General features: G+C 66.9%; 96 protein-coding genes, 3 pseudogenes and 1 riboswitch. Of the genes and pseudogenes, 64 read left to right on the top strand and 35 right to left on the bottom strand.

From position 1 onward, the window contains the following. Window positions 1-499 precede the first annotated feature (499 nt). Window positions 500-943 (top strand): hypothetical protein, encoded by a 444-nt coding sequence (locus tag AB4Y92_RS11810; RefSeq protein WP_441819816.1) that lies wholly within the window; start codon window positions 500-502, stop codon window positions 941-943. A 56-nt stretch (window positions 944-999) separates the two neighbouring features. Here AB4Y92_RS11810 and AB4Y92_RS11805 read toward each other — a convergent pair whose 3' ends face one another. The 5 genes from AB4Y92_RS11805 to phnF form a co-directional block, all read right to left on the bottom strand. Continuing rightward, entirely contained in the window at window positions 1000-3144 is a 2145-nt protein-coding gene (locus tag AB4Y92_RS11805) for a tetratricopeptide repeat protein (protein WP_441819815.1), read from the bottom strand. A 202-nt stretch (window positions 3145-3346) separates the two neighbouring features. After that, window positions 3347-6916, bottom strand: a complete 3570-nt coding sequence (locus AB4Y92_RS11800; RefSeq protein WP_441819814.1) for a peptidoglycan-binding protein — start codon at window positions 6914-6916, stop codon at window positions 3347-3349. Next, on the bottom strand, window positions 6913-7371 hold the full coding sequence (locus tag AB4Y92_RS11795) for a hypothetical protein (protein ID WP_441819813.1): 459 nt from the start codon (window positions 7369-7371) through the stop codon (window positions 6913-6915). The genes AB4Y92_RS11800 and AB4Y92_RS11795 overlap by 4 nt, the downstream gene beginning before the upstream one ends. A 391-nt stretch (window positions 7372-7762) precedes the next feature. Next, window positions 7763-9808, bottom strand: a complete 2046-nt coding sequence (locus AB4Y92_RS11790; RefSeq protein ID WP_441819812.1) for a hemopexin repeat-containing protein — start codon at window positions 9806-9808, stop codon at window positions 7763-7765. 99 nt (window positions 9809-9907) lie between these two features. Next, window positions 9908-10747 (bottom strand): phosphonate metabolism transcriptional regulator PhnF, encoded by an 840-nt coding sequence (gene phnF, locus AB4Y92_RS11785; RefSeq protein ID WP_441819811.1) that lies wholly within the window; start codon window positions 10745-10747, stop codon window positions 9908-9910. A gap of 122 nt (window positions 10748-10869) precedes the next feature. Between phnF and AB4Y92_RS11780 the strand changes: the two genes are divergently transcribed. The 5 genes from AB4Y92_RS11780 to AB4Y92_RS11760 all read left to right on the top strand — a co-directional run bounded on the left by AB4Y92_RS11780 (window position 10870) and on the right by AB4Y92_RS11760 (window position 17054). Further along, the gene (locus AB4Y92_RS11780; protein ID WP_441819810.1) at window positions 10870-12006 is read left to right on the top strand and encodes an alpha-D-ribose 1-methylphosphonate 5-triphosphate diphosphatase; all 1137 of its coding nucleotides are present in this window, start codon (window positions 10870-10872) and stop codon (window positions 12004-12006) included. 360 nt (window positions 12007-12366) lie between these two features. Continuing rightward, a complete protein-coding gene (locus AB4Y92_RS11775; protein ID WP_441819809.1) occupies window positions 12367-14643 on the top strand; it encodes a TonB-dependent receptor in 2277 nt (758 codons plus the stop codon). 240 nt (window positions 14644-14883) lie between these two features. Next, a complete protein-coding gene (gene purN / locus AB4Y92_RS11770) occupies window positions 14884-15567 on the top strand; it encodes a phosphoribosylglycinamide formyltransferase (RefSeq protein ID WP_441819808.1) in 684 nt (227 codons plus the stop codon). A gap of 81 nt (window positions 15568-15648) precedes the next feature. After that, complete coding sequence (locus AB4Y92_RS11765) at window positions 15649-16368, top strand: DUF3108 domain-containing protein (protein ID WP_441819807.1); 720 nt, start codon at window positions 15649-15651, stop codon at window positions 16366-16368. Further along, a complete protein-coding gene (locus AB4Y92_RS11760) occupies window positions 16365-17054 on the top strand; it encodes a DUF3108 domain-containing protein (protein WP_441819806.1) in 690 nt (229 codons plus the stop codon). Before AB4Y92_RS11765 ends, AB4Y92_RS11760 begins: the two co-directional genes overlap by 4 nt. Before the next feature lie 170 nt (window positions 17055-17224). Here the strand turns inward: AB4Y92_RS11760 and murA are convergent, their stop codons facing one another. Beyond that, window positions 17225-18481: a UDP-N-acetylglucosamine 1-carboxyvinyltransferase gene (gene murA / locus AB4Y92_RS11755; protein WP_441819805.1), complete on the bottom strand. Its 1257-nt coding sequence runs from the start codon at window positions 18479-18481 to the stop codon at window positions 17225-17227. Between the two features lie 111 nt (window positions 18482-18592). Next, complete coding sequence (locus tag AB4Y92_RS11750; protein WP_057941962.1) at window positions 18593-18835, bottom strand: BolA family protein; 243 nt, start codon at window positions 18833-18835, stop codon at window positions 18593-18595. 244 nt (window positions 18836-19079) lie between these two features. On the opposite strand from AB4Y92_RS11750, the gene AB4Y92_RS11745 reads away from it, so the two are divergent. From AB4Y92_RS11745 to AB4Y92_RS11660, 18 genes are all read left to right on the top strand, one after another. Continuing rightward, window positions 19080-20102, top strand: coding sequence for a KpsF/GutQ family sugar-phosphate isomerase (locus AB4Y92_RS11745; RefSeq protein ID WP_441819804.1), 1023 nt, complete (start codon window positions 19080-19082; stop codon window positions 20100-20102). A gap of 103 nt (window positions 20103-20205) precedes the next feature. After that, a complete protein-coding gene (locus tag AB4Y92_RS11740) occupies window positions 20206-20754 on the top strand; it encodes a KdsC family phosphatase (protein ID WP_215057985.1) in 549 nt (182 codons plus the stop codon). After that, entirely contained in the window at window positions 20751-21317 is a 567-nt protein-coding gene (gene lptC / locus AB4Y92_RS11735; RefSeq protein WP_215057986.1) for an LPS export ABC transporter periplasmic protein LptC, read from the top strand. Before AB4Y92_RS11740 ends, lptC begins: the two co-directional genes overlap by 4 nt. Beyond that, complete coding sequence (gene lptA / locus AB4Y92_RS11730) at window positions 21298-21900, top strand: lipopolysaccharide transport periplasmic protein LptA (protein WP_235110937.1); 603 nt, start codon at window positions 21298-21300, stop codon at window positions 21898-21900. Before lptC ends, lptA begins: the two co-directional genes overlap by 20 nt. Next, a complete protein-coding gene (gene lptB, locus AB4Y92_RS11725; RefSeq protein WP_057941957.1) occupies window positions 21900-22619 on the top strand; it encodes an LPS export ABC transporter ATP-binding protein in 720 nt (239 codons plus the stop codon). Before lptA ends, lptB begins: the two co-directional genes overlap by 1 nt. 96 nt (window positions 22620-22715) lie before the next feature. Further along, window positions 22716-24170: an RNA polymerase factor sigma-54 gene (locus tag AB4Y92_RS11720; protein WP_441819803.1), complete on the top strand. Its 1455-nt coding sequence runs from the start codon at window positions 22716-22718 to the stop codon at window positions 24168-24170. 519 nt (window positions 24171-24689) lie between these two features. Continuing rightward, window positions 24690-25016: a ribosome hibernation-promoting factor, HPF/YfiA family gene (gene hpf, locus AB4Y92_RS11715; protein ID WP_057941955.1), complete on the top strand. Its 327-nt coding sequence runs from the start codon at window positions 24690-24692 to the stop codon at window positions 25014-25016. A gap of 56 nt (window positions 25017-25072) precedes the next feature. Further along, on the top strand, window positions 25073-25537 hold the full coding sequence (locus tag AB4Y92_RS11710; protein WP_057941954.1) for a PTS sugar transporter subunit IIA: 465 nt from the start codon (window positions 25073-25075) through the stop codon (window positions 25535-25537). A gap of 521 nt (window positions 25538-26058) precedes the next feature. Beyond that, window positions 26059-27009 carry an HPr(Ser) kinase/phosphatase gene (gene hprK, locus AB4Y92_RS11705; protein WP_057941953.1) on the top strand — a complete coding sequence of 317 codons (951 nt, stop codon included), beginning with the start codon at window positions 26059-26061 and terminating at the stop codon, window positions 27007-27009. Between the two features lie 77 nt (window positions 27010-27086). Continuing rightward, window positions 27087-27953: an RNase adapter RapZ gene (gene rapZ, locus AB4Y92_RS11700; RefSeq protein ID WP_057945302.1), complete on the top strand. Its 867-nt coding sequence runs from the start codon at window positions 27087-27089 to the stop codon at window positions 27951-27953. Window positions 27954-28228: 275 nt separating this feature from the next. Further along, window positions 28229-28612 carry a hypothetical protein gene (locus AB4Y92_RS11695; RefSeq protein ID WP_441819802.1) on the top strand — a complete coding sequence of 128 codons (384 nt, stop codon included), beginning with the start codon at window positions 28229-28231 and terminating at the stop codon, window positions 28610-28612. A gap of 102 nt (window positions 28613-28714) precedes the next feature. Continuing rightward, on the top strand, window positions 28715-29017 hold the full coding sequence (locus tag AB4Y92_RS11690; RefSeq protein ID WP_441819801.1) for a hypothetical protein: 303 nt from the start codon (window positions 28715-28717) through the stop codon (window positions 29015-29017). Window positions 29018-29337: 320 nt separating this feature from the next. Next, the gene (locus tag AB4Y92_RS11685) at window positions 29338-29730 is read left to right on the top strand and encodes a PTS sugar transporter subunit IIA (protein WP_057941950.1); all 393 of its coding nucleotides are present in this window, start codon (window positions 29338-29340) and stop codon (window positions 29728-29730) included. Window positions 29731-29869: 139 nt separating this feature from the next. Further along, a complete protein-coding gene (locus AB4Y92_RS11680) occupies window positions 29870-30139 on the top strand; it encodes an HPr family phosphocarrier protein (protein WP_215057994.1) in 270 nt (89 codons plus the stop codon). A gap of 13 nt (window positions 30140-30152) precedes the next feature. Then, a complete protein-coding gene (ptsP, locus tag AB4Y92_RS11675) occupies window positions 30153-31862 on the top strand; it encodes a phosphoenolpyruvate--protein phosphotransferase (RefSeq protein ID WP_441819800.1) in 1710 nt (569 codons plus the stop codon). Between the two features lie 357 nt (window positions 31863-32219). Beyond that, on the top strand, window positions 32220-33581 hold the full coding sequence (gene mgtE, locus AB4Y92_RS11670; protein WP_215057996.1) for a magnesium transporter: 1362 nt from the start codon (window positions 32220-32222) through the stop codon (window positions 33579-33581). A gap of 70 nt (window positions 33582-33651) precedes the next feature. Next, a complete protein-coding gene (locus AB4Y92_RS11665) occupies window positions 33652-34353 on the top strand; it encodes a hypothetical protein (RefSeq protein ID WP_441819799.1) in 702 nt (233 codons plus the stop codon). A gap of 121 nt (window positions 34354-34474) precedes the next feature. Then, the gene (locus AB4Y92_RS11660) at window positions 34475-35338 is read left to right on the top strand and encodes a prolyl oligopeptidase family serine peptidase (protein WP_441819798.1); all 864 of its coding nucleotides are present in this window, start codon (window positions 34475-34477) and stop codon (window positions 35336-35338) included. Between the two features lie 193 nt (window positions 35339-35531). Here the strand turns inward: AB4Y92_RS11660 and AB4Y92_RS11655 are convergent. The 4 genes and pseudogenes from AB4Y92_RS11655 to AB4Y92_RS11640 all read right to left on the bottom strand — a co-directional run. After that, window positions 35532-35744 (bottom strand): annotated as a pseudogene (locus AB4Y92_RS11655) (alkylphosphonate utilization protein); the annotation flags it as partial. A gap of 75 nt (window positions 35745-35819) precedes the next feature. Further along, entirely contained in the window at window positions 35820-36755 is a 936-nt protein-coding gene (locus tag AB4Y92_RS11650) for an aspartate carbamoyltransferase catalytic subunit (protein WP_441819797.1), read from the bottom strand. A gap of 13 nt (window positions 36756-36768) precedes the next feature. Beyond that, on the bottom strand, window positions 36769-37257 hold the full coding sequence (gene ruvX / locus AB4Y92_RS11645; protein WP_057941944.1) for a Holliday junction resolvase RuvX: 489 nt from the start codon (window positions 37255-37257) through the stop codon (window positions 36769-36771). Then, window positions 37254-37820, bottom strand: a complete 567-nt coding sequence (locus AB4Y92_RS11640) for a YqgE/AlgH family protein (protein WP_057941943.1) — start codon at window positions 37818-37820, stop codon at window positions 37254-37256. Before AB4Y92_RS11640 ends, ruvX begins: the two co-directional genes overlap by 4 nt. Before the next feature lie 319 nt (window positions 37821-38139). Here AB4Y92_RS11640 and AB4Y92_RS11635 point away from each other — a divergent pair. Then, window positions 38140-38688: pseudogene (locus tag AB4Y92_RS11635) on the top strand (DNA-3-methyladenine glycosylase I); the annotation flags it as partial. A 320-nt stretch (window positions 38689-39008) separates the two neighbouring features. Continuing rightward, window positions 39009-40817 carry a DUF4153 domain-containing protein gene (locus tag AB4Y92_RS11630; protein WP_441819796.1) on the top strand — a complete coding sequence of 603 codons (1809 nt, stop codon included), beginning with the start codon at window positions 39009-39011 and terminating at the stop codon, window positions 40815-40817. A gap of 45 nt (window positions 40818-40862) precedes the next feature. Here the strand turns inward: AB4Y92_RS11630 and AB4Y92_RS11625 are convergent, their stop codons facing one another. The 3 genes from AB4Y92_RS11625 to AB4Y92_RS11615 form a co-directional block, all read right to left on the bottom strand. Further along, window positions 40863-41876, bottom strand: coding sequence for a Rieske 2Fe-2S domain-containing protein (locus tag AB4Y92_RS11625; protein WP_441819795.1), 1014 nt, complete (start codon window positions 41874-41876; stop codon window positions 40863-40865). 73 nt (window positions 41877-41949) lie between these two features. Beyond that, entirely contained in the window at window positions 41950-43062 is a 1113-nt protein-coding gene (locus AB4Y92_RS11620) for a GNAT family N-acetyltransferase (protein WP_441819794.1), read from the bottom strand. Next, entirely contained in the window at window positions 43059-44216 is a 1158-nt protein-coding gene (locus AB4Y92_RS11615) for an ATP-grasp domain-containing protein (protein WP_441819793.1), read from the bottom strand. Before AB4Y92_RS11615 ends, AB4Y92_RS11620 begins: the two co-directional genes overlap by 4 nt. Before the next feature lie 453 nt (window positions 44217-44669). Here AB4Y92_RS11615 and AB4Y92_RS11610 point away from each other — a divergent pair, with 453 nt between their 5' ends. The 5 genes from AB4Y92_RS11610 (at window position 44670) to AB4Y92_RS11590 (ending at window position 51236) form a co-directional block, all read left to right on the top strand. Beyond that, window positions 44670-45668 (top strand): hypothetical protein, encoded by a 999-nt coding sequence (locus AB4Y92_RS11610; protein WP_441819792.1) that lies wholly within the window; start codon window positions 44670-44672, stop codon window positions 45666-45668. Window positions 45669-46197: 529 nt separating this feature from the next. Next, on the top strand, window positions 46198-46443 hold the full coding sequence (locus AB4Y92_RS11605) for an XAC0095 family protein (RefSeq protein ID WP_441819791.1): 246 nt from the start codon (window positions 46198-46200) through the stop codon (window positions 46441-46443). 668 nt (window positions 46444-47111) lie between these two features. Then, window positions 47112-47450 carry a hypothetical protein gene (locus tag AB4Y92_RS11600; RefSeq protein WP_441819790.1) on the top strand — a complete coding sequence of 113 codons (339 nt, stop codon included), beginning with the start codon at window positions 47112-47114 and terminating at the stop codon, window positions 47448-47450. Further along, entirely contained in the window at window positions 47447-47866 is a 420-nt protein-coding gene (locus AB4Y92_RS11595) for a zeta toxin family protein (RefSeq protein WP_441819789.1), read from the top strand. Before AB4Y92_RS11600 ends, AB4Y92_RS11595 begins: the two co-directional genes overlap by 4 nt. Beyond that, window positions 47847-51236: a peptidoglycan-binding protein gene (locus AB4Y92_RS11590; RefSeq protein ID WP_441819788.1), complete on the top strand. Its 3390-nt coding sequence runs from the start codon at window positions 47847-47849 to the stop codon at window positions 51234-51236. The genes AB4Y92_RS11595 and AB4Y92_RS11590 overlap by 20 nt, the downstream gene beginning before the upstream one ends. 137 nt (window positions 51237-51373) lie before the next feature. Here the strand turns inward: AB4Y92_RS11590 and AB4Y92_RS11585 are convergent, their stop codons facing one another. Continuing rightward, window positions 51374-52540, bottom strand: coding sequence for a PilT/PilU family type 4a pilus ATPase (locus AB4Y92_RS11585; protein ID WP_441819787.1), 1167 nt, complete (start codon window positions 52538-52540; stop codon window positions 51374-51376). A 120-nt stretch (window positions 52541-52660) separates the two neighbouring features. Continuing rightward, window positions 52661-53698, bottom strand: coding sequence for a type IV pilus twitching motility protein PilT (locus AB4Y92_RS11580; protein WP_057941936.1), 1038 nt, complete (start codon window positions 53696-53698; stop codon window positions 52661-52663). A 176-nt stretch (window positions 53699-53874) separates the two neighbouring features. Between AB4Y92_RS11580 and AB4Y92_RS11575 the strand changes: the two genes are divergently transcribed. From AB4Y92_RS11575 to AB4Y92_RS11565, 3 genes are all read left to right on the top strand, one after another. Beyond that, the gene (locus tag AB4Y92_RS11575) at window positions 53875-54585 is read left to right on the top strand and encodes a YggS family pyridoxal phosphate-dependent enzyme (protein ID WP_441819786.1); all 711 of its coding nucleotides are present in this window, start codon (window positions 53875-53877) and stop codon (window positions 54583-54585) included. A 417-nt stretch (window positions 54586-55002) separates the two neighbouring features. After that, on the top strand, window positions 55003-55839 hold the full coding sequence (gene proC, locus AB4Y92_RS11570) for a pyrroline-5-carboxylate reductase (RefSeq protein ID WP_441819785.1): 837 nt from the start codon (window positions 55003-55005) through the stop codon (window positions 55837-55839). Beyond that, window positions 55836-56309 (top strand): DUF4426 domain-containing protein, encoded by a 474-nt coding sequence (locus AB4Y92_RS11565; RefSeq protein WP_441819784.1) that lies wholly within the window; start codon window positions 55836-55838, stop codon window positions 56307-56309. Before proC ends, AB4Y92_RS11565 begins: the two co-directional genes overlap by 4 nt. Before the next feature lie 12 nt (window positions 56310-56321). On the opposite strand, the gene AB4Y92_RS11560 is transcribed toward AB4Y92_RS11565, so the two are convergent. Continuing rightward, window positions 56322-57320, bottom strand: a complete 999-nt coding sequence (locus AB4Y92_RS11560; protein ID WP_441819783.1) for a lipase secretion chaperone — start codon at window positions 57318-57320, stop codon at window positions 56322-56324. Window positions 57321-57323: 3 nt separating this feature from the next. After that, a complete protein-coding gene (locus AB4Y92_RS11555; RefSeq protein WP_441819782.1) occupies window positions 57324-58268 on the bottom strand; it encodes a lipase family alpha/beta hydrolase in 945 nt (314 codons plus the stop codon). 254 nt (window positions 58269-58522) lie between these two features. On the opposite strand from AB4Y92_RS11555, the gene AB4Y92_RS11550 reads away from it, so the two are divergent. Further along, window positions 58523-59335, top strand: a complete 813-nt coding sequence (locus tag AB4Y92_RS11550; RefSeq protein ID WP_441819781.1) for a cobalamin-binding protein — start codon at window positions 58523-58525, stop codon at window positions 59333-59335. 4 nt (window positions 59336-59339) lie between these two features. On the opposite strand, the gene AB4Y92_RS11545 is transcribed toward AB4Y92_RS11550, so the two are convergent. Then, window positions 59340-59837, bottom strand: coding sequence for a DUF6053 domain-containing protein (locus AB4Y92_RS11545; RefSeq protein ID WP_441819780.1), 498 nt, complete (start codon window positions 59835-59837; stop codon window positions 59340-59342). A 72-nt stretch (window positions 59838-59909) separates the two neighbouring features. Here AB4Y92_RS11545 and AB4Y92_RS11540 point away from each other — a divergent pair, with 72 nt between their 5' ends. Beyond that, entirely contained in the window at window positions 59910-60329 is a 420-nt protein-coding gene (locus AB4Y92_RS11540) for a GNAT family N-acetyltransferase (protein WP_441819779.1), read from the top strand. A gap of 19 nt (window positions 60330-60348) precedes the next feature. Here AB4Y92_RS11540 and aac(6') read toward each other — a convergent pair whose 3' ends face one another. Both aac(6') and pdxH read right to left on the bottom strand, forming a co-directional pair. Beyond that, window positions 60349-60807 carry an aminoglycoside 6'-N-acetyltransferase gene (gene aac(6') / locus AB4Y92_RS11535; protein ID WP_441819778.1) on the bottom strand — a complete coding sequence of 153 codons (459 nt, stop codon included), beginning with the start codon at window positions 60805-60807 and terminating at the stop codon, window positions 60349-60351. Further along, window positions 60804-61409, bottom strand: coding sequence for a pyridoxamine 5'-phosphate oxidase (gene pdxH, locus AB4Y92_RS11530; RefSeq protein WP_441819777.1), 606 nt, complete (start codon window positions 61407-61409; stop codon window positions 60804-60806). The genes aac(6') and pdxH overlap by 4 nt, the downstream gene beginning before the upstream one ends. Before the next feature lie 17 nt (window positions 61410-61426). Here pdxH and AB4Y92_RS11525 point away from each other — a divergent pair, with 17 nt between their 5' ends. Then, on the top strand, window positions 61427-62317 hold the full coding sequence (locus AB4Y92_RS11525) for a kinase (protein ID WP_441819776.1): 891 nt from the start codon (window positions 61427-61429) through the stop codon (window positions 62315-62317). Between the two features lie 724 nt (window positions 62318-63041). Here the strand turns inward: AB4Y92_RS11525 and AB4Y92_RS11520 are convergent. After that, window positions 63042-63245 carry a dodecin family protein gene (locus AB4Y92_RS11520; RefSeq protein WP_057941912.1) on the bottom strand — a complete coding sequence of 68 codons (204 nt, stop codon included), beginning with the start codon at window positions 63243-63245 and terminating at the stop codon, window positions 63042-63044. A gap of 154 nt (window positions 63246-63399) precedes the next feature. Here AB4Y92_RS11520 and AB4Y92_RS11515 point away from each other — a divergent pair, with 154 nt between their 5' ends. Then, window positions 63400-63963 (top strand): shikimate kinase, encoded by a 564-nt coding sequence (locus AB4Y92_RS11515; RefSeq protein ID WP_441819775.1) that lies wholly within the window; start codon window positions 63400-63402, stop codon window positions 63961-63963. Continuing rightward, the gene (aroB, locus tag AB4Y92_RS11510; protein WP_441819774.1) at window positions 63960-65063 is read left to right on the top strand and encodes a 3-dehydroquinate synthase; all 1104 of its coding nucleotides are present in this window, start codon (window positions 63960-63962) and stop codon (window positions 65061-65063) included. The genes AB4Y92_RS11515 and aroB overlap by 4 nt, the downstream gene beginning before the upstream one ends. 74 nt (window positions 65064-65137) lie before the next feature. Here aroB and AB4Y92_RS11505 read toward each other — a convergent pair whose 3' ends face one another. Further along, complete coding sequence (locus AB4Y92_RS11505; RefSeq protein ID WP_441819773.1) at window positions 65138-65809, bottom strand: hypothetical protein; 672 nt, start codon at window positions 65807-65809, stop codon at window positions 65138-65140. A 345-nt stretch (window positions 65810-66154) separates the two neighbouring features. On the opposite strand from AB4Y92_RS11505, the gene AB4Y92_RS11500 reads away from it, so the two are divergent. Continuing rightward, window positions 66155-66610, top strand: a complete 456-nt coding sequence (locus AB4Y92_RS11500) for a hypothetical protein (protein WP_441819772.1) — start codon at window positions 66155-66157, stop codon at window positions 66608-66610. Window positions 66611-66688: 78 nt separating this feature from the next. Here the strand turns inward: AB4Y92_RS11500 and AB4Y92_RS11495 are convergent, their stop codons facing one another. Continuing rightward, the gene (locus tag AB4Y92_RS11495) at window positions 66689-67330 is read right to left on the bottom strand and encodes a cysteine hydrolase family protein (protein WP_441819771.1); all 642 of its coding nucleotides are present in this window, start codon (window positions 67328-67330) and stop codon (window positions 66689-66691) included. A gap of 100 nt (window positions 67331-67430) precedes the next feature. Between AB4Y92_RS11495 and AB4Y92_RS11490 the strand changes: the two genes are divergently transcribed. From AB4Y92_RS11490 to AB4Y92_RS11475, 4 genes are all read left to right on the top strand, one after another. Beyond that, on the top strand, window positions 67431-68396 hold the full coding sequence (locus AB4Y92_RS11490; protein WP_441819770.1) for a helix-turn-helix domain-containing protein: 966 nt from the start codon (window positions 67431-67433) through the stop codon (window positions 68394-68396). 159 nt (window positions 68397-68555) lie between these two features. Next, entirely contained in the window at window positions 68556-68810 is a 255-nt protein-coding gene (locus AB4Y92_RS11485) for a WGR domain-containing protein (RefSeq protein WP_057941906.1), read from the top strand. A gap of 460 nt (window positions 68811-69270) precedes the next feature. After that, window positions 69271-70335, top strand: coding sequence for a uroporphyrinogen decarboxylase (gene hemE, locus AB4Y92_RS11480; protein ID WP_441819897.1), 1065 nt, complete (start codon window positions 69271-69273; stop codon window positions 70333-70335). 89 nt (window positions 70336-70424) lie between these two features. Beyond that, on the top strand, window positions 70425-71225 hold the full coding sequence (locus AB4Y92_RS11475) for a heparin lyase I family protein (protein ID WP_441819769.1): 801 nt from the start codon (window positions 70425-70427) through the stop codon (window positions 71223-71225). Between the two features lie 68 nt (window positions 71226-71293). On the opposite strand, the gene AB4Y92_RS11470 is transcribed toward AB4Y92_RS11475, so the two are convergent. The 4 genes from AB4Y92_RS11470 to AB4Y92_RS11455 form a co-directional block, all read right to left on the bottom strand. Next, complete coding sequence (locus AB4Y92_RS11470) at window positions 71294-71794, bottom strand: hypothetical protein (RefSeq protein ID WP_441819768.1); 501 nt, start codon at window positions 71792-71794, stop codon at window positions 71294-71296. A gap of 324 nt (window positions 71795-72118) precedes the next feature. Further along, window positions 72119-75736, bottom strand: a complete 3618-nt coding sequence (locus tag AB4Y92_RS11465; RefSeq protein ID WP_441819767.1) for a two-component regulator propeller domain-containing protein — start codon at window positions 75734-75736, stop codon at window positions 72119-72121. Window positions 75737-75774: 38 nt separating this feature from the next. Then, on the bottom strand, window positions 75775-79329 hold the full coding sequence (locus AB4Y92_RS11460; protein ID WP_441819766.1) for an ATP-binding protein: 3555 nt from the start codon (window positions 79327-79329) through the stop codon (window positions 75775-75777). A 391-nt stretch (window positions 79330-79720) separates the two neighbouring features. Continuing rightward, window positions 79721-83323 carry an ATP-binding protein gene (locus AB4Y92_RS11455; RefSeq protein WP_441819765.1) on the bottom strand — a complete coding sequence of 1201 codons (3603 nt, stop codon included), beginning with the start codon at window positions 83321-83323 and terminating at the stop codon, window positions 79721-79723. A 364-nt stretch (window positions 83324-83687) separates the two neighbouring features. On the opposite strand from AB4Y92_RS11455, the gene AB4Y92_RS11450 reads away from it, so the two are divergent. The 3 genes and pseudogenes from AB4Y92_RS11450 (at window position 83688) to AB4Y92_RS11440 (ending at window position 85568) form a co-directional block, all read left to right on the top strand. Continuing rightward, window positions 83688-84398 carry a YceI family protein gene (locus AB4Y92_RS11450; protein WP_441819764.1) on the top strand — a complete coding sequence of 237 codons (711 nt, stop codon included), beginning with the start codon at window positions 83688-83690 and terminating at the stop codon, window positions 84396-84398. Beyond that, a pseudogene (locus AB4Y92_RS11445) lies at window positions 84395-84937 on the top strand (cytochrome b); the annotation flags it as partial. The gene AB4Y92_RS11450 and the pseudogene AB4Y92_RS11445, both read left to right, overlap by 4 nt. 76 nt (window positions 84938-85013) lie before the next feature. Then, on the top strand, window positions 85014-85568 hold the full coding sequence (locus tag AB4Y92_RS11440; RefSeq protein ID WP_441819763.1) for a YceI family protein: 555 nt from the start codon (window positions 85014-85016) through the stop codon (window positions 85566-85568). 1054 nt (window positions 85569-86622) lie between these two features. Here AB4Y92_RS11440 and AB4Y92_RS11435 read toward each other — a convergent pair. After that, window positions 86623-86850: a glutaredoxin family protein gene (locus AB4Y92_RS11435; protein ID WP_441819762.1), complete on the bottom strand. Its 228-nt coding sequence runs from the start codon at window positions 86848-86850 to the stop codon at window positions 86623-86625. Between the two features lie 209 nt (window positions 86851-87059). Between AB4Y92_RS11435 and AB4Y92_RS11430 the strand changes: the two genes are divergently transcribed. The 8 genes from AB4Y92_RS11430 to AB4Y92_RS11395 all read left to right on the top strand — a co-directional run bounded on the left by AB4Y92_RS11430 (window position 87060) and on the right by AB4Y92_RS11395 (window position 98683). Beyond that, on the top strand, window positions 87060-88472 hold the full coding sequence (locus AB4Y92_RS11430; RefSeq protein ID WP_441819761.1) for an L-serine ammonia-lyase: 1413 nt from the start codon (window positions 87060-87062) through the stop codon (window positions 88470-88472). 259 nt (window positions 88473-88731) lie between these two features. After that, complete coding sequence (locus tag AB4Y92_RS11425) at window positions 88732-89145, top strand: hypothetical protein (RefSeq protein ID WP_441819760.1); 414 nt, start codon at window positions 88732-88734, stop codon at window positions 89143-89145. Further along, on the top strand, window positions 89142-89861 hold the full coding sequence (locus AB4Y92_RS11420) for an alpha/beta fold hydrolase (protein ID WP_441819902.1): 720 nt from the start codon (window positions 89142-89144) through the stop codon (window positions 89859-89861). Before AB4Y92_RS11425 ends, AB4Y92_RS11420 begins: the two co-directional genes overlap by 4 nt. A gap of 256 nt (window positions 89862-90117) precedes the next feature. Further along, complete coding sequence (locus AB4Y92_RS11415) at window positions 90118-93000, top strand: xanthine dehydrogenase family protein molybdopterin-binding subunit (RefSeq protein ID WP_441819759.1); 2883 nt, start codon at window positions 90118-90120, stop codon at window positions 92998-93000. Further along, a complete protein-coding gene (locus tag AB4Y92_RS11410) occupies window positions 92997-93566 on the top strand; it encodes a (2Fe-2S)-binding protein (RefSeq protein ID WP_441819758.1) in 570 nt (189 codons plus the stop codon). The genes AB4Y92_RS11415 and AB4Y92_RS11410 overlap by 4 nt, the downstream gene beginning before the upstream one ends. Then, on the top strand, window positions 93563-94834 hold the full coding sequence (locus AB4Y92_RS11405) for a c-type cytochrome (protein WP_441819757.1): 1272 nt from the start codon (window positions 93563-93565) through the stop codon (window positions 94832-94834). Before AB4Y92_RS11410 ends, AB4Y92_RS11405 begins: the two co-directional genes overlap by 4 nt. A 187-nt stretch (window positions 94835-95021) precedes the next feature. Then, window positions 95022-96029 (top strand): alpha/beta fold hydrolase, encoded by a 1008-nt coding sequence (locus AB4Y92_RS11400; RefSeq protein WP_441819756.1) that lies wholly within the window; start codon window positions 95022-95024, stop codon window positions 96027-96029. Between the two features lie 587 nt (window positions 96030-96616). Continuing rightward, window positions 96617-98683: a glycosyl hydrolase family 18 protein gene (locus tag AB4Y92_RS11395; protein ID WP_441819755.1), complete on the top strand. Its 2067-nt coding sequence runs from the start codon at window positions 96617-96619 to the stop codon at window positions 98681-98683. Between the two features lie 379 nt (window positions 98684-99062). On the opposite strand, the gene AB4Y92_RS11390 is transcribed toward AB4Y92_RS11395, so the two are convergent. Then, the gene (locus AB4Y92_RS11390) at window positions 99063-99284 is read right to left on the bottom strand and encodes a hypothetical protein (RefSeq protein WP_441819754.1); all 222 of its coding nucleotides are present in this window, start codon (window positions 99282-99284) and stop codon (window positions 99063-99065) included. A gap of 249 nt (window positions 99285-99533) precedes the next feature. Next, window positions 99534-100484: a LysR family transcriptional regulator gene (locus tag AB4Y92_RS11385; protein WP_441819753.1), complete on the bottom strand. Its 951-nt coding sequence runs from the start codon at window positions 100482-100484 to the stop codon at window positions 99534-99536. A 104-nt stretch (window positions 100485-100588) separates the two neighbouring features. On the opposite strand from AB4Y92_RS11385, the gene AB4Y92_RS11380 reads away from it, so the two are divergent. Together AB4Y92_RS11380 and AB4Y92_RS11375 are read left to right on the top strand one after the other, a co-directional pair. Further along, complete coding sequence (locus tag AB4Y92_RS11380; protein ID WP_441819752.1) at window positions 100589-100963, top strand: DoxX family protein; 375 nt, start codon at window positions 100589-100591, stop codon at window positions 100961-100963. A 27-nt stretch (window positions 100964-100990) separates the two neighbouring features. Further along, window positions 100991-101572, top strand: a complete 582-nt coding sequence (locus tag AB4Y92_RS11375) for an NADPH-dependent FMN reductase (RefSeq protein WP_441819751.1) — start codon at window positions 100991-100993, stop codon at window positions 101570-101572. Between the two features lie 286 nt (window positions 101573-101858). Here the strand turns inward: AB4Y92_RS11375 and AB4Y92_RS11370 are convergent, their stop codons facing one another. The 4 genes from AB4Y92_RS11370 to metX all read right to left on the bottom strand — a co-directional run bounded on the left by AB4Y92_RS11370 (window position 101859) and on the right by metX (window position 106767). Further along, entirely contained in the window at window positions 101859-103016 is a 1158-nt protein-coding gene (locus AB4Y92_RS11370) for a DUF3089 domain-containing protein (protein WP_441819750.1), read from the bottom strand. A 318-nt stretch (window positions 103017-103334) separates the two neighbouring features. Continuing rightward, the gene (locus AB4Y92_RS11365; protein WP_441819749.1) at window positions 103335-104468 is read right to left on the bottom strand and encodes a homoserine dehydrogenase; all 1134 of its coding nucleotides are present in this window, start codon (window positions 104466-104468) and stop codon (window positions 103335-103337) included. Then, window positions 104465-105658: an O-succinylhomoserine (thiol)-lyase gene (locus AB4Y92_RS11360; protein ID WP_441819896.1), complete on the bottom strand. Its 1194-nt coding sequence runs from the start codon at window positions 105656-105658 to the stop codon at window positions 104465-104467. The genes AB4Y92_RS11365 and AB4Y92_RS11360 overlap by 4 nt, the downstream gene beginning before the upstream one ends. A gap of 44 nt (window positions 105659-105702) precedes the next feature. Further along, on the bottom strand, window positions 105703-106767 hold the full coding sequence (metX, locus tag AB4Y92_RS11355; protein WP_441819748.1) for a homoserine O-succinyltransferase MetX: 1065 nt from the start codon (window positions 106765-106767) through the stop codon (window positions 105703-105705). Between the two features lie 69 nt (window positions 106768-106836). Then, window positions 106837-106958, bottom strand: a riboswitch (SAM riboswitch). A 149-nt stretch (window positions 106959-107107) separates the two neighbouring features. Between metX and AB4Y92_RS11350 the strand changes: the two genes are divergently transcribed. The 7 genes from AB4Y92_RS11350 to AB4Y92_RS11320 all read left to right on the top strand — a co-directional run bounded on the left by AB4Y92_RS11350 (window position 107108) and on the right by AB4Y92_RS11320 (window position 114994). Further along, complete coding sequence (locus tag AB4Y92_RS11350) at window positions 107108-108208, top strand: phytase (RefSeq protein WP_441819747.1); 1101 nt, start codon at window positions 107108-107110, stop codon at window positions 108206-108208. Window positions 108209-108263: 55 nt separating this feature from the next. Next, the gene (locus AB4Y92_RS11345; protein WP_441819746.1) at window positions 108264-109202 is read left to right on the top strand and encodes a peptidoglycan DD-metalloendopeptidase family protein; all 939 of its coding nucleotides are present in this window, start codon (window positions 108264-108266) and stop codon (window positions 109200-109202) included. 225 nt (window positions 109203-109427) lie between these two features. Then, window positions 109428-111032, top strand: a complete 1605-nt coding sequence (locus tag AB4Y92_RS11340) for a peptide chain release factor 3 (RefSeq protein WP_441819745.1) — start codon at window positions 109428-109430, stop codon at window positions 111030-111032. Between the two features lies 1 nt (window position 111033). Further along, window positions 111034-111522, top strand: a complete 489-nt coding sequence (locus AB4Y92_RS11335) for a hypothetical protein (RefSeq protein WP_441819744.1) — start codon at window positions 111034-111036, stop codon at window positions 111520-111522. A gap of 189 nt (window positions 111523-111711) precedes the next feature. Next, on the top strand, window positions 111712-111945 hold the full coding sequence (locus AB4Y92_RS11330; protein ID WP_441819743.1) for a hypothetical protein: 234 nt from the start codon (window positions 111712-111714) through the stop codon (window positions 111943-111945). A gap of 232 nt (window positions 111946-112177) precedes the next feature. Next, entirely contained in the window at window positions 112178-112858 is a 681-nt protein-coding gene (trhA, locus tag AB4Y92_RS11325; protein WP_441819742.1) for a PAQR family membrane homeostasis protein TrhA, read from the top strand. 168 nt (window positions 112859-113026) lie between these two features. Next, window positions 113027-114994: an AsmA family protein gene (locus tag AB4Y92_RS11320; protein WP_441819741.1), complete on the top strand. Its 1968-nt coding sequence runs from the start codon at window positions 113027-113029 to the stop codon at window positions 114992-114994. Window positions 114995-115343: the final 349 nt, after the last annotated feature.

Raw genomic sequence — 115343 nt, 5'->3', positions numbered from 1 at the left:
CGCCGCAAGCGCGGCGGATGTTGCCGGATCCGTTCCCGGGACCCGGGCCCTCCCCTGGCCGACCTCAGCGAACCGCGCCCCGGTGCGGCCCGGGGCGCGATCCGATGAGCCGCCGTGCCCCGCTCCTTCAGGGAGCGTTCCTTCCGGAGCGGGCCACGACGGAAACCGATGACGTGTTCGCCTTCCTTGGCCGGCGGAGCATCGTTCGATCGTGTCCGGATCGGGTCGATGTCCGCGCGTCGGCGACGTGTTTATTTACCGCTGCGCGGCGCCGTTTTGCGAGGAAGGATGTGGGACCGAACCGGGACGAAATGGGAAGATTTCCGGCGCCATGCGACGGCGTACTGACCCATAGCGCTAACGCGATCACAACCCGATCGTGTCCGCACGCAAGTTCATCCGAAAACGTTCCCACTTTGTGCCCGCTATTTGTTTGGACGCGCCGCCGAGCGGGTTCGTAGGCTGGGCGCTCCTGATGACTCGCCTACAGGGGGCGATTATGAAAACCTTATTTGCGACGCTGGCGCTGTGCGCGGCGCTCGTGGCCAGCACCGCCACTTCGGCTCACGACAACGACGCGGCCTGCCTGGCTCCGGGCGCGCAGGTGATCGACGCGGGCTCGTTCAGTTTCACTCCGGCCCAGCTGACCCAGTTCGAGGCGCTGCACAGCGGCGGCGGCGGCATGTGCACGCCGACCAGCTGCGGCATCGTCGATGACCATTGGGCGATCGCGACTTTGATGATCGCCAACTACTGCCAGGACAAGTCGCCCGGCAGCACGCCGCAGGTGATCTCGCCGTCGGTCTACAACGACGTGCAGTACCACCACAGCGGCTACAGCTTCAGCGGCCGCGGCGCGCAGAACCTGGTCGGCCGCTGCGTCTACTGCAAGCTTCCCGGCAGTACGCCGATCAAGCCGTCGGCCGTCGCCGGCGGTCACTGAGCAACCCCGCGCCGCCACGCGCCGGTGTGCCGCCCGCCTGCGGGGGCAGCCTGGGCTCACACCAGCGCGTGGCGTCGTGTATAGGCCAGCACCGCATCGACGTGGCGCTGGAGTTCGCCGCGCACCGGCTCCTCCAGTGCGCATTCGGCCAGGACGTAGTAGCCCGAGCGCAGCACGTCGCGCCAACGCGGTTGGCGCGGCAGCTTGGACAGGCTCAGGTAACGCTCCATCGCGCGCGCGCGCAGACGGCCGTCATCGACGGTGACGCGCCAGATCCGGCTCTTTTCCGCCAGTTCCAGGCGGCCTTGGCCGGTGCTGCGTTCCCAGGCTTCGACCACCGCCAGCATCAGTTCCACCAGCGCGCGGCGGAACGACACGCGCAGTTCTTCGTCGGCTATCGCCGGCGCTTCCACGCCCAGCGGATCGGCTTCGGCGTTTTCGCCTGCGGTCGTGGCGGCATCGTGCGCGGCGGAGGATTTCAGGCCCAGCACGATCAGGCCTTCGCCCTGCCCGCTTTCGCTGAGCTGCGCGCGCAGGGATTCGGCCTGCGCGCCGAGTTTGAAATCGAAGCCCTGCGGCGCCGAGGATTCGTCCAGATGCTCCAAGGCCTGGGCGAAACGCAGGGCGCCGGGCTCGTCCAATAGTTCGCCGAACGCGCGTCCGGCCAGCGACGCGGCTTGCGAGGGTTGCAGCAATTCGCCGGCGCTGCGATTGGCCGCCAGCACCTGGCCGCCGGCATCGAGCACCAGCACCGCGTCGTCGCGGCTGTCGAGCGCGGCCTGCAGGCGCGCGCGATCGACGCCGAGCTCGGCGGCGGCGCGGCGGTAGTAATCGACTTCTTCCGCCAAGCGCGCCTGTCGCGCGGCTTCGGCCACACGCGCGCGATGCTGCCGGCGCAGGAAGAACACGGTCAGCCCCAACAAGGCCGCCAGCGCCGACACCACCGTCAACCACAGCGCCAGCGTGCGCTGCTTCAGGCTCAGCGCGCGCACCTGGTTCTCCGTCGCCAGCGCGGCGATGGTGCGGTCGCGTTCGGCGGTTTCGAAACGCAGTTGCATCCACTTCATCTCGCGGTCGTAACGCGCCTCGCGCAGCGCGCGCGCGGCGTCCTCGGATTCGCGCAGCGCCGCCATCGCCTGCGGCCATTCGCCCAGCGCTTCGAAGTCGCGCGCCAGTTCGGCCAGCAGGTCCGGACGATCGCTGTCCTGCGCCGCCAGCGCGTTCAAGGCCTCGCTCATGCGCTGCTGCGCGGCGCGCGCCTGGCCGCGCAGGCGGTCGCCGCGCGCGGCCTGCAGTTGCAGCGGCGCCGGCACGATGGTCTTGGCGTCCTGCGCGGCGATCGCCAGGCCGCTGTCGGTCCAGCGCTTGGCCGCGGCCACGTCGCCGCGTTCGATCGCGGCGCGGCCGAGTTCGCTGTAGGTGCGCATCAGATATTTCTTGTCGCCGGCCTGGACCAGTTCGTCGCGCGCCTGGGTCAACAAGCTTTCCCCGCGCTGCAGCTCGCCGTTGTTCAGCGCCAGCACGCCCAGGCTCGACAGCACGTGGCCGGCCTCGGCCTTGTTGCCGTCGCGCAGGAATTCGGCGCGGGCCTGATCGTAGTGGCGGATCGCGTTGGCGTTCTCGCCCAAGTCGCGATAGATGTCGGCGATGTTGTTCAAGGTCTTGCCGGCTTCGGCCTGCGGCAGGCCGCGCTGCAGTTCCAGGCTGGTCATCAGCGCCTGCAGCGCGCCGCGGTAATCGCCGAGCCGGCGCAGCGCCGAGCCGATGTTGTTCCAGGTCTTGGATTGCGCCGGGCGGTCCTCGTTGCGCTCGGCCAGCTTCAGCGCGCGCTTGAACTTGTCCAGCGCCTGCGCCGGGCATTCGCGCCGGTAGTCGAGCACGCCGCGGCGGCGCAGCAGTTCGTGTTCGATCGCCGCGGGCGGATGCGCGCCGGCGGCCGATTCGGCGCAATCGAGCACCGCCGCGGCGGCGGCGAATTCGCCCTTGCCCTGCAGCTCGACGTTGCGTTCGTACAGCGCCGTCAGCGTCGCCGGCAGGTCGCCGTCGGGCTCGCGCTGGTAGCGGCGCAGGCATTCGGCCGGATCGGGCAGCACCACCGCCTGCTCCACGCACGTCGCCGCGCCCGCCTCGTGGCCCGCCGCGGTCTGCGCCAGCACCGCCGACGGCGCGATCAACGCCGCCCACATCCACACCCACCGCATCGCCCTGTCCGTGCCCACGCTCGCCCCCGTGCCGCCGCAGTCGGCAGCTTTGCCGATTCGGGCTGGAAGCGGAAGCTGAGCGGCTGTCCGATCGAGGTGTATCGCAATGAATTTAGCGGCATCCGTCACAATAGTTACGGCACTGCATTGCAATCGCGCACGCCGGCGACAGACGAAGCTCGTTCGACGACGTCCCGGTAGCCTAGCGCTTCGGGCCCTGGCTGGGATCGTCCTGACTGCGCTGCATCGCCTCTTGGGCGAGCTGTTGATCGCGCTGCTGGTTGAACGCCTGCGCTTCGCGCACGGTGTCCTGCATCGGCGGCGCCGGCGCGGTCGCCGACACGCCCGCCATGAAACCCGGTGTCACGCTCCCAACCCACAACGTGCCGCCGACGACGCCGACCTGCCCCACTCGCTCAGCGTCGGGAATGCCGTTGCGCTTGGCCTCCAGCATCGCGTGGGCCACGGTGGCGTCCGGGACGTTGTCCGGAGCCTGTCCTCGAATCTTGGCGAACATTGCCTGATCTTCCGGCGACAACCGCGATACATCGGTGGCGGGTTGCTCGCGGGCGCTTGATGGCGTCGCCTTTGCCGGCGCCACTTGCACGTCGGTAGCGACCTTGGGTTCATCGGCGATCGAATGCGGTTCACGCGGCAACAAAACATGCGGATCGACGCGCGCAGCGATGTTGGCGTCGGCCAAGGAAGTTTTCGGCACCTGATCCGCGATCGGCTGCAACGCGGCCGGAGCGGCAGGCGCCTGTGTGGCAAGCGGTTGGGTCGGCGCGATATCGGGCAATGGATAGGTATCCAGCCGCTTGATCGCATCCTCGATGGAATCGGCTGTCGGCGTCGGTGGCAGTAGCGAGGCGCGCCTGGATTGCGCCGCGGGTGCGTCCTGCTCGGCAGCCTTCGTCAATTCGATACGCACATGCTGCGCCACCGACAAGGCCTGCAGCGTATCGGGATCGACCCGGCCGCTGTCCGGCAAACCTTGATCGCGCTGAAACTGCCTGACCGCATGCTCGGTTGCTGCATCGAAACGCCCGTGCTGCGGCAAGGGCATATCGTCGGGAGCCCGATAGCCCACGCGCTGCAATCGGTACTGCAACAACTCGACCTGCTGGCCTTGGTCGCCGGGCTTGAGCGTGTCGTCGCCTTCGACGGGTGCGGGAATGTCCTTCGCAACGGGTGGCGGCGCCGCTTCCGCTACGGGAGACGATCCATCGGGACGCGGTGGCTGGGTGGCAACGGCTTCGTGCTTGGCCGACTCGGCTATCGGCTCGGGCTTTCGTTCGCCGTTATTGATTTCGATCGCGGCAGAAGGCGGCACCATCGCAACGGTAGAAACCGTCTCAGCCGACTGCGGCGGCGCACGCGGCTCCTGAACGGCGCCGCGGACAAGTTCCGGATCACGGATTGGCGGCACTGTCGCGGCGCCGACGGCAGGGGATGCGTCGATCGCCGCGGCTTGTTGCGCGACCTGCCGCACTTCGTCATGCGAGAGTCCCTGACGGTTGGCCTCGCGCACTACTTGCTCCTGCGCCTCGCGCTGCTGCGGCGACAACGCGGCGATGCGCAGATCGAGCGCATCGGGCAACTGCGCCGGCCGCGAACGCAGATCGACCAAGGCCAATTCGACTTCCTGTGCGCTGGTGACCGCCCCCACCCGCACCACGCCATCGCCGTCGCGACGCAGATGCGCGATCGGGCTGTGGACGTCGAAGCGGCCGCTCTGTCCTCGCTCCAGATGAAGAGATGTGGTCGCCGCATCGATGCCTTGGCCATCGCGCGTGCGCCGCACCGCTTCCAACGCGGCATTCAGACGCTCCGGATTCGGCGCGACGCCCACGGCCGCATACGCCGTCAGCAGATTCGTTCGGTCCAGTTGTTCGCGCGTGGGCGCCTGCCAGCTCGGGATCGCAGCCACTTGCTCCGCGTGCTGCGCGAGCGCCGGCTGCAACTGCGCGCGTATCCCATCGAGTTCGCGCGGGATATTGCCCTGCGCCATCTCGCCGGATTCGCGCCGCCAGCTGCCATCCTCGGCACGTTGATAGAGCTCCTTGTCCGACGCCATCAATCGATCAGAACTTGCCAATGCGGCATGCACCGCTTCCGGCATCGGCCCCAGGCGCTCCCAGCCGTTGGCGCGATAAGCGATCTCATAACGCGCCGCCACCGGCGCCGGACCGCTGGCGAGATTCTCGCGGATGACCTGCTCGGCCGCGCGATCCAGTTCCACGGCCCGTTCCGGCGAAGCGGTTTCCGGCCGCGTCAGCGGATGGCCGCGGTCGGTACGCGCTATAACCACCTCGCGATGCCACGCGCCACTGTCGGCGTCGTACTTCCAATTGGCCTCCGCCAGGCTGCGTGAATCGCGCTCGTTGGCCGGAAGATCGTAGGGATCGCGCGGCGCTTCCAGCTTGCCCAGCGACAATGCGGTCGCGGCGTTGCTGGCGAGATAATTCAACTCCCGCGCCTTGTCGGGCAAAGCCGAGAACGACTGCTGCGCGGGCGCATCGATCCCGTCGTCCTGCAGGTCGCCTTGCTCCTGCCGCAGCCATTGCTGACCGTTGAAACGCCAGTCCACGCCGTTGCCATCGGTCTGGCTATATATCTTGCGATCGTCCCACCACTGCGCCGCGTTCTCGCCGACATGGCTGCCGGCCATCGCACCAACAGCGACGAACGCGATCACACCGGGGCCGGTTTCCCAACCCACCGCCAAACCTGTGGCGGCGCCTCCGATCCAACCGCCGGTGCCGCGTGCAGCGTAGTGAGTCAGCGCGGATTGAGCGGCAAGCGGATTGTCCTGAGCCAGCAATGTGCCTACGCGCTGGCCTGTTTGTACAGCGTCGTAGGCGCTGGCTGCCACACCGAGCCCAGCCGCGACGCCCATGCGCCTGATGGGTGCGCCCCGCGCGGCTTCCGCTGCACGCGCTTCGCGCGCCAACTGCGCGTGCCAGTCCTCCAGATGTCGTTGTCCAGCCTGCACGTATTCCGTCGGCGGGTTCATGCTGTCGGCCAGCGGCCGGGTGACCGTGGTAAACCTCGGGGTCTTGCCTTCGATTTGGGTGCCGGCGAAGTAGCTGCGGCTGTCCATCAGTAGCGCGCTGTCATCTCCGCGTAGCGGCGCTCCCGCGTAATTAACCGCAACGTGCAATTGCCCAACATTGTCGCGGGCCCGCGCAACGATCATTTCGAACGCGGCTTGCGTGCCATGACTTGACTGGCGTGCGGCGAGCACTTCACGTGGAATGCCTTCGACCGTCGTGACATTCTGGTTTGCGAGGATGTGCGGCACTTCCACCGCACCGAACACCCGACTGGGCTGAGCATCGCCGACGATTGCGCGAACCTCGCCCTTCGTTGCGTCGGCGAATCGCGCTGATGCGTCAGCCCAGGGACCTTCTGTGGGGTGATAGAGCCAGTCGGAGGCAGGCCCACGATATTGGCTTCGAACCAAAGGCTCCGGATCATCAAGATCATGAGCCCTTGCGACCGCGTGAAAGAAATCACGAGAATTCAAAAAATCTGATGCGTGACTTCCATTAATTACCCGAACATCTTCTCCAGCCGCGCGCATTGCGTTGATTACGTCAGTAGACCAAACACCTTTGGTTGCCGGCCCACTGTAAAGCACAGTCAGGCGTCCAGAACTATCTGCATCCACCTGTGCCGCCAGCGCGTGCAACTGGTCTTTAGTCGCGTAATCAGTAGGATTGTTGCGCAGAAGCGCAATCGCCTCGTCCGCCGTGAGCGTCTGCGTCATATCACGCAGCTCCTATCGACCTCCAGCGTGACGCGGTACCCAGACCATTCACGCGAGTAGATACCGAAGCTTCTATAGACAAGTAACGCATCCTCAAGATCTACCAAGATCTGCGCCTTCTTATCCTTTAGGTGCGGAGGTAAACCATTGTTCCCGTTGAGCCAAACCAGCTTCCAATGTGACCAACCAACATTGCCCGCATCCTCTCCACCCGAGATCAAATCAAGCCGGAGGTAAATCAGATCGGAATTCCAAAAAAAGGTCCATTCCGTTCGGTTACGAAGCTCGGGCTCAGCACCACCGCCTGATGCGATGTTTCTTAGATAGATATCTCTATCTCGATCTATCGTCCAATCCCGCGCCCTGGTTCGGCCAACAAAAACATTGTCGTCAATTGCCTTGAGGTCATACTTCTCGACGTCTTCTGCAGGGACAAATTCGTTCACAAAAGGCATTGCAAATGCTCCGTGTCAGCCAGGCGCGTCCTAGCGAATAGTATCACTCAAGAATTCACGATCAGACACAGGCAGCCGACAGCAACAGATGAAGTTAAATCTCGAGCACAACTGCACATTTCGCATTCATTTGATCCACCAAAGTGCGCGATCGCTTTGCTGTCCGCTTATGCGTAGAAGAGCAATAGCCCATTGAACAACCAAGACTCATAGCAGCACACATATTTCCTCAATATTTATCGACAATTGGCACAGCCGATCGCTGCTGTCGCCCCTATTTGAAGACGTTCTCAGAATATCTATCGCTTCGACAGCGAGGAGTCTCGTCAAAGCGGGCATCAGCCTAACGCCGGACCGGACATAGCCGGTCCGGCGGGGATGCTTGGCGATATCAGCGTTCGATCGTCAAACCCAGCTTGTCCGCGAACGCATCGCCGGTGGCGTTGCCGTGTTCGAAACGGATTTCCACCTCAGCCCATTGCGCGTCGGCCGGGACTCGGCCTTGCAGGCTGTAGGTCTGCAAGGGGCCGTTGCCGCTGGCGGGCGCCAGTTCGAACGCGCTGCCGGTGTAGAGCGCTTGCAGGCCCGGCCAGCTGGAGGCGCTGATCGCCGCCGGATAGCCGGCGTCGGCGCGATCGAGCACGCGGTCGTAGCGCAGATACTCGCCGGGCTTGAACGCGTACGACTTGCTGTTGGCGAAGTTCAGCGCGCCCGACCAGTTCGCCGGCCAGTAGCCGCTGCCCGGCCAGGTGGCGTCGGACAGATAGCCGGGGTAATAGCTGTCGGCGCGATCGCTGTCGAGGTTGTAGCGGATGTACTGATCGCCCTTGATGAAATACAGCTTGCTGCGGCTGAAGAAGAACGTCGCCTCGATGTCGCGCGCGCCGCCGGCGAATTTCTCCAGGCCCGGCCAGCTGCCGGCGATCGGCGCGGGATAACCCGGGTCGACGCTGCGCGCGGCCAGGTCGTAGCGCAGGTATTGCGCGTCCTTGAAGAAATACACCTTGCCGTTGCCGGCTTCGAAGGCCGCGTCGATATCGCGCGCGCCGCCGGCGAATTTCTCCAGGCCCGGCCAGTTGGCGGCGATGGATTGCGGGTAACCGCTGGCGACGCGGTCGGCGGCGATGTCGTAACGGTAGTAGTCGCTGCCGCGGAACACGTGGCCGATGCCGGCGGCGCTGAAGCTGGCCAGTCCGCGCAGATCGTAGAAACGCAGGAACACCCGCGCGCGGTGGCCGCTGGATGCGCCCAGGTCGGCGTTGAGCTTGAACGTCGCCGCGCCGTCGCTGAGATTCAAACCGCGCAGATCGACGCGCTGGCTCAGCGTGTTGCTGCGCGAAGTATCGCGACCGATCAGCAGATTCGCGCCGCCGCCGCTGGGCCTCGCCGGCAACCACGTGTACTGCGCGTAGTTCACCACTTGCCCGCCGTTGCCCTTGCGCCAGCCCGGCACGTCGCTGTCGTAGGCACGATCGATGCGGCCCTGCGAATATTCGGCATCGGCGTTGGCGAGCAGATTCACGCCGAGCGCGGGCGCGGCTTCGCGCGCGGGCTTTTGCATCGGCCGGCCGTCGAGACCGGCCGGAACCGCCAGGCCCAGATGGGCGAGGATGCTCGGCGCGACATCGACTTGGCGCGGCGCCAGCCGCAGCGGTTCCAGGCCCAGCTTGGGCACGGATTCGCCGCTGAAGGCGATCAGCGTCTTGCGGTCTTCCGGCGTGTTGTGGCCGTGATGGATCGAGCCGCCGTGATCGGTGCCGACGATGATCAACCAATCTTCGTTGGCGTAGTTCGCACGCGCGCGCAGCTTGGCCGTGAGCTGGCCGATGTAGCCGTCGATGCCGCGGATCGCCGCGGTATAGCCGCTGGCGTCGCGGTTGAAGTACGAGCCGGCGTGGCCGGCTTCATCGGGTTGGTTGAAATCCAGCAGCAGCACGTCCGGACCGGCCGCATCGCCGAGCAATTCCAGGCCCTTGCTGAGCACGTTGGCGTCGCTGCCGGCGCTGTAGACCGTGTCGGCCTTCCACGGAATCTCGGTGGCCAGCGGCGACCACGACAGCGCCGCGGCGGTGCGCTTGCCCGGCGCGACCGCTTCGATGCGGCTCAGCACGTCGGGCCATGCGGCGTAGTTCTTGCCCTTGAAGCTGTTGTCGTAGACGCCGTGCTTGTCGCGCTCCACGCCGGTGAACAGCGACGACCAGCCGGTGCCGCTGATCGCGGTGTCGGCGGTGAGGCCTTCGCGGCCGAGGTAACCGTCGGCGACCAGGGCGTCGAGATTCGGCGTGGGCGTGGTGCCGTACACGTCGCCGCGAAAACCGTCGGTGCCGATGAACAACACCTTCGGCGTCTTGGCCATGGCCGGTGCGGCGGCGGCGCAGGCCAGCGCCAGGACGATGGACGCGGCGATACTGCAGCGATGCAATCGGGAATGCAACATGCGGTGCTCCTGCGGTGAAAGGAGCCCGCAGGCTAGGACGCATCGCCAGCCACTGGCGTGACTCAAACCGCGCAGCCGCCAGGGCCTGGCAAGTTCATGTCACGAATCGGTCATCACCATCAGCTGTACCCAGTCGCCGGCGAAGGAAGTCACGCCGAATTGCACCGGCACGCCCTGGGTATCGACATTGAGCGAATGCACGCACAGCACCGGTCGGCGCGTGGACTGGCCGAGCACGCGCGCGACTTCGGCGCCGGGCAGGCGCGCCATCACCGAGGTGTGCTTGCGCAGATAATCGCGCACACCGAATTCGGCCAGGGTGCGGGTCACCGACAATTGTTCGGCGAATACGCGGTCCAGGCCGGGAAAACGCGAGGCCGGAAACCAGGCCTCGCTGTGGTCCACAGTGCGGCCTTCGACTTCGCTGGAATAGACGATGCGGTGCACGCGTTCGCCCGAGATCAGCCCCAGCGAGCGCGAGACCTGACGCGGCGGGGTCTGGATGCCCGCTTCGATCAGGCGATAGCGGCTTTCCACGTTGAGGTCGTGCATAGCCTTGCCGAAACGGGTGCGGCGGCCGATCGGATAGTGATACGGATGCTCCTGCACGAAACTGCCGCGGCCGGTTTCGGTGCGCAGAAAGCCGCGTTCTTCCAGGGCTTCGATGGCGCGCCGCACGGTGTGGCGGTTGACCCCGAAGCGCTTGGCCAGATCGAACGCCGACGGCAGTTTGTCGCCTTCGCTCAGGTTGCCGGCGCGGATGTCCTTCAGCAGCGAGGCTTCGATCTGTTGCCACAGCGGCAGCGCGGCGTCGCGCTGGGCGGAGTAATCGCCGGCGACATCGTCGCTCTCGCGATGCGGGGTTTCGTCCGTCGCGAACAGCGCGGCGGCCGTGTCGGCGGGGTCGCTGGCTACGACGGCTCGCTGGGTGGATGTCATACAACCTCCATCTGCGCCTGTTTGACTAGACAGGTCGGGCTTGGCATCAGCGGCCATGAGAACGCGCTGGCGTTGCATGGCCGTGACAGAACCCGCCGCCGCGCCGCTTCCCGTTTAGGCAGATGACCGAACTGTTGCTCGACAACGCACGACTGATCCTGCCCGGGGCGGTGATCGCCGGGCATGTGCTGATCGCCGACGGCCTGATCCGCGAGATCGGCCAGGGCCGCAGCCGCTCGCCGGCGGCGCTGGATTGCGAAGGCGATTACCTGCTGCCCGGCCTGGTCGAGCTGCACACCGACAATCTGGAAAAACACCTGCTGCCGCGCCCCGGCGCGCACTGGCCGGCCGCCGCCGCGCTGCGCGCGCACGATGCGCAGTTGCTGGCCGCCGGCATCACCACCGCGCTAAACGCCATCTCGGTGGGCGAAGAAGACGCCGAGGAAGCGGTCGATCCGCAGGCGCTGTTGGCCGCGCTGGCCGAAGCGCGCGAGGACGGCGGTTTGCGGGTCGAGCACGCCGTGCACCTGCGCTGCGAACTGCCCTGCCCGGATCTGCCAGCGCGGCTGGAGCCGCTGTTGCGCACGCCCGGGCTGCGGCTGATGTCGTTGATGGATCACACGCCCGGGCAGCGGCAATTTCACGATCTGGAGCTGTATCGCGGCTACAGCGCGCGCCATGGCAACGCCCGCGATCACGAGCAGTTCCAGGCGCGCGTGCAGCATCTGCAGCAATTGCAGCGGCGTCATGCCGATGCGCATCGCCGCGTGGTGCTGGCCATGGCGCGCGATCTCGGCTTGCCGCTGGCCAGCCACGACGATTCGGATCTGAACCACGTCGCCGAAGCGGTTGAAGCCGGCGCCTGCATCGCCGAGTTCCCGGTCAATCTGGCGACCGCCAACGCCGCGCATGCGGCCGGCCTGCAGGTGCTGGCGGGCGCGCCGAATCTGGTTCGCGGCGGTTCGCACAGCGGCAACGTCGCCGCCAGCGATCTGGCGCGCGCGGGCGTGCTCGACGTGCTGTCGTCGGATTACGTGCCCGGCAGTTTGCTGATGGCTGCGTTCCAGTTGGGCGAGTGGGAGTCCATCGGCTTGGCGCGCGCGGTTGCGATGGTTACGCGTACGCCGGCGCGGGCGGTGGGTTACCGAGATCGCGGCGAGATCGCTCCAGGCCTGCGCGCGGATCTGCTGCGCGTGCGAGTGTCGCGCGGCTTGCCGCAGGTCGAAGCGGTGTGGATAGCCGGTAAGCAACGCTACTGACAGACACCCCGCACCTCTCCCCCACCCATCGCCAGCAGTTCCCCCCTTTGAAAAAGGGGGGCTAGGGGGGATTTGCTTTTGCTGTTACCCGCGCAAAGCAAATCCCCCGCGCTCCCATCAATCACTTCGAAACTCACCCGCGCCGGGCGCTCGCCCCCTTTTTCAAAGGGGGCAAATTCACGGGCCGCTACGCCAGGAAACGCCCTTTTCGACACCCACGCCACAAACTGAACGCGCCGCCCGTCACGACCGACTAGACAGGTACGCCGCGCAGTCCGCCCCACGCGTACGGGCCTTCATATCGCCTCGCTGTAATGCCGCCAGACGCCGCAGCCGTGGCGCGCATTCCTCGAGAACCGCATGAAAACCCCGACCCGCACTCCCCTGGCGCTGGCGCTGCTCGCCGTGCTGCCCCTGGTCTGTCAGGCACAAACCCCGTCCACGCCCGCCGATGCCGGCGTGCGCAACGCCAGCACCGCCGCGGTCGCCGCCGGCGGCGCGCCGCTGGAAACCGCAGCGACGCTGGACACGATCTCGGTGATCGGCCATCGCGAGGTGCGTCAGGTCCAGCACATCGGCAAGGTCGAGCTGCAGGCCAGCGCGCTAGGCACCAATCCGGTCAAGGTGCTGGAGAAACTGCCCGGCGTGCACTTCGTCTCCTCCGATCCGTGGGGCAGCTACGAGTGGTCCAACCGCATCGCCATCCGCGGTTTCGCCCAGAACCAGTTGGGCTACACGCTCGACGATCTGCCGCTGGGCGACAACAGCTACGCGAACAACAACGGCCTGTCGCCCAACCGCGCGATCCTGCCGGAGAACATCGCCGAGCTAGAACTCGCGCAAGGCTCCGGTGCGTTGCGCATTCCCTCCACCAGCAATCTGGGCGGCGCGCTGTTGCTGCATTCCTCCGATCCGGAAAGCGAATTCGGCGCGCGAGTCAACCTCGCCTACGGCGACAACGCCACCTTGCGCAGCTTCGTGCGCGTGGACACCGGCGATCACGGCGGCTTCAGCGCCTACGTGTCGGGCATGCACAGTCAAGCCGATCGCTGGAAAGGCGCCGGCGTGCAGGAGCAGCAGCAGTTCAACGGCAAGGCGGTGTATCAGTGGGATCGCGGCCGCATCGCTGCGTGGCTGTCCACTTCGCGCCGCAACGAAACCGACGATCAGGACATGTCGCTCGACCTGATCCGCCGCTGCGGCTACGACTGGGACAACTACGCACCCGACTGGCAGCGCGCGCTGGCCGCCGCCAAGGGCCAGTTCAGCGGTTGCGTGAAGACCAAGGACGATGCGTATTACCTGGCGCGCGGCATGCGCAACGACGATCTGGCCAGCGTGTCGGGCGAGTTCGATCTCAACGACCAGCTGCGCCTGAACGCCACCGCCTACTACCACCGCAACGAAGGCCAGGGCCACTGGTTCACGCCTTACATCAGCTCGCCGACGATTCCGATGGCGCTGCGCATCACCAGCTACGACATCGAGCGCAGCGGCTTGAACGCGCGCCTGGCCTACACCCTGGACCAGCACACGCTGGAAGGCGGCTTCTGGCTCGAAGACAGCGTGCACGGCGCCGGTCGCAGCTTCGTCAACATCGCCGGGCCCATCGACGATCAGCGCTTCTTCGATCCGAGCGAGTTCGCCCAGCGCCTGTTCCGCCAGCGTTTCGATACCCGCACCCGGCAGTGGTTCCTGCAGGACACGATGCGTTTGTTCGACGAACGCCTGACCATCAACGCCGGCTTCAAGGGCCAGAACGTGGTCACCGACGGCACCGTGGTGGTTCCCGGCCGCGCCGGCGGACGCCTGACCACGCGCGACAATTTCCTGCCGCAGCTCGGTTTGTCGTGGAAGTTGAACGAGCAGAGCGACGTGTTCGCCAACTACGCGGAAAACCAGGCGGCGTTCCGTCCCGGCGTCAACGGCGCGTGGTCGCTGACCCAAGCGTCCTTCGACCTCAGCCGCGCCAGCGCCAAGCCGGAAGAGTCCAAGACCCTGGAACTGGGCTGGCGCTACGGCGACGATCACTATCAGCTGTCCACCACGTTGTACGGCGTCAACTTCGATAACCGCCAGTTGGTGATCGTGCCCTGCCCCGGCGTGGTCAGCTGTCCGAACCAGTTCGCCAACGTCGGCAAGGTGCGCACGCTCGGCGGCGAATTCGCCTTCGTGTGGACGCCGACCGAACACCTGCGCTGGCTCACCAGCTATGCCTACAACGATTCGCAGTACCGCTCGAATTACCTGAGCAGCGGCAAGCTGGTGCAGGTGCGCGGCAAGCAGGTGGTGGATACGCCCAAGCAGTTGTTCGCCACCGAGATCAGCTACGGCGCCGGCGATTTCGAACTGCGCCTGGGCGGCAAGTACACCGGCAAGCGTTACTACACCTACACCAACGACGCCGGCACCGACGCGTTCTGGCTGTGGGATGCGGGAGTGAGCTGGCAGCGCAAGGACGTGGGGCAGATCAAGTCGCTGCGGGTGGGTTTGAACGTCTACAACCTGCTGGACAAGACCTACATCGCGACCTTGGGCAGCAACGGCTTTCGCGACACCGATCCGCAGGGGACGTTCCAGACCTTGCTGACGGGCGCGCCGCGGCAGTGGTTTGTTTCGGTGGATGCGAAGTTCTGATTCTTGCGGGGGCGGCCTGATCTCGAGCCCTCACCCCACCCTCTCTCCCGCACGCGGGAGAGAGGCAGAAGCCGCTTTTACCCCCTTTCCCGCGTGCGGGGTGAGGGGCCGCGCTTGCGAGCCATTGGCTCGCGCGGCACCGAACGCCCGAACGCTACGCGTTCGGGCCGGGGTGGGTCGGGGTGAGGGCCGCCCCCATATCGCCTAAAATGCCGCTCCGCACCCACCGCGCAGCCTGCAATGCCCCAACCGCTCCCCCGCATCGCCGTCCTCGCATCGGGCCGCGGCAGCAACCTGCAGGCCGTCATCGACGCCATCGCCGCCGGCACGCTGGCCGGGCAGATCGTCGGCGTCTACTCCGACAAACCCGGCGCGGTCGCGCTGCAACGCGTCCCCGAGGCGCTGCGCTGGTCGGCCGAGGCCAAGCGTTTCCCCAGCCGCGAGGCCTTCGACGCCGAGCTCGCCGACGCGGTCGCCGCCTCGCGCCCGGACTGGGTGCTGTGCGCGGGCTACCTGCGCATCCTCGGCGACGCCTTCGTCGAACGCTTCCGCGGCCGCACCATCAACATCCACCCCTCGCTGCTGCCCAAGTTCCGCGGCCTGCGCACCCATGCCCGGGCCATCGAAGAAGGCGAGCAAGAACACGGCGCCAGCGTGCATTTCGTGATCCCGGAACTCGACGCCGGCGCGGTGATCGCGCAGGCCGTGGTGCCGATCCACACCGGCGATACAGCCGACTTGCTTGCCGAGCGTGTCCTCAGCGTGGAACACCCCTTATTGCTGGCGGTAATGAGACTGGCGACCCTCGGCCGCCTGGCTGAACACGGCGCAACCGTGAGCCTGGACGGTCATCCGCTATTTACGCCGCTGCGTTTAGATTTCGCCGGCCGATTGACCGACCCGGGCAACGGCAGCGCGGTGTGAACGCCGCGCCCGCGGCGGCAACGCGCGGCCCGGGCACGCACTCTCCCCTCGCGCTGCACGCCCCCAGGACTCACCCGCGTCATGAAGTCCCTCCTGCCCCTGCTTCTGGCCGCCCTGACCGGCGTGGCCGCCCCCGGCAGCGCGCTCGCGCTGGAACCGTTCGTGGCCAACTACCAGGTCTTCAACGGCGGCAAGGCGCTGGGCGATGCGACCATGCAGGTCAAGCCCGAAGCCGGCCATTGGCGCATCGACCTCGACATCCGCGCCGAGCACGGCATGATGGGCCTCACCGGCGCGGCCGCGCAGCAGAGCACGCTGTTCGACCTGGTCGGCGACACTTACCGGCCGTTGAGCCAGACGATGGTGCGCAAGCTGCTGTTCTCCAAGCGCACCATCACCGGCACTTACGACTGGAGCAAGCACGCCGCGCAGTGGAGCGGCGACATCAAGGAACACCGGCGCAAGCCCATCGCGCTGGAGGACGGCGACATGAGCGGCCTGCTGATCAACCTGGCGGTGGTCCGCGACGCCCAGCCCGGCAAGACCTTGAACTACCGCTTCGTGGATTCCGGGCGCCTGCGCCCCCATCAATACCTGGTGGCCCAGGAGCTGGAAGGCGTCAAGGTAGACGACATGAGCTTCAACGCGATGCGCGTCAACCGCGTGCAGAGCGGCAACGAGGAAACCTCGATCTGGGTGGTCGATGGCGTTCCCACCCCTGTGCGCATCCTGCAGCGCGAAGATGGCCAGGACACCTACGATTTACGCCTGGTCGAATACAAAGGAGTCAACGAACAATGACGACCCACCTGTCCACCAAGATTCGCTTCGCCGCCCTGGCCTTCGCCCTGGCCGCGGTCAGCGCCCCGGCTGCGGCGGTCAAGCCGTTCAGCGCCGACTATCAGGCCAGCTACATGGGCATCCAGGGCGCCGGCCGCATGAGCCTGTCCCAGGCCGACGGCAACCGCTGGAAGTACAACCTGTCGATCTCCAGCCCGCTGGCGGAACTGCAGCAGAGCACCACCTTCGACGAGAACGCCGGCCAATTGCGTCCGCTCAGCGGCAGCGATTCGAGCAAGGTGCTGACCAAGAAGAAGACCAAGAACGCCAGCTACGACTGGTCGCGCGGCGTGGCGACCTGGACCGGCGACGTCAAGCCCGACCGCGCCGGCCCGATCAAGCTGCAGTCCGGCGACCTGGACGCGCTGCTGATCAACCTGGCGCTGGTGCGCGACGCCAACGCCGGCAAGCCGATGAGCTACCGCATGGTCGAAGACGGCCGAACCAAGCAGCTGACCTACACCGTGGTGGGCAAGGAAGCGATCACCATCGACGGCAAGTCGCAGCAGGCGACCAAGGTGTCGAGCAAGAACGGCGACAAGGAAACCATCGCCTGGGTGGTACCGGGCATGCCGGTGCCGGCGCGAATTCTGCAGCGCGAGAACGGCAACGATGCGATCGATCTGCGGGTGCAGGCGGTGCGTTGAGGCGGGTGGTGGCGTAACAATCTGGTTGGATCGCAGTATCGGCCAGACGAAAAAGCCCCGCGGATGCGGGGCTTTTTCTTTGCGGCGTCCAAAGGTTGCAGCGACAACAACTGGAACGCTTCGCTTGTCTCCCTCTCCCGCAAGCGGGAGAGGGAATAGTTTCGTAGGAATCACCCAACCCTGCGAATCTTCGCCCCAAGCTTCGACAACTTCTCTTCGATGTTCTCGTAGCCGCGGTCGAGGTGATAAATGCGATCGATCGTGGTCTCGCCCTGCGCCACCAGTCCGGCCAGGATCAACGACGCCGAAGCGCGCAGATCCGTCGCCATCACCGGCGCGCCGCTGAGCTTGGCGACGCCGCGCACCACCGCGGTGTGGCCGTCCACGCGGATGTCCGCGCCCAGGCGCAGCAGTTCGTTGACGTGCATGAAGCGGTTTTCGAAGATGGTCTCGTTGATCACGCCCGCGCCTTCGGCGATGCAGTTGAGCGCCATGAACTGCGCCTGCATGTCGGTCGGAAACGCCGGGTACGGCGCGGTCACCAGATCCACCGCGCGCGCGCGGCGGCCGCCCATGTCCAGGGTGATGCGGTCGCCATCGACCTCGATCTTCGCGCCCGCGTCGCGCAGCTTGTCGAGCACCGAATCCAGGGTGTCGGCGCGGCTGCCGGTGACCGTCACGCGGCCGCCGGTCATCGCCGCGGCGACCAGGAAGGTGCCGGTTTCGATGCGGTCGGGCAGCACGTCGTGGCTGCCGCCGTGCAGTTTCTCCACGCCGTGGACCACGATCCGGCCGCTGCCGGCATGCTCGATGTTGGCGCCCAGGGCGTTGAGGCAGTCGGCCAGATCGACGACTTCCGGCTCCATCGCCGCGTTTTCCAGCACGCTGGTGCCTTCGGCCAGAACCGCGGCCATCAGCACGTTCTCGGTGCCGGTCACCGTCACCACGTCGAAGACGAAACGCGCGCCCTTCAGGCGGCCGTTGCGCTGCGCCTTGATGTAGCCGTTCTCGACCGTGATCTCAGCGCCCAGCGCTTGCAAGCCCTTGATGTGCTGATCCACCGGACGCGAACCGATCGCGCAACCGCCCGGCAGCGAGACCTCGGCCTGGCCGTACTTGGCCAGCAGCGGCCCCAGCACCAGCACCGAGGCGCGCATGGTCTTGACCAGCTCGTAAGGCGCGACGTGACTGTTGACCGTGGTCGGATCGACCGTGATCGTCGCCCCTTCGGTGCTCACGCCCGCGCCGAGCTCGCCCAGCAACTTGGCGGTGGTCAGCACGTCGTGCAGGCGCGGCACGTTGCGGATCGTCACCGGCGCGTCGGCCAGCAAGGTCGCGCACAGGATCGGCAGGACAGCGTTCTTGGCGCCGGAAATCTTGACTTCGCCGTTGAGCGGCTGGCCGCCTTCGACCACGATTTTTTGCATTGGGGAGCCGGGAATGAGATGGGAGGAGCGGAATGCCGTGAGCGGCAATGGTAGAAGCCAGCCGCGGCGCGTGGGTGAGGCGACGGTGAAGTCGGCCCCCGCCCCCGGCGCTTACGACTTGCCGAATTGGGCCTCTTCCGGCGTCATCGTCTTCAGCGCCAGGGCGTGGATCTCGCCGCCCATGCGCTCGCCCAAGGTCGCATAGACCAGGCGGTGGCGGGCCAGCGGCAGCTTGCCGCGGAACGCCTCGGCCACGACGGTGGCCTCGAAATGGACGCCGTCGTCGCCTCGCACCTGCGCTTGCGCGCCGGGCAGGCCTTGTTCGATCAGGGTGCGGATGGTTTCGGCGTTCAACTCAAAGCCTCTGGACGGTACGGCCCGGGGGGCGGGCCGAAGGGAAAAAGCGGCGACCGGGTCGGCGCAGCCTGGCTGCGCGGGCCCGAGGCCGGCTGAATGCGGATGGCCGTACGGCGCGGATGTGCCGGCCGGAACGGCGCTGGGCGGACGAACCGCTTAGAATTGGCGGATTAGCCTAGCGGAAAGCCCTTCGGTCCGAAATGGCGACCTTCGACACGGCACTTCTATGACCGGCCTCCCCATGACCCGACCCGTCCCCGCCAGCGACCCCAATGCCTTGCTCGTCGGCCGCGCCGAAACCGGGCTGGCCGAGAGCGGCCGGCGCGTGTTCGAGATCGAGGCCCAGGCCCTGGCCGCGGTGGCCGAGCGCATCGACGGCGACTTCACCGCGGCCTGCAAGCTGATCCTGGGTGCCCATGGCCGCGTGGTTTGCACCGGAATGGGCAAGTCCGGGCATATCGCGCGCAAGATCGCGGCGACCCTGGCCTCCACCGGCACGCCCTCGTTCTATGTCCATCCGGGCGAGGCCGGGCACGGCGACCTGGGCATGATCACCGACGCCGACGTGGTCCTGGCCCTGTCCTATTCGGGCGAAAGCGACGAAGTGCTGATGCTGCTGCCGGTGCTCAAGCGCCAGGGCAACGCGGTGATCGCCATGACCGGGCGCCCGCAATCCACCCTGGCGCGCGAATCGGACGTGCACCTGGACGTCAGCGTCCCGGCCGAGGCCTGCCCGCTGGCGCTGGCGCCGACCTCCAGCACCACCGCCTCGCTGGCGATGGGCGATGCGCTCGCGGTCGCGCTGCTGGAAGCGCGCGGCTTCACCGCCGACGACTTCGCCCGCTCGCATCCGGCCGGCGCGCTCGGCCGCCGGCTGCTGCTGCACATCACCGACATCATGCACGCCGGCGAAGAAGTGCCGCGCGTGTCCGCGCAGGCCACCGTCAGCGAAGCGCTGGTGGAGATGAGCCACAAGCGCCTGGGCATGACCGCGGTGGTCGACGACGATCAGCGCCTGATCGGTCTGTACACCGACGGCGACTTGCGCCGCACCCTCGACGACGCCGGCGTGGATCTGCGTTCGACCCGGATCAAGGAAGTGATGACGCGCTCGCCGAAGACCATCGGCGCCGACGCGCTGGCGGTGGAAGCCGCGCAGCTCATGGAAACTCACAAGATCAGCGGCCTGCTGGTCGTGGATACTGAACGACGCGTGGTCGGCGCGCTCAACATTCACGACTTGTTGCGGGCCCGAGTGGTTTAACGGCCGGGATTGGGGATTTGGGATTCGTGATTCGCAAAGGCGGACTCGACGATTCCACCCCGCTTCCGCTTGCACCAATCCCGAATCCCAAATCCCCAATCCCGTGCCCTACAGCCACCTCAACGACTACCCCGCCGACATCCGCGAACGCGCCGCCCGCATCCGGCTGGCCTGCTTCGACGTAGACGGCACGCTCACCGATGGCCGGCTGACCTTCGACAGCAACGGGCGCGAATACAAAAGCTTCCACGTCCAGGACGGCCAGGGCCTGTCGCTGTTGCGCAAGGCCGGGATCGCCGTGCATTTCGTCACCGCGCGCGGCGGCGCCATCGCCGCGCATCGCGCCGCCGAGCTGGGCGCGACCTCGCACGGCGATGTCAAAGACAAGCTGGTCTGCGTCAAGCTGATCGCCGAAGGCCTGGGCCTGACCCTGGAGCAAGTGGCGTTCATGGGCGACGACCTCGCCGATCTGCGCATCCTGCCGCACGTCGGCCTGGCGGTCGCGCCGGCCAACGCGCATGCGTGGGTGCGCGAGCGCGTGCACTGGCGCACCCATGCGCGCGGCGGCGAAGGCGCGGCGCGCGAGCTGTGCGATCTGCTGCTGGGCGCGCAAGGCCATGCCGACGACATCTTGAACGGAGCGCTGGGATGAGCTGGCGCGGATGGTTCACCCTGATCCTGCTCACCGCCGCCGCGCTCAGCGGCTGGGCGCTGTGGTCGCAGCGCGACAAGCCGCTGGCCGGCAAGGCCAACGTGCAGCCCGACTACGTGCTCAACGATTTCGAAGTGGTCGTGCTCGACAAGACCGGCAAGGAATCGTTCACCCTGCGCGCGCCCACGCTGACCCGCGATCCCAACATCAAGACCATGGACATCACCACGCCCTTGTTCCTGATCCCGCCCAAGCCCGGCAGCCAGGGCGGCGCCTGGGAAGTGCGCTCGCAGCGCGGCTGGGTCAGCGCCGAGGCCGATGAAGTGCGGCTGCGCGGACAGGTCAAGGCCGACAGCACCAACGCCGAAGGCAAGCCGATCAAGATCGCCACCGAAGAACTGAACGTGTTCCCCGATGCGAACAAGGCCACCTCGGCCGTCGCGGTCAACATGGTCCAGCCGGGCACTATACTGAGCGGTCTGGGCCTTGAGGCCGACCTCGAGACCAAGAACGTGATCCTCAAATCCAACGTCAAGGCGCGCTATGAAGCGAAAGCCCGCTAATCCGCCGGCCCTGTGCCTGGCCGCATTGTTGCTGCTGACGGCGCTAGGCGCCCAGGCGCGCACCTCCGACCGCAACCAGCCGATGGACGTCGGCGCCGACCAGAGCAACTGCTCGGTCGCCAGCGACACCGGCCCGTGCGTGCTCACCGGCAACGTCAAGATCGTCCAGGGCACCTTGGTGATCAACGCCGCCAAGGCCGACATCAAGCGCAGCAACGGCGACATCAGCTACGTGGTGCTGACCGGCTCGCAGGTCACCTTGAAGCAGGAGCTCGACGACGGCAAACCGTTCAACGGCCGCGCGAACAAAGTCGATTACGACATGCCCAAGGACACGGTGATCCTCACCGGCAACGCCTTCGTGGACAACGCCGGCGACACCATCACCAGCGAACGCATCGTCTACAACATGAAGAGCGGCCAGGTGGACAGCGGCGGCGTCGGCGGTCGCGTCAACATGCGCCTGCAGCCCAAGAACAAGGACGCCTCCGCGCCCGCACCGGCCGCGGCCAAGCCCGCGCCGGCCAAAACCGCCCCGGCCAAGCCGGCGGCCAAGGCCACGCCCGCCAAGGGAGGCGGCTGATGCTGGTCGCCCAAGGCCTGCGCAAGGCCTACCGCCAGCGCGAGGTCGTGCGCGACTTCGGCCTGACCCTGGACGCGGGCGAAGTGGTCGGCCTGCTCGGCCCCAACGGCGCCGGCAAGACCACCTGCTTCTACATGATCGTCGGCCTGGTCCCGGCCGACGCCGGCACCATCGTGCTCGACGGCAAGGACATCACCGCCGAGCCGATGTACGCGCGCGCCAAGTACGGCGTCGGCTATCTGCCGCAGGAACCGTCCGTGTTCCGCAAGCTCAGCGTGGCCGACAACCTGCGCCTGGTGCTGGAACTGCGCGACGACCTCGACCGCCGCGGCATCGAGCGCGAACTGGCCAGCCTGATGGACGAATTGCAGGTGACCCACGTCGCCGACCAGCTCGGCGCCAGCCTGTCCGGCGGCGAGCGCCGCCGCGTGGAAATCGCGCGCGCCCTGGCCGCCCGCCCGCGCCTGATGCTGCTGGACGAGCCTTTCGCCGGTGTCGACCCCATTTCGGTCGGCGAAATCCAGCGAATCGTGCGCCATCTCAAGAATCGCGGGATCGGCGTCCTCATCACGGACCATAACGTTCGTGAAACCTTGGGCATTTGCGATCGGGCGTATATCCTGAACGACGGCGGCGTGCTCGCGCAGGGGGCTCCGGACGCGCTGCTGGCCAATCCCGATGTCCGTCGCGTCTACCTGGGCGAAACCTTCCGTCTGTAACCTTCCGGTTGCCGGGCGTGAAAGACGCCCGCGATGCACGACTCGGCCGACTGACATTCCAGGTCGTTGCCTTTCAGGTCGCGTCAGCCATCGAACATGAAGCCCCGCCTCCAAGCCTCTCTCGGACAACAGCTCGTAATGACGCCGCAATTGCGGCAGGCAATCCGCCTGCTGCAGCTGTCGGCTGTGGAACTGGAAGCTGAACTGGCGAGCGCGGTAGAGAGCAACCCGCTGCTGGACTGGACCGAACCGTCGGCGCCGGGCAGCGACGACGAAATCCGTCCGCCGCCGACCTCGGCCTCGGCCAGCGAAGACGCCGACCACGGCGAAGGCCCCGGCCCCGGCAGCGACGCGCCCACGCCCGAGCCGGAATGGACGATGGACGACGGCGAGACCTGGTACGAGCGGGTCGGCCCGTCCGACAACGACGAAGACTCGCCCGCGGCCGAACAAGTCGCCGACGCCGAAACCCTGCTCGATCACCTGCTGTGGCAGCTGCACCTCAGCCCACTGTCGTTGCGCGACCGCAGCATCGGCGTGGCCCTGATCGAAGCCATCGACGACGACGGATACCTGCGCGAACCGCTGCAGGCCATCGCCGATTCGCTCGCCCCGGAACTCAGCGTCGGCGAAGACGAAGTGCTGACGGTGCTGCATCAAGTCCAGCGTTTCGACCCGGTCGGCACCGGCGCGCGCTCGCTCGGCGAATGCCTGAGCCTGCAATTGAGCACCCTGCCCGAGGACACGCCGGGCAAGGCGCTGGCGCTGCAGATCTGCGCCGGCCCGCTGGAACGGCTGCCGCGCGTGGGCGTGGCCGGGCTGGCTTCCGAACTCAAGCTGGAGGTCGCCGAGGTCGAAGTCGCGGTGCAGTTGCTGCGCTCGCTCGATCCGCGCCCGGGCGCGCAGATGGGCGCGATCTCCACCGACACCTACGTCACCCCCGATGTCGTGATCTGGCGCCAGCGCGGCCTGTGGCGCGTGGCCTTGTCGGAAACGATGCGGCCGCGCATTTCCATCCATCGCGGCTACGAAGGCATGATCCGCCACGCCAGCGCCTCCGACGCCAGCTATCTGCGCGGCCATCTGCAGGAAGCGCGCTGGTTGCTCAAGAGCCTGGAAGCGCGCGGCGACACCTTGCTGAAGGTCGCGCGCTGCCTGCTCAAGCAGCAGGCCGCGTTCCTGGAATTCGGCGACAGCGCCTTGCGCCCGCTGACCTTGCGCGAAGTCGCGAACGAAGTCGGCCTGCACGAATCCACCGTCTCGCGCGCGATCGCGCGCAAGTACGCGCGCACCCCGCGCGGCACCGTGCCGCTGCGGGCGTTCTTCGCCTCGGGCATCGACACCGGCTCGGGCGGCGAAGCGTCCAGCACCGCGATCCAGGCCATGATCCGGCGCCTGATCGAAGCGGAAAACCCGCGCAAGCCTCTGTCCGACGCACGTCTGGCCGAGACCTTGAAGGCCACCGGCGTGCCGGTCGCGCGCCGCACCGTGGCCAAGTATCGCGAGGCGATGAGCATCCCGTCGTCTCAGGATCGCGTGCGCATGGCTTGAGAGTGAGGCGCCGCGTTTGCGAGCCACTGGCTCGCGCGGCGCCGAACGCCCGAGCGCCATGCGCTCGGAGCTGGAAGGTCGCAGCACTCTTCGCTCCCCCGCGCGGGCGTCCCGCCTCCCTTCCCCCACTTGCGGGAGAAGGCGCCCCGAAGGGGCGGATGAGGGCCCACGCCCCATCGAGCCGGCGCGCGCCATCGCTCCCCTTTCCTCACCCGCGCAGCCGGCGCTCGCGCGGACATTTCCACGCTCAGCGTGCCCTGCTTCCGCCAACCCCGTGGCTTATGCCTTTTGTCGCGAATCACATTGCAAAACTTTTACATCGTGCAAAAACCTCTGCCGGATCAAGGCCTTCCGGCGCGGCTACTACCAAAGGACCAAGTCGGGCCCTTGCGCCTCAAACTCAGCGTGAGATGCTGGACTTCCTGGCTCCGGCCAGGGCGTCACCCGGTTCCGTTTCGGTCCGGCAAGACCGGGCGGAACACGTTTCTGCATTCACCCGCGACGTGAAGGAGGTCCCCGATGCGTATCGAAACCCACGGCCAGCAGCTCGAAGTCACCGCAGCCCTGCGCGACTACGTTGAAACCAAGCTGGCCCGTCTGCAACGACACTACGACCATCCCTTCGACGTGCGAACCCAGCTCAGTCTCGACAAGCCCGACCATCGAGCCGAAGCCACCATCCTCATCGCCGGCCGCACCCTGCACTGCGATGCCGCCGCGATCGACATGTACGCCGCCATCGACCTGCTCGCGGACAAACTCGACCGTTTGCTGATGAAGCACAAGAGCAAGCAAGTGGACCATCACCGCGGCGAGAGCCTCGCCCGCAACGGCGAACTCACCTGAGCCCATAGCGTAAACTCCGCGCCAGCCACGTACCGCAAGCCACCTACAACGCCGTCATGCCGCTTTACGAACTGTTGAGCGCGGAGCGCGTTGCGATCCTGGTAGAACCCGGCGATCGCAACGCGGTGCTCGAAACCGCCGCGCGCATGCTGTCCGAAGGCAGCCCGCTGGTCACCGCCGCGCTCAGCGCCGGCCTGCAGGAACGCGAAAAACTCGCCAGCACCGCGATCGGCTACGGGGTCGCGATTCCGCATGGCCGCTCGCCCTTGTTCGAAAGCAGCCGCGGCGTATTCCTGCGATTGGCGCAGCCGGTGGATTTCGGCGCTTCCGACGGCCAGCCGGTGGATCTGGTGCTGGCGATGGCTGTGCCTGAGCATCACGTCCAACAGCATTTGCAACTGCTTGCCGAACTCGCCGAACGCTTTGCCGACGCGGGTTTTCGCGAGCGATTGCGCTCGGCGCCGAATGTGGCGGAGTTGAGTTATCGCTTGCTCGATCATTGTCGGCGCAGCGCGGCGTGAGTCGACGGCCGGCTGTAACCGCGTAACGCCCCGCCCTACCGAAACCCACCTACCGGATTCCCCCCTTTGAAAAAGGGGGGCCAGGGGGGATTCGCTTTTGCTTTTGCCCTGCCCAAAAGCAAAAGCAAATCCCCCGCGCTCCGATCGTTGACCTGAAACGCACCGGCGCCGGGCGCTTGCCCCCTTTTTCAAAGGGGGCAACTATTCAAACCCGCCTACCGATCCTTCTTTTTTGGAAGGGGGCAACTACTGAAACCCACCTACCGATTCCCCCCTTTGAAAAAGGGGGGCCAGGGGGGATTTGCTTTTGCTTTTGCCCTGCCCAAAAGCAAAAGCAAATCCCCCGCGCTCCGATCGTTGACCTGAAACGCACCGGCGCCGGGCGCTCGCCCCCTTTTTCAAAGGGGGCAATGTTTCGAAGGGCTGCGGTTACGTTCGAGCCACCGGTGTTGCCCCCTCTTCACGCCCCCCATCCCGTCCCCCGCAGGCGCCGTCATCGCTTTACTCGTAAACTTCCCCGCATGAGCAAAAGCATCCGTGCAGGCGAACTGTTCGAACAGCAGCGCGAGCGGCTCGCGCTGCGCTGGCTGGCCGGCCAACGCGGCGACGGGCGGCTGGTCGAGGCGGTCAATACCGTCGCCCGCCGGCCCTCGCTGGCCGGCTACCTCAACGCGATCTATCCGAACAAGGTGCAGATCCTCGGCACCGAGGAGCTGACCTGGCTCGATGGCCTGGACTCGCGGCTGCGCTGGGAAACCATCGAAAAGATCATCCAGTTCCGGCCACTGGCCCTGGTGATCAGCAAGGACCAGCCCTGCCCGGAAGACCTGCGCATCGCCGCGGAAGAAACCGATACGCCGCTGTGGGTGTCGCCGCGCCGCGGCCACGAGTTGCTCAATCATCTGCAATACCACCTGGCGCGCGCGCTGGCGCCGCAGATCACGCTGCACGGCGTGTTCATGGAAATCTATTCGATCGGCGTGCTGATCACCGGCGAATCGGGATCGGGCAAGAGCGAACTCGCGCTGGAACTGGTGACGCGCGGGCATCGGTTGGTCGCCGACGACGCGCCCGAATTCACCCAGATCGCGCCCGACGTGCTCGACGGCACCTGCCCGGACATGCTGCAGGATCTGCTGGAAGTGCGCGGCCTGGGCGTGCTCAACATCCGCCAGATGTTCGGCGACACCGCGGTGAAGAACAACAAATACCTGCGCCTGATCGTGCACCTGACCAAGCCAATGAGCGAGCCCAAGCCGGCCGGCATCGAGCGCCTGACCGGCGACACCGGCCTGCGCCGCGTGCTCGACCTGGACGTGCCGATGATCACCCTGCCGGTCATGCCCGGCCGCAACCTGGCGGTGCTCACCGAAGCGGCCACGCGCCTGCACAGCCTGCGCATGAAAGGCTTGGACCCGGCCGCGGCCTTCATCGCCCGGCACAGCAACTTCCTGGAGCGCGGCGAATCGTGAGCGGCATCGAATCCCATCCCAATCCCGAAGCGGCCAACGAAGCGCGTTCCGGCGCCGAAGCCGCGCCGGAAGCGAGCATGTTCACCCTGGTCATCGTCAGCGGCATGTCCGGCTCGGGCAAATCGGTGGCGCTCAATACCTTCGAAGACCTGGGTTTCTACTGCGTCGATAACCTGCCGGCCGAGTTGCTGCCGCAGTTCGTGCAGAACGTGATCAAGGCCGAGGACGGCATGCCGACCAAGCTCGCGGTCGGCATCGACGTGCGCAACCGCCACAGCGATCTGGCGAATATTCCCGAGTGGCTGTCGGCAGTCGGCGCGCTGGGCGCGGACCCGAAGCTGGTGTTCTTCGAATCCAGCGACTCGGTTTTGCTCAAGCGCTACGCCGACACGCGCCGGCGCCATCCGCTGAGCCAGTTCGGCCTGGCCCTGGCCGATGCGATTTCGCTCGAACGCCAGGTGCTCAAGCCGCTGCGCCAGATCGCCGATGCGATCGTCGATACCAGCGAGCTCAATGTCCATCAGCTGCGCCGCCATGTCATCACCGAGTTCGGCCTGGGCGGCGAGGCCGGCATGTCGTTGCTGTTCGAGTCCTTCGCCTATCGCCGCGGCGTGCCGGCCGATGCCGACTTCGTCTTCGACGCGCGCGCGCTGCCCAATCCGCACTGGAATCCGGCGCTGCGTCCGCTGTCGGGCCGCGACGGCGGCGTGCGCGACTACATGGAAGCGCAGGACGATGTGAAGCTTTATGTCGAGCAGATCAGCCAGTTTCTCGACACCTGGCTGCCGCGGCTGCAATCGGACAGCACGCGCAGTTACGCGACGATCGCGTTCGGTTGCACGGGCGGGCGGCATCGGTCGGTGTATCTGGCTGAGCGGCTCGCCGAGCATGCGCGGTTGCGTGGGTGGAATGAGGTGGCGGTGCATCATCGGGAGTTGGATTGAGGTGGGTTTTGCGTTGGCTTGATGCAAAAGCTAAATCCCCCCTGCCCCCCTTTTTCAAAGGGGGGGAACAGCAACAGCGCTGATGTGGGAGTGCACCGTCGAATTCGTTCTGCCCTCGCCTTCGACATGAATCAGCAGTGACCATATCGCCGCATAAATCGCCGTCGCTTACGAAATTTTCCCATCTCCGTGCCGAAATGCTTGCACGCCGCACCGTAGGTTTCGAACTACGCCGATAGCGTGATCCGGCGTTCCCGCAACCACGGAGCAGCGACATGAAACCCATGATCCGCAGCCTCAGTCCGATGCTGCTCGCCTTGCTGACCGGTCTGTCCGCGTCGGCGGCCTTCGCGCAGAACGGTTCTCCGCCCGGGTCGCGTCCCGCCGATCCGATGCCGGCGTCCGATCCGATGCAACGCACCGAACCGCCGGTCAACGATCCGCGCCGCGACGCGCGCACGCCGCCGCCCAGCGACGCGATCGGCCCGGCCACCTTCGCCGAACTCGACAGCAACGGCGATCAGAAGATCAGCCGCGACGAGGCCGCGCTCGATGCGCGCCTGGCCGCGAACTTCTCCACCCACGACCTCGACGGCGACGGCTCGCTGTCGCTGTCGGAATATCAGGCCGGGCAGAACAAGCGCGTCGGCGACAAGTAATCCAACGCCGCCGCGCACCGGCCCGGCCGGACGATCGCGATCGCCTGCCCCGCCGCGGCCCGATATCTCCCCCACCGGCTGACCCATCAGCAAAGGATCGACATGACCACCACCCTTCCCCGCCCGCGCCGCCTCGGCCTGCTGCTGAGCGCGCTGTTCGCCGCCGGCCTGCTCAGCGCCTGCAACAAGCCCGCCGACGCACCGCCGCCGGATGCCGGCGCCGGCCCGGCGCCCGCGGCTCCGGCCGACACCACCCCGCCGCCGGCGGACACCACGCCCCCGGCGGACATGCCGCCGCCGGCCGATACGCCGCCCGCCGACACCCCGCCGTCCGACCCGATGCCGGCCGACAGCGCCACCACGCCGCCGGACAAGGGCAAGACCGAGACGCCGCCGAAGCAGTAAGCCGGCGCGCCGCTCGCACCGGAACGGGCCGCTCGCGCGGCCCGTTCTTTTTTCGGCCCGCTCCGACCGGCCGAGTGACCGCCCGCGCAGGCGAACGCACGCGAATTCCGCCGGCCGCGATGTACGGTCGCGGCCAGACGCGGCGCAAACCGAACATTTGCCGCAGCGCAGCGAGGATTGCGGCCGCTCATGAGACGACGCGCTCGCCGCAAGCCTGTCTTCGGTCTGCCGCCACCCGCGCTCCACCCATCGCGGCCGAAATCCTCTGGCGACCGTCCGGACGCTTTCGGCGCGTCACCGTGCTCTGTTAAGTTGTCGCCATGTCCGTCGGTATCCTACTCATTACCCATTCCGGAATCGGCAGCGCGCTGGTCGCTGTCGCCGGCCGTTTGTTGAACCCGTTGCCGTTGCGCACCGAAGCGCTGGAGGTGCCGTTCGACGCGGACCTCGATCAGCTGCTGCCGGTCGCCAGCGCGGCCCTGCGCCGCGTGGACGATGGCGACGGCGTACTGGTGCTCACCGATCTGTACGGCGCGTCGCCCAGCAACCTCGCCGCGCGCGTGGCCCAGTTGGGCACGCCGGTGCGGCGCGTGTCGGCGTTGAATCTGCCGATGCTGATGCGGGTGATGAACTATTCCGAATTGGCGCTGGAGCAATTGCCCGCGGTCGCCGCGGCCGGCGCCCGCAACGGCGTCATCCTCGACGATGCGTGAGCCCGGCCACGTTTGCGCGACACCAACACCGCACGCCCCTTGAATGCATGATCCGAACCGCAATAAGGCACTATCGCCACAGCATCACCGCAAACCGTATCGAGTTCGATGCGTTTGACCATTGCCTGAGGACCCCGACATGATCGAACGCGACCTGACCGTCTCCAACCGACTGGGCCTGCACGCCCGCGCCACCGCCAAGCTGGTGCAGGTGCTGTCGGGTTTTCGCAGCAACGCCACGCTCACCGCCAAGGGCCGCGAGGTCAACGCCAAGAGCATCATGGGCGTGATGCTGCTCGCCGCCGGCCAAGGCACCCACGTCAAACTGCGCGTGGACGGCGAAGACGAGGCCAACGCCGCCGACGCGGTGACCGCCTTGTTCGATCGTCGTTTCGACGAAGACAGCTGAGCCGGAGGCGCGGATGCGGCAGGAATTCCAAGGTCACGGCGCGTCACGAGGCAGTGCGCTGGGCCGCGCCCGGGTGCGGCTGCCGCATGCGCTGGAAGTCGCCGAAGAGCGCATCACCCATGAGCAGGTCGAAGGCGAGCTCGGCCGTCTGCACGCGGCGATCGACACCGTGCGCAACGAAATGCACGCCTTGCGCGACCGCCTGCACGGCGCGCTGGCGCACGAGGTCGGCGAGTTCCTCGACCTGCACACCTTGCTGCTGGACGATCCGGAGCTGCTGCAAGGCCTGGACGAACTGATCCGCACCGGCCACTACGCCGCCGACTACGCCCTGCGCCTGCAGCGCGACCGCATCGCCTCGGTGTTCGAGGCGATGGACGATGCCTACTTCCGCAGCCGCGTGGACGATATCGACCAGGTCATCGGCCGCATCCACGCCGCGCTGCATCGTCGCGATCACGACACCTCCGGCGTGGCCGGCGAGATTCTCGTCACCGACAACGTCGCCCCGGCCGAACTGGCGCAGTTGCAGGCGCAGGGCGTGATGGCGATCGTCACCGCCGCCGGCAGCGCCCTGTCGCACAGTGCGATTCTGGCGCGCAGCCTGCACTTGCCGCTGATCGTCGGCGCCTCGCAGGCGCTGCTGAAGATCAACGACGGCGACGCGCTGGTGGTCGATGGCGCCACCGGCACGGTCATTCTCGAACCCAACGCCGAAGACCTGCGCGGGCATCGCGCCCGCACCCGCGAGCTGGCGCGCGAACGCAAGCAGCTGCACCGCCTGCGCCGCGAACCCACGCGCACGCTCGACGGCATCGACATCAAGCTCTACGCCAACGCCGAATCGCGCGAGGACGTGGCCGAGGCGCATGCGCTCGGCGCGGCCGGGGTCGGCCTGTACCGCACCGAATTCCTGTTCCTGCAGCGCAACGAACTACCGGACGAAGACGAACAGTTCCGCGTCTACCGCGACGTCGTGCTCGGCATGACCGGCCGCACCGTCACCATCCGCACCCTGGACCTGGGCGCGGACAAGGCCGACAAGACCGGCCTGGCGCTGCGCGACGAACCCAACCCCGCGCTCGGCGTGCGCGGCGTGCGCCTGTCGCTGGCGCGCGAAGGCCTGCTGGAAACCCAGTTGCGCGCGATCCTGCGCGCGTCGGGCTACGGCCCGGTGCGGGTGCTGGTGCCGATGGTCAGCTCGACCGAGGAAGTGCGCACGGTGCGCGCGCTGCTCAAGAAAGTGGCCGCGGACCTGCGCAAGCAGGGCCACGAGATCGCCGACCACGTGCCGCTGGGCGCGATGATCGAAGTCCCGGCCGCGGCGATCGCCCTGCCCGGCTTCATCGGCCTGATCGATTTCCTTTCCATCGGCACCAACGATCTGGTCCAGTACCTGCTGGCGGTGGATCGCAACAACGAAGCGCTCAGCGACCTGTACACGCCGCTGCATCCGGCGGTGCTGCGGGTGATCCGCGACGTGATTCGCCTGGCCAAGTCGCGCGGCAAGCCGGTCGCGGTATGCGGCGAAATGGCCGGCGACGCCAACTTCGCGCCGCTGCTGCTGGCGCTGGGGCTGGAGGAATTCAGCCTGCATCCGGCGACCTTGCTGGAACTGCGCCGGGCGATCCGCGGCTTGAATCTGGAAGCGTTGCGCAAGCGCGCGCCGGCGCTGCTGCGGGCGAAGGACCGCGTGGGCATCGAGGCCTGGCTTCGGGCTTGATCGGCGGGCGATTGCTGTACTGGGCCGCTGCTCGGATCGCTCTCGCCGGCTGCTGTTGTGGGAGGGGCTTCAGCCCCGATGCTCTTCGGTCCGATCGCCGGAGCTTGCAAGTCGATCGGGGCATACCCGCAATCTGAGCGGAAAGCATCGGGGCTGAAGCCCCTCCCACAACAGCAACCCACAAAAGCGGACCAACAAGAGCAACCGCGCGAGCGGCCCGCGCAGACATCCCCTCCACCACATCCAGCGCAGACTCCAACGCTGTGCATAACACGCCACCCAGGCGATAATGCCCCGATGAACACCTGACCCTCGCCGGCTTCGTGGCCGCGTCCGTCACCTGCAGGAAGTACCGCATTGGCCGAAGCCGTCCGCCACGACAAAACCGCACGTCAGCTGCGCCTGCTTTCCGACGCGCTCGACAGCGGCCGTCTGGGCCCGGTGCGGCGGCTGGTCAACACGCTCTCTCCGGCCGAGATCGGCAACCTGCTGGAGTCCTTGCCCCCGGGCAAGCGCGTGATCGTGTGGGGCCTGGTCGATCCGGAAGACGACGGCGAGGTGCTGGTCCACGTCGGCGAAGAAGTGCGCGAGAGCCTGCTCGCGGACATGGACACGGACGAAATCGTCGCCGCGGTCGAAGACCTCGACATCGACGACTTGGCCGACCTGGTCGAAGACCTGCCCGATACCGTCATCGACGAAGTGCTCAAGTCGATGGATCGCGAGAACCGCGAACGGCTCGAGCAAGTGTTGTCGTATCCGGAGGACACCGCCGGCCGACTGATGAATCCCGACGTGGTGACGGTGCGCGCCGACACCACCATCGACGTGGTCCTGCGCTACCTGCGCCTGCGCGGCGAGTTGCCGGAACACACCGATCATCTGTACGTGGTCAGCCGGCGCCATCAATACCTGGGCCGCATCGCCCTGGCCGCGTTGCTCACCCACGAGCCCGGCACCGCGATCAACAAACTGATCGACGACGAACAACCGGCCATCGACGTCGGCGAAACCGCCGGCGAAGTCGCGCGCCAGTTCTCCGACCACGACTGGATCAGCGCCCCGGTCGTGGACGACAACAACATCCTGCTCGGCCGCATCACCATCGACGACGTGGTCGACATCATCCGCGAAGAGGCCGAACACCAAGCCTTGAGCGCGGCCGGCCTGGACGAAGACGAAGACTTGTTCAGCCCGGTGCGGCGCGCGTTCCGGCGCCGGCTGATCTGGCTCAGCGTCAACCTGTGCACTGCGTTCCTGGCCGCCAGCGTGGTCGGCCAGTTCGAAGACAGCATCGCCAAGCTGGTCGCACTGGCCGCGCTGATGCCGATCGTCGCCGGCATGGGCGGCAACGCCGGCACCCAGGTGCTGGCGCTGATGATCCGCGGCCTGGCCCTGGGCCAGATCGGCGCGTCCAACGTCGCCGTGTTGCTGCGCAAGGAATTGTCGGTCGCGTTGATCAACGGCCTGGTGCTCGGTGTCGGCCTGGGCGTGATCGTGCTGATCTGGTTCCGCCAACCCGGCCTGTCGCTGGTCATCGGCGCCGCGCTCACCATCAACCTGCTGACCGCCGCGGCCGGCGGCGTGCTGGTCCCGGTCACGCTGAAGCGGCTGGGCTTCGACCCGGCCCTGGCCGGCGGCGTGGTGTTGACCACGCTGACCGACGTGATGGGGTTCCTCAGCTTCCTTGGGCTGGCGACGCTGATTTTGATTCACTGAGGGGCGCGCCCGGCATCGACCGCTGGTACGCGGACGAGCGGCTGCGACGCGCTGCACGCGCGCGACTAAGATGCCCGCCATGTTGCAGGAAGCCGACATCGAATTCGCAGTGGATCTGCAGGCACGCAGCTACGCGCTGCTGAAATGGACGGCCGACGCCATCCAGCGCGGCTTCATCGGTTTCGACGCCGCGCACGCCTACGCGCGCGATCCGCAATCCGCCGCAACGTGGATACAACGTCACTACGCCGACTTGCCGCGCGAGGGACGACCGCCGCTGGAACACCTGGATACGTTCTGCCGTCTATTCGTCAGCCAACTCGACGACACTCAGCGACTGGTCCGCGAACCCGGCCAACGTCTGTATTCGCAGGACGGGCATTGCTTTTGCGAGATGTGCAGCGGCTACATCAACAACCCGTCGCTGCGGGCCAGGACGCTTAACCCGGGCGACCTACGTCGCGCTGACCGGACCATGCGCCATTGCCTGGACGAACTGGCGCTGGATTGCGATCGACTGCTCGAACAACATCAGGTCGATACGCTGATGCGCGACGCCGCGTTCCGCGAAACATTGGCCTTGTACGCCTACATCGAAATCCTGCTGCAACGCCTTCGCGGCGGCGGCGCGCCGACCGGCGTCCCGCTGGCGTTGTGGCGCCGCTTCGCCTGGACCGCGCAGGGCGCGCCCAAGCGCAAATATCGGCTCAACACCGAGGCCGTGCTGGTGGCACAGCATCTGCTGCGCCAGCGCCTTGCCGAATCGGGCTGATCGGCCCGGTCGGCGCGATCGGTGACGAATCTTCCCGCCGCGGGCCGATTGCGCGGCGCGCGCGCTTGAATCGGGCACCGCAAGCGGCCGATGATGCCGGTAGCCCGCCCCGGAGACACCGATGCCCGGTTGCCGCACGTTCCACCTCGCCGTCGCGCTGTTGCTGATGGGTGTGATCGCCTCGATCACCGCCTGCCGCAGCGTTCCCGCCCCTCGCGCCGGCTCCAACGATTCAGGCGCTACGTCCGACGCCTCGACCATGATCGACTCGCGCAAGCACGGCCGCTTCCTCGAACGCGAGCTGCGGCTCGACGATGGTGTGCTGTATCGCTATCAGGTGTTCGTGCCCTCGCGCAAAGCCGGCGGCGAACATCCGCCGCTGATGCTGTTCCTGCACGGCTCGGGCGAACGCGGCAGCGATAACCGCAAGCAGGTCGAGGTCGGGCTGGCGCCGGTGATTCGCGAGCGCATCGACGAGTTTCCGGCGATCGTGGTGTTTCCGCAGATGCATACCGGCAGCGCCGAGCCGTATCGCTTCACTCATACCGCGCTGGCGATGCTCGACCGCAGCCAGGACGAATTCGGCGCCGATCCCAAGCGCGTGCTGTTGACCGGTCTGTCGATGGGCGGCTACGGGAGTTACGAACTGGCGTTGATGCAGCCCGATCGTTTCGCCGCGGTGGTGCCGATTTGCGGCGGTTACGATCCGCCGCGGGCGAAGGATCATGAGCGGATCGAAGCGCTGGGCGGCGCGCTGACCTTGGATGAGGCCGCGCGCAAGATGGCGAATATTCCGTTCTGGATTTTCCACGGCGCGCGGGACGATGCGGTGCCGCCGCAGAAGTCGCGCGAGATGAATGCGGCGCTCAAGCGCGCCGGGGCGGATGTGCGGTATACCGAATTTCCGCAGGCCGATCACAACTCCTGGGATTCGGCTTATGCGACCAAGGAGTTGTGGCCTTGGTTGTTTGCGCAGCATCGGTGATGGGGCGCTTGGGGACTGGCCTAAGAGCGAATCCCCCTTAATCCCCCTTTTTCAAAGGGGGAAACTGCAGCGCGGGGCGATGGTCGTGCGTCGGTAAGGCGAAGAGATCGCCCGCCAAGTGCCGACGCACGTTCCGAAGGGTTTCCCCCTTTGAAAAAGGGGGATTAAGGGGGATTTGCTTTTACCCGCCCCCTCAAGCCTTCTTCAAAAACTCCGTCCGCAACACCAACCCCTTGATCTTATCGACATTGCACTCGATCTCGTCCTCCTCATCGGTCAGGCGAATGTTCTTGCACAACGTGCCGCGCTTGAGCGTCACCGACGTGCCCTTCACCTTCAGGTCCTTGATGAGCAAAACCGAGTCGCCGTCGGCGAGCACGGTGCCGTTGCTGTCTTTTACGATCATGTCGAGTGATTCCGAATAAACCAAACCATATCGGCCGCACAACCGCGCGGCCATAAGAAAATCGCGGCCGCGCGATCAGCCCTTGAGCAGCATCTCCAGCACCGCCATGCGCGTGGCGACGCCGTTGGCGACCTGGGTCAGGATCAGCGATTGCGGGCCGTCGGCGACTTCGTCGGTGATTTCCACGCCGCGATTCATCGGGCCGGGATGCATCACCACCGCGTCGGCGGCCGCGCGCTTGAGCCGCGAAGCGGTCAGGCCGTAGTCGCGGTGATAGTCGTCCAGCGACGCCACCAGCCCTTCTTCCATGCGTTCGCGCTGCAGGCGCAGCATCATCACCGCGTCCACGCCGTCGAGCGCGGCGTCGAAATCCTGCGTCGCCACGCAACCGTCCAGGGTGCCGTCGTCGGGCAGCAGCGAGGCCGGGCCGCATACGCGGATCTCGCCCGCGCCGAGCGCGCGCAAGGCCTGCAGGTCCGAGCGCGCGACGCGCGAGTGCTTGACGTCGCCGATCATCGCCACGCGCAAGCGCGAGAAATCCGTGCCCTTGGCCTGTCGCAGCGTCAGCATGTCGAGCAGGCCCTGGGTCGGATGCGCGCTGCGGCCGTCGCCGGCATTGACCAGGCAAGTGCCGGCGCGCGCTTGCGCCGCCAGCGCGGCCACCGCACCGTCTTCGCGATGGCGGATCACGAAGCCGCGCACGCCCATCGCCTCGATGTTCTTCAGAGTATCCAGCGCGGTCTCGCCCTTGCTGGTCGATGAAGTGGAGGCATCGAAGTTCAGCACATGCGCGCCGAGCTGCTGCGCGGCCAGCTGGAAGCTCAGGCGGGTGCGCGTGGACGGCTCGAAAAACAAGGTGCACACCGCGGTGCCGGCCAGCGCGCGGCTGTCGTAATGGCCTTCGGCGAAGGCCTGAGCGCGGATCAGCAAGGCTTCGAGCGACTCGCGCGTGGCATCGCGCAAGCTCAGCAGGTGGCGCGAACCGCCGTCGGCGGAAACGTAGGTAGTCATGATGTGCGGTGCTTCAAGGATGCGAAATGTGTTCGATGTCGGTGGCGTCGTCGGGCGCGGCGAGCCAGCGCTCGACGATCACCGCCGCGGCCACCGCGTCCAGGGCTTCGGCGTCGCGGCGGCGCTTGCGCCCTTCGGCGCGATCGGCGGCGAAACGGTGCGCGGCTTCGATCGAGCTGGAGCGCTCATCGACCAGCACCACCGGTAATTTGTAGCGCGCGCGCAGCTGGCGGGCGAAGGCGTGCGCGCGCAGGCGCGCGGGTTGGTCGCCGCCTTCCAGGGTCATCGGGTCGCCGACGATCAGGCCGTCCGGGCGCCATTCCTTATAAACGCGGTCGATCGCGTTCCAATCCGGGCCGGCGCCGTGCACATCGATCACCGCCAGCGCGCGGGCCCCGTGGCCGAAGGCACTGCCGACGGCGACGCCGATCCGGCGCGCGCCGACATCGAATCCGAGGACGGTGCCGTCGCGTCGGATTGCGTCGGAGGCGCCAGTGCTCATGCGTGTCCGGCGTAATCGGCCAGGTGGGCGAAATCCACCCCGATGCGTCCGGCCGCGGCCTGCCAGCGCACGTCCAGCGGCAGTTCGAACAGCAACTCGGCATCGGCCGGCGCGGTCAGCCAGTCGTTCTCGGTGATCTCGTGTTCGAGCTGCCCCGAACCCCAGCCGGCGCAGCCCAGCGCGACGATCGCGTTGTCCGGGCCTTCGCCCTTGGCCATGGCTTCGAGAATATCGCGCGAGGTGGTCAGGTACAGGTCCGAGCCGATCACCAGGGTGGAATCCCAGCGGGTGCCGCCGTCGTGCAGCACGAAGCCGCGCTCGGGATGGACCGGGCCGCCGGCCAATACGATCTGGGCGCGCAGCGATTCATCGCCGCCGTCCACGCCCATCTGGCCGAAGACCTCGCCCAGGGTGTACTCGGACGGGCGATTGACCACGATGCCCATCGCACCGTCGTCGTCGTGCTGGCAAATCAGCGCGACGCTGCGGGAAAAATTGGTGTCGGCCAGCGCGGGAAGCGCGATCAGGACCTGACTGGCGAGGGGCGTGGGCATCACGGGCATGAGGCCATTCTAGCGTGCCGGGCGCGGATGCGGGACGTGAAAGCGCGCAGGATGCCGCAGGTTCGGGGGCCGGCGCGGGCTATAGCGATACGGTGAATCGGGCCGGTCCCGGCCAGGGCTTGGGCTTCTTGTGGGAGGGGCTTCAGCCCCGATGCTTTTCGCTCAGGTTGCGAGCATCTGTGGAGGACCGGCGATCTGAGCGAAAAGCATCGGGGCTGAAGCCCCTCCTACAAAAGACTTCCCGCATTCGCATCGCGCCCTGGATTCCCGCCCCCACGCCACCCACAATCGACCCGACCGCCCCCCAGACGAGGACCGCATGTCCGGTTACTGCGACATCGCCCCCGGCCACCCCATCCATGGCCAGTACCACGACCGCGAATACGGTTTTCCGCAGCGCGACGAATCCGATCTGTTCGAGCGCCTGATCCTGGAAATCAACCAGGCCGGCCTGAGCTGGGAAACCATTCTGCGCAAGCGCGAAGGCTTCCGCCGCGCCTACAGCGGCTTCGATGTCGACGCTGTCGCCGGCTACGGCGAAGCCGATCGCCTGCGCCTGCTCGAAGACGCCGGCATCATCCGCAACCGGCTCAAGGTGGATGCGGCGATCCACAACGCCCAGGTGATCCAGCAGCTGCGCGGCAGCCACGGCGGCTTCGCGCAATGGCTCGACGCGCATCAACTGCTGGACGGCAAGCCGCGCGACAAGGCCGGCTGGATCAAGCTGTTCAAGCAGACCTTCCGCTTCACCGGCGGCGAGATCACGAACGAATTCCTGATGAGCCTGAGCTATCTGCCCGGCGCGCATCGCGAAAGCTGCCCGGCCTACCAGCGCATCGACAAACTCAAGCCGTACTGGCGCCGCGCCGAGGCGTTGGCGAAGAGCGCGCCGAAAGCGTCCGGCGCGAGCGGCGCAGCCAAGCCCGCCCCGGTCAAGGCCGCCAAGGCGCCGGCGCGGACCGCGGCGAGCAAGACCGCGGCCGCCAAGAAGAAAACCGTGGCGAAGAAAACCGTTCGCGGCAAACGCGGTTGATCGCGCGCGCCGGCTGATCCGCGATCCGGCCGCCGCTCCACCGCAACCGCTTCATACCGCCCTCACCCAAGCGCACTAGTTTGCGCGCAGTCATCCCGCGAACCCGCGGCCGCGCACCGCGCCGCTGCGATCGCAGGCCATCGCAAAGGAACCGCATGTCCACCTCGCCAACCGCCGCCGTCACGCTCTCGCGCGCGACCAAGTCCTTCATCGTCCTGATCGCGCTGCTGCAGGGATTGGCGCTGTATCTGATCCGGGTCGGCGTGCGCCCGGATTCGGGTTTCGAAATCTACTGGTACGTGATGGCCTTGTCGGTGCCGACGCTGATGCTGCTGTCGGTGCAGCGCCTGGACGATCGCCGCTTCTGGACCAACGCCCTCGGCGTGGCCGCGATCTACCTGCTGCTGGCGCTGTGGGCCGGCTGGAGCGCGACCGGCGCCCCCGACATCAAGGCCGCCGCGGTGCTGTGGCCGTTCGGCGCGACGCTGGCGATCGCCTTGTTCATCGCCCTGCCCTATCTGCAATGCCGGCTCGACCACGGCCGCTGGCGCGCGCCCTACAGCGCCTTGTTCGAACACGGCTGGCAGAACGCGCTGACCTTGCTGCTCACCGCCGTGTTCGTCGGCATCTGCTGGGGCGTGCTGGGCTTGTGCGCGGTGCTGTTCAAGCTGATCGGCATCGGATTCTTCGCCGATCTGTTCACCACCCGCAGCTTCGCCCATCTGGCCACCGGCATCATGATCGGCCTGGGCGTGCTGGTCGGCCGCACCCAACAGCGGCCGGTGCAGGTGGCGCGGCAGATTCTGTTCGCGATCTTCAAGGGCCTGTTGCCGCTGGTGGCGCTGATCGCGTTGTTGTTCGTGATCAGCCTGCCGTTCACCGGCCTGGACGCGCTGTGGCGCACGCGCTCGGCGACCTTGATCCTGATGAGCCTGATCGCAGTGATGGTGTTGTTCGTCAACGCCGTCTACCAGGACGGCGACGACGCGCCGCCCTACCCGCGCTGGCTGCGCCACGTGGTCGATGCGGCGCTGCTGATCCTGCCGATCTACGCCGGCCTGGGCCTGTACGCGCTGAGCCTGCGCATCGGCCAGTACGGCTGGACCGCGGAACGTTTCTGGGCCGTGCTCGCCTCGGTCGTGCTCAGCGCCTACACCGTGGGCTACGCGGTGGCGGCGCTGCGCCCGCGCGCCGGTTGGCTGCACGATCTCAAGCGCGTCAACGTCGGCGTGTCGCTGGCGATCCTGGCGCTGACGGTCGCGGCCAACTCGTGGCTGCTCGATCCGCATCGGTTGAGCGTCAACGATCAACTCGCGCGCCTGCACGACGGCCGCAGCGAGCGCGAGCGCTTCGACCTGAGCCATCTGCGCTTCGACAGCGGCCGCCGCGGCTATCAGGCGCTGCAGGCGCTGGCCGGCGACAGCAAGCTGTTCGACGCCAAGGAGCGCGCGCAGATCCAGCGCCTGCTGACAATGAAGAACAGTTGGGAATATCGCCAGGACGACAAACGCGATCAGCAGGCGCGCACCGCGGTCGAAGCGCTGCGCCATATCAAGCCGGCCGCCGGCGTCGCCGCGCCCGATCCGCTGTGGTTGCAAGCGCTGGTCGGCGACAAGCTGCCGACGCCCGACTGCCTCAACGCCGATTCCGAATGCGTGCTGATGACGCCCGACCTGGACAGCGACGGCCAGGCCGACTACCTGCTGTGCAACGCCAAGCAATGGGGTCCGGTCTGCTTCGTCTACGCTCGCACGGATGGCGTGTGGAGCAAGATCGGCCGCAACAGCAGCAGCTATCTCAACACCGAAGCCAGCGTAGTCGCACCGGCGATGCGCGCCAATCAACTGCGCGTGGTGCCGCGACGCTGGGCGGATTTCCAACTCGGGGAGACGGGCCCGACGATGCAATTGGAAATCGAGCCGGCGCCGAAAAGCGATTGCGGGCGCCCGCACTGCGACCGATAAGGCGGTCGCGATAACGCCGGCGTTCTGCGCCGGTGCTTCGTGCGATCACAGCAGCAGACGCACCTCTCGCGGCGGCGCGTCTTCGGGCGCGGCGCCGGTGGTCCAGAACGTCTCGACCCATGGCCGCACCAGATCGAGTTGGGTCGATGCACCGCGCATCGGCGCAAAACGCCGCAGATTATCGGCCTGCAAAGCCAGCATGCGCGCGTCCTGATCGTTGACGCGTTTGAGCAGCGGCCACACCAGCGCGCGCACCAGCCACGCCGGCGCCCAGCGATTCTCGACATGCAAGGTCGCGAACACCGCCGTCTGTTCGGCGCTGATCGGCGTGAAATGCAGACTGATGCGAACGATGCCGCCGTTGAGGTAGCGGTATTCGATCTGCGCGCTACCGGGGGCGTCGAACAGCGCCCGCTCGCTTTCGCGCGGCGATTCGAACAGGCGGTAGAGCAGGCCGGATTGTTGCGACTGGCCTCGGTACGACACGCTGAAACCGCTATCGGTCGCTTCGAAGTGCGCGGTCACAGCATCCCGCGCCCCGCCGCGCCGCACCAGCCCGGGGTGAATCCAGTGCGTGTGCATCGGATCGAGGAAATTCTCGATTGCATCGATCACATGCGCGCGCCACTGAGTCTGCCAGACGAATCGACGCGAGCCGGCGGAATTGCGCCGCACCATGGCCGGCAGTTCGCCTTCATCGCGCCCGTCCAATCGCAGCCAGATCAAACCATCGTGTTCGCGCACCGCGACCGTGCGCACGCGCACCTGTGGCAAGGCACAGTCCGGCGGCATGCCGGGAATCGCGCACAAGCGCCCCTGCGAATCGAACCGCCAGCCGTGATACGGACAGGCGATGCCGCCGGCGGTGGCGACCCCGGCCGATAACGGCGCATGCCGATGCGGGCAGCGATCCTCCAGGGCGAAGGCGCGGCCGCTTTCGTCGCGGACCAGCACCACCGGCCGATCGAGCACCGTCACCGCGACCGGCGCGCGCCCCAGCCGGTTCGCGCACAAAGCGGGGAACCAGCGCGCGTAGTGCGAGGGATGCCAGTCGCTCATGCCGGCCCGCCGGCTTGCGCGATGCCCGGCCGCATCGGGATGTCCGGCGCTCGATGGAAAGCAAGTGGCGGCGTCATAGCTCGAATCTTCGCATGAGCGGCACCCCGAGCCGGCGGGTCAGCGCCGACAGCCACGCCAGCGCCCGCCGGGTCCTGGCCGGCAGATGACGCGCATAGACCGCGCTGTACTCGATGCTGGGACGCCCGCCGCGCAAGCGCTTGAACCCGGCCGCGCCGGCGCTGAAATTGATGTCGCAGCCATCGCGGATCGCATGTTCGAACGTCATCGCGGTCAACAGCCGGTACAGGCCCAGACGCTGCGGCAGCGCCGTGTCGTAACCGACGATGGGCGTGGTCAGCGTCCGGCCTTGGCGGAACTGCCCGGCGATGCAGATCAACTGGCCGTCTTCATCGCGGAAGCCGTCGAACTGCAGCAATCCCGCGCGATGCCATCGGCGCATGAACTCGGCGGTGTAGTGCGGGTTGCAGCGCGAGTACTTGCTTATGTAGAGCTGCCCGTACAACCCGGCGATGCGCGCGTAATCGTCTTCGCCGATATCGGCGTCGCCGGCCCGGCGCGCTTGCTTCGCCGCCAGCTTGAGATCGACCTTGAGGTTATGCCGCTGCCGCGCGAGCGCGGCCACGTCGCGGAACAGATACACCTGACGGCTCGGGATCAGCACGAAGCCCAGGCGCTCGCACTCGGCCAGCCAATCGCGATGGTCGGCATCGTTGAGCGAGCGCAACCAGATCGCGTGGCCCGGCCAGCGCTGCAAGGCCTCATCGAGCAGTTGCGGAACCGACACCTGCGAATGCGATGGATACAGATTGGTCGATAACCACCAGTTGTTGATCGCGACAGCGCGATCGATCCGCGCCGCGCGCAGGACGGCATCGACGCCGCGACCGGCGACGCTCAGCAGCGGCGCCGCGATCTTCGGCGCATAGCGTTCTGCCTCTTCGATCGCGTAGCGGCCGTAGGTGGTTCGCGGCGAGCAGACCCAGGCGTTGTCCGGTTCGTCGTCATTGATCGTGACCGGAAACAGCGCCTCGCCGCTGCCGATACGATCCACCCGGGTGCGCAGGTTCGACACCAAGTCCTGCACCGCCGCTTGCGCGTGCACCTGCAGGAACACCCGCGCCCGCGCGTTGAAGTCGTCGATATCGTGCGCGGACACCGGGCTCATAGATCCGGCAGATCCTCGCCGTCCCACTCGATATCCCGCGTCGCCGCCTCGCGCAGACTGCAGCCGCGCGTGAGCGCGATCCGCGCAAACGCGCCGATATCCACCAGCCCGCCGAGCGGCGGCAGGCGATCGCCGGGCAAGGACAAGACATCGTCCGCACGCCGATAGTCGCGCCACCACCGCTCCACGCTGCCGCGCTTGAGCGCCTGAGCGAGCCCGGCGCTGAGCATCACGCCCGCCAACATCTTCGGGCGCGGCGCACTCGGCTCGATGCACGCCATGTCCTCGCCCATCAATGCCGCCGGCAGCCCATCGCCCGGTGCGAACAGATGCACGCCGCTGATCGCGCGCGGATTGCATTCCAGCACCGTCGCCGAGCCGTCGTCGCCGATGATCCAGTCGAAGGAAATCTGCCCGGTGAAATCGATCTTGCGAACGAAGCGCTCGACGAAGCTGCGTATCGCCGCATTCGGCGCCGGTTCGAAATAGAAACTGGAACTGCGGCTGATCCGGTACGCCGGCCGATACACGCCGTGCGCGAGCAGCCGGCCGCGATCGGCGATGCTGTACGAACACAGCTCGGTGCCGGCGTGGAAACGCTGCGCAACCCAGGCCTGGGCGAGCCCCAGCGGCGGCGCGTCCTCCGGCATGCCGTGCGGATACAGACGCACATGCACGCCGAAGCGTGAGTATTCCGGTTTCAGCACCAGCGGTTGTCCATCGGCCCAGCTACGTGCTTCGTGCAGATTCGCGACGGCCTGACTATCCGGAACGTTGGCGCCGCAGCCCTGCGCCAACTCAAGGAAACGCCGTTTACTGTGCAGCGCCTTGAGCTTATCGAAATCGTCCACGAGCACGCGCAAGGACTGCGGCAGCGCGCTGCGGTAACGCGAAAGCGCGAAGACCTCCTCGCAGGTGGGCACCAGCAGATCGATGCGTTCGTCCGCGACGATGCGCGACAGCGCAGCGACAAACCCGGCCGGTTGCGAACGCGGCGGCGGCAAGCGATGCGCACGCGTCACCGAACCCGACCACGCGCTCAAGCGGCAAGACACGCTGTCGGCGACGTGAGCGGCCCATGCCGCGCGATCGAAGTGTCGCGCCAACTCCAAGGCAGCGGGGGCTCTGGGGCCCAGTATGAGTACCTTGGCCATGTGTCATTGCAGTCGGACGCTGCGCCGACCGATCGATATCCCTTTGCGCCGGCACCACCGTCCAAGCGCGTTTATTAGGCATCACCGCGGAAGCAAAAGGAAACCGCCGGGCGCGATGGGTTTGCGTCGAAATCGATTCGAGCGCTTCCGAGCCGCGCAGGGCCGCGTGATTCTGACGTGGCGGTGGCTGCTCTGCGGCCGGCGAAGACAGGGGCCTGCCAGGCAAATCGCCCAGGTCCCAGCCGGCACGACCCGTGGCGTAAAACAACCAGCCTGCGCGCCATGATGGTCCGGGAAGCCACGCACGACGTATTCAGAAAAGACCCGGCCGCGTCGGGACTAGGGCCTGCCCCAGCTTTTCCCGCCGTTCCAAAACCACTAGGGTAAGGAAGCTGAAAACGCTTACATCAGGGGAATGATTCTCTCGGGGCAACATCCTAAGGAGCACTTCTCATGGCAGACGCAGGTTCCGGAGTATCGGGTTCGGGTTCATCGCAAAATTCGGCCGATTCCGCTCGGCAGAGTCAGGCCGCGGCCGATGCCGCCGAAGCCGCCAAGACCCAGGAAGCGCAGATGGCCGCCGGCCTGGCCGCGGTCAACGCGACACCCACCCCCGGTTTGATGGGAGTGACATCGGCTCCGATCGACACGACCATTTCGACGAACACACTCGCCCAACTCAGCACGATGTCGGTCAGCACACCGACGCTCTCGTCGATCCCCACGCTCGGTGGCATCCCCACCAGCTATGCCGCGGTCGCGCTGTCCGCACCGCCGACGCCGACGCCGACGCCGACGCCGCTGAGTTTCAGCATCACCGGCTACAACACCCCCGACATCGCCAGCACGCCATTGGGTAACGTCAACGTCAATATGGGCCTGAGTTTCCCAGGCGCGGTGGACACCACCCTAGCGGCGCGCATGGGATTGGACCCGGCCAGCCTGACCTTGAGCGGCAAACTCTCGACCACCAACGACATCAACTCCTTCAGCGTCATGGGATCGATCACCCTCGGCGGCCCGAACACTCCGAGCTACAGCGTTTCCGCCGCCAGCACCGTCGATATCGGCAATTTGAACACCATGAACCTCAGCGGCTTCGCCAACTTCGGCCCGAACGGATTCCAAAGCGCCAACGTCACCGCCGGCGTCACCCACAGCTTCGACGCCGACACGGTATCGCTGAGCGGTTTCGGTAACTTCGGCCCGAACGGCTTCCAGAACGGCGGCATCAACGCCGGCTTTACCCGCTCGTACTCCGACACAGTCACAGGCACCGCCGCCCTCGGCACGACGTTCGACGCCAGCGGGATCACGGGCGTCAACGGCGCGATCGGCCTGGACTACAAAGAGAACGGCGCGTCGATCGGGTTGAGCGCGCGCGGCAGTGTGGATACGAGAACCGGCGCAGGCACGGGCCGTATTGGAATCGACGGCAAGTTCAATTTCTGATTTTTTCCAGCGCTGATGAAAGCGAAAAGCCGACGGTTCGTCGGCTTTTCGCTTTGCGAACGAAGTCTGTGTCAACGGCGTCACTATTGGCCGGCCGAAGTATTCTGCAACGTCCGTTTTCTGTCGCCTCTCACTGCTCGGTATTTATGTGCCGCAGCCGAGAGTGGAACAAGCCAAGCAAACAAAAAATACGAGTGCTGCAAACGGAATCACGAAGCGCGCCATCCAAGTTTGACTCTTCGCTTATGATTTTTTCTTCAACCTGTTGACACTTCAATATCGAAGAAGCAGTCTTTTCCACGGAGCCTAAGAACTCCTTACAGACCGGACTCCACCTTCGTGAACTGGTGGATTTTTTATACCTGCTCCAATGGTATGCCGGCGTTTGTTGCATGCGTCGGGAGGGCGGCTAATACAACACCCGCATGGGGAATACGCCCGCCGTGTCTGTACGGTTCTTAGCCTCCCGACATCCCGCCTGCGACTTCGCGCAGCGCGGGCGATCCATTCCATGGAGAGGAGTGCCGTTATGCCCCGCAAAACCCCGTCCGCAGTCTACGCCGACAACATGCTGCTACCCGTCGATGCTTACTTGGAACTGCAGGCATTTCACGACGAACTCGTAGGCATCGCCCACACCATCGACCCCGCCGACGCAGCCGCCGCCCCGCCTGTTCGCAAACCCGAGCAATCGCGTCGCCGCGCCTTGGCCCGAGTGTTCCGCTTATGGGCCGGGCAGATCGAACACACGCTGACGTCAGTGCGTCGCCCCTGAAACCCCTCGGCCGTCGCCCATTCGGCGGCGGTCTGGGTTGCACATATTCAATGTATCAACGGCCAAGTTGACGCCCCCGCGCACCGTTGAATATTCAAGCGGGACGACACGCGGCACATAAACGCTGTGCAGAAGAAATCCGTCGCAGCAATCGCGCGTCCATGGAGCGATACTTGGGCGGTACGATCCAAGAAAGGACGAGCGATGGCTAATCTTTCATACCCTCCCGTGCCTCAGAAGCTACGAGAGTTGCCAAAAGAGCATCCGGAGCATTTGCGACGCCTGCAAGAAGTTTTGAGCCGAACTGAAGGCTGCCAAAGCAAACGAGAACCCGATGGCTATAGATTTAGCTGAAAATAAAGAATTACTAATGTTGCATGCCCTGGGACTTCACGGACTGCATGACTTACGGACGCACTTCGAGAAGAGCAAGGCGATACCCGAATGAACATGGACAACATGCCTGATCTGCTTGATTTCCCTGGACGTAACGAGCAAGGATAATCCAGAACTGGATTTCGCTTACAAGGCACTTCTCAACCGTCCAGGCTGCTTCGAACTCTTCTTTAGGAAAATCTGATATCGCCGCAGCCATGTCTACATGGATAGTACAAAGGCAACAAAATGGCGCAGAGGCTAGCTCCATACAATCCAAGAAGGAACGCCCTATGACAGATGTTTCGCTACCCCCCGTTCCACAAAAACTACGGGAGACGCTCAAAGATTACCCGGAGCACATCGAGCGATTGCAGGCAGCGCTCAACTCAGCTGCTGAAAATCCATCTAAAGCCACTCTACCTTTCGAATTTGCCATTTGGATGCTGAAAGGGACGCTTGGTGAATTTGTCGATGAAGCACGAGACGAGGTTCAAGCTGCGCAAGCCAGGAACGATTCAATAGCTACTGAAAAGGCAAAAACCAAGAAGTTCATCTTCGGTGCGGCACGCGCTGACATGGGCGTGTTGTCCGAGCTTGAAGCATACTTTGACGCTCGGCATCCACAATGAACAAGCAAGACGTGCTAAGCGCCGAGGAGCATGCGCGAGTATTCCGAGAAGAAACACTTCCTCAATACAGACTCTCCGAAAAAACAAGCCTCGAAAAGCCCAGAGCGATTATTCTTGGCGGCCAGCCTGGTTCCGGGAAAGGCAGGCTATCTGGCAGGGCTACTGCTGAGTTGCATGGTGATGCAATTACTGTGGATCCCGATGACATTCGGGACTACCACCCCAATGTCAGCGATTTCCGCAAAGCCCACCCCTATACTTGGTCCGGGTTGACCCATGCGGATGCTAGCCAATGGGCCGACGAGTTGTTGGACGCCACGGTCAAATCAAAAAAGAACCTAATCTTTCGACACCACCCTGAGCAATGGACAATGGACTTCGGAGCTGATCAAAGATTTGCAGTCTCACGGCTATGAGGTCGAGGTACGCGCGGTCGCGGCACATAAGCTGGAAAGCGAACTTGGCGTTGACGGCCGGTTTGGCGCCAGCCTAGATGAATCGGGGTATGGCCGTTATGTCCCTGAAGGCGCACGCACGGCCATCTACGGAAAACTGCCTGTCAGCCTTGATATCGTTCACGCTCAAACTACTGCACCGATTCGCATCTTCAATCGTGAAGGTGAAGAGCTCTACGACAGTCGCACGAATACGCGTACGCCAGGTGCAGTATTGGAAGAGGCGCGCGAAGCCAGGTTAAAGAATCCGCGCGTGATGCAGCAGCTTGTTGAGGGCTGGCAGCAACAAGAGACGTGGCACGAAAAGCTTCCAGACGCCATCAAGCTCAACGACAAGGTATCCCCAGACACGGCCGTTCGAGTTGTGCAAGAGCGCACCGAGCTTAAAGTACAAGAGGGCGTCGTAGAGAGATCGCGTGGCGTCCAGCAACAGTGGCAGCAAAGCTTCCCGGATATCGCCCGAACCGGCATCGGCTTAAACCCCGAATCCGTCGATCTGGCTAAGCCTCAAATATTGTCGCGTGCAAACGAAGCGGCTGCACTCAACTCTGCCGAAAACATTGTCGAACACGCGCCGAGAGCGCCGGGAGTTTCACGCACTATAGGCGCCGCAGTAGGCCTAGGCGTAGCCGCCAGCGCCTACGACGCCATCGACACCGGGCAACGCGTCGGCACCTTGCTCGCGCAAGACAATCCGTTGGCCGCACAGTCGCAACTTTCCCACTACGCCGCGCGCGGCGTCGGCGGCTGGGTCGGTGGCGCGGCGACAGGTTTGGCGGTCGGCTGGGAGACCGGTCCGGGCGTCATCGCCTTCGTCGCGGTCGGTGCCGTGTCCGGCAGCTACGTCGGCGAGCAGGCGGCGCAGTGGTGGGACGATCGCAAAATCTACAACCAGACCGACCGCGACGGCGTCGCCTGGAACTACAACGGACAACAGTGGTTGCGGCAAGAAGCGGCCGACTTGCACGACGACGGCGTGAATCGCCCGGCGAAGCAATCGTTCTCCGCGCTGCCCGACAAAGCGCAGGAGCTGACCTTCATGGCCAGCAACACCGCGACCGCGTTGGCGATGGGCAAGTTGGAGCCGCCTCGCGATCCTTACTCGCTGCCCGCGTCCGATGGCGACGCCGCGAGTCTGCGACGCGCCGATTGGCAGCGTAACCCGCAAAGCGGCGAGTGGGATCGTAATGTCGTCGTGGGCTATGAGCAACGCGGCGTGCCCATGACGCGGCCTGAAGCTGCCAGCCCGGAACGGGCGGCGGAACTGGATCGCGCGTCGGAACAAGTGATCCGCGACAACATCGCCAACGGGCCGGCACCGATTGCTGCGCGCTACGAGTTGGCTTATCACAGCAACGGATGGGACCGGTTCGGAGCCGTGCCGACGGCAGTGCAAACGGCCTTGACCGACAACACCTTGATCGCTTCGGACGCAAAGCAATACCGCCGCGATGGAAGCGGCCAATGGCAGCGCGAAGGCGCGCCGGGCGAGACGCTGGCGCAAGGCAACTTGCAGCAAGAACTGGACCGAACCAGCGCCGCGTTGCAGCCGCAACTGGCGCAGCACCAACAGCAGGTCGCGACGATTCCGCAATGGCAGCCGCCAACGCGTGAGCAACTGGACCGCACTAATTTAGTTTCGACCTATGCCGCCAGCGGCGTTGCCCCCAACCCCGAGCAACTTGCCGCGGCGTTGGAAGCGGTGCAGCGAACACGCGAAGCGCAGGGCGTCGACGCCGCCACCACATCCTTGAACTTGCAGCCGAATGCGCACGGCGGCTTCGACGTGAACAGCCCCATCGAACATCTGCGTCGGGACGGCGACGGCGTCGTCCGCATTGCCGCGGTGACGAGCCGGGAGGAAATCGCGTTGGCGATGGTGGACCTGCGCTCGCAACCGGCGCTGGTGCCGGACACACCGGAATTACGAATCGCGGCGCTGTCGCCTCAACAACGCCAAGCGCACGAACAAGCCTTGCGCGAAGCCAATCGACAAGGGCTGTCGCACGATCAAGTTCAGCAAGTGACGCAACATGCGGCGGCGGTGGCGGCTTCGCCCGATGCGCCTCGCGCGGAGCCGATGCCCACCGATACGCCACCTACTCGCACGCAAGACTTTTCGGCAATGCCGTCGGATGCCCGGCCCGGGGTTGAACGCGCGTTCACTGCCGCGCCGCAAATGGTCGCCGCCGCCTCGCCGGTCCAATTGTCCCCCGAATCGGCGGAGCCTAAGTCGGAAGCCGACACGCAAGTGGAAACGGCACAGCCCGGGCAATTTCGCGGCGCGGCGCCTCCGCACATACCGTCTGAGCCGACCGTTCCCGCGCCTGTTGCGGCCATCCCGCCTGCCGCCGCTGGCGCGCAGACACGCGAGGACACATTACGTCCAGACAGCCAAGGGCAGGAGGTGGAGCTGTTGCAGTACCGCCTGCACCGGGTCGGCTACCGCGGCGCCGATGGCGAGCCGTTGCCGCAGACGGGGCGCTACGACGCCGCCACCGAACACGCCGTACGCCAGTTCCAACGCGATCAAGGCATCGCCGACACCGGCGTGGTTGATCCGGCGACGCAACAAGCGATATCGGCGGCGCAACACGCGCGAATCGAGTCCTCCAAGGCTCCTAGACACGAAACACCTGCAGCGCCCCCAAGTGCCGCGCTGTCGAATCCGGAACACGAACCACGCTTGCAGCCCGCCGCAGACGATAGCGCATCGCACAGCGCCCGGGATCCACGCAGGCCGGCTGCCGAATCTTCACCGCAGGTTCCATGGCCCGCGACCGTGCCTGCGGCAGATGCAAGGGATCGCAACGAACCGCCGCTGACAGCGCGCATCCGCGAGCCGGAACAGCACGCCGATACACCGGTCCCGAGTCGGCCCGTGTCGTCCCTCACCGCCTCACGGGACGACGAAGACCACATGCGCGAACCTGCGCGAAAATCGCCGCGCCTCACGTCTGAACCGCTGGCCGACCTGTCGCAACTTACGCCCAAAGATCAAGCCATGTTCGCCAAGATTCGCAACGGCGCACCGTCGAACGTGTCGGACGAAACCGTGGCGCACGCGATGCTGGAAGCCAAGCGCAACGGCATTCCGGATGCCGACCGAACCGGACAAGTCGGCGTCGTCGACGGCAAGTTGTGGGTGGGCGGCGTCACCCCGGGCTTTCATGCCAACGTTTCCGCCAGCGGCCCGGCTCCGCAGATGCAAGACACGTTGCGCGAAGTGCAGATGTTCAATGAGCAACGCGACAGGCAACAAGCGCAGGAGATGGCTCAGCAGCAGCGACAGCAAGAAGAGCAAAGTAACTCCATGCGGATGTCGCACTAACCTCGGGGTTGAACTCGGTTGCCGCCGGTGGATGACGACAATCCAGCATCCGCAATACTTGCGAACGCGCTTGACCACGAAAAAGCCCGGCATGGCCGGGCTTTTTCGTTGAGACAAGAAGCGAAGCCGAGGGCGACTTACCTGACCTCAGCCACCTCAACCCCATCCAACCCCTGCGACAAGGTCCGCGCATCGCCGCCCTGCGCCAACTTGATGCGCAACCGCACCTCGTTCTGCGAGTCGGCATAACGCAGCGCGTCTTCGTAGCTGATCTCGCCGGCCTGATACAGCTCGAACAGGGCCTGGTCGAAGGTCTTCATGCCGAGCTGCACGGATTCCTTCATCAGCTCCTTGAGCTTGTGGATCTCGCCGTCGCGGATGTAGTCCTGCGCCAGCGGGGTGCCGAGCAGGATTTCCATCGCCACGCGGCGGCCCTTGCCGTCGGGGGTCGGGATCAGCTGCTGGGCGACCACGCCCTTGAGGTTCAGCGACAAGTCCATCAGCAACTGGTTGCGGCGCTCTTCGGGGAAGAAGTTGATCATGCGGTCCATCGCCTGGTTGGCGTTGTTGGCATGCAGGGTGCACAGCACCAGGTGGCCGGTTTCGGCGAAGGCGATGGCGTGGTCCATGCCTTCGCGGGTGCGGATTTCGCCGATCATGATCACGTCCGGCGCCTGGCGCAGGGTGTTCTTGAGCGCGGCTTCCCAGCTGTCGGTGTCGATGCCGACTTCGCGCTGGGTGATGATGCAGCCCTCGTGGCGATGGACGAATTCGATCGGGTCTTCGATGGTGATGATGTGGCCGGTCGAATTCAGATTGCGGTAGCCGATCATCGCCGCCAGCGAGGTCGATTTACCGGTGCCGGTCGCGCCGACGAACAGGATGATGCCGCGCTTGGTCATCGCCAGCGTCTTGATGATCGGCGGCAGGTTCAGCTCTTCCACGGTCGGGATCTTGGTTTCGATCCGGCGCAGTACCATGCCGACCTGATTACGCTGGTAGAAGCAGCTCACGCGGAAGCGGCCGATGCCGGTCACGCCGATGGCGAAGTTGCATTCGTGGGTCTTTTCGAACTCTTCGCGCTGCTGCGGGTTCATCACGTTGAGCACGAGATCGCGACTTTGTTGCGGCGTCAGCGGGTTCTGCGTGATCGGGCTGATCTTGCCGTGGACCTTCATCGACGGGGGCATGCCCGAGGTGATGAACAAGTCCGAGGCGCGCTGGTGCGCCATCAGCTTGAGGAAGGAAGTGAAGTCGATCGCACCGGAGGCGGTGGTCGGGTTGGTCGGGGCCGGGTTGTTCATGGGCTACCTCCTCGGGAGGTTTAAAGCGGCGATGTAGTAGCCGGGGGATGTGGTGCGCACAACGTGCTGCTGCGGCGGGAACGGACCGGCGGCGCGGACAGTCGCGCCACCGGCGGTCGGTCATTCGAACAGTCGCTTGTCCTTGGCGTATTCGCGCGCCTGCGGACGCAGGATCATGCCGCGCTTGACCAAGTCCTGCAGATGCTGGTCCAGGGTCATCATGCCGTGGGCCTGACCGGTCTGGATCGACGAATACATCTGCGCGACCTTGTCTTCGCGGATCAGGTTACGGATGGCCGGGATGCCGACCATGATTTCCCAGGCCGCGGTACGGCCGCCGCCGACTTTCTTCAGCAGCGCCTGCGAGATCACCGCGCGCAACGACTCCGACAGCATCGAGCGCACCATCGGCTTTTCGCCTGAGGGGAACACGTCGATGATTCGGTCGACGGTCTTGGCCGCCGAGGAGGTGTGCAAGGTGCCGAACACCAGGTGGCCGGTTTCCGCCGCGGTCAGCGCCAGGCGGATGGTTTCCAGGTCGCGCAACTCGCCGACCAGGATGTAGTCGGGGTCTTCGCGCAGGGCCGAGCGCAGGGCCTCGTTGAAGCCGTGCGTGTCGCGATGCACTTCGCGCTGGTTGATCAGGCACTTCTGCGAGGTGTGCACGAATTCGATCGGGTCTTCGACCGAGAGAATGTGCGCGTACTCGTTCTTGTTGATGTGATCGATCATCGCCGCGAGCGTGGTCGATTTGCCCGAGCCGGTCGGGCCGGTCACCAAAATCAGCCCCTGCGGCTGTTCGATAAGCTGGCGGAAGATCGGCGGGCAGCCCAGGTCTTCCAGCGACAGCACTTCAGACGGAATGGTACGGAACACGGCGCCGGCGCCGCGGTTCTGGTTGAAGGCGTTGACGCGGAAACGCGCCAGGCCGGGGATCTCGAATGAGAAGTCGACCTCGAGGAATTCTTCGAAGTCGCGCCGCTGCTTGTCCGACATGATGTCGTAGACCAGCGCGTGGACCTGCTTGTGGTCCAAGGCCGGGATGTTGATCCGGCGCACGTCGCCATCGACGCGGATCATCGGCGGCAGGCCCGCCGAAAGATGCAAGTCGGATGCTTTGTTCTTAACCGAGAACGCCAAAAGTTCGGCGATGTCCATGCGTGCTCCCCGCACTGCAGGGACCCGTAATCCGGGTCCGTGAAAAGCCAGCCACTAGGGCCCAGCCGCTTTGTGGTCAGATGCAACTCTAAGCTGGAACCAAACCACCCCCAAGAGGCAGTATAGCCCCCGGACGGCACGCCCGATCCAGCCCCCTCATCACAGGATTCCCCCACGTGCACGAGCACGTCTTGCACGACATCTTGCATCAGTTGCAGCGCGCGGCGCATGACGCCGGCAGGCCGGTTCCTCGATTGCTTGCGGTCAGTAAGACCCAAGATGAGACCGCTGTCGCGAATCTGGCTTTACAGGGTCAAACGGCCTTCGGCGAGAACTACGTCCAGGAGGCGGTCGCCAAGCATGCGGCGATGGCGTCCACGGCGGCGGCCGGGCGGGCGCTGGAGTGGCATCTGATCGGTCATCTGCAATCCAACAAGGCCGCCGACGCGGCGGCGCTGTTCGACTGGGTGCAGACCGTGGACCGGCCCAAGCTGGCGGCGGCGCTGGCGCGGCATCGCGCGGCGCGGCCGGCGCTGGCGCCGTTGAACATCCTGATCCAGGTCAATATCGACGATGAGGCCAGCAAGCACGGCTGCGCCCCGGCCGAGGTACCGGCGCTGGCGGCGGCGATCGCGGCCGAGGCTTCGTTGCGGCTGCGCGGGGTGATGGTGATCCCGACGCCGCATGCCGACCCGGAGTTGCGGCGTCCTGCGTTCCGCGATGCCAAGGCGCTGTTCGATGCGCTGGCGGCTCAGTACGGGGCGGCGGTGGATACCTTGTCGATGGGGATGAGCGACGACTATCGGGTCGCTATTGCTGAAGGGGCGACAATGGTGCGGATCGGGACAGCGTTGTTCGGGGCGCGGGTTAGAGCGGCCGGGGTCTGAAATTCGCCCCCTATAGAATTCGCCCCCTTTGAAAAAGGGGGCTGGCGCCTGCATTGGGTGGATGCGCTGCGTGGCGGCTGCGCCGGGGGATTTGCTTCTCAGAGCTAAGAGCAAATCCCCCCTGCCCCCCTTTTTCAAAGGGGGGAACAGCAAAGGCCGGGGTCTGGAATTCGCCCTTTGGAATTCGCCCCCTTTGAAAAAGGGGGCTGGCGCCTGCGCTGGGTGGATGTGCTGCGTGGCGGCTGCGCCGGGGGATTTGCTTCTCAGAGCGGAGAGCAAATCCCCCCTGCCCCCCTTTTTCAAAGGGGGAACAGCAATGGGATCGGGAACAGACGGGGCGCGTTGCAGCCACGCATCGAAGCGCACGTCAGCGCAGCGATTGTTATCCTGCGTGAGTTTCAACCCACCAGGCCACACATGTCCGAATCCACCGCACTTCCTTCCGGCCCGGTCGCCTTCATCGGCGGCGGCAACATGGCGCGCAGCCTGATCGGCGGCCTGGTCGCACGCGGTTTCGCGCCGGCCGACATCCGCGTGGCCGAGCCGGTCGAGGCCTTGCGCGCGGACCTGCAGCGCGATTTCGGCGTGGCCTGCTTCGATAACGCGCAAGCGGCGGCCGAGGGCGCGGCGGTGTGGCTGCTGGCGGTCAAGCCGCAGGTGATGCGCGAGGTCTGCGCCGCCCTGGCCGCACAGGCGCGCGCGCAGCGGCCGCTGGCGATTTCCATCGCCGCCGGCATCACTGCCGGGCAGCTCGACCGCTGGCTCGGCGGCGAGGTCGCGGTGGTGCGGGCGATGCCCAATACGCCGGCGCTGCTCGGCGTCGGCATCACCGGTCTGTACGCCAACGCCGCGGCGACGTCGCGATTCGAGCAGGCCGCCGGCCTGCTCGCCGCGGTCGGGCCGACCGTGCGCATCGACGATGAGGCGCAGATGGACGCGGTCACGGCGGTCTCCGGCAGCGGCCCGGCTTATGTGTTCCTGCTCGCCGAAGCCATGCAGCAGGCCGGCATAGCGCAGGGCCTGAGCGCGGAGGCGGCGCGCGCATTGGTCCAGCAGACGCTGTTCGGCGCGGCGACCATGCTCACCCGCAGCGAAGAACCCGCCGAGGTGCTGCGCGCGCGTGTCACCTCGCCCGGCGGCACCACCCAGGCCGCGATCGAAACCTTCGAAGCCGGCGGCTTCCGCGCCCTGGTCGATCGCGCGATCGCCGCGGCCACCGAGCGCGGCCGGCAATTGTCGGCGGCGAACGAATGACGACGCGGCGCCTATTGGCATCGATGCTGTGCGCGGCCGCGCTGCTGAGCGGCTGCGGACGCGAAGCCTCGACGCCGTCGCCACAAGGCGGCCACACCACCAGCAACGAAGCGGTGCGCATCGGCGATGTGGTCATGAACATCAGCGCGATCCAGACCGACAAACTGCCGGCGCAGATCGTGCAGCGCTACGGCGCCGAGCGTAACGCGCGCACCGTGCTGATCGTCATCGCCGCGCGTTTCGGCGAAGACGCCGCCGCCACGTCGGTACCCCTGGACAAAGTGCAGGTGCTCGTCACCGACCTGCTCGGCCGCAAGCAGGAGATCGCGATGCGCGAAGTGCGCGACGGCGACTCGATCGATTACGTCGGCACGGCCACGGTGTCGCCGCCGGATACCCTGCGTTTCCAGGTGAAGGCGTCGAACAACCACGGCATCTATCCGGCGCAATTCAACCGGGATTTCTTCTAAGCCGCCCCCGGCTCACTGCCCCGGCAGCTTTCCGTTGCGCGTCAACGCATCCACCCGCCGTTGTTCGTTGGCGTCGAAGCGCGCGAGCAGCGCGTCCAGCCGCTGCTGACGCTGCCTCTGGCTGAGCGCATTGTCGGCGAGCACGCTCTGGCGCTGCGCGGCATAACTGCGCAGCCGCAGTTGCCATTGCGCGCGGCGCTGATCCAGTTCGCCCAGGCGCTGCGCGGCCTGCGCGCCGAACTGCGCTTCGCGCTCGGCGTAACGCGTGGCGGCATCGACGCCGGCGAGTTCGAACTCGCGGTTCTGCCGCAGCGCCGCGTCCAACTGCGCCGCCTGCGGCATCGCATCGGCCGACATGGCGTTGAGTTCGGCCAGGCGCCGGTTGCGTTCGGCCTCGCTCAAGCCGCGCTCGGCCAACAGTTTGCTGCGCGCATCGGCCAGTTCGAAGGCGCGCTCTTCTTCGGCGTACCAGGCATCGGCCAGGGCTTTGCCCAGGCGCTCGCGGCGCAGCGAGCGCACCCGCGCGAAAGTGCTTTCGCGGTCGTCGCCGGCCTGCGCCAGCGTCAGCGAATCGTGTTCCAGCAGCAGGTACGCGTCGAACCACGCCAGCACCGTCGCCAATGCCGGTGGCGCCAGCCGCGATTGCAGGTGTTCGAGCAAAGCCGAGCGGATCGCTTCGGGCGACTGCTCGCCGCTGCGGCTCAGGAAGTAATCGAACAGGCGGCGCAGCTCGCGATCCGGAACCGGCTGGCCTTGCGCGTCCAGGCGCACCGCGCCGTCCACGTCGGTATCGCGCAGCGAATCGCCCGCGGCGGCGACAGCGGCCGGATCGGCGACGGCGTTGCGGTCGCCGCCGAGGTCGGGATCGGAGATGCGCCCGGCCGGCCCGCTGCTGACCACCGGCGCTGCCCACAGCCGCGGCGTTTCGAACCAATGCCCGACCGCGAAGATTGCCGCGATCGCCAGCGCCGCAGCGCAGGCCATCGCGAAGATCGATGCGGCCGAGCGCATGGCTTACAGGCCCGTGTTCTTGAGCCGGTTGACCTGCGCGCGGTAGACGCTGGTCGGGTTCGAGCTGAAAACGCCGCGCAGGCCGGCGATCTGGTTGACCTCGTCGAGATGGTTCCAGCCGTAGTCGTCGCGGATCACCTGGCCCCAGTGCGAGGAACAGCGACCGACCAGGCCGTCGTTGGCTTCGCCGCCGAACAACAGGCCGCCGGCGATCATCGCCAGGTCGGAGCCGTCGAAGAAATTCGTCGAGTTCGACGTACCGCCGAAGGAGTAGTAGGCGATGCCGTTGACCTTGGCCGCGCCCGCGCCGCAGGCCGTGGCCGGCTTGCCTTGTGGATAGCGCGCGTTGAAGCGCGCCGCGCCGGCGCTGTCGAGCGCCTTGAGCGCCGCCAGCGAGTCCTGGCTGTTGTTGCTGCCCGACAACAGTCCGATCAGATCGGCGAAGGCATTGACGAATGAGGCCACCAGCGGCCGCAACGGCGAGCCTTCAGGCAGCGTGGTGCCGACGAAATCGGCGACCTTGCTGCCGGCGTGCGGCGAGCCGACCGAGGTCATCGACGCGACCAGATCCGGACGCACCGAGGCGACATAGCGCGCGGTCGGGCCGCCCTGGCTGTGGCCGATCAGATTGAACTTGCTGTAGCCGTGCAGGGCCTGCAGGGTTTCGAGCTGATCGATCAGTTCTTCGCCGCGCACTTCATTCGAGTTGGCCGCGGTGACCTGAGCGACGTAGACCTTGGCGCCGCCGGAGCGCAAAGCCTGCGGGATGCCGAACCAGTAGTCGTAAACGCCGCCGATGGCGTCGAAGCCGAACAGGCCGTGCACCAGCACCACCGGGTAGCGGGTCTTGGTGTAGTCGTCGGCCGACGCGGGGAACGCGCTGGCGCACAGCAATACCGCCAGCAGCAACGGCGCGCCGAGCAGGCGGCCCAGATGGAGTCGCGACATGATCCCTCCCGATCGTGTGTGGACGTCGGCAGCCCGACGCCTCGACTGTACGAACGGGTATGGAACACACACGCCGCGCTGCACCATAGCCGCGCGAATTGTGACTTCGAGATATGAATGGGGCTCGGCGAAGCTGAATTAGGCCCCGGAATTGCTGCGCTGCGGCGAAATTGCGCGATCCAGGCGCCCGTTCTCGCTCGCGCTTGCCCGCTCGCTGGCCGACAATCCCCCTCCCGCCGTCAGCCGTTGGATTCATGGGCCCGCAACGCATCGTCTGCCTCACCGAGGAACCCACCGAGACCTTGTACCTGCTCGGCGAGCAGCACCGCATCGTCGGCATCAGCGGCTTCACCGTGCGCCCGGCGATCGCGCGCAAGGAAAAGCCCAAGGTCAGCGCCTTCACCAGCGCCAAGATCGGCGAAATCCTCAAGCTGAAACCCGACTTCGTCGTGGGTTTTTCCGACATCCAGGCCGAGATCGCCAGCGAGTTGATCAAGCACGGCATCGAGGTGTGGATCAGCAATCACCGCAGCGTCGAGGGCATCGTCGATTACGTGCGCCGCCTCGGCGCGCTGGTCGGCGCCGGCGATCGCGCGGCGGAACTGGCCGCCGACCTGGAACGCCGCATCGCTGTTGCGCGCGAACGCGCCGCCGCGCTGCCGCGGCGGCCGCGAGTGTATTTCGAAGAATGGGACACGCCGCAGATCACCGGCATCCGCTGGGTGTCGGAGTTGGTCGGCATCGCCGGCGGCGACGACGTGTTTCCCGAGCACGCGGCGATGTCGCTGGCGCGCGACCGCATCCTGGCCGATCCGCTGGAAGTGGTGCGTCGCGCGCCGGATCTGATCCTGGGCAGTTGGTGCGGGAAAAAATTCCGTCCCGAACAAGTCATCGCGCGTCCGGGCTGGGACGCCGTGCCGGCGGTGCGCGACGGCGAACTGCATGAGATCAAGTCGCCGATCATCCTGCAGCCCGGACCTGCGGCGCTGACCGCGGGGCTGGATGCGTTGGGCGATGTGATCCAAGGCTGGGCGGCACGGCGACATGGGGAGAGCGCGGCGCGTTAGTTCGTCATCCGGCCGACAGGCCGCTTGCGAGCGTTGCCCCGAAGTCTTTTGTAGGAGGGGCTTCAGCCCCGATGCTCTTCGGCCAGATCATCGCGCCGGATCGAAAAGCATCGGGGCTAAAGCCCCTCCCACAACAAACCTCCTGCATTCGTCGAGCGAGAGCACAGAGTTCATTGATCCTGCCCGCTGGCCGATCACTTCCGCCAAGCGCCGCCACAAGGTCTTTTGTGGGAGGGGCTTCAGCCCCGAGGCTCTTCGGCCAGATCACTGCGGCGGATCGAAAGGCATCGGGGCTGAAGCCCCTCCCACAACAAACCTCCCGCATTCGTCGAGCGAGCGCACAGAGTTCATTGATCCGGCCCGCTGGCCGATCACTCCCGCCAAGCGCCGCCACGAGGTCTTTTGTAGGAGGGGCTTCAGCCCCGATGCTCTTCGGCCAGATCACCGCGACGGATCGAAAGGCATCGGGGCTGAAGCCCCTCCCACAAAAACCCTCTCCCACAAAAGAAGCTCGCCCCGAACCTGGGGCGAACCGCAGTTGTATCGTCCCCGCCGCGATGCGATCGTGCCGCGCATGAACCCAACCGACGCTGTCGTCTATACCCGCGAAGCCACCATAGCGGTCGCCGATTTCCAACGCGTGCTGGTCGATTCCGGCCTCGGCGCGATCCGGCCGGTGGACGATCTGCCGCGTCTGCAAACCATGCTCGACAACGCCAACCTGATCGTGACCGCGCGGCGCGGCGACGGCGAACTGATCGGCGTGGCGCGCTGCTTCACGGATTTTTCCTGGTCGTGTTACCTGTCGGAACTGGCGGTGTCGCCGCGCGCGCAAGGCCTGGGCATCGGCAAGGGCCTGCTCGATGAAACCCGGCGCCAACTCGGGCCCACGGTCAGTCTGATTCTGGCGTCGGTGCCGGAAGCGGTCGGTTTCTACGAACGCGCCGGCATGGCGCGCATCAACGAGGCGTTCTGGTACAAGCGCGAACGTTGAGCGGCGGCCGGGCTTCGGCTCAGATCAGCGAGCGGCGGAAATACACCACCCGCTCGGTCTCCTCGAACCCGCAACCCTCATGCGCCCGATGCGCCTGCGGGTTGTCGAGCAAGGCGTCCGAGGCCAGTTCGCTGCAGCCGCGCTCGCGCGCCCAGGCCGCAACCGCGTCGATCAAGGCGCGGCCGACGCCGCGATGCTGTCGCAGCGGCCGCACATACCAACCTTCAAGAAACGCGACCGGCGAACTGTCGGTGCCGTTGACGTAATCCGTGCGCAGGCTGGCCTCGGCGAAACCGAACAACTCGCCGCCCTCATCGACCGCCACGAACGCGGCGAAGCGTTCGCTGCGCGCCAGCATTGCTTCGATATCGTCGGTGTGCCGCGACGGATCTTCATCCGGCCACAAGGCCTGTCGCAATCGCGCCCACGCCTGCAGATCGGCCCGCGCCGCCGCGCGCACGAGCCAGGTTTCGCTCACGGATACAGCATCCGCTTCGACCATTCGCCGGCGCGATCGCATTCGTACAGCCAGCGCTCGTGCAGGCGGAAATCGGCGCCGTACCAGAACTCGATCTTGTCCGCGCGCACGCGCAGCCCAGTCCAGCGCGGCGGCCGGGTCACTTCGCGGCCTTCGAATTTCGCCTCGACCTCGGCCAGACGCTGCTCGAAGCTGGCGTGATCGGGCAAGGTCTCCGATTGCTTCGACGCCCACGCGCCCAGCTGGCTGCCGCGCGCGCGGGTGGCGAAGTAGGCGTCGGCCTCGGCGTCGCCGACGATTTCCACCGCGCCTTCGATCCGCACCTGCACGCCGTGGCGCACGCGCGGCCAGTGGAACAACAGCGCCGCATGCGGATTGGCCTGCAACTCGCGGCCCTTGCGGCCATCCAAGTGGGTGTAGAAGACGAAACCGCGCGCGTCGTGCGCCTTCAGCAGCACCGTGCGCAGCGACGGCCGCGCGTCGAGCGAGGCGGTGGCGATGCTCATCGCGGTCGGATCGGGCTCGCCGGCGGCATGCGCTTGTTCGAACAGCGCGTCGAAAGTGGCGAGGGCTTCGTCGAGGAGGGGGGCGGTCGGGTTCATTGCGCTATTGTGATCCCATGTCGCCGCGTCCGCATCCGTCCGCCGCAATCGGCAAATCCGCCGCGCCCGAGCCCGCGCGCACGGGCGGCTTCGATGCGGATTTCGTCGCCCGCGTGCTCGACGACGCGCTCGCCGCCGACACCCGCGTCTACGCGATCAGCGGACTGCAAGGCAGCGGCAAATCGACGCTGGCCGCGCAACTCGCGGCGGCGGCGCGCGCACGCGGCCTGCGCACGGCGGTACTGTCGATCGACGATTTCTACCTGGGCCGGCGCGAGCGCCTGCGACTGGGCCGGCACGTGCATCCGCTGCTGACCACGCGCGGGCCGCCCGGCACCCACGAGGTCGCCCTGGCCTGCGACGTGCTCGACCGCCTGCGCGACGGCCACGCCGTGCGCCTGCCGCGCTTCGACAAGCTGCGCGACACGCGCCTGCCGCCGTCGCGCTGGGCGCGCGCCGAAGCGGTCGATCTGACCGTGTTCGAAGGCTGGTTCCTGGGCACTCCGGCCCAGGACGAGGCCGAACTGCGCGCGCCGGTCAACGCGCTGGAGCGCGAGCAAGATCCGCACGGCATGTGGCGCGGCTACTGCAATCGCGCCCTCGCCCAGGACTACCCCGCGTTGTGGTCGCGCCTGCGGCGCATGCTGTTCCTGCGCCCGCCCGGCTTCGACATCGTGCTGGAGTGGCGCTGGCAACAGGAACAAACGCTGCAGGCGCGCCGGCCGCAGGCGCAGGCGATGAACCGCGCCCAGGTCGAGCGCTTCGTGCGCCTGTTCGAACGGGTCAGCCGGCAGGCCTTGGCGCGGCTGCCGGACATCGCCGACTGGACGGTGGATCTGGATCGGCAGCGGCGGGTAATTGTGTCGGGGGCTGGGGCAGGCCGGTCTGAAAGCCGTCGGCGCGATTGAACATCGGACTCGAGGAGGAGGCTTTGATATGGGAAAAATCGATGCTCGGGCCGCCAGCTCCGTACACGACGAGTGCCGTATTGGATGCGGCCCATGAATGTCATCCGGCAACTAAAGCTATCAGGCATTTTGGTCGCGGGCGCGATATGCCTTGGCTCGTGTGGTTACGGCTCTAACAAGGCATATGCGCAAGCCCAGCTCGAGACTTTGGCACGCGATGGACGTTTGCTGGATCAAAAACATATCGCGGTAGCCGCATGCATTCGCGCCCATCCTCACGGCATGGAGCTAATCGATTGCTCCGCTAAAGACGCGGGAATTTCGCTCGAATCGTCTGACACGTCTACGCGCTCAGACTATGCGCGCTTCTACGAAATGGCGCTTCGTTCGCAGGTAGAATCCAGGCCGCCGCCGAAAGTTTATATATGCGGAGCGTTCCATCTTGCTTCGCGAGGGAATGGCCGACGGATTGCCGTGGAGTCTATGAGCAGCAGCGGTTTTCCCGCGGAATGCCGAATCAATGCGGGTACGGCTCGCTAATTTGAGTCTATCGACCCAAACCATTGATCTGCCTACGATTGAATGCGGAGTCTTTTGGCTCCACGGTCTTTCGGAAGGCTAATTCTCCCGCCGCAAAGTCTTCATCCTGTGCGTAATAGAGAATGCCCACCCCGCCGCGGGCCGGGCCATTCAACGCCCGGCCCGACCGGCATGAGCTCCCCCCTCACTTCACCACGAAGGTGACCTTCAGGTTGACCCGCCATTCGCGGATGTTACCGTTCTCGTCGGTGACGACCTTGATCTCGTTGACCCAGGCGCCCTGGATGTTCTTGACCGACTCGGCGCACTTGGCCAGGCCGGACTTCACAGCGTCCTCGATGCCGGTGCTGGAAGAGGTGGTGAGTTCGATGACCTTGGCGACCGACATGGGCTTTCTCCTTGCGAAACAGGGATAAGTGAGGCGCCGCCGTGGCGGCGGCGCGCAGGTCCGGCGCCGAACGCGCGGCGACGTGGCCCTGAGCCTAGGCGCGGCCGCGTTAAGGCCACGCAAGCGCGGGCGCCGCGTGCCCTACAATCGGCGCATGAATCCGGCCAGCAATCTGATCCTGGTCGGCCCGATGGGGGCCGGCAAAACCTGCATCGGCAAGCGCCTGGCCGAACGCTTCGGCCTGCGCCTGCTCGATGCCGACCGCGAAATCGAGCAACGCACCGGCGCCAGCGTCGCGGCGATCTTCGAGCACGAAGGCGAAGCCGGTTTCCGCGCCCGCGAAAGCGCGGTGCTGGCCGAGCTGCTGGCCAACGACGGCCTGCTGCTGGCGACCGGCGGCGGCGCGGTGCTGGCCGAGGACAACCGGCGCCTGCTGCGCGAGCGCGGCTATGTCGTGCAACTGCTGGTCAGCGTGGAGCAGCAGCTCGAACGCCTGGCGCTGGACCGCAGCCGCCCGCTGCTGGCCCGCGGCGATCGCGAGCAGGTGCTGCAGCAACTGGCGCTCACGCGCGCGCCGCTGTACGCGCAGGTCGCCGATCTGCGCTTCGACACCGGCGCCATGAGCGCCGCCGACGCCGCGCTCAGGCTGGCGCTCGAACTCGATCTTCACTGGCGGCGTCCGCCGCCGTCTTCTTCTGTGTCCGGAGTCAATGCATGAGCGCGGTACGTAAGGTCGAGGTCGCCGGCGAGAACGGCTACAGCATCGAGATCGGCCCCGGCCTGCTCGAAGACGGCGCACGCCTGGGCAAGCCCTTGCGCGGACGCCATGCGTTGATCGTCAGCGACGGCAACGTCGCGCCGCTGTATCTCGACGGCGTGGAGGCGACCTTGCGCGCGGCCAGGCCGGGCCTGACCCTGGCGCGGTTCGTGATGCCGCCGGGCGAGCACGAAAAAACCCTGGCCCGCTTCGGCGAATGCCTGCACGCGCTGGCCGCGCTGGGCGCGACCCGCGACGCGACCGTGATCGCGCTGGGCGGCGGGGTGATCGGCGATCTCGCCGGCTTCGCCGCGGCCTGCTGGATGCGCGGGATCGATTGCGTACAGTTGCCGACCACGTTGCTGGCGATGGTCGACTCCTCGGTCGGCGGAAAGACCGCGGTCGATCTGCCAAGCGGCAAGAATCTGGTCGGCGCCTTCCACCCGCCGCGCGCGGTGATCGCCGACACCGCCGCGCTGCGCAGCCTGCCCGAGCGCGAACTGCGCGCCGGACTGGCCGAAGTGGTCAAGTACGGCGCGATCTTCGACGCGACCTTCCTCGACTGGCTGGAAGCGCACGCCGACGCTCTGCTCGCCCGCGACGACGACGCCCTGGCCGAGGCGATCGCGCGCAGCTGCGCGTACAAGGCCGAAGTGGTGGCGCGCGATCCGTTCGAACGCGGCGATCGCGCCATGCTCAACTTCGGCCACACCTTCGGCCACGCCATCGAAACCGAACAAGGCTACGCCGGCACCAGCGGCGACGGCCTCAATCACGGCGAAGCGGTCGCAGTCGGCATGGTGCTGGCCGCGCGGTTGTCCGCCGCGCTGGGTCGCGCCAGCCTCGCCGATGCCGAGCGTCTGCAACGTCTGCTGCAACGCCTGGGCCTGCCGACCGCGATTCCGCCCGGATTGCCGCCGCAGGCGCTGCTCGCGCGCATGCGCCTGGACAAGAAGGCCGATGCCGCGGGCTTGCGCTTCGTGCTGTGGGACCGCGCTGGCGCGGCGCGGATCGTGTCGGGCGTGCCCGATGAAGATGTGCTGACGGTGCTCGCCGCCTGAGGCGCCACCGATGCGGCGAGCGCGTACCACCGCTCGCCGCATCGCCGCCCCGCCGCGCGCGGCGCGCGCCGGTGTCAGTCCGGCCAGCCGGCCGCGTGCCGCAGATACTCGATATGCCCGTCCTGCAACTCGGTCACGTACACCGTGGTCAGGATCGGATGATTGCCCCACACCAGGCCGCAACGCGTATTGACCGGATTGATGCCGGCATCGCGTTGGACGTACTGCACCTGCGGGTAGTCGGGCTGGCCGACATTGTTCGCGATGCTCAAGGCCCAATGCTCCCAGGTGTACCAATGGTCGGACGCCATCACGATCGCGTAGCGCGTCGGCGCGGTGCCGTTTTCGTCCGATAACGTCAACCCGGCGAGAACCATGCTCAAGCGCGCCAACGCGCCGGTGCAGGCTTCCTGCGCCCCGTCGTCGAGATCGATGAACGCTTCCTGGAAGTTATCCGCGAACGCCTGCGCCTGGGCATCGGCGGCGGCGTTGTCGAAGGTGTCGTGCACCCACGCCACGAAATCGGGATTCATGCCGGTCATGATGCCGGCGTCGTTGAACGTGATGGCCTGCTCGAAGATCGTCGGCGGCGTGTTGGCGGCCAGACCGCCGGGGCCGCCGAACAGGGCGAAGCCCCAGCACGGCGACTCGGGATACGGATCGGGCCAGTCCGGATCGATTTCGGTGCCGGCATCGAGTTCTTCTGCGGCGAGTCCTTGCAACTGCGCGTTGGTCAGTACCGGCATGGGTCGGGCTCCTGGGGATGGACAGTCGGCGCAAGCCATCGACAGCGAACCTGCGCGTCACTGCATCCAACGCGGCCCGACGGCGCTTGTGAATCCAGCGCGGCCGCGATCGATCGGCGGCGATGGCCGTAACCACAACGCGCTTCACACCAGCCGCACCGCCTCGTTCTTCCGCCATGCACCGACCACACCGGGGACTCGCGACGCATGGCCTTGAACCCGCTTCATCTGCTGCTTTTGCAAGGCGCGGCGACCCGGCAGGCACGCGGGTCCGGCGCGCCGGCCGCGCCCGCCTCGACGACCGCCGCTTCAGCCGCTTCCACCCCAACCAGCAAGGATCCGATCGTGGCCAATCAATTCGAATTCCTCGACAAGCACTTCGATCCCACCGACATTCCCGAGGTCGCCGCGCAGACCGCGTACGAGCGCTTCGGCAACTACCCCAACGCGCGCATCAGCACGGTGATCTTCGGCATCAGCTGGACCGTGCTGACCGATTCGATCAGGCATGCGGTGCTGAACTACGTCAACGGCGGTGTGTACGGCAATTCGGCCTACGCCACCTTGGACATGGATCGCAGTCAGTGGAACATCGTGCTGACCGGACTGCAGTTCGTGAACGCCACGCGCGTGGTGGTGCGCGGCCGCCCGGAGTATCAGATCGACGAATACAACAACGGCTCGGTCTTCGTCAAAGCCGAGGCGCTCGGCGGGCAGTTGCTCGGAGACATAGTGCACCTGGAGACCGGCTTCGGCACCTGGGTCCAGGAGGTCAAGCTGAAGAACTCCGCGAATTTCTGATCGCCACGGCCGGCTCGATGAGCGCCGGCCGTGCGTGCTGCCCGCATCGGGCCGATGCGGACGGCGATTGCCGAAGGCTCAGGCCGCGGCCTTGGCCCGCGCCCGCGCGCGCTGGTTCGAAGCGTAGGGATTGTCGATCTGCAGCGTGGCGCCTTCGCGTACCGCGGCGATCCATTCCTCGGTGCTGGCGACCGCGGCGAAGCGGCTTTGGAACACCACGCTGAAGACGCGATGGATTTCCTCCGCGGTGACGTGGCCGGCGCTGTTCTCGTAGGACAGCGAGCCGGTGGCGTCGTTGAGGAACTCGACGTGATAGCCCAGGTGCGCGGCTTCGAACACGGTCGAAGCGTCGCAGTTGTGGGTCATGTAGCCGATCACGCTGATCGTGTCGATGCCGTTGCGCTGCAGCCAGTCGTTGAAGTCGGTGCCGGCGAAGACGCTGGGCAGGTTCTTCTCGATGTAGTGATCGCGCGGCCGCGAGGCGACGACTTCGTTGAGTTCCCAACCCGGACGGCCCTTGTCGAACACCGGAGTGCCGGCGGGCGCGGTGTTCTGCACCACCACCACCGGAATGCCGGCGGCGCGCGCGGCGTCCATCGCGCGGCCGACGTTGGGCAGGGTGCGGCCGACCGGCGGGTACTCGATCGGCAGGCCGTCGGCGAAGTAATCGTTCTGCACGTCGATGACGACCAGGGCGCGTTTTTGCGTGATGTGGCTCATGGCGGACTCCGTAGGTGTGGGCTGGAAAGTGAGGCCATTGTTGGCCTCGCCCGGTTCTGGCGACAGTGACCCTAACGACAATATTCGATAGAATCGGGCCATGAACACCGACACCCCTCTGGCCCGCCTGGCGGTGGTCGCTTTCGACCGCATCAGCCCCTTCCACCTGTCCGTGCCCTGCCTGGTGTTCGAGGACCGCGGCGAGCTCGACCTGCCGCCGTTCGAGCTGCGCGTGTGTGCGACCGAGCCCGGGCCGATCCGCACCCGCGCCGGTTTCAGCATCGGCGCCGCGTATGGGCTGAAGACGCTGAGCTGGGCCGACACGGTGATCGTGCCGTCGTGGCGCGATGCCGACGAACGCGCGCCCGAGCCCTTGCTCAAGGCGCTGCGCCGCGCCCACGACCGCGGCGCGCAGATCGTCGGCCTGTGCCTGGGCGCGTATGTCCTGGCGCAGGCCGGACTGCTCGACGGCCGCCGCGCGACCACGCACTGGAGTTGGAGCGAGCACTTCGCCGCGCGCTATCCGCAGGTGCAACTGCAGCGCGATGTGCTGTATGTGGACGACGGCCGCATCACCACTTCGGCCGGCACCGCCGCCGCGCTGGACTGCTGCCTGCACCTGTTGCGGCGCCGTCATGGCGCGGAGATCGCCAACCGCGTCGCGCGCCGGCTGGTAGTCGCGCCGCACCGACAGGGCGGGCAGGCGCAATACATCGAACAACCGCTGCCGGCCTCGGCGCAGGACGACCGTCTGGCCGCGGTGCTGGCCTGGGCGCTGGCGCATCTGGATCAGCCGCACAGCCTGGACGCGCTGGCCGAGCGCGCCCTGATGAGCCGGCGCACCTTCACCCGCCGCTTTCGCGACAGCACCGGCACCACGGTCGGCGAATGGCTGGCGGGGCAACGGCTGGCGCGCGCGCAACGGCTGCTGGAAACCAGCGATCACGGCCTGGACGCGATCGCCGCCGACACCGGCTTCGGCACCGCGGCCTCGCTGCGCCAGCACTTCTCGGCGCGGCTGGGCACCTCGCCTTCGGCTTATCGGCGCGGCTTTCGCGGCGCTTGAGGGCGCGCGCGGCGCGGCCGCCGTGCCGCTCGCCGGGCCGACAGGCCCGCGGAACGGCCCGAACCGACCGCGGCCAGCCCCGTGGCTGCAACGCAGCGGCGTGCGGACCGCGACATCGCGCCCACCCGGCCGCGCCCCGGCAGCCGCTACAATCGTCCGGTGCGCCTACTTCTCCAACAACGGCCCGACGGCCGCGAAGCCCCGCGCTTCGTGCAACTGATGCTGCAGCCCGACTTGCTCGGCGGCTGGGCGCTGGTGCGCGAAACCGGTCAGATCGGCGGCCGCAGCACGGTCCGGCGCGAGCAGTTCATGGACCACGACAGCGCCCTGGCGGCGCTGGAACATGCGCGGGACCAGCAGCTCAAGCGCGGGTTCCAGCTGATGTTCAGTCAGGGCGCCGAAGCGCCGCGATGAAGCGTTGGCTGGGGCGCCCGGCTTGGGCGGGAAGAGCGAATCCCCCCTGCCCCCCCTTTTTCAAAGGGGGGAATGCGTCGTGCAGGGATGTCGCTGCCGCGAGCACATCGCTTCGGCCGATTCCCGCTGATGCTCAGTCAGGGCGCCGAAGCGCCGCGATGATGCGTTGGCTGGGGTGCCCGGCTTGGGCGGGAAGAGCGAATCCCCCCTGCCCCCCCTTTTTCAAAGGGGGGAATGCATCGTGTCGGGATGTCGCTGCTGCAAACACGTCGCTTCGGCAAACCCGCGCAACAACAAGCCGCATAGAACCCGCCTACCGGGTTCCCCCCTTTGAAAAAGGGGGGCCAGGGGGGATTCGCTCTTCGCTCTTCGCTCTTCGCTCCATCCCTGAGCCCACCCCCATTCCAACCCCTTCCCCATTGATGGCGCTCACCCGCCACGGTTATCCATGTCCAGCCCAATCCTGACCAACGATCGTTTCCTGCGCGCCCTGCGCCGCCAGCCCGTCGACCGCACCCCCGTGTGGCTGATGCGCCAGGCCGGCCGCTACCTGCCCGAATACCGCGCCACCCGCGCCCAGGCCGGCAGCTTCCTCAACCTGGCGAAGAATCCCGAGCTGGCCTGCGAAGTCACCCTGCAGCCGCTGCGCCGGTTTCCGCTGGACGCGGCGATCCTGTTCTCCGACATCCTCACCGTGCCCGATGCGATGGGCCTGGGCCTGTATTTCGCCGACGGCGAAGGCCCCAAGTTCGAACGCCCGATCCGCAGCGCCGCCGACATCGCCAGGCTGGCCGTGCCCGACATGGAAACCGAGCTGCGCTATGTGATGGATGCAGTACGCACCATCCGCCGCGAGTTGAACGGCTCGGTGCCGCTGATCGGTTTCTCCGGCAGCCCGTGGACGCTGGCCTGCTACATGGTCGAAGGCGGCGGCAGCGACAACTATTCCAAGGTCAAGGCGCTCGCGCTCAACGATCCGGCGGCGATGCATCGCCTGCTGAGCGTGGTCACCGACGCGGTGATCGCCTACCTCAAGGCCCAGCACGCCGCCGGCGCGCAGGCGCTGCAGGTGTTCGACACCTGGGGCGGCGTGCTGTCGCCGTCCATGTACCGTGAGTTCTCGCTGCGCTATCTGCAGCGCATCGCCGCGGAACTTTCGCGCGGCGAAGGCGAGGCGCGCGCGCCGCTGATCCTGTTCGGCAAGGGCAACGATCCGTACCTGGAAGAACTCGCCGGCAGCGGTGCGGAAGCGGTCGGCGTGGACTGGACCATCGGCCTGGGCGAAGCCGCGCGCCGCATCGGTTCGCGCGTGGCACTGCAGGGCAATCTCGATCCGGTAACGCTGTACGCCTCGCCCGAAGCGATCCGCGCCGAAGTCGGACGTGCGCTCGACGATTACCGCGACGGCAACGGGGGCTCGCGCGAAGGCCATGTGTTCAACCTCGGTCATGGCATGTCGCCGGACATGTCGCCCGAGCATGTCGCAGTCTTGGTAGATGCAGTGCACACATTAAGCGCGCGCTGAGCGCAATCACGATTAGCCCGAAAAAAACCGGCGATCTCGCCGGTTTTTTTTCTCGTACCATGCGGCGGTCACCCGACCGGAGCCGCTCGATGTCATCGATCCGAACCCATGCCGTCCACGCCGCCGCACTGGCCGCGATCCTCGCAGCGCCGGCGGTTCCGGCGCAGACCACGCTGCTGCATATCGACTACGAAACCGGCACGCAGGATTCGGGCATTCCCCGATTGATCGGCACCGAAGCGCCCGCCGCCGATGCGGCCAGCATGGTCAGCGACAAGCCGCGCTCGGGCCGCTTCGCCATCGCGCACAAGGTCACGCTGCGCAATCCGGACTATGTTTCTTTCGGCGCGCCGCGCAGCGAAAGCACGGCCGGACCGGTCGCCGTCGGCGGAACCCGACCCGGTCAGTACGCGCCCGGCCAGCATCGCCTGTACACCTTCAGCCTGATGCTCAAGGACTGGGAGCCGTGGCTGCCCACTTCGGGCTCGGCGCCCATCGACATCCTGTGGCAGTTCAAGCATTTCAACGGCGGTCCCGACATCATGATCGGGGTCAGGCGCAATCAGATGGTATTGCGCTACGCCAACAAGCAGGCGCTGCTGGTTGACGACGTGCGCCTACACAACAACCGCTGGATCGACTTCAGATTCGACATCGTCTGGGCCAAGGACGCCAGCGGCCGCTTCACCGCCGAGGTGCGCCTGGACGATCAGGCCGACTACGTGCGCAAGGCGGAAGAAACCGCGTTCCCGACCTTCAATCCGGCCTATGCCGGCACCGCCGGAACCATTCAATGGGGTTTGTACCGGCCCGATTCGGAGCAATTCCCGGCCGCGGCGCTGACGCGGCGGGTCTATCACGACGACATCACCGTGACCCGATTGCCCTGAGCGATGCGCTGTCGCCGACACCCTTCTCCCGACAACGGGAGAAGGGTGGTTCGCACGATCAATCTCGCTTAGGGATTCCAGCAATTGCCCGGCTGGCTGTCGATGTAGGCCCAGAAGCGGGTGGTGCTGTCGATATTGCCGTAGGCGTAGCCGTACCAGCTGAAGTGGCCGTGGCCGGCGATCTTGTAGCCCGGGCCCAGTTCGGCGCGGCACACCGCGTTGGCGTCGGCCAGACTGGTCAGCGAATCGCCGCGCACCGCGCGGGTCAAGGCGATGTTGCCGCGTCCCCACGAATTATAAAAATCCGTGGTGACGCCGGCCGGCACCGGCGAGCCGTCTTCTTTCACGCACAGCACCGGCAAGCGGGTCGAGCACACGGTGTCGCCGACATAAGGCTCGCATTCGTTCGCGCCGTTGCTGTAGCCGCAACCGATGTGGTCGACGCCGATGTTCAGATGCGTGACCTTGCGCCAGGTCAGGCCTTTGCCGCCGGCAGCGCCGGCCGATAACGCGGTGGATGCAGCCACTACAGCGAGCAGCGCGATAAGCGCGGATTTGGTCCGTTCCATAGTTCACCTTCCGAATGTGATGGGTGACGTGCGCTGACCGCGCACGGACATCGGACTCCAATGCTTCGATGTCGGGGCCACGCTAGTCGCGCCGATGCGATGCGCAAGTGCGCTTGTGCAGCGAACTCGCGGAAACGGGCGCTTTGGCACATAGGCGATTGGCCTTGCGTGATGAAAATCACGCGCGGCATCTACGCGATCGCTGCGACTGCTCCGAACGCATACGCACTCGTTGTGTATTTGCGCAAGCGCGGACGGTTCGCGACGTCTTGCCGCGCCGTTCGGATGCCGGCGCACGATGCGCCGGCCGTGATGTTCGACACGTTACGCCGGCCCCGATCGCGGCTCGATGCCGCCCTGACTTGCGGCCGGACGCGGATTCACCAGATCGATCGCTTCGCCGAGCATCGCGCCGGTCACCGGCTTGCGCAGGAAACGGTCGAAACCGGCGGCGGCGGCTTGCGGTTCGGCATCGGCGTCGGCGCGCGCGGTCACCGCGACCAGCGGCTGGGTGAAGCCTTGCGTGCGCAGTTGCCGGGCCAGATCCAGGCCGTTGATGCCGGGCAGGTCCAGGTCGAGCAAGGCGATGTCGAAATTCGCCGTCGCCACTTCCGCCAACGCGGCCAGGCCGTTGCCGACATGAGTGACGCGATGGCCTTGCACGCGCAGCAGACCGGCGATCACCTCGGCCACGGTCGGATCGTCTTCGACTAAAAGCACCGCGCGCGGCCCCATATGCAAGCCGCGCAAAACAGGCTCTGGCGCAGAACCCGGCACCACCCGCGGCGGCTCCGCCGCAGGCAACGGCAAATCGAACAAGAACCGCGCGCCCTGCCCCGGCGAACTCACCACCGCGATATGCCCTTCCATCGCCGCGGCCAGTTCCTGACTGATCGCCAGCCCCAATCCGCTGCCGCCGTAACGCGCCGCGGTGCGCGCGCCTTCGGCCTGCTCGAAGCGGCGGAACAGACGCTGCTTTTGTTCGTCGTTGAGGCCCGGGCCGGTGTCGGCGACTTCGAAGCGCACGCCCTGCGGAACCAGACGCTCGACGAACACGCTGACCTTGCCCTCGTCGGTGAACTTGATCGCGTTGCCGATCAGGTTCAACAGAATCTGGCACACGCGGCTGCCGTCGCCGCGCAGGCCGCGCGGCACGTTGGCGGCGACTTCGATCTCGAAGGTCAGCCCGCGCTGCTGCGCCAGCGGCCGCATCAGGTCGGTGGCCTGATCGACCAGCGCGCGCAGGTCGAAGGGTTCGTCGGCCAGTTCCAGGCGGCCGGATTCGATGCGGGCCAGATCCAGGGCGTCGTTGACCAACCGCAAGAGGTGTTCGCCGGCGCGACGAATAGATTCCGTGTAGCTACGCTGCTTTTGATCCAGCGGCGTATCCAGCAACAACTCGCTCATGCCCAACACACCGGTCATCGGCGTGCGCACCTCATGCCCCAAGGTCGCCAGAAACCGCGTCTTCGCCAGCGAAGCCTGCTTGGTAACTTCGCGCTCATGCTCCGAGCGCTGCCATGCCAGCCTGCGCTGCAGGCGGTTGCGATGGGCGAGCAGTATCCAGGCCAGCACCAGCAACAACATCGCGATGACGCCCAGCACCGCCCACCAGCTCCACCACCACGGCGAATCGACGTGCAGCTCGACGATCTGGATCGGCGACCACACGTTGTCGGCGGTCTTGGCGATGATCTGCAGGCGGTAGTCGCCGGGCGAGAGTTGCGAGAACAGGCGCTCGCCGCTGGAACCGGCCTCGACCCAGCCGGGATCGTAATTGCGCAGGCGGAAACGATAACGGTTGCTCTGGGTGCCGTTGAACGACAGCAGCCGCGCGACGATGCGCAGATCGCGATCGCCGTCGGCGATGTGCACCACCGGGATGCGCCCGGCGATCGCCTGCGCCGGATCGGGCATGAAGGTCGGGAAGGCGACGCGTTCGGCGCCGCGCCGCACTTCGATGCTTTCCACGATCAGCGACGGCGCGGTGCGGATCGGCCTCACCACCGCCGGATCGAACAACACCAGCCCTTCCGGACTGCCGATCAGGATGCGGCCGTCGCCCGGGCGCGGCACCGGCGCGCGCGCGAACTCCTGGCTCGGCAGACCGTCCTTGACGCCGTACACGCGCACCGAATGCGCGAACGGATCGACCCGCACCAGACCGCGCTTGGTGGTCATCCACACCACGCCGGCGCTGTCGGCGGTGAGGCCGCGCGCTTCGGTGGAAGGCAGGCCGTCGAGCAGGCCCAGGCCGAATTCGCGCTGCAGGCGCTGGCCGTCCCAGCGATAGGTATCGAGCGAACCGAAGCCGGCGATCCACAAACGCTGCTCGCCTTCGAACACGAAGGCCTGCACGTCTTCGGCGGTGGGCGCGCCCGGCACGGCGAGGAAGCGGCGGCTGTGTTCGTCCCAGCGCCACAGGCCGCGGCCGGCGATCCACAACTCGCCGTCGGGGCCGTTGCCGGCCAGCGGCGCGGACAGATCCTTGGGCAGGCCGCGGTCGCCGAAACTCATCGACTCGCGCACGTGGCCGTCGGCGTCGCGCGCCTGCACGTCGCCGTCGCTGCCGATCAGCCAGATCAGGCCGCCGCTGCCGACCAGCTCGACGGTGCCGCTGATCATCGCGTCGGCGCTGTCGTCCATATGCCAGTTGGCGATCGCGCGGGTGGCCGGGTCGATCCGCGCCAGGCCGCCGTAATAGGTCACCCACACCTGCCCGCGGCGATCCTGCAGCACCCGGTCCAGCGCCAGGCCGCCGCTGAAATCCTTCGCGAAATGCTCGACTTCGCCGGTTTCCGGATCGAGCCGGTCGAGCACGCCGCCGCTGCCGACCAGCCACATGTCGCCGTCGCTGGCCGCGGCGATGCCGCGCACGCTGCCGTTGGCCATCGAGGCCGGATCGTCCACGCGCCGGGTCAGCACCGAGAACTGGCGCCAGCTCGGCGGCAGATACCACAGGCCGTGGCCGTTGCTGGCGAACCACAGGCCGCCTTCGCGATCTTCGTAGGCGCCCGACCAGCTCGGCCGCACCAGTCCCTGGCTGGTGGTGCTGAACAAGGGCACCACTTCGATCCCGTCCGGGCCGCCGACGCCGAGGCCTTGCGGCAGATCGAACCAGTACTGGCCGGTGCGATCGCGGCGCAATACATCGACCACCTTGAACTTGGGCGCGAAGCTCGCCCACGGCGCGGCCTCGAAACGGCCGTCGGGCCGGCGCACGCCGACGCCGTGCGGCGTGCCGAACCAGGCGGTGCCGTCGTTTTCGAAGGTGATCGTGTTGACGATGTTGGAACTCAGCGCGCCGTCGGGCACGCGTTCGAAATCGTGCCCGGTCCAGCGCGCGGCACCGGCCAGGGTGCTGATCCACAGCGTGCCGTCGGGCGCGACGGTGAGGTTGGCCACCCCTTCGCTGGGCAAGCTGCGCGCATCGCCCGGGCGCGGCATGTAGCGGCTGATCTTGCCGTCGTCGGCCATGCGGTACAGGCCGCCGCGCTCGGTGCCGAACCACAGCGCGCCGTCGGGCGTTGAGGCGATCGACCACACCGTGTCGTCGGCGATGGCCGGCGTATTGCTGCGGTTGAAATAACGCCAGCGCTTGCGCTCGGTGTCGAGCATCGCCAGTCCGGCTTGCCCCGTGCCGATCCACACCCGGTTGCGCGCGTCCACGTGCACCGCCCACACGTAGTTGTCGAGCAGCCCCTGTTCGCGCTGCCAGACGCGGTAACCGGTGCCGTCGTAACGCGCCAGCCCTTCGCTGGTGGCGATCCACAGATAGCCGTGGCGATCTTCGGCGATGCGGTTGATGGTGTTGGACGGCAGGCCGTCGGCGACGGTGAGCTGGCGCGGCCGCGGTGTTTCCGGCAAGCCGGCGAACGCAGGCGCGGCCCAGGCCGACATCGCGCAGGCCAGCATCAGCAGGCCGCGCAGCAGCCAAGACACGCGCGTGCATTCGTTTGCTTGCATGGACGCGGCGGCCACTACGGCAGGTCCGCCTGGGCCAGCACGCTGTCGATCGTGTCGGCGAGCATCGCGCCGGTGATCGGCTTGCGCAGGAAACGATCGAACCCGGCCGCCTGCGCTTGCGGCTCGGCGTCGGCATCGGCGCGCGCGGTCACCGCGATCAGCGGCTGAGTGAAACCTTGCGCGCGCAGTTGCCGCGCCAGATCCAGGCCGTTGATGCCGGGCAGGTCGAGATCGAGCATCGCCAGATCGAACGGCGCGGTGGCGGTTTCGGCCAGCGCCGCCAGACCGTTGGCGACATGGCTCACGCGATGGCCTTGCGCGCGCAGCAAACCTGCGATGACTTCGGCCACGGTGGCGTCGTCTTCGACCAAAAGCACAGAGCGCGGCCCCACCTGAATGCCACGAAACACAGGCTCCGGCGTTGAACTCTCCACCACCGGCGGAGGCTCGGCCCAAGCCAAAGGCAAGTCGAGCACGAACCGCGCACCCTGCCCCGCCTGACTGAACACCGCCACATGCCCTTCCATCGCCGCGGCCAGTTCCTGGCAGATCGCCAAGCCCAGCCCGCTGCCGCCGTAACGCGCCGCGGTGCGCGCGCCTTCGGCCTGTTCGAAGCGGCGGAACAGCCGCGCTTTTTGTTCTTCGTTGAGGCCCGGGCCGGTGTCGGCGACTTCGAAGCGCACGCCCTGAGGCGCCAGCGCATCCACGCGCAAGCGCACCGAACCTTGCTCGGTGAACTTGATCGCGTTGCCGAGCAGATTCATCAGAATCTGGCACACCCGGTTGGGATCGCCGCGCAGGCCCAGCGGCGCGCTGGCGGCGATATCGACCTGGAAATCCAGGCCGCGCTGACGCGCCAGCGGTCGCATCAATCCAGCCGCTTCCTCGACCAGCGCGCGCAGGTCGAACGGCCGGTCTTCCAGTTCCAGTTTGCCCGATTCGATCCGCGCCAGATCCAGCGCGTCGTTGACCAACCGCAAGAGGTGTTCGCCAGCGCGCCTGATCGACTCGGTGTACCCCCGCTGCTTCTCATCCAGCGGCGTATCCAGCAACAACTCGCTCATCCCCAACACGCCCGTCATCGGCGTGCGCACCTCATGCCCCAAGGTCGCCAGGAACCGCGTCTTGGCTTCCGAGGCCTGTTCGGCCACTTCGCGCTTGTGCACCGCCAGCTGCCACGCGCTGCGGCGGCCCAGGCGGCGGCGGTAGCCGATCGCACCGACCGCCAGCAAGCCGATGCCGATGAGCGCGAACACCATTTGCGCCCAGCCCGAACGCCACCACGGCGGCTTGACGTGCAGCTTGAAGGACACCGGATCGGACCAGATGCCGTCGGCGCCGGCGGCCTTGATCAGCACGCGGTATTCGCCCGGATCCAGGCGCGAGAACACGCGCTCGCCGTTGGCGCGCTGTTCGATCCAGTCCGGGTCGTAGCCGTCCAGCTTGAAGCGGTAGACGTGCGAGCGCGGGTCCAGGAACGACATCAACCGGGCGACGATGCGCAGATCGCGATCGTCCGATTCCAGTTGCACGCGGCCCTGCGCCGGCGTGAGCGTCCATTCGTCTTCCTCGCGCCGCACGCTCAGGGTTTCCAGCGACAAGCGCGGCGGCCGCGCGCCCGGGAACGGCGTGTCCAGGTCGAACAGCACCACGCCGTCGAGCGACAGCGCCGCGCCGACGCCGTCGGCGTTGCGATGCGGCGTGGTGCGGGTCAGCTCGACATTCGGAATGCCGTCGCCCAGGCCGAACAGACGCAAGCGGCGCGCATCGGCCGAGACCATCAACAAGCCGCGCGTGGTGGTGACCCAGACCGTGCCGTTGCGGCTGACCAGCAAGCCGGAGACGTTCGTGTCGGGATAGTCGGCGGTGTTGTCGATGCGCCGTTCCAGTTCCAGCTTGCCGCCCTGCCAGCGATACGATTCCAGCGCGCCGCTGCGCGCCAGCCACAGCCGCTGCGGGCCGGCGAAACTGATCGCCTGGATGTCGCCGAAAGCGCCGCCGGGCACCGGGACGAAACGGCTGCCGTCCCAGCGCTGCAAACCGTTGGTGCCGGCGAACCACGGCTGCCCGTCCGGCCCCGGGCGGAAGGTCGCGGTGCTGGTCAGGAAACCGGCGCTGCCCAGCACTTTCTCGATCTCGCCGGCCGGCAGCGGCTCGCCCTCGGCGTTGTAGCGGCGCACCGAACCGTCGGAGAACCACAGCCACAGGCTGCCGTCGGGCCATTCGTACAGGAACCACACCGTCGCGCCCAGGTCCGGATCGCGCGCCGAGAACGGCCAGCGCCGCGCTTTGCCCGTGGCCGGATCGAACAGGCTCAGGCCAGTGGAATGGCCGATCCACAACTGCCCGTCGGGACGCGCGAACAAGGTGTGCAGCCACTTCACGCCCAGGCCTTTGCTGTCGGCGACCGGTTCCAGCTCGCCGCTGCCGGCGCGCAGGCGGTACAGATCGGTCGCGGTCAGCATCCAGAAACCGCCGTCGCCGTCGGGCGCGATGTCGCGCGCGTCGAGGCGGTCGATGCGGCGGCCGCCGACGGAGGTGATCGAAGCGAAACGGTTCCAGTCCGGCGGCAGATACGCCAGGCCTTGCGAATAGGTGACGAACCAGATGCCGCCTTCGTCGTCGCGCAGCATCTGCATCAGGCCGCTGCGGCGGTCCCACACGCCGTCGCCGGCATCGTCCTGCAGCAAGCGCACGTTGTCGTCGCTGTCCACCCGGTACAGGCCGGCGGTGGTGCCGATCCAGCGGCCGCCGGACAGATCGCTGACGACGATGGCGTTGGTGGTTTCCTCGCCCAGCGCCCACGGCGCCGGGCTCATGCGATCGTCCGCGCTCAGGCGGAACAGGCCGCGCTGGGTGCCGACCCAGATCGAGCCGTCGGCGTCGGGCGACAACTCGCCGATGCGCACGCCGGCGGTTTCGTCGCGGCCGATCGGCGCGAAGCGATCGTTGTCGAAACGCGCCAGTCCGTTCATGGTGCCGACCAGCAAGCGGCCGCGCGCGTCGGCGAGCAAGGCGGTGACCGGCCCGCGCGGCAAACGCGCGCCGGCGCCGACGCCGGGCTCGTACCGCGTCACTCTGACGCCGTCGGGCGAGATGCGGCACATCTGGCCGGCGTAGGTCGCGGTCCAGATCGAGCCGTCGGGCGTGCCGGTGAGATACGAGACGTCGTCGCTGCACGAAGCGTCGGCGCCGCTGAAACTGATGCGGACGAATTCCTTGCGATCGGCGCCGAGATAGCTCAGGCCGTTGCGGCTGGCCACCCACACGCGATCGCCGGCGTCGACGTACAGGTCTTCGAGCATGTTGTCCGGCAGCGAACCGCTCAGGCCGATGGTGTGACGCCACAGCGCGAACTCGACGCCGTCGTAGCGCGCCAATCCGTCTTCGGTGGCGATCCACAGATAGCCCTGGTGGTCGAGCTCCATCGCCACGACCGATTTGGGCAGGCCTTGCTCCTGGCCGAAGCGGCGGAAACGCGGGGTTTCCGGCAAGCGCGCTTGCGCCTCGTTGGCGAACTGCGCGCCCAACAACAGCAACAGGAGCAGACACAGACTACGTCCCAACACGGACTCCTCCTGGACCGCGAGCGATTCTCTCCCGGTAAGGCCGGTGCGCTATCGTCGCAACGGCCCCGGTCGGGCGCAAGCGCGCAATGGCGGGGGAACGGTTCTGGCGCAAGGCCCACAGTATGTCTGAGCGCAACCGCACGGGGTGTTGCGGATGTGGGTTTTGCGATGCGGTGCGGGACTTTGGACAGGCGTGTGTGCCGGGCGGCTCGCCGGGTGGGGATTCGGGATTGATTCGTGGGCTGCTGGTTTTGTGGCTGCTGACAGGAAAGCATCGGGGCTGAAGCCCCTCCCACAAAAGCGCAAGCCCCTCCCACGAGTGCCTTCACAAGACTTGCTCTTGTGGGAGGGGCTTCAGCCCCGATGCCTTTCGCTCAGCCAATGCGCCCCTTCACACCACCGGCTTCGCCGCCATCTCCAGAATGTCGCGCAGCGCATCGGCCAGCATCGCGCCGGTCACCGGTTTGCGCAGGAAACGGTCGAAGCCGGCGGCGACGGCCTGCGGTTCGGCATCGGCGTCGGCGCGCGCAGTCACCGCGATCAACGGCTGGGTGAAGCCCTGCGCGCGCAGTTGCCGCGCCAGATCCAGGCCGTTGATGCCCGGCAGGTCGAGATCGAGCATCGCCAGATCGAACGGCGCCGTGGCCGTTTCGGCCAGCGCCGCCAAACCGTTGGCGACATGGCTCACGCGATGGCCTTGTGCGCGCAGCAAACCCGCGATCACTTCGGCCACGGTCGGATCGTCCTCGACCAACAGCAACGCGATCGGCCCCACCTGCAAGCCGCGCAAACCAGGCTCCGGCGTCGAATTCGCCGACACCCGCGGCGGCTCCGCTTCAGCCAAGGGCAGATCGAACACGAAGCGCGCGCCCTGTCCCGGTTCGCTGAACACCGCGATCTGCCCGTCCATCGCCGCGGCCAGTTCCTGGCAGATCGCCAACCCCAGCCCGCTGCCGCCGTAACGCGCCGCGGTGCGCGCGCCTTCGGCCTGCTCGAAGCGACGGAACAGGCGCGCCTTCTGTTCTTCGTTGAGACCCGGACCGGTGTCGGCGATTTCGAAACGCACGCCCTGCGGCGCCAATGCTTCGACCAGCAGGCTGACCCGGCCCTGCTCGGTGAACTTGATCGCGTTGCCGATCAGGTTCAACAGAATCTGGCACACGCGGCTGCCGTCGCCGCGCAGGCCGCGCGGCGCGCTGGCGGCGATCCTGACTTCGAAACTCAGGCCGCGCTGCTGCGCCAGCGGCCGCATCAGATCGGCAGCCTGATCGACCATCGCGCGCAGGTCGAACGGCTCATCGGCCAGTTCCAGCTTGCCCGATTCGATCCGCGCCAAGTCCAGCGCGTCGTTGACCAACCGCAAGAGGTGTTCGCCAGCGCGTCTGATCGACTCGGTGTAACCCCGCTGCTTTTGATCCAACTGCGTATCCAGCAACAACTCGCTCATCCCCAACACGCCGGTCATCGGCGTGCGCACCTCATGCCCCAAGGTCGCCAGGAACCGCGTCTTCGCCAACGAGGCGTGCTTGGCCACTTCACGCTCATGCTCGGCGCGCTGCCAGTTCAAGCGCCGCGCCAGCCGGCGCCGGTACGCCATCGTGCCCCACCACGCCGCCAGCGCGATCAGGCCGAGCAAGGCCGCCATCGCCGGCGGCGTGCGCCACCACGGCGGGCGCACGTTGAATTCCAGCGTGCGTTCCTCGGCGGCGTTGCCGTTGGCGTCGATCGCGCGCGCATGCAGCAGATAACTGCCCGGCGGCAGACCGGCGAACACGCGCTCGCCGCTGTCGCCGACCGCGACCCAGTCGTTGTCGTAACCGTCCAGGCGCGTGTAGTAGCGATTGGATTGCGGATCGTCGAACGACAGCAACCGCATCTGCACGCGCATTTCGCGATCGTCCGGGGCCAGGCTCGGCAGCGATGCGTAACGCGATGCGCGCTCGGAACGCGACGGCCGCGGCGTGACGTGCAGCGGCAACGGCACCCAGCGGCCGTGCCGGCGCACGTCGAGCTGATGCCAGACCAGGCGCGGCTGGCGCGGCGGCGGATCGGCCAGGGCGGTGTCGATCAACACCACGCTGCCGTCCGACAGCGATGCGGCGAGCACGCCGTCGGCGGTCAGCACCGAGGCGCGGCGCAGGAATTCCTGGCTGCTCATGCCGTCCTGCACGCCGAAACGGCGCAGCCGGCGATGCTGCGGGTCCCAGCGAAACAGGCCGCGCGAGGTCGGCAGCCAGATGCGGCCGACGCGATCGCGGAACAGGCCGGTGCCTTCGACCGCGGGAATGCCGTCTTCGACCCCGACCCGCGATTCCAGGCGCCAGTCGCCGCCCTCGCGCTGGTAGTGCTCCAGGCCGTTAAGGCGTTGCAGCCACAGGCTGACGGCGTTCTCGAACACGAAGCCGAACACGCGATCAGCCGGCAGCCCGGGGACTTTGCGCATCACGTTGCGCAGGCGGTCGTGGCGCAGCAGGCCTTGGCCGGATGCGATCCACAAGGCGCCGTCGGGAGCGAAGCCGATCGCGTCGAAGTCGGCGTTGCCGATGCCTTGCTGGTTGCCGACGCGGATCGTGTTGATCACCTCGCCGGTGTCGGTATCGCGCTGTTGCAGGCCCTGAGTGAGGAAGGAGGTCCACAAGGTGCCGTCGGGCGCGATCACGGTGCGGTCCGGTTCGCCGGGCAGCACCGGTTCGGGCGTGTCGGTGGTCCAGTCGCGCCAGATGCCGGACGGATCGATCCGCACCAGATTGTTGCGGCTGGTGGCGATCCACAGCCGGCCTTTGCGGTCTTCGACCGCGGTGTTGGGCGTGCCGCCCTTGCCCATCGCGTCGTGCGGGCCGTCGGTGACCGGCTCGACCACGCCGTCCAGACCCAGGCGCTCGATCTCGCCGCGCGCGCCGACCAGCCAGAAGCCGCCGCGCGCGGCCGGCGTCACCGCGGTGTACAGCTCGCTGCTCAGGGTGCCGCGTTCGCGCGAATACTGGGCGATGCGGCGCCAGTCCGAACGCAGATAACCCACGCCGACGCCGGCCAGCGGGAACCAGAACGAACCGTCGTCCTGGCCGACGATCTGCAGCACCGGCCGCGCCGGACGCGCCGGACCCAGCGCCATCGGCAGCGGCACCGCGTTCGGCGCCGCGCGCCAGATGCTGCGCTGCGTGCCCAACCAGAAATTGCCGCCGCGGTCCGGCGCCAGGGTCAACACCGCGTTGAGATTGCCGAACATCACGGAGTAATCCGGGTTGCTCCAGCGACCGTTACGCTCGCGCCGGTACAGGCCGGTCTTGGCGCCGACCCAGAGCTGATCGCCGACCGGGGTGACCGACAGCACCCACGGCGCCGGGTCGGTGCCGGGCACCGCGATGCGTTCGAAATCACTGCCGGTCCAGCGCGCCAGGCCCTTGAAGGTGCCGACCCACAGCTCGCCGCGCGCGTCGAAGTTCAGCGACAGCACGGTGTCCGAGGGCAGGCTGCGCGGATCGCCGTCCTTGGGCATGTAGCGGGTGATCAGGCCGTTGCGGTCGAGCCGGTGCAGGCCGCCGCCGTAGGTGCCGAACCAGACTTCGCCATTGCGGCTGGCCACCGCGAAGGTGTCGTCGCTGCCGATTTGCGGGCGCTCTGCGTGGCGGTAATGGACGAAGCCGTTGCGCTGCGCGTCCATCATGCTCAGGCCGCGGCCCTCGGCCGAGACCCAGATGCGGTCGCGATCGTCCACGGTGACCAGGGTGAGGTCGTTGCCGGGCAGCGAGGCCGGATCGTCCGGGGTGTGCCGCCAGACCTTCATGCCGATGCCGTCGTAGCGGGCCAGGCCGTCGGTCGTGGCCAGCCACAAGTAGCCGGCGTGGTCGAAGGCCATGCCGTTGACCTTGCTCGACGGCAGGCCGTCGGGGACGCCGATGATGCGCGCGCGCGGTGCCTCGGGCACGGCGGCCCGGGCCGCGAACGGTGCACTCAGGCACAGACACAGGCAGGCGCATAGCAGCGTTCGCAACATCCGGTTCCCTCCCCCAATGAAACACGCCGTCCTGGCGGGCCGTTCCGGGCCATTCCAAGCCGTCCTAGATACCTGTCCGCGGACCATCCGTTACCTCTCAGGCACCTTTAAGGTGCCCTTCCGGGCTCACGCCGGCCGTCCCCTGTGAATGGCGGCCACGTGACGTCCGGTCTTTCCCCGTGCATTAGGCTCGGCGATATCGGCCCTGCGAGGCAAGTCACGGAACTTACGCCCCGCCGCGACCGTCGGTCGGAAGGTGCCCGATCGGGTGCGCGGCGGCCGTCCGCAACGGATCGTTGCGCGCGTCTAGACACGGCTGTGCACGGCTATGCCTAGAATCCACACCCATCTTGCCGGAGCTGCCATGTCTCTCATCCACCGCTGCGCCACCGCCCTGGCCGTGCTCTGCGCACTGCCCGCGGCTGCGCAAGCCGCGCAACCGGAGACCTATGGCTTCGACCCGGTCCACACCCGGGTGATGTTCGCGATTTCGCACGCCGGCTTCTCGCAGGCCATCGGCACCGTGTCCGGCAGCGCCGGCACCCTCAGCTTCGATCGCGACGACTGGCGCGGCGCCAAGCTCGAGGTGCAGGTGCCGCTGACCCGGCTGGACCTGGGCGACGGCAAATGGAACAAGGCCGCGCTGGCCGCCAACCTGCTCGATGGCAAGCGCTATCCGCTGGCGCGCTTCGTCTCCGAGCGGGTCGAACCGGTGGCAGGCGAGGCCGATCGCGCCCAGGTCTGCGGCCAACTGACCCTGCACGGCGTGACCGCACCGCTGTGCTTGGACGTCAAGCTCAACCAGCTCAAGCGCCACCCGCTGCCGCCGTTCCACCGCACCGCCGGGTTTTCCGCGACCGCGCGGCTGAGCCGCGCCGCGTTCGGCATCGACGCCTGGAAATCGGTGATCGGCGATGAAGTCGAGCTGCGCATCGAAGCGGAGGCGATCCGCGACAAGTACGTGGGCGATCAGCCCAAAACCAACCCGGGCGACGCCGCCGCGGCGCCCGAAGAACCCGTCGAATCCACCGAACCCACCGATCCCGCCAAGCCCCAGCCGGAGCCCAGCCGATGACCTTGAAGAACACCGCCGACCGATGGGGCGCCGTGAGCCAGTTGCTGCATTGGCTGATCGTGCTGCTGATCGCGACCATCGCCGTGATCGGCCTGACCATGGTGGACATGAGCAACGGCCCGCCGAAGATCAAAATCTACGCCCTGCACAAATCGCTCGGCCTGACCCTGCTGACCCTGGTCGTGCTGCGCCTGCTGTGGCGCATGTACGCCGGCGCGCCCAAGCCGGTGGACGGCACGCCGCACTGGCAGGAGCGCGTCGCCTCGCTGACCCACTGGGCCTTGTACGCGCTGATGTTCGCGCTGCCGATTTCCGGCTGGGTGTTCAATTCCTCCTCCGGCTACCCCTTGCAGTACTTCGGCCTGTTCAACCTGCCCAAGATCGCCCAGCGCAGCGAAGAGATCGCCCAGCTCAGCCGCAACGTGCACGAATACGGTTTCTGGCTGCTGCTGGCGCTGGTGCTGGCGCATGCCGCGGCCGCGTTCTATCACCACCTGTTCCAGAACGACGCCACCTTGACCCGCATGCTGCCGGGCGGACGCCGCAGCTTCCAGGCCATGCGCGATGTCGCTCTCGGCCCTGTTCCGCCTCCTTCCCCCTCCCCGGAGAAACCCGATGCAAATTAAGTCCCTCGCCCTGGCCGCGACCTTGCTCGCCGCCGCCGCGCCCGCGTTCGCCGCCGACTACGTGCAGCAGACCGGCTCCAGCCTGACCTTCGCCACCAAGTACCAGGGCGAAGTGTTCGCGGGCAATTTCCCCGGCTTCACCGCGCGGCTGAGCTTCGACCCGGCGCAGTTGGCGACCTCCAAGCTGGACGTGGTGATTCCGATGGCCGGCGCCAACACCAAGAACAGCGAGCGCGACGACACGCTCAAGGGCGTGGATTTCTTCAGCATCGCCAAGTTCCCGCAGGCGCGTTTCACCGCGACCAAGTTCCGCAGCATGGGCGGCAACAACTACGCCGCCGACGGCAGCCTGAGCCTGCGCGGCGCGACCAAGCCGGTGACGCTGAACTTCACCTGGACCGCGGGCGAGAAGCCGGTGCTTGCGGGCAAGGCGACGGTGAAGCGTCTGGATTTCGGCGTGGGCGGGGGCGATTGGGCGGATACCTCGATCATTCCGAACGAGGTGGCGGTGAGCACTAAGGTCGTGTTTGCGCCGGCGAAGTAAGCGCGGCGCTTGCTCGGCGCGAAGGCGCGGGTGAATTCGAAGAGGGCCGGAGTGCGAACTCCGGCCTTTCTTTTTGTCTGGTGTTTGGCGCAGAGCGACCGTGCGTTCGCTGTGGCTGTGGCTGTGGCTGTGGCTTTGGCAATTGCCGTTGCCGTTGCCGTTGCCGTTGCCGTTGCCAAGATTTTGCTTTGCCCCGGCTGTGCTGTGCTGTGCTGTGCTCTGCTTTGGCTTCGGCCTTGCCTTTGTTGTTGCCGTTGCTGGGCGCAGCTAGTAACTCGCGAGACCAGGGACACCCGGAGGGCGGCGCACATGGACGTGCGCCGGGTCCCGCCGTGGGCAGGATGCCCACTGCGGGACCTGCCCGCGCAAGCATCGCACTCGTGGCTTTTGACTCGAAACAGCTAAAGCCCTTTCTTTGGTTACTTTCTTTGTGGCTTTGGACAAAGAAAGTGACCCGCCGCTCTATGGCGGAAGCGTTTAGCGTTTGATCTTGATCTTGATCTTGTTTGAGAGCTTCTGCATTTTTGCTCGTCATTCCCGCGAACGCGGGAATCCAGCGACTTCAAGCGTTCTCGCACGAAAGGCCCTGGATTCCCGCGTTCGCGGGAATGACGGTAGGAGAGAGTGCGCAGGTCTGGATGTTTCGATCAGGGACTTCGGGTTCCTTAGAAGCCTAAGCCTTAGAAGCCTCGAGCAAGATCAAACGCTAAACGCTTCCGCCATGGAGCGGCGGGTCACTTTCTTTGTCCAAAGCGACAAAGAAAGTAACCAAAGAAAACGCTTTGGCTGTTTCGAGTCAAAAGCCACGAGTACGGTGCTTGCGCAGGCAGGTCCCACATTGGGCATCCTGCCCAAGGTGGGACCCGGCGCACGTCCATGTGCGCCGCCCTCCGGGTGTCCATCGGTCTCGCGAGTTACTAGCGGCGCCGGGCCACAGCTAAGCCGAAGCAACGGCAACGGCATTAGCTAGAAGCAAGCCAAAGCTAGGCAAGGCAAGGCAAGGCAAGGCAGAGCTGAGCTGAGCAAAGCGACGATGCAATCGCAACGCCAACCCTCACCCCTCCCCCAACCACTCCACCACCCGCCCCGCATCGAACGGCCAATCCAACTCCACCCCACGCCCCTCATCGCGCAACACCGGCACCCGCTCGCCATAACGAGCCTCCAACACCGCGTCATCGTCGATGAAAACGCTCTCGAACTCCGGCGCCCGCGCCCGCGCCAACACCTCCAGCGCCAGGTCGCACAGATGACAATCGTCGCGTTGGAACAAAGTCAGCACAGTCCGGCCTTCATCGTTGGGCCGCGGTCAATTCGCCGCGGTATGGCGGGAAAATCCGAAAACGACGGCGCCGGGCCGTGAAAGCCGCAGCACTCGCCGCAACGGCGCGCGCGTAGAATAAGCGCCCTACCGCCCTCGCGGCGCGGACGCCCCGTCCGCCCGCGCGGAACGCCAGCAACGTCCGACCCACTCGTTGGAGCAGCAAGCCCGTGGCAGTCAGCAGTTTCGACCTGTTCAAGATCGGCATCGGCCCGAGTTCCTCGCACACCGTCGGCCCGATGCGCGCCGCCGCGCGCTTCATCGAGCGCTGGCTCATCGAAGGCTGCAACGCCGAGGACACCGCCTCGCTGGGCAAGGACCTCGCCCGCACCGCGCGCGTGCGCGCGGAAGTGTTCGGCTCGCTGGCGCTGACCGGCCGCGGCCACGGCACCGACAAGGCGGTGCTGATGGGACTGGAAGGCCATTGGCCGAATCAGATCGATCCGGACATCATCCCCGCCGCGCTCGAACGCATCCGCAAGACCAAACGCATCAACCTGTTCGGGCGGCATGAGATCGGCTTCGACGAAAAGCACGATCTGATCATGAACAAGCGCCAGAAACTGCCGTTCCACACCAACGGCATGCGCTTCACCGCCTTCGACGCCGACGGCAACGTCATCGCCACGCGCGACTACTATTCCGTCGGCGGCGGCTTCGTGGTCAATCAGGACGAAGCGGCCGAAGACCGCATCGTCGCCGACACCACCGATCAGCCCTACCCGTTCCACTCCGGCGACCAGTTGCTCGCCCAGGCCGCGAGCAGCGGGCTGACCATCGCCGAAATGATGATGGCCAACGAGCGCGTGTGGCGCACCGACGAGCAGATCAACGCCGGCCTGGACGAAATCTGGAACGCGATGCAGGCCTGCGTCGCGCGCGGCATCCGCGAAACCGGCACCCTGCCCGGCGGCCTGCACGTCTCGCGCCGCGCGCCGGCGTTGTTCGCCGAGTTGTCGACCAAACCCGAAGCGGCAATGCGCGATCCGCTGACCGTGCTCGACTGGGTCAACCTCTACGCGCTGGCGGTCAACGAAGAAAACGCCGCCGGCGGCCGCGTGGTCACCGCGCCGACCAACGGCGCGGCCGGCATCATTCCCTCGGTGCTGCATTACTACGATCGCTTCTGCCCCGGCGCCAACCTGCAGGGCGTGCGTAACTTCCTTCTGACCGCGGCCGCGGTCGGCATCTTGTACAAGGAAAACGCCTCGATCAGCGGCGCGGAAGTCGGCTGCCAGGGCGAGGTCGGCGTGGCCTGCTCGATGGCCGCGGCCGGATTGGTCGCCGCGCTCGGCGGCACCACCAGCCAGATCGAGAACGCGGCCGAAATCGGCATGGAACACAACCTGGGCCTGACCTGCGATCCGATCGGCGGGCTGGTGCAGATTCCCTGCATCGAGCGCAACGCGATGGGCGCGGTCAAGGCCATCAACGCCTACCGCATGGCCATGCGCGGCGACGGCAAGCACAAGGTCAGCCTGGACAAGGTCATCAAGACCATGCGCGACACCGGCCGCGACATGCAGGACAAGTACAAGGAAACCTCGCGCGGCGGCCTGGCCGTCAACGTGATCGAGTGCTGATCGCGCGGTGAGCGGGCCGTTGCGTCATCGCGATGGCGGGCAATGGCTGGCATCGTTCGCCGAGCGCGTCGACGTAACGTGCCCACGCTGCGGCCGGGCCGGTGTCGTCCGCGCCACGTGGGCGCAACGGCAATGGACCAGCGCATTCCGATGCGCGCATTGCCAGCTCGATGCACTCAGCGAACGCGACGACTGGGTGGGCCAGGTACGGCTGATCGGCCGTCGTCCCTGCGGATATTGCGGCCACCAGTGGCTGCAGGTGAATCAGATCCAACCCGGCACCGGTACGATCCCGATCCAACTCGACGAATACCGGCGTACGCCCTCGGTCGATCCGATTCCGGCGCAATGCCCGATCTGCCATCGCAGCAGCGAGGTCGCGGTCCAGGCGCAGCGGGAACGCGACCGCGAAGCACACGATCCGCATTTCGGCCTGCCGCTGCGGCTGACCGAACGCACCCGCGCCGGCCTGTTGTGGGCTTACAACGCCGAACACATCGACGAACTCAGGCGCTACATCGCCGCCGACCAGCGTGAGCGATACCGCACGGCCAGCAACAAGAGCATGATCTCGCGCCTGCCGACCTGGATGAAACTCGCGCGCCACCGGGCGATGATGCTCAAGGCGCTGGACCGTCTGGCGGCGAAGCTGGACGTGCCGCGCGCGTCGTGACCCCGATGCGCTGCATCGTCCTGCCCGGCATGGACGGCACCGGCGCCCTGCTGGATGACTTCATCGCGGCGATGGCGCCGCGCTTCGCGACCAGCGTCATCGCCTATCCGCGCGATCGCGCGCTGGGTTACGACGAACTTGTCGTTTTCGCGCGTTCGCGGTTGCCTCTCGACGCGCCCTACCTGTTGCTCGGCGAATCGTTTTCCGGCCCCATCGCGATCCGCCTCGCCGCGCAGCGGCCGCCGCGATTGGCCGGGCTGGTGCTGTGCGCCACATTCGCGCGCACGCCGCGGCCGCCGTGGTCGCCGCTGCATGCGGGCGCGTTGTCCCGCTGGGGCGGCATCGTGCCGGTGAATCGCATTCCGCCGGCCTTGGCCGCGGCGTTCATGCTCGGGCCGTGGGCGACGCCGCAATGGCGCGCGCGCTTGGGGGCGGTGCTCGAAGGCCTGGACCCGGCGGTGATCCGGCATCGTCTGCGCGAAGCCGGCGCGGTCGATGTCGGCGCGCAGTTGCGCGAGGTGGCTTGTCCGCTGCTGTATCTGCAAGCCGCTCGCGACCGCCTGGTATCGGGAGCGAGCCGGCGCTCGATCGAGCGCATCGCGCCGGGGATGCGTTGCGTCGAGATCGAGGCGCCGCATTTTCTGTTGCAGGCCCGCCCCGAACTGGCCGCGGGGGCGATCGATCGCTGGTGCGAAGAGTTGATTGAGAAGGCATGAGTGGGAGGGGCTTCAGCCCCGATGCTCTTCGATCCGATGTGGCCGGACTGCGAGGCGACCTGATCGAAGAGCATCGGGGCTGAAGCCCCTCCCACAACAGCAAGCTCCCTCTCCCGCGACGCGGGAGAGGGCCGGGGTGAGGGCACGCGAAACCGCCCGACACGCCACACCACCCCGCCCGGCAAGAAATTTCACCGCGTATTGCCCCGCAACATGCGCCTACTATTCCGGCAGAGCCAGCCGGAGTCCCCCGTCCATGCCAGCCCGCTTAAGCCGTCGCGACTTCCTCAAATGCAGCGTCGTCGCCGGCATTTCCGTCTACCTCGCCGCGCCCGGCAGCGCCGCGCTCGCCGCGCTGTTCGAAAAGCAACGGCTGCGGCCGCTGCCCTGGGACCCGGCCCTGGGCCGCGTGCGTTATCGCACCGACGCCACCGCCAAGGTCAGCGGCGAAAAAATCTTCAGCTACGACATGCGTTCGCGCGATCTGCCCGGCTGGCCGCGCGAGCAGGCGCACGCGATGCTGCTGCGCGGCACCCGCGCCGACCGGATCTATCAGGGCTTCGATCTGTCCTCGCTGCCGGCCGACCTGCAACCCGACCGCGTCGTCACCGCCGCCGACCTCGCCCGCGACGGCGTCGCCTTTCCGAAGTTCTACGGCGAGGACATGCTGCTGCCCGAAGGCAAGATCCCCGCCTACCTCGGCCACGCCGTGGCGCTGCTGATCTGGAACGACTTCGCCCGCTTCCGCGCCGCCAAGAGCCGGCTCAAATTCCGCGACGATCTGATCCGCTGGAGCGAGCCCACCGGACCGCTGGAACGCGCGCCGTGGGCGACGTTCCGCTACGTGCGCGTCGGCGGCGCCGACGCTTTCGCCGACGACACCTATTCCAGCTACAAGGACACGGTGCTGTTCCCCATCGGGTACAAGAAGCAGAACCCGCAATGGGCGCTCGGCGAGGCCGGCGGCAAGATCGACGCGCAAGGCATCGCCCACGGCGATGCGATGGCGGCCGAACTCGACGCGCCCGGCGCGGACAAGCTGGTGATCGAGCGCGAATATTTCTCGCAATCCATCGACACCGCGGCGATGGAACTCGACAACGCCAACGGCTGGTTCGATGCCGCCACTGCCACCATGCATCTGGTCTGCGCCACGCAGTCGCCGGGCGAGATCGCCCAGGACGCGCCGCTCATGCTCGCGGCGAGCCGCTTCGGCGTGAAGCGGTTGGTGCTGCATCCTTGCTACACGGTCGGTTACGGCTCGAAGGATCACTACCCGTTCCCGTTCATTGCCCTGATGGCGGCCTTGTACGGCGACGGGCGCCCGGTGCGTCTGGCCAACGATCGCTACGAGCAATTCCAGTCCAGCCTCAAGCGCCACAGCTTCCGCATGCACTACCGGCTCAAGCTCGATCGCGGCAGCGGACGCTTCGAAGTGTTTCAGGCGCGCATGCTCGGCGACGGCGGCGGACGCATGAATTTCTCGCCGTCAGTGTGTCTGGTCGCGGCGACCGCAGCGCAGTCGATCTATTACTTTCCGCGCAGCGACCTGAGCAGCACCGTGATCGCCTCGCGCGCGCTCGATGCCGGCTCCGCGCGCGGCTACGGCACGCTGCAGAGCATGGGCGCGACCGAGATGCTGATCGACGAGATCGCTTCCGAACTCAAGCTCGATCCGATCGAACTGCGCCTGCGCAATGTGTTCGCGACCGGGATGAAGAACACTCAGGGCGCGATCCCCGGCGGCGCCCAGCGCGCGGATGAAGTGCTGCGCAAGTCGCGCGAGCATCCGCTGTGGACCCAGCGCCACAAACGCAAGGCCGAGTACGAAGCCGCGCATCCGGGCCGGCGCTACGGCGTGGGTTTCGGCTGCGTGCAGAAGGATTTCGGCACCGGCGGCGAAGCCGCGTTCGCGGAAGTGGCGATCTCGGCGCAGGGCGAAGTGCTGTTGCGGCATATCGGCGTGGAGATGGGCACCGGCATGGCCACCAGTCAGGCCGCGGTGTGCGCGAAGTGGCTCGGGCGCCCGGCCGATGAAGTCCGAACAGGCGAAACGCAGTGGCCGGAACTGCCGATGATCGCCACCGACGATCCGTGGCTGATGTCGCAAGCCACGCAGGATTCGCACATAGGCAATCCGCGCTGGACGCCGGCCTACTCCAGTCCCAGCAGCGCCAGCAACTCGGCGTATTTCTTCAGTCACGCCACCCGCGAAGCCTCGCGATTGTTGTTCACGCAGGGCCTGTGGCCGGCGGCGTTGGCGATCTGGGGCCAGGGCTTCGGCGGCGGCGAACTGTCGCCGATGTCGGTGCGGCGCGAGGACGCGCGCTGGGTCGAGGGAAAACTCACGGCCGGCGGGTTGACTCCGTTGCCGCTGCAGCGCTTGATCGCCAAAGCATACGAGTTGGGCCTGGCCACCGGCGCGGTCGTGCATTACCTCAATCGCTGGCAATGGAGCGAAGCCGAGTTCCCGCTGCCCGGCGACGATGCGCGGCTGCCGCTGGACGGCGTGGCGCTGCGCTGGGGCGACGGCAGCGGCACGAGCAAGGGCATCGGCACGCCGACCGCGAACGGCTACCGCATGATCGAACGCACTCGCGTGCATTACCCGCCGGTGCAGCGCAACAACGCCGGCGTGGTGTACTACAGCGCGATCGGCACGCTGGCCGAAGTCGCGGTGGACACCGCCACCGGCAAGGTCGAATTGCTCGATCATCACTCGGTGCTGGAATGCGGCACGCCGATCGTCGCCGAGCTGGTGTCGAGCCAGTTGCAGGGCGGCCTGGCGATGGGCATCGGCCATGCGCTGCACGAGTTCCTGCCGCTGTACGAAGGCGGCCCCGGCGACGGCGACTGGAACTTCAACCGCTATACCCTGCCGCGCGCGCGCGATGTCGCGGTTTGGCGGCAGAGCGGCGAGCTGCTGCCGCCGATTTCCGCGACCGATCCGCCCAAGGGCATGGCCGAGGTGGCGATGATTCCGATCGTGCCGGCGATCGTCAACGCGATCGCGCACGCCACCGGCCACCGGTTCCGCGAACTGCCGGTCACCCCCGACAAGATATTGGCCGCCTACGCGGCGGCCGATGCCGACGCCGGGCAAAGCGCCGCCGCGAACCGGCAGGAGAGCGCCGCATGAGCAGTCCCAGCCTGCGCCTGATTCCGTTGTCGCTGAGCATCAACGGCCGCGAGCACGGCCCCATCGACGTGCCCGACGACATGATGCTGGTCGATGTGCTGCACGAATACCTGGGCCTCACCGGCACCCGCTTCGGCTGCGGCCAGGGCGTGTGCCGCGCCTGCACGGTCATTGTCGATGACGATCAGGGCCCGCGCGAGGTGCGCAGTTGCATCACCGGCGCGCACTACTTCAATGGCAAGCGCATCCGCACCGTCGAAGGCCACGCCAAGCGCGACGACAGCGGCGCCATCGTCGAACTCTCGCCGGTGCAGCAGGCCTTCCTGGATCACTTCAGTTTCCAGTGCGGCTACTGCACGCCGGGCTTCGTCAATGCCGCGACCGTATTGCTGGAGCAGTTGGGTCGCAAGAAAGCCCAGCGCTACACTCGCGAGCAAGTGCGCGAGCTGATCACCGAAGCCTTGAATCCGCATCTGTGCCGCTGCACCGGCTATGTCCGCTACTACCAAGCGGTGGAAGAACTGGTACTGGCGCAGGTGCAGGTGGATGAGGAGGCGCCGCGATGAGCAAGCGACGCTGGAAACGCCGGATCCTGTGGCTGGTATTGATCGTGCTGGCGTGGCTGCTGATCGATTGGCTGATCGCGCGCTGGTATCACCGCGGCCCGGCGCTGCAGGTGCAGGCCGCGCCGGAGCAGATCGAACGCGGCCGCTATCTGGTCGCCGCCGCCGATTGCGCGGCCTGCCACACCGCCGAGGGGGGCGCGCCGTTCGCCGGTGGCGTAGCGCTGGCCTCGCCGTTCGGCACCATCCACGGCACCAACATCACTCCCGACGCCGAGACCGGCATCGGCCGTTACAGCGCGGATGAGTTCTTCCATACGATCACCCGCGGCGAAGCGCGCGACGGCCATCAGCTGTATCCGGCGATGCCGTACGTCTCCTACAAGACCATCGCGCGCGAAGACAGCGACGCGATCTACGCCTACCTGATGACGCGGCCGGCGGTGAAGCAGCCCAACCTCGCCAACGGCGTTGGCTTTCCGTTCAATATCCGCACCGGCATCCATGCCTGGAACTGGCTGTTCGCCGGCGCGACCGCGAAACCGGCGTCGCAAGGACAGTCGGCGGCGTGGAAACGCGGCGAGTATTTGGTCGAAACCCTGGGCCATTGCGGCGAATGCCACAGCCCGCGCGGCTGGCTCGGACAAGTCGATCGCGCCGCGCCGCTGAGCGGCAACGACGCGCTGGGGCGCTTCGCCGCGCCCGCGCTGACGCCGCAGGCGCTGGCGGCGCGCGGCTGGGATCGCAACGGGCTGCGCGAATATCTGGCCAGCGGCGTCGCCGCGCACGCGGTCGCCTCCGACGAGATGCTCAAGGTCGTGAATCTGTCCACCAGCCGCCTCAACGGCAACGACCTGGACGCGATCACCACCTACCTCACCGGCGATCAACCGCCGGCGCCGGTTGCAGCGCCGGTGCTGGCCGCGGTCGTCGCCACGCCGGCGCGCGATCGCTACCTCGCGCTGTGCGCCGGCTGCCACGGCCGCGACGGCGCGGGCGTGCCGCACGTGGCGCCGGGCTTGCTCGGCAACAGCAGCCTGCGCGATGGCGATGCGCACAATCTGATCGTCGCCATCCTCGACGGCCTGCCCGAGCACGATCTGCCCGGTCTGGAACGCATGCAGGAGATGCCCGGCTTCGCCGATCAACTCGACGATGCGCAGGTCGCGGAACTGGCGCAGTGGCTGCGCACGCGTTACGGCGGGCAAACCGGCGCGGTGACGGCGAAGCAGGTGCGCGGGCTGCGCGAGGATGCGGCGGATCGGCATTGAGTGCGGTCGCGGCTTGTCGCGGAATCGCTTTTGCTCTTGTGGGAGGTTGCTCTTGTGGGAGGGGCTTCAGCCCCGATGCTTTCCGCTCCGATGCCGCGATCTGAAAGAAAAGCATCGGGGCTCAAGCCCCTCCTACAAAAGCGCGCAGTGGCTAGGATGCAGATACCCCGTCGAGTGGATGCATCCGATGCGCACCTCCCTGTCCGCCCTGCTCCCCGCCTTGCTCGCGCTGTCGGCGCACGCCGCCGATCCGGCGCCGGCCACCTACGGCCCCGAGCTGGAAGGCTTCGACTACCCCTACCCGGTCCAGCACTACGCCTTCCAATCGCAAGGCGAGAAAGTGCGGATGGCGTACCTGGACGTGCGCCCGGCCAAGGCCAACGGCCGCGCCGTGGTGCTGCTGCACGGCAAGAATTTCTGCGCCGCGACCTGGGAAGCCTCGATCGCGGCCTTGGCGCAGGCCGGTTGCCGGGTGATCGCGCCGGACCAGATCGGTTTCTGCAAATCCAGCAAACCGGCGCACCACCAGTACAGCCTGCATGAGCTGGCCGCGAACACGCACGCGCTGCTGGAATCGATCGGCATCGACCGCGCGGCGATCGTCGGCCATTCCATGGGCGGCATGCTCGCCGCGCGTTATGCGCTGATGTATCCGCAGGCCAGCGAGCGCCTGCTGCTGGTCAATCCGATCGGGCTGGAAGACTGGAAAGCGCTCGGCGTGCCGTGGCGCAGCGTGGACGACAACTACGCGCGCGAACTCAAGACCACGGCGGCGACGATCAAGCAATACCAGCAGACCGTGTACTACGGCGGCCAATGGAAACCCGAATATCAGCGCTGGGTGGACATGCTCGCCGGCCTCTACGCCGGCCCCGGCCGCGAGCGCGTCGCCTGGAATCAGGCGCTGACGTCGGAAATGGTATTTACCCAGCCGGTGGTGCACGAGTTTCCCAACCTGCGCGTGCCGACCACCTTGTTCATCGGCCAGCGCGACCGCACCGCGATCAATCGCGATCTGGCGTCCGATGAGCTCAAGACCAGGCTGGGCCAGTATCCGCAACTCGGCCGCGCCGCCGCGCGCACGATTCCCGGCGCGACGCTGATCGAATTCGAAGACCTCGGCCATTCGCCGCAGGTCGAGGCGCCGCAGCGCTTCAACGCCGCCTTGCTCGATCGTCTCAACGCAGCTCGCTGACAGGCCTCACACCCAAGCCGCGCCGACCGCCTCGCCCGCCGCCGGCCGCGCCATGCGGCCCCGCGGCCGCACGCCTGTGCGCACATTTGTCCTTCGGACATTGAATTGTCCGTTTTGAGGCAAATGGCCGCGCGCGGGCACGTTGCGGCGCAGCAAAGCCGGGCACGCACGACACACGTTGTCAGGGGCCCTGAATGGCGTTCTGTGAACCACAGCGCAAAGAATGACGGAGCAAGTTGACAACGTTGTCAGCGAACTCCAGCTTGCGTTCGCAACCCGCGGACCAGCCGAAGCAGCAAGGGAGATGACTCGGCATGACGCGGCGCAGGTCGCGCCCCGGTTCGCAGCAATCACACGGCAAGGCAACAACGCACGGACCGGTTATCGCCCGGTCGCGCCGTTCCCACGGCAGTGCGCGGCAGCACGGCATCACCGACGGCGGCCGGTCCGCCGATCACTCGAGGAGGCATCAGCCTCCCATGCACGGCGGAAGGAGTTAGACGGCCTTCCTTCAACACGGGCGGGACACGCTGCTGGCCGGTCATGGCCGGCGAAATCTTGGCTATGCACGGGAGAGAGGAAGCACCATGAGATACCCACGGTCCGCCAACCTGCTATTGCTGTCGGGCATGCTCGCCGCGTCGTCGTTCTCGACGGCGTTCGCGCAGGCTGCCTGCAACGGCGTTCCCGCCTGGAACGCTTCGACCATCTACAACGCCGGCGACAAGCTGACCTACCAGAGCCATCTGTATCAGGCCAACATCCAGATCTGGAACACGCCGCCGACGCATTGCCCCAGCTGCAACTACTACGCCGACCTGGGCGTGTGCGGCACCGGCCCGGGCAATCAGTCGCCGACCGTTTCGCTGACCGCGCCGACCAACGGCGCCACCTACAGCACCGGCGCCAACATCGCCGTCAGCGCCAACGCCGCCGACAGCGACGGCAGCATCGCCAGCGTCGAGTTCTTCCGCGGCGCGACCTCGCTCGGCGTGGACACCAGCTCGCCCTACGGCGTCACCTGGAACAACGCCACCGCCGGCAGCCACAGCTTCACCGCGGTGGCCAAGGACAACCAGAACGCGACCACGACATCTTCCGCGGTCAGCATCACCGTCAGCGGCGGTTCCTCCGACACCACGCCGCCGAGCGTGCCCGGCGGCCTGGCGTCGCCCTCGCAGACCTCCAACAGCGTCTCGCTGACCTGGAACGCCTCCACCGACAACAGCGGCGGCAGCGGCGTGGCCGGCTACGACGTCTATCGCAGCGGCAGCGTGGTCGGCTCGCCGACCAGCAACAGCTACACCGTCAGCGGCCTCAACCCCAGCACCGCCCACAGCTTCACCGTGCGCGCCCGCGACAACGCCGGCAACGCTTCGGCGCAGAGCGGCTCGATCAGCGCGACCACCAAGCCGGCCGCACCGGGCGGCGGCAAGAAGGTGATCGGCTACTTCGCACAGTGGGGCATCTACGGCCGCAACTACCGCGTCAAGAACATCGACACCAGCGGCTCGGCCAGCAAGCTGACCCACATCAACTACGCCTTCGGCAACGTGCGCAACAACCGTTGCGAAGTCGGCGTGACCGTTCCGTCCGACCCGAACACCGGCGCCGGCGGCGATGCCTTCGCCGATTACACCAAGGCCTTCCAGGCTGGCGAAAGCGTCAGCGGCGCAGCCGATACCTGGGACCAGCCGCTGCGCGGCAGCTGGAATCAGCTCAAGCAGCTCAAGGCCAAGCACCCGAACATCAAGGTGCTGATCTCGCTGGGCGGCTGGACCTGGTCGCGTAACTTCCCGAGCGCTGCGCGCGCGGAAAACCGTCAAGCCTTCGTCGCTTCCTGCGTGGACGCCTACATCAAGGGCAACCTGCCGGTGACCGACGGCGCGGGCGGCGCGGGCGCGGCGGCCGGCGTGTTCGACGGCATCGACATCGATTGGGAATACCCGGTGGTGTGCGGCATCGACTGCCCGGCGGCGACCCGTCCGGAAGACAATGCCAACTACACCGCGTTGCTGGCCGAGTTCCGTCGTCAGCTCGACGCGGTGCGTCCGGGCCTGTTGCTGACCGTCGCCGTCGGCGCCGGCATCGACAAGATTCGCGTGACCAATCCCGGTGCGTATCACCAGTACCTGGATTTCATCAACGTGATGACCTACGACTTCCACGGCGGCTGGGATCCCTCCACCAATCATCATTCGGCGCTGTTCGCGTCGCCGAGCGATCCGTCCACCGGCGACACCAAGCTCTATAACTCCAACGACGCCATCGAGGCGTTCCTGTCGCGCGGCGTGCCGGCTTCGAAGATCAACCTCGGCATCGGCTTCTATGGCCGCGGCTGGACCGGCGTTGGCAACGTCAACAACGGCCTGTATCGGCCGGCCAGCGGCGCCGCTCCGGGCACGTATGAGCCGGGCATCGAGGACTACAAGGTCCTGAAGAACAAGGCCGGCACGATCTACACCGACAACACCGCCGTGGCCACCTGGAAATACGACGGCAGCACGTTCTGGAGCTACGACACGCCGGCGCTGATCGGCCAGAAGATGAGCTATGTCAAGACGCAGAACCTGGGCGGCGCGTTCTTCTGGGAGTTCAGCGGCGACGACGAGCAAGGAAGCCTGGCCACCGCGATCAACAACGGCCTGAAGTAATTCCTCGCAGCACCGCCTCTGCCCCGTTCGCGGGGGAGAGGCGACGCGGCTCGCGAGCCATCGGCTCGCGCGTCGCGCCCCGCCCGGACGCCGCGCGCTCGGGCGGGGTCGGGGTGAGCGCCGAACGCAACGCACCCTCACGCGTTGCGACCGCTCCGGCGCCGCACCCCGCTTACTCCGAGAACCGCGCACGGCAATCGCGGTGCGCGTTTCGAAGTCCAAGTTTTGCAAAGCCGCGACGAGCGATACGTCCCGGTGATCTGCAGCGGAGCGCCGGTCATCCCCCCGATCGGCGCTCCGATTTCGTTTGTGCGGGCAGGTTCGCTGCCGCCGTCATCGATTCACTCGCAGGCCGCGCTCGCGGCTGTCTGCACGAATCTCATCGCCACTGTTGCGAAGGATGCGGCGCCGACGCGGCCTCAACCGGCGGGCGCACGAACACCACCGGCTTGCGTTTGGCTTCCGCCGCCAGGCCGCCGATCGGCATGATTCCCAACTCGCCGTGAGTGCGCTCGTTGATGATCGCGGTATCGCGCCGCAGTACCGCATCCAATGCCGCATCGATGCGCGCCGCGGTCGCGGCGTTTCTCGGGTCTGTCACTGACGTAATGCTCCTTGCAGGCCGGCGCGCGGACGACATGTGTCGCCAGGAACGAGGCATGCGGACCAGCATGGCCTATTTCGGCGGCCGAAACGGTCGCGATGCTCGATTGGCGCGGAATCGCTGTCTGAATGGCGAAAAGCCTCGTTCGCGCGCGTGGCGGCGACGTTTCGATGTTTCCCAAGCCACGTCGTTGCCGCACAAACCGCCGGTTCCGGCCTTCGATCGATTCCGGGATGCAGCGAAATCCTAAACGCGACGCCGCGGCCGGATTTCCGGCTCGATGCATCCGCCCCCGCCGCCCGCCGTCAGCAATTCGTGCAGCGCCGACTCGACCACCTCGATCAGCACCGCGACCGCGCGCGGCACCTGGCGCCGGGTCGGATACACCGCGAACATGCCGCCGCTGCGCCGGCTGTACTGCGGCAACACCCGCACCAGACCTTGCGCGCGCAAGTCCTCGGCGATCAGCGAATCGGGCAACAAGCCGATGCCCAGGCCGGCGCGCACACCGCGCACCTGGCTGAGCAAGGTGTTGGAGGCGAAGCGCCCGCCCACGCGCACCTCGACCGCGCCTTCGGGCCCGTCCAGGCGCCAGCTCGCGCGTCCCTGCGCGGCCGGCGCGATCAGGCAATCGTGCCCGGCCAACTCGGCGATCGTGGCCGGGCTGCCGTGTTTGCGCAGATAGGCGGGCGAGGCCAACAGCACATGGCTCTGGCTGTCGCTGAGCCGGCGCGCGACCAGGCTGGAGTCCGGCAGATCGCCGGCGCGGAAGGCCACGTCGATGGATTGCTCGATCAAGTCGATGTGCGCATCGCTGAGCACGAACTCCAACTTCAGCTCCGGATAGCGGCTCAACAATTGCTCGATGCGTTCGAGCGGAAAGAATTCGAAGAAGTCCGCGACCACCGCCGCGCGCACGGTGCCGCGCGGTTCGCCGTTGCCTTCGCTGATCGCCGCCTGCGCACTTTCGATGTCCTCGATGCCGGCCACGCAGCGATCGAAAAATTCGCGCCCGGCGCCGGTCAGGCTGAGCTTGCGCGTGGAGCGTTGCAGCAGGCGCGTGCCCAGTTGCTCTTCCAACTGCTGCACGCGCCGGCTGACGGTGTTGGCCGGCTGTCCCAGGCGGCGCCCGGCGGCGGCGAAGCTGCCGGTCTTGACGGTCTGGACGAACACGGCGACGGCGTTGATGTCGAGCACGATTACTCGCCTTGGTGGACGACTGAAATGCAATTAACCCACTTTTTCGAGTAATCGACCAGGGCCTATCGTTCCGCATCGTCCCTGTTTCGAGCGTTTCGGCCATGTCCCGCCCCTCCCCCGCCTCCTCCCCGCTGATCTGGATGCTGCGCATCGTCCTGGCCGCGGCCCTGATCGCCGCCGGCGCCAGCAAGTTGGCCGGCCTGCCGTTCCAGGTCGAACTGTTCGAACGGCTCGGCTTCGGCCAGTGGTTCCGCTATTTCACCGGCGCCACCGAACTCGCCACCGCGGCGCTGCTGTTGATGCCGCGCGGCGGTTTCTTCGGCGGCGTGTTGCTGCTCGCGACCATGCTCTGCGCCATCGCCGTGCATGTGTTTTTCATCGGCGGCAGCCCCGTGCCGGCCCTGGTGCTGGGCGCCCTCGCCGCGTTCGTCGCGTGGCGGTTGCGGCCGACCCGCGCGCCGGCCGCTGCCGCCTGATCGTTTTCACCTTCACTAGGAACATCCATGCCCCGCATCGCCCTCATCATCGGCAGCACCCGCCCGAACCGTTTCGCCGACGTGCCCGCCGCCTGGGTCCAGGCCGGCGCGCAAGCGCGCGGGCTGAAACTCGACACGCTCGACTTGCGCGATCACCCCTTGCCCTTGTTCGAAGAACCGGTGCCGCCGTCGTTCACCGGCGGCGTCTATCAGAACCCGGCGGCCGACGCCTGGCGCAGGCGCATCGGCGAATACGACGGCTACATCCTCACCGCCGCCGAGTACAACCACGGCCCGACCGCGGTGCTGAAGAACGCGCTGGATTCGGCGTTCGTGGAATGGGCGGACAAGCCGGTGACTTTCGTCGGCTACGGCGGCGTCGGCGGCTCGCGCGCGATCGAGCAACTGCGCCAGCATGCGATCGAATTGAAGATGGCGCCGATCCGCAATGCCGTGCATATCGGTCTGGAGCCGTTCCTGGGCATCTTGCAGCAGGGGCGGGCGCCGGACGATTACGCGTATCTGACTCAGGCGCGCGAGGCGATGTTCGATCAGTTGCTTTGGTGGGCTGAGGCGTTGAAGGCGGCTCGTGAGCGGAAGGTGGCTTGAGCGATTGCGGGCAAAAGCAAATCCCCCCTGCCCCCCTTTTTTAAAGGGGGGAACAGCAACAGCAAAGGCAAAGGGTGGAGGCGACGCGGAGGCTGCGAGAACTGCCAAGGCAAAAGAAGTTGCCGAAGCCCAAGCCGCGACAATTCGCCCCCTTTAAAAAAGGGGGCTGTCGCCTGCGACGGCCCATTTCAGATGAATCCGTCTGCGCCGGGGGATTTGCTTTACAGCGCCCTAAATCGACCGGCCGCCAAGCCAGCCCGCCATTGCAACCCGGCACCTGATGCGCTTACGGCGCCGGCTTGCGCGGCTTGCCGTTTCGCTTCGGCTTGGGCGCAGGCGCAGTAACCGAGGCGCCGCCGCGATGCGTCATCGCCGCCACCCGCTCGGCGACATTGGCGCGGATGTCCATGTAGAACAACTGGTAATCGTTGACGTGCTGGTCGCCGCCGAACCACCACTTGCGCCATTCGCCGTCGGGCAGCGTGACCGCGAGCAGGCCGTTGTCGCATTGCGCCGTCACCCGGCCGACCTGCGGCTCGGGCAAGGGCCGGTTGGGTTCGGCATGCACCGCGCCGCGATGCGCGGCGAGCGGGCTGGCCAGCGCATCGGCGCGCCAGGTGACCGGATTGACGCACAGCAGCCGCGGTTGTTCGGTCGTGCGATAGCCGTCCGGATACCAGGCGCGCACATGCTCGAAACGCTTGGGCACGTCCTCGCCGGCTTCGACCGAGTTGTAGAACACCGCGCAACGCGTCTGCGCCGGCGACGCGCACAGCGGCACCCCGGGAATGGTGCGCTTGAGCGCGTCCTCGGGCACGGCCGCGCCGATCAGATAGGCAGCGACCAGGCGCTTGCGCAGGGCCGGGTCGGCGGACAGGTCCGACATCAATTCCGACACCAGGCGCAGCCCGTGTCCGCTGCCCTGGCTGTGCGCGGCGATGATGAAAGGCCGGCCTTTCGACCACTGCTGCAGATACACGGCGAACGCCGCGCGCACGTCGGCGTAGGCCAGGTCCAGCGCTCTGTCGCGGTCGGCGTCGGAGGCCGATACGTAACCGCTCAGCGACATCTGCCGGTAATGCGGCGCGTAGATCCGGCCGCTGTCGTTGAAGGCACTGGCCTGCGCGCGCAGGGTGAAGTCGGTGCCGCGGTTGGCGTCTTCGTCGTCGAGCGGCTGGTTCCAGTGCGCGCGCGCGAAGTAGGTGGTCGGGTGGATGAAGAACACGTCCACGGGCGCGTCGTGCTGGCGATTGCGCATGCCCAGGGGCGTGGAGTCGGAGGCGTCGCGTTTGTCCGGCAGCGCCGCCCAGAAACGCGGGTCGCGATAGTCCGGCGCGCCGGGCTCGGGGCTGCGGTCGAAATCGTGCTTGGGATCGAACATGCGCGCGCAGCCGCACAGCGAAATCAGCAGCAGCGCCAGCCAAGGCCATCGGATCGTTTTCATGCGCGCCTGCGAGCGTCGGGCGAGCGGGGATCGCTCGCCAGCGCCCGAGTGTGACCGCAGCGGCGACGGCATTCCAGTGCGATCGTGTAACCGAATAATGCCGGATATCACGCTGCGTGCCGCGGGTATGGACACGAAGTGACCGTGGTCGTAATCGCTTGTGCCGGGCATCGCAGGGGCGATGCCGGAGTGACGCGATCGCAATGGCGCCTGGGCGCGATCCGATCACCGCCGAAGCGCTGTGACCCAGGTCGCGATCAGGCGCCCAGCGCCTGGGTTGCCGGCCCGGGCCACAGGCCGGCCGCGGCGGCGAGACGTTCAGCCGACCAGACGCAGCACGTCGTCGAGCAACCCGGCCGCGGTGACTTCCGCGCCCGCGCCCGGGCCCTGGATCACCAGCGGCTGGGTGCGGTAGCGATCCGACCAGATCGCCACCTTGTTGTCGGTGCCGGCGCCGCCGGCCAGGGGATGATCGCCGGGAAGCGACTCCAGCCCGACCTTGGCCGTGGCGCGGCCGTCCTCGCCCCGCTCCAGGCGGGCGATGAAGCGCAGCTTCTCGCCGTTCTTGTAGGCCTGCGCATAGCGCTCGCGCAGCGGCGCATCGAGCGCGGGCAGGGCCGCATCGACACTGTCCTTGGACAGGATCGCCAGTTCCGCCGGCACCAGCGAGGCGACTTCGACCTCGCCGGCATCCAGCGCCACGCCCGAGGCGCGCGCCAGGATCAGCAGCTTGCGCCGCACGTCTTCGCCGGACAGATCGTCGCGCGGGTCCGGCTCGGTGTAGCCGGCGTCGCGCGCCTGCCGCACCAGCGCCGAGAACGCGCGCATGCCGTCGTAATTGTTGAACAGCCACGCCAGTGAACCCGACAACACGCCGGCGATGGCGTGGATGCGATCGCCGCCGTTCTGCAGTTCGCGCAGGCTGCGTAGCAACGGCAGGCCGGCGCCGACCGTGGCGCTGTCGCCGTAACCGCTGCCGCCCAGCGCACAGGCTTCGCGGATCGCGCGCCAGCGCGCCAGCGAAGTGCCCTGGCCGATCTTGCACGCGGTGACCACGTGGATGCCCTGCGCTAACCACTGCGGATGACGTTCGGCGACCGCTTCGCTGGCGGTGGCGTCGATCACCACCCGCGCGCCCTCGCCGTCCAGGGCGAAGGCGACTTCGTCCAGCGAACTGGCGCGCGCCGAACCGGCCAGGGCCGACACCGCCGCGTCCGCGGCGATTCCGTCCTCGCCGACCACGGCACGACGCGAATTAGCCACGTGCACCAGCGACAGCCGCTGGCCCAGCGGCGCATCGCGCCACGCGGCCAGGCGCGCGATCACCGCGCCGCCGACCGTGCCGGTGCCGAGCAGGGCCACCCGCGCCGGCGCCCGCGTCGCGCGGCTACGCTCATGCGGCGCCAGCGCTTGCAAGGTGTCCGAATGCGCAACGCCGGCCGCGACGTTCATCGTTTGACGCGCGCCGCCGTGGCCACCACCGCGCTCGCGCGTTCCAGCGCGGCTTCCAGGTCGGCGATCAGGTCATCGACATGCTCGATGCCGACCGACAAGCGCAGCAGACCGTCGCCGATACCGGCGGCGGCGCGCGCTTCGGCGGACATCGCCGCGTGGGTCATGGTCGCCGGATGCGCGACCAGGCTTTCCACGCCGCCGAGCGATTCGGCCAGGGTGAAGCAGGTCAGGCCGTTGACGAAGGCGCGCACCGCGTCCACGCCGCCGTCGATCTCGACGCTGAGCATGGCGCCGAAGCCCTTCTGCTGGCGCGCGGCAAGCGCATGGCCCGGGTGCGATTCCAGGCCCGGGTAATGCACCACGCGCACCGCCGGATGGTTGTCGAGCAGCGCCGCGATGGCCTGGGTGTTTTCCTGATGCACGCGCAGGCGCGCATCGAGCGTGCGCAGGCCGCGCAGGGTCAGGAAGGCGTCGAACGGCGAGCCGGTCAGGCCCAGCGCGTTGGCCCACCAGGTCAGGTGTTGATGGTGTTCGGCGGTCTTCGCCACCACCGCGCCGCCGACGACGTCGCTGTGGCCGTTGATGTACTTGGTGGTCGAATGCACGACCAGATCGGCGCCGAACGCGATCGGACGCTGCAGCGCCGGCGACAGGAAGGTGTTGTCCACCACGGTCAGCGCGCCCTTGGCCTGCGCGGCTTCGATCACGAAGCGCAGGTCGGTGATGCGCAGCAGCGGGTTGGACGGGGTTTCGATCCAGACCACGGCAGGATCGGTGGCCAGCGCTTCGGTCAGCGAACGCGGATCGGTGAGGTCGGCGGTGATCAGCTCGAACGCGCCCTTGGCGGCCAGCGCGTTGAACAGACGCCAGCTGCCGCCGTAGCCGTCGTGCGGCACCACGATGCGGTCGCCGGGCTTGAGGAAGGCGTGCAGCACCAGGGTGATGGCGGACATGCCGGTGGAGGTGATCACGCCGCCGGCGCCGCCTTCGAGTTCGGCCAGCGCTTCGCCGAGCAGATCGCGGGTGGGATTGCCGCTGCGGGTGTAGTCGTACTGACGCTTCTGGTCGAAGCCGGCGAAGCTGAAGTTGGACGACAGCACGATTGGCGGGGTGACGGCGCCGTGGGCGGCGTCGCGGTCGATGCCGGCGCGCACGGCGGCGGTACAGGGATTGCGGGTGCTGGTCAGGGTCGAATCGATGCTCACGTGGGCCGCTCCGTAGTTATGAATGCTCATGCGGCCACCGACGTACAGTCGGCCAACGCTTCGCGAAGAATGGTGTCGATCTGGGATTGTTCTTTCAGGCAGGCGTCGTGGCCGTAGATCGAGCGCAGCACGCGCAGGCGGGTTTCACCGCGCAGCCGTTCGATCAGGTCGTAGGACTCGCCCAGCGGAATCAGACGGTCTTCGGTCACCGCGACCACGGTCACCGGAATGCGCACGCTGGCCGGATCGACCTGTTGCAGGTCGATCGATTCGGACAAGCGCAGGAACGCGGTCGGCGGAGTGCGGGCGACGTACTTGTTGCCGCAATGGTCGAGGTAGTCCTCGGCGGCGACGCGCACGCGGCCGTCGACCACTTGCGCGGCGCCGAAGCGCTCGGCGAATTCTTCCGGCGTGCGGTAGCTCAGCACGGCCAGTTCGCGCGCCAGCGCCAGGCCCTGGCTTTCGTCGCACTGCAGCGCGCCCAGCGCGACCGCGCGGCGCTGCAGCGCGCGCCAGGCGGCGGCGTAGGGATGGGCGCGGTGGGTGCCGCTGATCGAGACCAGTTCGCCGACGCGGGTCGGATGACGCGAAGCGAACTGCAGGCCGACCATCGCGCCGTAGGAGTAACCGACGAAAGCCTGCAGGCGCTCGATGCGCAGCGCGTCGAGCAGCGCGGCGATGGCGTCGGCCTGGTCGGCCGGATCGAGCACGATGTCGAGCGAGCCGTCGGCGCCGATCCAGTCGAACGACACCAGGTGATAGCGGGTCGGGTCCAGCGAGCGGCCGGCGCCGACCTGGCATTCCCACCAGCCCTGCTCGCCGAACTCGCGGCTGGGCGCCAGATGCTTATGCGCCGAGATTCCACCGGCGACGAACAGCGCCGGCAGCGAAGCGTCGCCCTGGGTTTCGTAGCGCAAGGTCAGCGCGCGGCGGCCGGAATAGCGCAGCTCCAGTTCGATGCGCACTTCGCCGCGCGTCGCCGCGGCGCGGGCGCCGGCGGTGCGCTCGAAAGCGACCGGCGCGGCGGCGGCGGAATAAGAGACGAAGCTGTCGGCGCGATCGAAGGCGGCGGTGCTGGGGGCGAAGCTCATGGCGGTCATCCGAAGTTAACGGGGCCACCGAGTTCGCAAGTCGCGCACGCGCATCGCTGCGCGTGTTCGCAACCATCTTCCGACCGACGCCTCCAGGGCGGGCCGCAGGAATTGGCACCTTCACGCGGCTTGCGCCGCCTTGGGTTGCCCCGGCTTCAAAGGGCCTGTCCCTCTGCCGGTCTCGATGGATGGACGTAGTCTGCCCACGGCCGCGGGGCGTGTCAATCGCTTCATCCGCATATAGCGATTTATTATTTAGCCCGACCCCGGACCCGACCGAGTGCTCAAAGCGCATGCGGCCGCCACCCCGTTGCCATCGGGCCCGCATACACTTGTGCCGATGAATAGCCGCCTCGTAGCCGCCGTCCTCGCCAGCCTGCTGCTGTCCGCCTGCGCCGCCCACCCGGTCCTGGAATCGGAAACCCGCATCGCCAGTCCGGGTCCGGCCGGGCTGCGGATCGTGCCGGAGCGCTTCGTTTCCAAGGAAAGCCCGCAGGACGAGCTCGACTCGCTCGCCACCTGGCCCGGCGAAGACGGCTCGACCTGGCTGATCGCCAGCGCCAAGTCCACCCACAGCCTGGCCGTCTACGACGCCGACAGCGGCGAGCGCCTGCGCAGCGTCGGCGCCAAGGGCACCGCGCTGGGCCAGTTCAAGCGTCCCAACGGCCTGGCCGTGTTCGCCGATTACCTGTTCGTGGTCGAACGCGACAACCACCGCGTGCAGGTGTTGCGCCTGCCCGGCTTCACTCCGGTCGGCAGCTTCGGCGACGCGCAATTGCGCAGTCCTTATGGAGTGTGGATCAACGAGACCGCGCCGGGCGAGCTGGAGGCCTACATCACCGACAGCTTCATGTACGGCGAGAAGTTCGACCGCGTGCCGCCGCTCAATGAGCTGGACCAGCGCGTGCGCCGTTATCGCCTGCGCTTCGAGGACGACGACCGGATGTCCAGCGAATACCTGGGCGCTTTCGGCGACGTCAGCGAGGACGCGGCGCTGCGCATCGTCGAATCGATCTCCGGCGATCCGGCCAACGACCGCCTGCTGATCGCCGACGAAGACCAGCGCCACCTGTCCACCCTGCGCGAATACACCCTGGCCGGCCATTACACCGGCCGCCGCCTGCCCGACCGCTCCTTCGACGCTCAGGCCGAGGGCGTGGCGCTGTGGAGCTGCCCCGGCGGCGGCGGTTACTGGATCGCGGTCGATCAACTCATGCCGCGCACGATCTTCCATGTGTTCGACCGCGATACCCTGAAGCCGCAAGGCAGCTTCAGCGGCGAGGTCACCGCGCACACCGACGGCATCGCCCTGCACGCGGCCGGCACCAAGACCTTTCCGACCGGCGCGCTGTACGCGGTGCATGACGATCGCTCGGTGACCGGCTTCGATCTGGGCGACATCGCGCGCGCCCTGCAGTTGCAATCGGGTTGTCTGGACTGACCCGCGCCGTACCGATCCGCCCGCCCTCCACCGCATCCGTCCTTCGCACCGAACCATGCCGCGCCCGACCTCCTCCGCCAAACGCCGCATCGCCATCGGCCTGTGCCTGACCCTGCTCGCCGCGCATGCGGTGCAGGCCGGCAAGCTGTATCGCTGGACCGACAAGAGCGGCATCACCCACTACGGCGACCGCGCTCCGGCCTCGGCGCCGCCGTCGGAAGTCAAAGTGATTCCGTTCCGCGCCGAACCCGGTTCGATCGCGCGGCTGCGCGTGCAGCAAGACGGCGACCGCTATCTGGCCTGGGCCGACAACACCCTGTCCGGGCCGATCGAAGTGCGCCTGGATTTCACCCACAGCAACAACATCATCGGCAGCCCGCTGCTGCCGGCCAGCGCGACGGTGGCCGCGCGCAGCAGCGCGGTGGTCAGCGTGCTCAGCGCGCAAGACCCGACCCGCGGCGGCGATTTCGAACTGAGCATGCGCTCGGTGCCCGGCGATCCGGACGCGCGCGCGCAGAACGCCGACTACCTGCTGCCGCTGCAGCAGCAGCAATTCCGCATCGACCAGGGCTACGGCGGCCATTTCAGCCACACCGAACCCGAGCATCGCTACGCCATCGATTTCGCCGCCGAAATCGGCACGCCGGTGCTGGCCGCGCGCGACGGCACGGTGATGCAGGTCGAGACCGATTTCGACAAGGCCGGATTGAATCTGGAGAAATTCGGCGATCGCGCCAACTTCGTGCGCATCGTCCACGACGACGGCAGCATGGCCCTGTACGCCCACCTCAAGGCCGACGACGGCGTGATCGTGCGGGTCGGCCAGCGCGTGCGCGCCGGCCAGCAGATCGGCCTGTCGGGCAACACCGGCTTCAGCACCGGGCCGCATCTGCATTTCGCCGTGCAGGTCAATCGCGGGATGCGGCTGGAGTCGATCCCGTTCCGCATGACCGGGCCGCAGGGGCCGTTGCGGCTGTCCAGCGGGACGCGCTGAGAGGCTGGGAATCGGGAATCGGGAATCGGGATCAGTCTCGGCGCTTCGAGGTCTTTTGTGGGAGGGTCTTCAGGCCCGATGCTTTCCGATCCGGCGCCGCGACCGGGCCGAAAGGCATCGGGCCTGAAGGCCCTCCCACAAAAGACCTCGGGGCCCCATCCCCTCCCGCAGGTATACTCCCCGCCTCCCCGTTACCTGCCGACGCGCCCCGGGCGCGCCGTTCCCATGTCCGAAGTCTCCCAAGAAGCCCTCCGCCGACGCACCTTCGCGATCATTTCGCACCCCGACGCCGGCAAGACCACGCTGACCGAAAAGCTGCTGCTGTTCGGCGGCGCGATCCAGATGGCCGGCAGCGTCAAGGGCCGCAAGGCCGCGCGCCACGCGACCTCGGACTGGATGGCGCTGGAAAAAGAGCGCGGCATCTCGGTGACCTCCTCGGTCATGCAGTTCCCCTACGAAGGCCACATCGTCAACCTGCTCGACACCCCCGGCCACGCCGACTTCGGCGAGGACACCTACCGCGTGCTGACCGCGGTGGACTCGGCGCTGATGGTCATCGACGTCGCCAAGGGCGTGGAAGAACGCACGATCAAGCTGATGGAAGTCTGCCGGCTGCGCACCACGCCGATCATGACCTTCATCAACAAGCTCGACCGCGAAGGCAAGAGCCCGATCGACCTGCTCGACGAAGTCGAAAGCGTGCTCGGCATCCAGTGCGCGCCGATCACCTGGCCGATCGGCATGGGCCAGCGCCTCAAGGGCGTGGTGCATCTGCTCAGCGGCGAGGTGCACCTGTACGAACAGGGACGCAACTTCACCCGCCAGGATTCGACCATCTTCGCCTCGATCGACGATCCCGGCCTGGCCGCGCGCATCGGCGAGAACATGCTGGCCGAGCTGCGCGAGGAACTGGAACTGGTCGAAGGCGCCTCGCATCCCTTCGACAAGGCCAAATACCTCAGCGGCGAACAGACCCCGGTGTTCTTCGGCTCGGCGGTGAACAACTTCGGCGTGCAGCTGCTGCTGGATTTCTTCGTCGAACACGCGCCCTCGCCGCGGCCGCGCGAGACCACCGCGCGCGAAGTGCAGCCCACCGAGGAAAAACTCACCGGCTTCGTGTTCAAGATCCAGGCCAACATGGACCCGCAGCACCGCGACCGGGTCGCGTTCATGCGCATCTGCTCGGGCAAGTTCAATGCCGGCATGAAGGCCTTCCACGCGCGCACCAACAAGGAAGTCAAACTCGCCAACGCGTTGACCTTCATGGCCTCCGATCGCGAGATCGCCGAGACCGCCTTCCCCGGCGATGTCATCGGCATCCACAACCACGGCACGATCTCGATCGGCGACAGCTTCAGCGAAGGCGAGAACCTGTCGTTCACCGGCATTCCCAACTTCGCCCCGGAACTGTTCCGGCGCGCGCGCCTGCGCGATCCGCTCAAGCTCAAGCAGCTGCAGAAGGGTCTGGCGCAGTTGTCGGAAGAAGGCGCCACGCAGTTCTTCCGGCCGCTGATGAGCAACGACCTGATCCTCGGCGCGGTCGGCGTGCTGCAGTTCGACGTGGTCGCCTATCGCCTGAAGGACGAATACGGCGTGGATGCCAGCTTCGAGCAGGTCGGCGTCGCCACCGCGCGCTGGATCCGCTGCGCGGACGCGAAGAAGCTCGAAGAGTTCCGCGACAAGAACGCGCTCAACCTGTCGGTGGACGCGGCCGGCGAACTGGTCTACCTGGCCCCGACCCGGGTCAATCTGCAACTGGCGCAGGAACGCGCGCCGGGCGTGGAATTCCTGGCCACGCGCGAACACGCGCACGCGATCGCGATGGACTGAGATGTCGCGCCTGCGCCAATGGTGGTTGTACTTGATGAGCAAGCGCAGCGAAGTCGCCGCGCTCGATTACAAGGACGCCTACATGGGCAAGGTGATCATGGACATCCACCGCCTGCGCAGCGACAAGGCGCAGGCGATGGCGCCGCTGCACGCCCTGCACCCGATCCACCGCATCGACCGCGAGTCGGCGCTGCAGGCCACCCACGCGCGCGCCCAGGCGCTGATCGCGCGGCGCGACGAACTGCTCGCCCACGGCCGCCTGGATCTGGCCGCGTTGAACGCCATCATCCCCTCGGTCTCGCAGATCAAGGTCGTGCGCGAGGGCGCGCGCTGGCTGGCGTTCGAAGGCAACGGCCGCCTGTACGCGATGCGCGAAGCCTTCGGCGAAGACTGCGCGCTGCTGGTCGAGGTGGAGGAATACCGCTTCGCCAAGCCGCACAAGATCCAGCGGCGCCTGCGGCGGATTCGCCGGCTCAACGCGCTGGAGTAACGCCTGCATTGGCGCGACACCGAGCCCATCGCGCTGACGCACTTCATCGGTTTTCTCTGCACGGCGGCCACCGCGATGTGCTGCCCTTCCCCGACTCCGGCCATGCCTGCGGTCAGCGCCATGCTGCGAGGCACCATCGGCTAGGATCGAAAGCGCCGGAGGAACCGGCGTCCAGGCGAAGGGGGAGTTATGTACTGGTTGGGTATCGCGCTGTGTTTGATCGGTGGTCTGTGGATCGTGGTCAACGCGTTCCGCAAGAGCATCTGGTGGGGCTTGGGTTCGCTGATCATTCCGCTGGTCGCGCTGGTGTTCGCGATCATGAATTTCGCCGAGAACAAGATTCCGCTGGCGATCTACGTAGTCGGCTTCATCCTGCTGATCGTCGGCATGCCTTCGACGGCGAGCTACGGCGCTCCGGGCTAGCTTGCGGGCGCGTCGGAACGAGGCGACGACCGACCGTTCGTCCGACGCCCGGTCTCCGGGCGCGGAGCCCGACGACGAAGGCTCCGCGTCCTGTATCTAGCTGAACATAGCGGCCGATGGGCCGCCGCGGCGCGTGATCCGGGTCGCGAATCGGCGCCGCTTTGGCCTTAACTTCGGCTGGCTGTTCGCCGGCGCGGCGAGCATTCGCTCCAGACCGCGTTAGGATGCTGGCATGACCGTCGCCCATGCCCCCGCTCACGACGAACATTCGATCCGTGAAGAAATCGCCAACGCCCTGACCCACGGTCTGGGCGCCACCGCCGCCCTGGCCGGCGGCTCGGTGATGATCACCCTGGCCGCGCTGTACGGCGACGCCTGGCAGCTCGGCAGCGCGATCGTGTTCGGTATCAGCCTGCTGCTGCTGTATCTGGCCTCCACCCTGTATCACGCGATCCAGCATCCGGTCGCCAAGGGCCGGCTGAAGGTCTTCGACCATTGCGCGATCTATCTGCTGATCGCCGGCACCTATACACCCTTCACCCTGATCGGCCTGCGCGGCCCGTGGGGCTGGGGCCTGTTCGCGGCGATCTGGGGCCTGGCCTTCGCCGGCATCGTGTTCAAGCTGTTCTACACCGGCCGCTTCAAGCTGCTGTCGACGGGCATCTATATCGCGATGGGCTGGCTGGTGATCGTCGCGATCAAACCGCTGCTCGACGCGCTCGACGCCTGGACCCTGGGCTGGCTGCTCGCCGGCGGCATCTGCTACACGCTGGGCACGGTGTTCTATCACCGGCCGTCGCTGAAGTACTCGCACGCGATCTGGCATCTGTTCGTGGTCGGCGGCAGCGTGTGTCATTACATCGCGGTGCTGTCGCAGGTGGTTCCGGCCGCGGAACTGGCCGCGGCAATCTGAACGACTGAACGCTCCACGCCGCGTCCACGGCGTATTCACTCTCGCTTTACCGCCCGCTGGCGATGGTGAGGCCATCGTAGCGATCAGGTTCCGCCGGCACGGCCGAGCGACTGCACGCGGTGATGCGCTCCCGGCATCGTCCGCACGATCGGCCTTCGCCTTTTGACGATGAGCGCATATCCCACACCGCCCGCTTCCGAAGCCTCCGCCGCGCATAGCCAGCGCGCATGGCCGCGCCGTCATCCGTGGCTGAGTCTGTTGGGGCTGATCGCGCTGGCTATCGCGGTGTTGATCGCGTTGTGGGATTGGAACTGGTTCAAGGGCCCGATCGAGCGCGAGGTCGAAGCGCGCACCGGGCGCAAGTTCGAGATCGCCGGCAACCTGGATGTCGATCTGGGCCGCGTGCCGGTGATCCGCGCCGACGGCCTGAGCTTCGCCAACGCCGACTGGGCCAAGCAGCCGACGATGGCGACCGCGCAGCGGCTGGAACTGGCGATCGAGTTCTGGCCCTTGCTCAAGGGCGATGTGCGCATTCCCGAAATCCACCTGACCCAACCGCGCGTCAATCTGCAGAGCGATCCGACCCACGGCGGCAACTGGGTGTTCAAAAGCGGCGGCGGCGGCGAACTGCCGCGCTTTCGCAAAGTGTGGATACAAGACGGCCGCATGGAATTTCTCGACGCGGCCGGCAAGACCGACATCAACCTGACCGTCAACAGCCGCGAGCCGCGGCGCGAAGACGCGGCGCCGCCGGTCGAGGTGGAAGGCGGCGGGCGCTGGAAGAACAACGCCTTCACCCTGCAAGGCCGCGCCGAATCGCCGCTGGAGCTGAGCAACGCGCAGCGTCCGTATCGCCTGAACCTTCGCGCCGCCGCCGGCGCGACCCGCGCGCACGCGCGCGGCGAACTGGTCGATCCGTTCCATCTGCGCGATTTCGATCTGCAGTTCGCCCTGGCCGGCAAGAACCTCGCCGACCTGTATCCGCTGATCGGCGTGGCGATTCCGCCGACCCCGCCGTATGCGCTCGACGGCCGCCTGCATCGCGACGGCGCGCGCTGGAACTATCAGGATTTCACCGGCAAGGTCGGCGACAGCGATCTGGCCGGCGACGCCAGCGTCGATACCGGCGGCCCGCGTCCGTATCTGCGCGCGGACCTTGTTTCAAAGCGCCTGGACTTCGACGATCTGGCCGGCTTCATCGGCGCGCCGCCGCAGACCGGTCGCGGCGAGAGCAGCAATCCCGAACTCGCCGCGCTGAACGCGCAGTTGGACGCCAAGCCCCGGGTGCTGCCCGATACGCCATACCGCCTCGACAAGCTGCGCGCGATGGATGCCGACGTGAAGCTCAAGGCCGCGCGCATCAACGCCCCGGGCTGGCCGCTGGACGACATGCAGGCGCATCTGTTGCTGGAAAACGGTTTGTTGAAACTCGACCCGCTGAACTTCGGCGTCGCCGACGGCGATATCCGTTCCAACATCACCATGGACGCGCGCAACGCGACCATCCGCACTCGCGCCGACATCACCGCGCGCGGTTTGACCCTGGCCAAGTTGATGCCGACGGTCAAACTCGGCCAGGACGCGGTCGGCAAGCTCGGCGGCCGCATCGCCCTGAGCGGCAACGGCAATTCCATCGCGAAGATGCTCGGCAGCAGCGACGGCAGCGTCGCGATCGGCATGGGCGAGGGGCAGATCAGCAATCTGCTGATGGAGTTCGCGGGCATCGATCTGGCGGAAATCCTCAAGTTCAAACTGACCCACGACCGCAAGATTCCGATCCGCTGCGGCTTCGGCGATTTCGCCGTGAACGATGGCGTCATGACTGCGCAATCGCTGGCCTTCGACACCAGCGACACGGTGCTGGTCGGCACCGGCACGATCAACATGCGCGACGAAAAACTCGACCTTGTCATCCGCGCGCGGCCGAAGGATCGCAGCTTCTTCTCGCTGCGTGCGCCGTTGCTGGTCACCGGCACGTTCAAGCAACCCAATGCGCGGCCGGACTACAAGCGCCTGGGGCTGCGCGGCGCGGTGGCGCTGGCGCTTGGCGCCATTGCGCCTCCGGCAGCGTTGTTGGCTACGTTGGAATTGGGGCCGGGTAAGGATGCGGGTTGCGCCAAGCATCTGGTGAATTGATCGCGGCGCTTGCGTGGTAAACGCATGGTGTGTCGTCTTGCGTGCGCTGAGCTTCGGCCTTCCACCAGAACCACTTCTTACGCATCGGCAATGGCTTTGACCTTGGCTTAGACCTTGGCCTTGGCCTTGGCTTAGACCTTGGCCTTGGCCTGAGCTTTTGCATCGGCTTTTGCCGTGGCTTTTGCCCGGCGCAGCTAGTTACTCGCGAGACCGAAGGACACCCGAAGGGCGGCGCACATGGACGTGCGCCGGGTGCCACCTTGGGCAGGATGCCCAATGTGGCACCTGCCTGCGTCGGCATCGCACTCGTGGCTTTTGACTCGAAACAGCCAAAGCGTTTTCTTTGGTT

It is taken from the genome of Lysobacter sp. TAB13 (assembly GCF_052113885.1).
GTDB lineage: Bacteria > Pseudomonadota > Gammaproteobacteria > Xanthomonadales > Xanthomonadaceae > Lysobacter > Lysobacter gummosus.
The sequence above is the reverse complement of the archived record's forward strand: the minus strand, read 5'-3'. Positions and strand labels throughout refer to the sequence as shown.

Excerpts from the sequence above, each read along its gene's own strand:
- AB4Y92_RS11540 (WP_441819779.1), top strand. The coding sequence starts at position 59,910 with ATGAACCCAACCGACGCTGTCGTCTATACCCGCGAAGCCACCATAGCG.
- AB4Y92_RS11565 (WP_441819784.1), top strand. The coding sequence starts at position 55,836 with ATGACGACGCGGCGCCTATTGGCATCGATGCTGTGCGCGGCCGCGCTG.
- AB4Y92_RS11520 (WP_057941912.1), bottom strand. The coding sequence starts at position 63,245 with ATGTCGGTCGCCAAGGTCATCGAACTCACCACCTCTTCCAGCACCGGC.
- AB4Y92_RS11455 (WP_441819765.1), bottom strand. The coding sequence starts at position 83,323 with ATGTTGCGAACGCTGCTATGCGCCTGCCTGTGTCTGTGCCTGAGTGCA.
- proC (WP_441819785.1), top strand. The coding sequence starts at position 55,003 with ATGTCCGAATCCACCGCACTTCCTTCCGGCCCGGTCGCCTTCATCGGC.
- AB4Y92_RS11660 (WP_441819798.1), top strand. The coding sequence starts at position 34,475 with ATGCCCGGTTGCCGCACGTTCCACCTCGCCGTCGCGCTGTTGCTGATG.
- AB4Y92_RS11595 (WP_441819789.1), top strand. The coding sequence starts at position 47,447 with ATGAACAAGCAAGACGTGCTAAGCGCCGAGGAGCATGCGCGAGTATTC.
- hprK (WP_057941953.1), top strand. The coding sequence starts at position 26,059 with ATGAGCAAAAGCATCCGTGCAGGCGAACTGTTCGAACAGCAGCGCGAG.
- AB4Y92_RS11625 (WP_441819795.1), bottom strand. The coding sequence starts at position 41,876 with ATGAGCGACTGGCATCCCTCGCACTACGCGCGCTGGTTCCCCGCTTTG.
- AB4Y92_RS11760 (WP_441819806.1), top strand. The coding sequence starts at position 16,365 with ATGACGACCCACCTGTCCACCAAGATTCGCTTCGCCGCCCTGGCCTTC.
- AB4Y92_RS11745 (WP_441819804.1), top strand. The coding sequence starts at position 19,080 with ATGACCCGACCCGTCCCCGCCAGCGACCCCAATGCCTTGCTCGTCGGC.
- AB4Y92_RS11475 (WP_441819769.1), top strand. The coding sequence starts at position 70,425 with ATGTCATCGATCCGAACCCATGCCGTCCACGCCGCCGCACTGGCCGCG.
- AB4Y92_RS11600 (WP_441819790.1), top strand. The coding sequence starts at position 47,112 with ATGACAGATGTTTCGCTACCCCCCGTTCCACAAAAACTACGGGAGACG.
- lptC (WP_215057986.1), top strand. The coding sequence starts at position 20,751 with ATGAGCTGGCGCGGATGGTTCACCCTGATCCTGCTCACCGCCGCCGCG.
- AB4Y92_RS11615 (WP_441819793.1), bottom strand. The coding sequence starts at position 44,216 with ATGGCCAAGGTACTCATACTGGGCCCCAGAGCCCCCGCTGCCTTGGAG.
- AB4Y92_RS11805 (WP_441819815.1), bottom strand. The coding sequence starts at position 3,144 with ATGCGGTGGGTGTGGATGTGGGCGGCGTTGATCGCGCCGTCGGCGGTG.
- AB4Y92_RS11630 (WP_441819796.1), top strand. The coding sequence starts at position 39,009 with ATGTCCACCTCGCCAACCGCCGCCGTCACGCTCTCGCGCGCGACCAAG.
- AB4Y92_RS11370 (WP_441819750.1), bottom strand. The coding sequence starts at position 103,016 with ATGAAAACGATCCGATGGCCTTGGCTGGCGCTGCTGCTGATTTCGCTG.
- AB4Y92_RS11380 (WP_441819752.1), top strand. The coding sequence starts at position 100,589 with ATGTCCCGCCCCTCCCCCGCCTCCTCCCCGCTGATCTGGATGCTGCGC.
- AB4Y92_RS11780 (WP_441819810.1), top strand. The coding sequence starts at position 10,870 with ATGACCGAACTGTTGCTCGACAACGCACGACTGATCCTGCCCGGGGCG.
- AB4Y92_RS11640 (WP_057941943.1), bottom strand. The coding sequence starts at position 37,820 with ATGCCCGTGATGCCCACGCCCCTCGCCAGTCAGGTCCTGATCGCGCTT.
- AB4Y92_RS11710 (WP_057941954.1), top strand. The coding sequence starts at position 25,073 with ATGCCGCTTTACGAACTGTTGAGCGCGGAGCGCGTTGCGATCCTGGTA.
- lptA (WP_235110937.1), top strand. The coding sequence starts at position 21,298 with ATGAAGCGAAAGCCCGCTAATCCGCCGGCCCTGTGCCTGGCCGCATTG.
- AB4Y92_RS11505 (WP_441819773.1), bottom strand. The coding sequence starts at position 65,809 with ATGCCGGTACTGACCAACGCGCAGTTGCAAGGACTCGCCGCAGAAGAA.
- aroB (WP_441819774.1), top strand. The coding sequence starts at position 63,960 with ATGAGCGCGGTACGTAAGGTCGAGGTCGCCGGCGAGAACGGCTACAGC.
- AB4Y92_RS11560 (WP_441819783.1), bottom strand. The coding sequence starts at position 57,320 with ATGCGCTCGGCCGCATCGATCTTCGCGATGGCCTGCGCTGCGGCGCTG.
- AB4Y92_RS11795 (WP_441819813.1), bottom strand. The coding sequence starts at position 7,371 with ATGCCTTTTGTGAACGAATTTGTCCCTGCAGAAGACGTCGAGAAGTAT.
- AB4Y92_RS11695 (WP_441819802.1), top strand. The coding sequence starts at position 28,229 with ATGAAACCCATGATCCGCAGCCTCAGTCCGATGCTGCTCGCCTTGCTG.
- AB4Y92_RS11690 (WP_441819801.1), top strand. The coding sequence starts at position 28,715 with ATGACCACCACCCTTCCCCGCCCGCGCCGCCTCGGCCTGCTGCTGAGC.
- AB4Y92_RS11490 (WP_441819770.1), top strand. The coding sequence starts at position 67,431 with ATGAACACCGACACCCCTCTGGCCCGCCTGGCGGTGGTCGCTTTCGAC.
- AB4Y92_RS11405 (WP_441819757.1), top strand. The coding sequence starts at position 93,563 with ATGAGCAAGCGACGCTGGAAACGCCGGATCCTGTGGCTGGTATTGATC.
- AB4Y92_RS11450 (WP_441819764.1), top strand. The coding sequence starts at position 83,688 with ATGTCTCTCATCCACCGCTGCGCCACCGCCCTGGCCGTGCTCTGCGCA.
- pdxH (WP_441819777.1), bottom strand. The coding sequence starts at position 61,409 with ATGAACCCGACCGCCCCCCTCCTCGACGAAGCCCTCGCCACTTTCGAC.
- ptsP (WP_441819800.1), top strand. The coding sequence starts at position 30,153 with ATGCGGCAGGAATTCCAAGGTCACGGCGCGTCACGAGGCAGTGCGCTG.
- AB4Y92_RS11550 (WP_441819781.1), top strand. The coding sequence starts at position 58,523 with ATGGGCCCGCAACGCATCGTCTGCCTCACCGAGGAACCCACCGAGACC.
- phnF (WP_441819811.1), bottom strand. The coding sequence starts at position 10,747 with ATGACATCCACCCAGCGAGCCGTCGTAGCCAGCGACCCCGCCGACACG.
- AB4Y92_RS11335 (WP_441819744.1), top strand. The coding sequence starts at position 111,034 with ATGTCGCGCCTGCGCCAATGGTGGTTGTACTTGATGAGCAAGCGCAGC.
- ruvX (WP_057941944.1), bottom strand. The coding sequence starts at position 37,257 with ATGAGCACTGGCGCCTCCGACGCAATCCGACGCGACGGCACCGTCCTC.
- AB4Y92_RS11330 (WP_441819743.1), top strand. The coding sequence starts at position 111,712 with ATGTACTGGTTGGGTATCGCGCTGTGTTTGATCGGTGGTCTGTGGATC.
- AB4Y92_RS11810 (WP_441819816.1), top strand. The coding sequence starts at position 500 with ATGAAAACCTTATTTGCGACGCTGGCGCTGTGCGCGGCGCTCGTGGCC.
- AB4Y92_RS11680 (WP_215057994.1), top strand. The coding sequence starts at position 29,870 with ATGATCGAACGCGACCTGACCGTCTCCAACCGACTGGGCCTGCACGCC.
- AB4Y92_RS11440 (WP_441819763.1), top strand. The coding sequence starts at position 85,014 with ATGCAAATTAAGTCCCTCGCCCTGGCCGCGACCTTGCTCGCCGCCGCC.
- AB4Y92_RS11650 (WP_441819797.1), bottom strand. The coding sequence starts at position 36,755 with ATGACTACCTACGTTTCCGCCGACGGCGGTTCGCGCCACCTGCTGAGC.
- AB4Y92_RS11620 (WP_441819794.1), bottom strand. The coding sequence starts at position 43,062 with ATGAGCCCGGTGTCCGCGCACGATATCGACGACTTCAACGCGCGGGCG.
- AB4Y92_RS11765 (WP_441819807.1), top strand. The coding sequence starts at position 15,649 with ATGAAGTCCCTCCTGCCCCTGCTTCTGGCCGCCCTGACCGGCGTGGCC.
- AB4Y92_RS11720 (WP_441819803.1), top strand. The coding sequence starts at position 22,716 with ATGAAGCCCCGCCTCCAAGCCTCTCTCGGACAACAGCTCGTAATGACG.
- lptB (WP_057941957.1), top strand. The coding sequence starts at position 21,900 with ATGCTGGTCGCCCAAGGCCTGCGCAAGGCCTACCGCCAGCGCGAGGTC.
- AB4Y92_RS11395 (WP_441819755.1), top strand. The coding sequence starts at position 96,617 with ATGAGATACCCACGGTCCGCCAACCTGCTATTGCTGTCGGGCATGCTC.
- AB4Y92_RS11400 (WP_441819756.1), top strand. The coding sequence starts at position 95,022 with ATGCGCACCTCCCTGTCCGCCCTGCTCCCCGCCTTGCTCGCGCTGTCG.
- AB4Y92_RS11415 (WP_441819759.1), top strand. The coding sequence starts at position 90,118 with ATGCCAGCCCGCTTAAGCCGTCGCGACTTCCTCAAATGCAGCGTCGTC.
- AB4Y92_RS11685 (WP_057941950.1), top strand. The coding sequence starts at position 29,338 with ATGTCCGTCGGTATCCTACTCATTACCCATTCCGGAATCGGCAGCGCG.
- AB4Y92_RS11410 (WP_441819758.1), top strand. The coding sequence starts at position 92,997 with ATGAGCAGTCCCAGCCTGCGCCTGATTCCGTTGTCGCTGAGCATCAAC.
- AB4Y92_RS11365 (WP_441819749.1), bottom strand. The coding sequence starts at position 104,468 with ATGAACGTCGCGGCCGGCGTTGCGCATTCGGACACCTTGCAAGCGCTG.
- metX (WP_441819748.1), bottom strand. The coding sequence starts at position 106,767 with ATGAGCTTCGCCCCCAGCACCGCCGCCTTCGATCGCGCCGACAGCTTC.
- AB4Y92_RS11350 (WP_441819747.1), top strand. The coding sequence starts at position 107,108 with ATGAATAGCCGCCTCGTAGCCGCCGTCCTCGCCAGCCTGCTGCTGTCC.
- AB4Y92_RS11375 (WP_441819751.1), top strand. The coding sequence starts at position 100,991 with ATGCCCCGCATCGCCCTCATCATCGGCAGCACCCGCCCGAACCGTTTC.
- murA (WP_441819805.1), bottom strand. The coding sequence starts at position 18,481 with ATGCAAAAAATCGTGGTCGAAGGCGGCCAGCCGCTCAACGGCGAAGTC.
- rapZ (WP_057945302.1), top strand. The coding sequence starts at position 27,087 with ATGTTCACCCTGGTCATCGTCAGCGGCATGTCCGGCTCGGGCAAATCG.
- AB4Y92_RS11800 (WP_441819814.1), bottom strand. The coding sequence starts at position 6,916 with ATGACGCAGACGCTCACGGCGGACGAGGCGATTGCGCTTCTGCGCAAC.
- AB4Y92_RS11320 (WP_441819741.1), top strand. The coding sequence starts at position 113,027 with ATGAGCGCATATCCCACACCGCCCGCTTCCGAAGCCTCCGCCGCGCAT.
- AB4Y92_RS11610 (WP_441819792.1), top strand. The coding sequence starts at position 44,670 with ATGGCAGACGCAGGTTCCGGAGTATCGGGTTCGGGTTCATCGCAAAAT.
- AB4Y92_RS11525 (WP_441819776.1), top strand. The coding sequence starts at position 61,427 with ATGTCGCCGCGTCCGCATCCGTCCGCCGCAATCGGCAAATCCGCCGCG.
- AB4Y92_RS11345 (WP_441819746.1), top strand. The coding sequence starts at position 108,264 with ATGCCGCGCCCGACCTCCTCCGCCAAACGCCGCATCGCCATCGGCCTG.
- AB4Y92_RS11340 (WP_441819745.1), top strand. The coding sequence starts at position 109,428 with ATGTCCGAAGTCTCCCAAGAAGCCCTCCGCCGACGCACCTTCGCGATC.
- trhA (WP_441819742.1), top strand. The coding sequence starts at position 112,178 with ATGACCGTCGCCCATGCCCCCGCTCACGACGAACATTCGATCCGTGAA.
- AB4Y92_RS11515 (WP_441819775.1), top strand. The coding sequence starts at position 63,400 with ATGAATCCGGCCAGCAATCTGATCCTGGTCGGCCCGATGGGGGCCGGC.
- AB4Y92_RS11580 (WP_057941936.1), bottom strand. The coding sequence starts at position 53,698 with ATGGACATCGCCGAACTTTTGGCGTTCTCGGTTAAGAACAAAGCATCC.
- AB4Y92_RS11775 (WP_441819809.1), top strand. The coding sequence starts at position 12,367 with ATGAAAACCCCGACCCGCACTCCCCTGGCGCTGGCGCTGCTCGCCGTG.
- AB4Y92_RS11605 (WP_441819791.1), top strand. The coding sequence starts at position 46,198 with ATGCCCCGCAAAACCCCGTCCGCAGTCTACGCCGACAACATGCTGCTA.
- AB4Y92_RS11585 (WP_441819787.1), bottom strand. The coding sequence starts at position 52,540 with ATGAACAACCCGGCCCCGACCAACCCGACCACCGCCTCCGGTGCGATC.
- AB4Y92_RS11495 (WP_441819771.1), bottom strand. The coding sequence starts at position 67,330 with ATGAGCCACATCACGCAAAAACGCGCCCTGGTCGTCATCGACGTGCAG.
- AB4Y92_RS11665 (WP_441819799.1), top strand. The coding sequence starts at position 33,652 with ATGCCCGCCATGTTGCAGGAAGCCGACATCGAATTCGCAGTGGATCTG.
- AB4Y92_RS11470 (WP_441819768.1), bottom strand. The coding sequence starts at position 71,794 with ATGGAACGGACCAAATCCGCGCTTATCGCGCTGCTCGCTGTAGTGGCT.
- hpf (WP_057941955.1), top strand. The coding sequence starts at position 24,690 with ATGCGTATCGAAACCCACGGCCAGCAGCTCGAAGTCACCGCAGCCCTG.
- AB4Y92_RS11790 (WP_441819812.1), bottom strand. The coding sequence starts at position 9,808 with ATGTTGCATTCCCGATTGCATCGCTGCAGTATCGCCGCGTCCATCGTC.
- AB4Y92_RS11555 (WP_441819782.1), bottom strand. The coding sequence starts at position 58,268 with ATGTCGCGACTCCATCTGGGCCGCCTGCTCGGCGCGCCGTTGCTGCTG.
- purN (WP_441819808.1), top strand. The coding sequence starts at position 14,884 with ATGCCCCAACCGCTCCCCCGCATCGCCGTCCTCGCATCGGGCCGCGGC.